Source organism: Thalassospira sp. SN3W (genome assembly GCF_038070535.1).
Lineage (GTDB): Bacteria > Pseudomonadota > Alphaproteobacteria > Rhodospirillales > Thalassospiraceae > Thalassospira > Thalassospira xiamenensis.
Map to the genome: position 1 here is coordinate 3,103,420 of NZ_CP121124.1, position 113,191 is coordinate 3,216,610.

A 113,191-nucleotide genomic window follows, 5' to 3' on the forward strand; every position below is an offset into this window, starting at 1 on the left:
GGCAGCGCAGAACATGACGGCATGCTGTATCAGCATGGAGGGGGCGACCAAGGCAATTGATGCGGTCAGGGTGCCCCAGGCGTGAAGAATCCGTGCGACAATGAAGGCCACGGCAACCAGCCAGATGATGTCAGACGTTGCCAGAACAGCCTCGAGTGCGAGCACGACAAGAATACAGAAAGGCGCATTTTCGATGAAATTGCCATGCGCGCGTATCCGGCGTTGCAGGGCTTCGTCACCACCATCGCCACGGGCCAGTTTAAGGTCGCGGCGCCGCAAGGAAACATTCAGGCTAAGAGCGATCAGCATTAGGGCAAAAATGCCAGTCAGGCAGACGGTAACGGTGATCGGCAGCATGTGCATGGTCCTTTTACGCGTTGGGATGAAACAGCTTTGCCTGATTGGCGGGGCGATGCAAGAGGCAGCATGCAAACAGGCCGGAAATATCCGGCCTGTGCTTGGATCGGTTTGTCTGAATCTGCTGTGTTATTCGGCGGCGCGAAGCATGGGGGGCTGATATTGCCCCGATTTGCTTGTGGCTTCCGGGCTATCGCCCTGCACGCGCTTCATCGCGGTGATGAAATCGCTGATCTTGCTGTTCAGGAAACCCGCCTGATGGGCGGTATGATCGGCATTTTCGTGCACCGTGATCGCGCTGTTGCCGACATCAGTAACACTGGATTGAATCGTGGTGACATTTTCCGAAACGCGTTTGGCACTTTCAGAAACGAAATCAACATTGCGGGCAATTTCGCGTGTTGTGGCGTTCTGTTCTTCGACGGCGCCGACAATGGCCGTGACATAATCATCGATGCTGTTAATCACGGTGCCGATATTGGTGATGGCATCGGTTGAATTGCGCGACACGCTTTGAATGCGTTCGATCTTGCGGGTGATTTCATCGGTGGCCTTTGCCGTCTGATTGGCAAGGTTTTTGACTTCTCCCGCAACCACGGCAAATCCTTTGCCTGCTTCACCGGCGCGCGCGGCTTCGATCGTGGCGTTCAGGGCCAGAAGATTGGTCTGATCTGCAATCTGGGTAATCAGTTGCACGACTTGGCCCACTTCTTCTGCGACTTCCTGCAGGTTGCGCATTTCGGTCTGGGAGGTATTGGAATGTTCAACAGCGTTATGCGCAATCCCAGAAAACTGTGTGATCTGGGATGAGATTTCGTCAATCGCTGCAACCATTTGTTCGGTTGCAGCACTAAGCGACTGAGCACTTGCTGATGATTCTTCTGCCTCGGTGGCAACAGCACCGGCGAGCGATCCTGCCTGTGTACTTTGGCTTTGCATGGTTTCGGCACGTGAGAGAACTTCATTGGCGCCTTTGACGATATCGGCAAACGTATTTACAAGAGTTTCGCAAAATTCTTTTACCAGTCGATCCGTCTCTGCCCGGCGTTTCTCATCAAGTGCGCGTTGTTGTTCCTGCATGGCTTCAAGTTCACGGGCCTTGATCATATCGGCCTGGAATACCCGCATCGCATCAGCCATCTCGCCGACTTCATCGCGGAAGGCGGAAACCGGCACCGGTGTATCAAGTTTACCTTTTGCCAGATCGCCCAGAGCTTCTGTCAGGCGATGCAACGGACGGGTAATCGACCGTCCCAAAAGCCACGCCAAAAGTATGCCTGATACGAGCGCAAAGCCCGACAAAGCGGTGATCAGAGTTTTGCCCATGCGTTCGTCTTCCAACGCCTTGTTCATTGACAGCTGGGTGTAGTTCGCGACTTCGGCAAGAAGGGCTTCAATGGCGGTATTAAGGTCTTTTTGCAATTTCTCTGTCGCGATGACAGCATCCGCGACGTCGGATGTGCTTGCCCCATTGTCAAGAGCTTTGAAAATGTTGGCGACGTTGGACTCGTAAGTGCGATGATCCGCTTCTATGCGCAAAAGGGCCGCTTCGACAGCGGCAAACTCTGTTCGGTCTGCATTATTTGAAAGCTCGGTGAGATAGGCTTTTACCATTCTGGTTGCTTCACGGAGCTCCACATCGGACTGTTTTGAAATTTCATCGAAATTAGCCCGAACACTGGTTTCGCTCTCGCTATGGGAGTCCACATTGCGGAAACGCAGCGACTTTTCCATCAGGATGGCTTGTTCAAGCTGATGCTGCGTGATTTTTTCAAGCATCAGTGTCAGAGGCAGGTCGCGCGCGGTAACCTGTTCCAATTCATTGCCGATCACGGTCATTTTGTATACGGCGATGCTGCCAAGCAAACCTGAAGTTAACAACAGCCAGCCCGCAAGACTATATAGGCGCTGCGCAATATTTGACTTCCACACCCATCCAAACATTTAGTTTCCCTCGCGAAAAAGCAGACGACAATTCCACTTGGGGTCGATGTTTGGTTGTTCAAGCTATCCAAAAGGGTGGCGTTTGCTATTTCCGGGTGTGGCGTGTTTTTTCGAACGAAGCGGTTCAACCGATTGAAATGGGCGGCATCCGAAGGTGCCGCCCATGCTGTTCTTCGTGCCCCGAAAGACTAGATGTTACGCAACCGCTCAAGGAAGTTTTTGACCTGTGTATCAAGGTTGCGGGCCTGTTCGGCCAGTTCGGTTGCCCCTGCCTGCACGTTGGACGCGGCGTCGCCGGTTTGCTGGGACGTATTGCGTACGATCCCGATTGAGGAGGATACTTCGTTGGTGCCTGCCGCGGCCTGCTGGACATTGCCCGAAATTTCGGCCGTGGCAGCGCCCTGTTGTTCGACCGCGGCGGCAATTGCGCCAGTGATTTCATTGATGTTGGAAATTGTTTCAGTGATCTTTTCAATCGCGCCGACGGTATTGTGGGTCTCGGACTGGATCGATCCGATCTGCTGGGCGATTTCCTCTGTCGCCTTGGCAGTCTGATTGGCAAGGTTTTTGACCTCGCTTGCGACGACCGCAAAGCCTTTACCCGCTTCACCCGCGCGGGCGGCCTCGATGGTGGCGTTCAGGGCCAGAAGGTTGGTCTGGGACGCGATATCATTGATCAGGCTGACAACCTGACCGATGCGGTCGGCGGCTTCGGCCAGGCCGGTGACCATGGCGTTGGCACGTGATGCTTCGTCGACCGCATTGTTGGCGATTTCAGAAGAACGTGCGACCTGCGAGCTAATTTCCTGAATGGAGGCGGAAAGTTCCTCGCTCGCCGAAGCGACGGTCTGGACATTCGCACTGGCCTCGTCGGCAGCCGCAGCAACCACGGTTGCCTGTTCCGAGCTTTCGTTCGCGGCACGGCGCATCTGACGCGAGACTTTTTCCATATCGCCAGCACTGTCAGTGACATGAACAACGATGGAGCCGACCGACTTTTCGAATTCGTCGGCCATCTGCAGGCGGGTGCGGTTGCGTTCTTCGCTGGCGCGATGTTCGGCTTCGCGTTTGTCGCGCTCGGCCTGCTGCATGCCCGCGGATGCTTCTTTGAAAGCTTCGAGCGCCTTGGCAATCGCACCAATTTCGTCGGACCGGTCATGATAGGGGACGGTGACGTTGAAATTGCCCTTTTCCAGGTCGGCAATCACCCCGGCAACACGGGTCATCGGGCGGGCAACCATGGCGTTGGTCGACAGCAGGATCACCGCTATCACAACGATCAAAAGTACCACACCACCGATCAGGGTTGCATTGCGCAGGTCATCGGCCGGGGCATAAACGGTGGCAAGCGGCACGTTGACTACTACGCCCCACTGGTTGGCATAACCTTCAATGGCGACCGGAACGATCAGGTGCATGACTTCGCCATCGTCAATCTGACCGGACTGGCCCGACTTCATCGCTTCAAGAATGGCCGCGTCGGTTGGATTGGCGACATCAAGTTTGGTGCCGCGGATATCGGGGTTTTCATGGGCAACCCATGTGCCCTGTGCGGAAACAAGATTGACGGTGCCGGTGCCAAACGGGGCCAGTTCGGCAAACCGTTCCGACAGCGCATTCAGTTCAAGATCGACACCCATAACACCAAGAAACTTTCCGCCGCTGTCCTGCACCGGATAGACAAACGATGTCAGAACCACATCGCGGCCCTGAATGTCATAGGTAATCGCATCGGTCAGGTAGGGCTTATTGGTGCGTTTTGGTTCGGTGTAATATTCATTGACCTCCGGGTTATCGAGCCCGGTCAGGTGATAGGGGGTAATGCCGCCACCGAAGTTATAATAATAGGTGACATATTTTCCGCTGCCGTCGCCAAACGGTTCGCCTTCGCCCTTGTAATCCGCATCCTTGCCGTCAAGGGCGTTGGTTTCAAATCCGGACCACGCCCCGGCAAGGGAGGGGTTGTCCATCAGGGTGCGATTGAGGATTTCGTTATAGGCCTTGCGGTCTGCTCCGCCCTGTTCACGAAGTGCGCGAAAGGCACCTGCAAGGTTTTTGGCAACCAGCATCCCGCCATTCAGCACCCGGCTGGCCTGTTCGGCATGGAACTGGCCAACGGCACGGGCTTCGCCCACGGTCAGCTCTTCGGTTGTTTTGCCGGTCTGGACAGTTTGAAGGAAGATGCCGACGATCAGGCAGAAGGCAATTGCGAGTGCACTGACGCAGGTCAGCTTGGCACCAAGAGACAGATTCGAAAATCGCATTAAAGGTCCCCCTCAGATAAGCTTATACCTCTGAAGTAAGTCTGACGGTCCTTCCCTGTGCCGCCTTATTCAAGGGTTTGGCGACTTTGATCGGGAAACACTACCACGTAGCCTATACTTTAGATAAGTGGGAATTATCTGTTCAGGTGGCAATAAAAGGTGGGATTGTTTTATGAAATTTTCGTGCTTGAGTGGCTGGACTTGAAAAGTTGTTCGGCGGGGACCGGTTTACTGAACAGGAAACCCTGCAATTCGTTACAGCCCTGCCTATGCAGGAAATCACGTTGGGCGGTTGTTTCGACCCCTTCGGCAGTGACTTTGAGGCCAAGGGTCCGTGCCATGGCAATCATGGCTTCGGCAAGGGCGGCATCATCGGTATTTTGCGGAATGCCTTTGATAAAGGCGCGATCAATTTTGATGCGTTCAATCGGCAGGCTTTTGATGGACCGCAAACATGAATAACCCGTGCCGAAATCATCAATCGCGACCGATACGCCAACCGCGCGCAATTCATGCAGGGTATCGATCATGATATCTTCGTCCTGGATCATGCTTTCGGTGACTTCAATCTCCAACCATTTCGGATCAAGTCCGGTATTGGCCAGAACAGTTTGCACCGTTTTGGCAAAGCCCGGTGTGCGCATCTGGCGGACCGAAACATTGACTGCGATGCGGATCGGATCAAAGCCTTCATCTTGCCAGCGGCGCGCCTGTGCGCAGGATTCTTCAAGAACCCATTGGCCGATTTCGACAATCAACCCGCTTTGTTCCGCAATCGGGATGATTTCCGCCGGACCAAGAATGCCATTTTGGGGATGGTTCCACCGAATCAGGGTTTCGGTCCCGGTCATTTCACCGGTTTTTGCATCGACTTGCGGCTGATAATAAAGGGTCAGCTCACCCTTTTCCAGACCGCGACGCAATTCCAGGCTGCGCGTCATATAGTGCGTGGCACTTTCGGTCATTTCCGATTTATAAAACGCATAGGTGCGCCGCCCCTGATCCTTGGCGGCATACATTGCCGTGTCGGCCAGCCGGATCAGATCCTGTGGTGAATGGGCATTTTCGGGATAAAGGGCAATGCCGATGCTGGCCGATAATGTCAGTTCATGGCCGACAATATAGAACGGCTTTTGCAGTTCATGAATGATGTGGCTGGCAAGGTTGCCTGCGGCGGCCTCGCTATGCATGTTTTCGCGGATAATCAGGAATTCGTCCCCGCCAAGGCGCGCGATGGTATCGGTTCGATCGGTCAGTGCCTTGATACGGGTCGCAACAATCAGCAAAACCTGATCACCGGCGGCATGGCCAAGTGTATCGTTGATATTCTTGAAGTCATCAAGATCAAGGAACAGGCAGGCGACCACCGATCCGGTACGTTCGCAGCGTTCAATCGCACGGTTCAGCCGGTCGGTCGCCAGAAGCCGGTTGGGCAGGCCCGTGAGGCCGTCATACTGGGCCAGATAATGCAGTTCCTGTTCGGCCTGTCGGATGGCGGTGCGATCCGAAATCATCGCAACGAAATGGGTCAGGACGCCATCGTCGTCCTCGACCGCGATGATCTGCATCATGATGGAAATCGGATTGCCCGACATGTCGCGGGTTTCGATTTCGCGGTGCCAGTGGCGGCGTGTGCGCAGCGTATGGAACAGTTCCTGATAAAAGGCGGGCGGGAAGGCCTCTGGCACGATCATATAGGGCGGGCTGCCGACAACGTTCATCGGGTCTGCGCCTGTAATCTGGCAATAGGCACGGTTGGCGCTGGTGATGTTCAGGTCCGGGTCCAGTATCAGAATGCCATCCTGGGTGGTTTCAAATACTGTCATCGCCTGACGGAGCTTGTCATTGGTCAGACGTTGATCGGTAATGTCCTGCATCACGCCTATGATGCGCTGGGTGCCCTTGCGGTCATTGATATAGGACTTGCCGCGTGCGCGGAACCAGCTTTGGGTGCCTTCGCTTTGCTGGCCGCGGAAAACGACGTCGTAGAATTCGCCATGCAGAACGGCATATTCGAATGCCTTGCGAACCATGTCGCGATCACCGGATGCAACACGATGCAGAAAATCTTCCCAGCTTTCGGTGATCGTTTCTGCACTTTGATTTTCGTCGGGTAAAAACTGCGCCAGACCGGTACTGTGCATTTTGCGGGTACTGACATCCACCTCCCAGCAGCTCATGCGGGCAGCATGCATGGCAAGCGACAACCGTTCCTGACTTTCACGAAGGGCGAGTTCTACCTCGCGGCGTTCCAGTGCCATCTGGATTGTCGCGTGCAGTTCACGTTCTGAAAACGGTTTTAACAAAAAGCCATAGGGCCGGGTTTGGCGCGCCCGTTCAAGGGTTGTATCCTCGGAATAAGCCGACAGATAGATGATCGGGATCATCAGATGTTCGGGGATACCCGCCGCAGTTTCAATGCCGTCAATGTCGCCGTCGATGCGGATATCCATCAGAATGATGTCAGGCGCATCGGTTTCAATCGCTTTCAAGGCATTGATACCGGCACTATGGACCGATGTCCGGTCATAGCCGAGCCGGGCAAGCTGTTGACGCAAATGCAGTGCGACGATCCGTTCATCTTCGACAATCATCACATGGATCGGCTTGCGCATGGCGATCATCAATCCTTTATCGTGAAGCGAATAGTGATGCGGGTCGGGTTGCGGGTGTGCATATCAAGGGTCCCGCCAAGCTGATCGGTCAGCAATTCAACCAGTTGCAGGCCAAGCCCGCTGCTGCTGTCGATATAGAAACTTTCCGGGAATCCGACCCCGTCATCGCTCAGGCTGAGTTCGATCTGGTTCGGGGCGATTTCGGTGGCGGAAAGGCTTATTGTGCCCTGTCTGTTACCGGGAAATGCGTGTTTGAGCGCATTGGTGATCAGTTCGTTGGTAATCAGGCCGCACGGCACGGCCGTTCCGATCGGAAGCGACACCGAACCCAGATCGCGTTCAAACCTGATGAGGTCGGGATTGGTGTTGAAGGTCACCAGCAGCGAATTGATCAACGCATCACAGAAATAGTTGAAATCGACGCGCGAAACATCTTCGCTTTGATAAAGGGTCTGGTGGATTTGCGCCATGGACCGGACACGGTTGCAACTGTCGCGCAGAATTTCACGCGCCAGATCGTCCTTCACATTGGCGGTTTGCATATCAAGCAGACTGTGCACAATTTGCAGATTGTTTTTGACCCGGTGATGGACCTCGGACAGCAGGATTTCCTTTTCCTGCAAGGATTTTTCCAGATTTTCCTGACGGCTTTTGCGGTCTGAAATATCGACAATGGCGGCCAGGACCTGTACACGGTCGCCTTCGGCAATCGGGTTCAGACCGATTTCAACGGGGAACTCGCTGCCATCCTTGCGCAGGGCATAAAGATCCCGTCCCGGTCCCATGGGCCGTGGTCCGGGTGCGGCGATGAAACTGTTGCGAAGGCCCGCATGATGATGGCGAAACCGATCTGGTACCAGCACATCGACCGGCTGGCCGAGTAATTCATCACGGGTATAACCGAACACCTTTTCGGTTTCGGCATTGACCATTTCAATAAGACCCTTGGCATCGACAAGAATCATCGCGTTCGGCGCATATTCAACAACGCGCCGGAATCGATGATCTTCCTCGAATGCGACATGCGGTGCGGTCATCGTACTGCCCGATCCATCGGTGTGCGACGCCGACAAGTCTTTCATGTCTGACGTTTCGTTCAATCATTTCTCTCCCGTGCAAGGCGGTCTCCCGCCTTAAGAAGGACAGGGAACCCTTGATCGTCGCCAGTTTTCTTCGCCCACTCCCGGCGGCTTTTTTTGTTCCTGACTGCACGGACAAGTAACAGTTACGACATATCAGCGCTCGGCAAGCTGGTTTCAACCACTCGTCGGTGTAGGTTTGGTTTTTTTCTTATATTTGCTGTATCCTGCTGATCCGATGCACGAATTTTGCGTGTTACCATGCCCGACCTCTCTGTCAGGGTGGGAGAAATGACGCGGCGCGCCGGTTAAATCGCGCGTTGCAGTTCGGCCATGTCCGATCCGGACTTGATCTTGCAGGCCGGCGGGGATAGCTTCGCGCACGCACGGAATCCGGGTGATTTCACGTGTGGCCGGATTTCCAGATAATTCAACGATACAACTGACAAACAAGGTTTCAAAAATGACAGCCGATCTTCGTGATGCCGCCTTTAACAGCAACGTCTGGGCCTTCCAGGAAGCCCGCAAGCTGGTTGAGCGGTACAAACAGAAGAAGCCTGAAAAGGGTTATGTGCTGTTTGAAACCGGTTATGGCCCGTCGGGCCTGCCCCATATCGGGACGTTTGGCGAGGTTGCGCGCACAACCTATGTCCGCCGTGCGTTCGAACAGATGTCCGATATTCCGACAAAACTGTTCTGCTTCTCGGACGACATGGACGGTCTTCGCAAGGTACCTGATAATATCCCGAACAAGGATATGGTCGCCCAGCATCTTGGCAAGGCATTGACCAGCGTGCCGGACCCGTTTGGCACCCATGAAAGCTTTGCGCATCACAACAATGCGCGTCTTTGCGATTTCCTCGACAGTTTCGGCTTTGATTACGAATTCAAATCTTCGACCGAATGCTATCGTTCGGGCATGTTTGACGCAGCCCTTCTGCGTCTTCTGGAGCGGTATGATGCAATCCAGAAAATCATGCTGCCGACCCTTGGTGAAGAACGTCGCGCGACATACAGCCCGTTCATGCCGGTCGAAGAAGGCACCAACAAGGTCCTGATGGCCAAGGTGACCGAGCTTAACGTTGAAGCCGGGACCATCGTTTACGAACATCCCGAAACCGGCAAGCTGGTGGAAACCCCGGTCACGGGTGGCCGTTGCAAATTGCAGTGGAAGCCGGACTGGGCGATGCGGTGGTTTGCGCTGGGCGTTGATTACGAAATGGCGGGCAAGGACCTTATTCCGTCGGTCGAACTTGGCAACAAGATCGTCAAGGCGCTTGGCGGCACCCCGCCGGAAGGCTTCAATTACGAGCTGTTTTTGGACGAGAACGCACAGAAAATCTCGAAATCCAAGGGCAACGGCATTTCGATGGAAGACTGGCTGAAATATGCGCCGGAAGATAGTCTTTCGCTGTTCATGTTCCAGAAGCCGAAAACCGCAAAGCGCCTGTATTTCGATGTCATCCCGAAAACGGTTGATGAATATCTGACCTTTGCCGACAAGCTGAAAACCGAAACCGACCCGGAAAAGCTTTTGCAGAACCCGGCATGGCACATCCATGAAGGCAAGGCACCGGAACGCGATATTCCGTTGTCGTTCGGTATCTTGCTGAATCTTGTTTCGGTCTGCAATACCAGCGACCCGGAACTGCTTTGGGCGTTCATTTCGCGCTATGCCAAGGGCGCAACGCCGGAAAATCAGCCTTATCTCGACAAACTGGTCGGCTATGCGATCAACTATTACAACGACTTTGTCAAACCGACGAAAAAATACCGTGCCGCGACGGATGCGGAAAAAGCAGCCCTGACCGAACTGCGCGATATGCTCAAAACCCTTGATGCCGGCACCGATGGTGGTGACATTCAGACGCAGGTGTTCGAGGTGGGTAAAAACCACAATTATGAAAACCTGCGCGACTGGTTCAAGGCACTTTATGAAATCCTGCTGGGACAGGAACAGGGCCCGCGTATGGGATCGTTCATTGCGCTTTACGGTATTGATGAAAGCATCCAGCTGATCGACCGTGCGATTGCCGGTGAAGAACTCGGCGCGTAAGCAGTCGCTTTTTTCAGGCTGCTGTGAAATATCAAGCGACCCGTCGTCCGGCGGGTCGCTTTTTGTTTGATCGGGTTTCATTTCCTTCAATAAGTTTAGCACCTTATCGCCGATGATTGCTCTTTTGCGGTTGACCAAAACGGAGTTGATGATGGGTTTCTGGCAAAAGACGATGATCGCAGTAGCGTGCAGCAAACCATTGCGCCGCGCGGGCGAGGCGGTCGGGCGGAAAACCGGGCTGGCTGCACAGTTCGTTAGCGGCACGGATGGCGCCGGGCACGTGAAACGCACGCAGGAATTGGCAAAGCAGGGTATTCGGGTTTCGAGCTTTTATCTGGGCGAATATGTGACCGATCCGGCACAGGTGGCGGAAACGGTTGATGCAGTTACAGCCGTGATCCCCAAGCTTGATCGTGTTGGTTTGGATGTTCATGTTTCCATTGATCCATCGCAGCTTGGCTATATGCAGGATCCGGCGATGTTGGATGACAATGCCCACAAAATTGCCGGTTTGATCCGCGACGTCGGTGTTGAGAAAGCAGGTCGGCGCTGCTGCCGGATGATGATCGACATGGAAGATTTCGACATGGTCGATGATACGCTGGCCCTTCATGATCGGCTGCTTGAGGCAGGGTATCCGGTAGCCCAGACATTGCAGGCGCGATTATTGCGAACCGAAGCCGACATGGCGCGCAAGATCGCACAGGGGGCCATGATACGTCTGGTTAAAGGGGCGATGGCCCCGCCTGATCATGTTGCCTTTACCCGGCGTCGCGGCATCGACGAAAATTATCTGAAACTGGCGTCAATGATGTTGTCCGACGAGGCGCGCCTTACCGGATTTATGCCGGTTTTCGGATCGCATCATCGTGAGTTGGTTGAATATATCGCAAAGGTCGCAGACGAACGTGGGTGGGAGCGTGAGGCGTTCGAGTTTGAAATGCTTTATGGCGTCAATCAGCCACTTCAGCGGGATCTTGTGTCGCTCGGTTATCGGCTTCGGCTTTATGCGCCGTTTGGGGCGGATTGGTGGGCTTATGCGTGGCGTCGTGTTGGTGAAAACCCCCGCAATCTTGGTCTTTTGCTGCGTTCGCGGCTGAATGCTACGGGCCTGTAAATGCGAGCGGGTTGTGTTCGTTGCGTTCTGCCATGCATCTGCCCAAATCATAAGATGTAATGTAAAACAAAATCAGTCATTTCCGGTGTTTTGGTTAGGGCCATGCACCGGGAATGATCATTTAAACGGCGAGCACCGAAAGGAAGGCCGGATGAAGATGGTCAAGATCATGATGGCGGGCGCAATGGCGATGCTGCTGGCGGCCTGTTCGACCGGGCCGCGTGTCTATACCGATGCCGATCCGGCGGCCGATTTTTCGCGTTATCGGACCTTTGCCTTTTATGAGTCTGCGGGAAAGTCGGATGAAAAATACGCCACCCTGCACGGCCAGCGGATTGAGGATGCAGTCAGTGCCGCCCTTGAAGCGCGCGGTTATCACGTTGACATCAACACCCCCGATATCCTGATCAACTATCACCTCAAGACCGAGGAAAAGACCCGGACATCGCCGCCGGTCTATTACGGCGGGTATTACGGTTATCGCAGCGGGATGTATGTCGGTTGGCCCGGGTATGTCGAGCCGGGATATGTTGACAATTATACCGAAGGCACGATTTCGGTCGATATGGTAGACCGCCGCACCGATCAGATGATCTGGGAAGGCACGGCGGTTGGCCGTATCGACAGCGAGTTTCGCAACAATCCCGATCAGGGGGTGCGCAAAGCGGTTGGCGCGATCTTTGGCAAATATCCCTATGTCGCTGGCAGCAGTGTACCGGTGATGCCTGCGGCGCAGTAAATTCGTTTGACTGAGTGATAAAATACAGCGGGCCGGGGATTTTCCGGCCCGTTTTATTATAGCCGGGATGTGACATCCATGCTGGCATGCAGGACGCGTATGATCAAAATCCCATCTTGTTCCTGAAGATAAACAATCAAATGCCGGTCATATGGATAGATACGCACAGGAGGATCAAATTCCATGCGTTCACTGCCAAGCAACGGATGATTGGCCAGCATTTGCATGTGCCGATCCATGCCATCAAGGTACTTTCGGCGTTGTGGAATGCCCCATTCGCGCTGGGTATAACGGCCGATTTTGATAATATCGTTTTGTGCCACGCGGCTGACGCGGTAGTCAGGCATCTGTTGCGTCAAGATCGGCTTGAAGGGCATCCATGCTGAAATTTTCAACGACGCCACTTTCAATGCCTTCGCGGATCATCTTTTGCATCAGCGCACGTTTTTCAGCACGTTCCTGATCGCGGCGGATCAGGTCGCGGACATAGTCGCTTGCATTACTGTATTTACCTGTTTCGGCTTGTGCTTCGACCCAGTCTTTCATGAGATCGGGCAGGGACACATTCATCGTCGCCATGTCATCCTCCATTGGCGCAATTATCCCATTTTTTGGCAAAGTTTGTCAAAAACAAAGCGGCCGGAGGGCTGTCATCTTTCCGGCCAGGTTGTTGGTCATGTCCGTTCGATTAGCTGTTTTCAGCAAACGCCCAGTAAAGTTCCTGTGCGCGTTTGGTTATCGGGCCGGGTTGCAGGTTGCGGTCGTCGAGTTTGACGCAAGGTGCAACCTTGTAATAATTGCCGGTGCCAAAGATTTCGTCGGCATTTTCAAGTTCGCTGTAGGTCACGGTTTTTTCGGTGACGTCTATGCCGTCTTCGCGGAGCAGCCTGATCACGCGTTGGCGGGTCAGGCCGTTTAAGAACGTGCCGTTGATCACGGGGGTAAAGACCTTGCCATCCTTGGCGTAGAACAGGTTGGCATAGGAAAATTCCGCGACATTGCCGAGCGGATCGAGCATTACGCCAGTATCAAAACCGTCTTTGGTGGCCTCTGCCACGGCGCGGCCGACATTGGGATACAGGCAGGATGCCTTGGCCTCGGTCGGGGCACTTTCGGGCGAGGGGCGACGGAAGCTTGATTTCCGGGCGGTAAAGCCGGTCTTGATGGCATCGGGCAGGTCGGATACCGAAATGCACAGCACGAATTGCGCGCTTTCTGGTGTCGGGGCAAGGAAGCCTTCGCCGCCATAGACAATCGGTTTGATATAAAGTGCCAGCGCCGGATCGAATTTCTGAACGCCTTCGCGGACGAGGGCGACGATTTCATCGGTGGTGATCTGCGGGGCAAGACCCATCAGTTCGGCCGAACGCAGCACACGGGCGCAATGGGGCACAAGATCGGGCATTTTGCCATTGATGCGGCGCGCGCCGTCAAAGACCGTGGAGGCCATCCACATGCCGTGGGTTTGCGGCCCGATGATATGCGGGTTGCCTTCGTGCCATTCGCCTTTGTACCAGGTCCATGTGGTGACGGCTTTGGTGTCTGCGGTAGTGGCGTGACCCATTCTTCTTGCTCCTGATCGAATTTCGGGTGGCGTTTGCATGTCGCGGGGCGATGCAAGGCATCCAGAATAGGGGCTTTGCGCGATCATGGTCAAAGAAAACTGACAGGGTAAATGCCGGTTCGGTGCCGTTTTTAAGGAAGTTGCGATAAATGACGGTTCTGTGAAATATCCCGCATCATGCACACGTGTGCGTTGGCGGGCCGGAAGGCCTGTGATATGTGTGTGACCGTGCTGCAAGACGGAAAACAGGCAAGGCCAGACGGCGTAAAGAGGGAAATTGCGCGCATGACCGAGGGGAAACACACGCCTGCAAATGGCGACGGGGCCGAACCAGGCCGCGATTTGCAGCATATCGTGACCTCGGCCGATGTTGCGCGCGAAGCCGGTGTTTCGCGGTCCACCGTTTCGCGGTGTTTATCAGGCGACCGGCGGATATCGGATGCGACCCGCCTGCGGGTACAGGAAACCGCCAACCGGCTTGGTTATCACGTCAATAAAATCGCCCGGTCGATGAATACGCGCAAAAGCGATCTGATCGGATTGGTGACATCGGGGCTTTCCGATCCGTTCCGCGTTGAATTCCTTGATAAACTGATCCTTGCCATTCAGCAGTCCGGTTATCGTCCGTTGGTGATTGATGTATCCGATCCCGCCCAGATGGGCACATCAATGATGCATCTGTTGCAATATCAGGTGGCCGGGGTGGTCGTGACATCGGGAAGCCCCCCGCCCGAGGTGGGTGTGCATTTCCTGAAACGCAATGTGCCGGTCGTTCTGGTCAATCGCGCCGGGCGGCTTGAGGGCGCGGATGTTATCAATTGCGATAATGTGCGCGGCGGTGAAATGGCCGCCGACCTGTTGCTTGAAACCGGTAAAACCCGGTTCGGGTTCCTCAATGTCAAGGGTGGTACATTCAGCGGCAATGTGCGGGGCGAAACATTCGTTTCGCGCCTTGCACCGCGCCTTGCGAGCGGGGATATCAGCTTTACCCCGCTGGTCTGCGACAGTGCCGATTATGATGGTGGCTTTAATGCCGCGCTTAAATTTCTGGCAACGCCGGAAACCGCACCAAACGCGATTTTCTGTGCCAAGGACCATATTGCGTTGGGTCTTCTGGACGCGGCCCGGTTTGAACTGGGCCTGCGTATCCCCGAAGATATTGCCGTGGTCGGGTTTGACGATATTGCCGCGGCCCGGCAGGGGGCGTATCAATTGACCACTGTGTGCCAAAGTGCGACGAAGCTGGCCGAAATGACGGTGGATCGGCTGCGCCAGCGCATCCGGGGCGATGCCCTGACGGATCAGCGGCTGATCCTGCCGGTGGAAATGACGCGTCGCCGGACGGCCTAAGACGGTCTTTTTCACGGATTTCAGGCCGATTTTTCTTCGATTTCTGATGCAAAACAGCTGACTCGCGATGTTTCTGCGGGTTGTGCGCACACGTGTGCGTCAAGTTTTAAGGCGGAGGCCTTGCTGAGGGCAGCGTATGGTTTTGCGATGGCGATTTGTGGGCATGAAATTTTTATGTGTAAAAACAGATGGTTATCCGTCGATGGTGAGAGTTTTTTGGCTCTAAATAGAATTTTTCTGTCATTTGATGGAATTTATGATTAAATTATTCCAGCACGTGATTTGCGCAATGGTAATGCACACGTGTGCATTCAACGAAATGCAAACCGGGAGGAAACCCAAATGACGATCAGAAATTCTCTTTTTGCGACTGTCGCGATTTCAGGCCTTTTGGCTGTTGCGACCGCCGGTTCGGCCAATGCGGCCGGTCGGCTTAATGTCATCTGCTCGGCCGATAATGAATGGTGCGAGATGATGGAAACCGCGTTCGAGCTGGAACATGACATTGATGTATCGATGGTTCGCAAAAGTTCGGGCGAGGCTTATGCGCAGGTTCGCGCCGAAGCTGCCAATCCGAAACTGGATGTATGGTGGGCCGGGACTGGCGACCCCCATCTTCAGGCTGCCGCCGAAGGCCTGACGGAAGAATATGAATCCCCGCAACTTGGCAACCTGAATGACTGGGCCGTGCGGCAGGCGAAAAATTCCGGTAACCGGACGGTTGGGGTTTATGCCGGTGCACTCGGCATTGGTTACAACAATGACCTTCTGGCGAAAAAGGGGCTTCCGGCGCCGAAATGCTGGGAAGATCTGAAAGACCCGGCCTATAAGGGCGAAATCCAGATGGCGAACCCGAATTCATCGGGCACGTCCTATACCGCACTTGCGACGCTTGTGCAGATTTTTGGCGAAGAAAAAGCCTTCGATCTGCTTAAAGAAATGCACAAGAACGTCAACCAGTACACCAAATCGGGTTCCGCCCCGATCAAGGCCGCAGCCGTTGGTGAAACTACAATCGGCATTACCTTCATGCATGACATGGTCGCCCAGATCAAACAGGGGGCGAACCTGACCGTGGTGTCGCCGTGCGAGGGGACCGGTTACGAAGTGGGTTCCATGAGCATTATCAAAGGTGCGCGTAACCTTGAAAATGCGAAAATCTGGTATGAATTCGCACTTAGCCCGCGCACTCAGTCGATTGCCGAAGACGCGCACAGCTATCAGGTGCCGTCCAACAAAGAGTCCAAAATTCCCGATGGCGCACCGCGTCTGAGCGAATTGAAACTGATCGACTATGACTTCGCGAAATACGGGGATGCGGAAACCCGCCGTCATCTTCTGTCGCGTTGGGATGACGAAGTCAAAACCGCGCCGCAATAAGCGCGATCTGCCTTAACGGTTCTGTCCGTCCAGTGTGATCATCGGACGGGCAGAACCAGACTTCCCAATTCGGCGTGCAGGAGAGTTTCGTGAACCGGATGCTTTGGTTCTGGCTGGTGATCGGCTGGATCGGTTTTGCAATTTTACCCTGGTATCAGCAGGAATACGGGTTCTGGACCCTGGAATGGCTGTATGACGGCTATCCGATGTATGGCGATTATTCGCCTGCGATCCTGCAAGCGACCCTTCATCAAAAATTCTGGCTGCTGCCGATTGCGGCATTTTTGCTGGCACCGCTCGCCCTATTGAGGGCCGGGCGTGATCATCCGCATTATGCCCGTATCCTGATTTCATGCGGGCTGGGCGGTTTGATCTATCTGGTGGGGCAGGGCTTTTTTGTCGGCATTTCCGGCTGGGGATTTGGCTGGCTTGAGGCGATGTTTGGTCCGCTTGACGTCCGGCAATACGGGCTTGGCTATGGCGCGATGTTTGTTGCGGCCAGCCTGCTTGTGATGCTTTGCACCGGTCTTGCCGCAGCGGGGGCGATGCGGGGCGATGTGTTTGTTACTTCCGCCATCGGGACGGTTATTGCGCTTGTCGGGTTGTTTGTCTTCTTTCCGGTCGCGCGCATTTTCATCGGATCGTTTGTCGATATTGATGGCAACCTTTCGGGCGTGGCCTTTATCCGCAATTTCCTTGATGACAGCATCTGGGGGCTGGGCTGCCTTGCCGGGGGTGTTTGCGGGGTTGCGTGGAATACGGCGTTTCTGGCGGTTCTGACCGCTGTTTCGACCACGCTGCTTGGGCTTTCATTTGCGCTTGTGGTGACGCGGACCGGGTTCCGGTTCAAAAAGCCGCTGCGGGTTTTGACGGTGTTGCCGATCATTACCCCGCCTTTCGTGATCGGTTTGGCATTGATCCTTCTTTTTGGCAGATCGGGGGCTGTAACGCAGTTCTTTGCTGATCTGCTCGGGGTGGAGGCAGGGCGCTGGCTTTATGGCCTCCCTGGAATCTGGCTGGCACAGACCCTGTCCTTCACCCCGATTTCTTTTCTTGTGCTGATCGGTGTGGTCGAGGGTGTCAGCCCGTCGATGGAAGAAGCATCACAAACCTTGCGGGCCGGACGTTGGAAAACGTTTGTCAATGTGTCGCTGCCCTTGATGCGCCCCGGTTTGGCCAATGCCTTCCTGCTCGCCTTCATCGAAAGCATGGCCGATTTCGGTAACCCGATGGTTCTGGGTGGCAATTACGAAGTGCTGTCGACCGAGATATTCTTTGCCATTGTCGGCGCACAAAACGATGCCGGGCGGGCTGCCGTCCTTGCGATGATATTGCTGTTCTTCACACTTTCTGCCTTCGCCGCACAGCGGTTCTGGCTGGGCAAAAAATCCTATGCCACGGTATCGGGCAAGGCCGATAACGGGGCGCATGTCGGGCTTAATCCCGGTATGCGTTTGGCGTGCTACTTCACCGCCATTCCGTGGGCGATCTTTACGGTCGTGCTGTATGGCATGATTTTCTATGGCAGCTTTGTCAAACGCTGGGGCTTTGATAACAGCCTGACGCTGGATAATTACGGCGATGCCTTTGGCATTGGCTGGGGCGAGCATGGCATCGTCTGGGCCGGGGCGGCATGGGACAGTTTCTGGACCACGTTGAACATCTCGGCGATTGCGGCACCCTTGACCGCAGCGGTTGGCCTGACGACGGCCTATCTGCTGGTGCGGCAGAACTTCCGGGGCAAAAGTGCCTTTGAATTTGGCACGATGTTAAGCTTTGCCATTCCCGGTACGGTGATCGGTGTCAGTTATATTCTGGCGTTTAACGTGCCGCCATTCGAATTGACCGGGACGGGTGTGATCCTTGTGATCTGCTTTATCTTCCGCAATATGCCGGTGGGGGTTCGCGGCGGGATTGCCGCCATGAGCCAGTTGGACAAAAGCCTTGATGAAGCATCCCTGACCCTTGGTGCCAACAGCTTTACCACGTTCCGGCGCGTGATCCTGCCGCTGTTGCGCCCGGCCATTGTTGCCGCACTGGTTTACAGCTTTGTGCGTGCCATTACCTCGGTCAGTGCGGTGATCTTTCTGGTCAGTGCGGATCACAATATGGCGACATCCTATATTATCGGGCTTGTGGAAAACGGGCGATACGGCGTTGCGATTGCCTATTGCAGTGTTCTGATCCTTGTCATGCTGACCGCGATCCTTGTTGTGAACGGCCTGATCGGGCAACGGCGTCTGCGCCGCGAGGACCGGGTTGAGGCAACACCGGACAAGACATCGACAGGAAATCTGAGAGAGAAGCATTCATGAAACTGAAAACGCGTGCGGGTTCGGTCGTATTCGACAATGTCACCAAGACTTATGGTCACGGGGCAGTTACCGCGATCGATAATGTATCTTTCACCATCAATCCGGGCGAGCTTGTGACCCTTTTGGGGCCAAGCGGCTGTGGCAAGACCACGACATTGCGTATGATTGCCGGGCTTGAACATGCAACCACGGGCAAAATCCTGATCGGGGGCAAGGATGTCACACAGCTTCCGGCGACGGACCGAGATGTCAGTATGGTGTTTCAATCCTATGCGCTGTTTCCGCATATGACGGTGGCGGAAAACGTTGCCTATGGGCTGAGTGTCACCGGCGTTGCCAAGGCCGAGGCCAGGGAAAAGGCCGAGGAAGGGCTTAACCTTGTGGGCTTGGGCGGATATGGCAGTCGCCTGCCGTCCGAGCTTTCGGGCGGGCAGCAGCAAAGGGTGGCGGTGGCGCGTGCGCTGGTGCTGGAGCCTGAAGTTCTGTTGCTGGACGAGCCGTTATCGAACCTTGATGCCAAGCTTCGCCGTCATGTGCGGACCGAAATCCGCGATTTGCAGCAAAAACTTGGCCTGACCGCAGTTTATGTGACCCATGATCAGGAAGAAGCATTGGCGGTGTCGGACCGGATCATCGTGATGAACCGGGCGGTGATCGCGCAGCAGGGCACGCCACGCGAATTGTATGAACAGCCGCAATCGGAATTTATCGCCGACTTTATCGGTGATGCCAATCTGGTTGACGGGGAAATCATCAGCATCGATGGCAACCATGCCCGTGTCGATATCGGTGGCGCGCAATGCAATCTGCGTCATCGCGGGCAGGCAAAGGGACCGGTCCGGGTGGCGGTGCGACCCGATGCGGTGCAACTGACCGGATTGGCGGCGATTGCGGGCGATGCACATGTCATTGAAACGTCGCTAAAAGGTCACATTACGCATGCAGCCTATCTTGGTAGTCAGATGCAGTATTCTGTGGCAACCCCGATTGGCGAGCTGTTTGTGATCGATCATCGGATCGATACACCGATCATCGCGGGTGAACAGGTTGCCATCGGCTTTTCCGAACGCGGCATGGCCGTGGTTTCGGGGCAATAACGGATCAATCGCAAAACTGTTTCAGGCAGGGACAAAGTGGAAAAGACATTTTCGGGAATTGATATCGAAGCACGGTTTGAACATGCGCGCGACGTGATCCGCGAAGCGGGCAAACGCGCCATGGAATATTACGAAGGCGACGCCGCCGACCTTGCGATTGAAACCAAAACCAACGCGCTTGATATGGTCAGCATTGCGGACAAAAACGTCGAGGCGATCATCCGCGACCGGATCGGCGATGCCTTTCCCGAGGACGGGTTCCTGGGCGAAGAAATGGGCATCGAGAAGGGCGATAATGACTGCCTTTGGGTGATTGATCCGATTGATGGCACGGCCTGTTTTGTCAATCAGATGCCGACCTGGTGCATTTCGGTTGCCCTTATGATCGGCAAGGAAGCGGTCATCGGCCTGATTTACCATCCGTGCAATGGCGAGCTTTTCAGCGCGGTGATCGGGGATGGCGCACGCGTGAATGGCGAGCCGGTCAAGGCCAGCGATGCCAAACTTGTCAGTGATGGTGTCATGGGGATCGGCATGTCGCATCGTCTGCCAAGCAGTTCGATCGTGCCGGTGATCGGCCAGTTGCTTGACGAGGAAGGCATGTTCATCCGCAACGGGTCGTGTGCGTTGATGATGGCCTATGCCAGTGCCGGGCGTTTGATCGGCTATTACGAGCCGCATATCAATCCGTGGGATTGCATGGCGGGGATTGTCCTGATGCGTGAAGCGGGGGGCTGGTGCAATGATTTTCTTGATCTGCCCAACGTGCTTGAAGATGGTGGGCCGATATTGGCCGCGGGGCCCAATGTCGCCAAACATCTGGCGGATATGATCGGGCTTTCGTATCGGGGCTGATCACACCTGATGGCACGATATTGAATGCATGCTGACCGGTGCCGGGTTTAGTCCCCGGTGCCGGTCAGTTGCTGTTTGCGTTCTGTGAGCATGCGGTAATCAAGGCGGGAAAGTTCGTGATTAATGGCCTTGATATCGAGCGGCTTGGTGCAGTGCGCATCCATGCCGGCCGCGCGAAATTCTGCCAGATTGTCGCTTGATGTATCTGCGGTCAGGGCCAGAACCGGGATGGTTGCCTTGATCGGGTCGGCAAATTCGCGGATCTGGCGGGTGGCTTCGATCCCGTCCATGACGGGCATATGCACATCCATCAAGACCGCGTCAAAATCATGTTCAAGCAGTTGGTCAAGGGCTTCCTGCCCGTTGGCGGCGGTGACGATTTCATGGCCCTGCTGTTCAAGCAGTTTCTGGGCGAGAATACGGTTGATCTGGATATCCTCGACCAGAAGAAGCTTCCGTCCCATGACGCGCGGTTTGTCCGGATCGGCGAGGCCAAGCTGACGGTCGTCTTCGGCTTCGCTGCCACGTTTTGGCGCGTCTGTCAGCGGCAGGTCGAGGTCAAACCAGAAGGTGCTGCCCTTGCCCTCGATGCTTTCGACATCAATCGTGCCGCCCATCGCCAGGATCATTTTCTGACAGATCGCAAGGCCAAGGCCGGTTCCGCCAAAACGGCGGGTTGTTGATGTATCGACCTGTGTGAAGGCTTCGAAGATCGAGCGTACCTTATTGACCGGGATGCCGATCCCCTCGTCACGGACAGAGATGCGGAACGCCATGCGACCGTTGGTGGTTTCCTGCCGGGTTACGACAACATGGATACTGCCGGATCTGGTGAATTTGATCGCGTTGGAAACCAGATTGGTCAGGACCTGCTTGATGCGGACCGGATCGCCGATCACCCAGCGCGGCATGTCGGCCGGGATATCAAGATGCAGGCGGTTATCCTGATTGCGTGCCGGGACCATCATCATGGAAACGACTTCTTCGCAAATCGCGTGGATGTCGGTCGGGACTTCTTCAAGGACCAGTTTGCCGGCCTCGATCTTTGAGAGATCAAGAACATCGCCGATCAGGGACAAGACATGACGCCCGGCCCCATTGATGGTCGAAAGATAGCTTCGGATGGTTTCGGACGGTTCGTTTTTGTCGATGGCATCGCGTGCCAACTGGGCGTAGCCGAGGATCGAGGTCATTGGGGACCTGAATTCGTGGCTCATATGGGCGATGAATTCGGATTTTGCGCGGTCGGCCTGCTGCGCCTGATTCATGGCGTTTTCAGCTTCCTGGCGGGCGTTATCAAGTTCGCTGGTGCGTTGATAGACCAGATCGACAATCCGTTTTTCGGTGCGGGTCAGGGACCGCAGATAGACCATCAGAAGGATGCTGATGGTGGCGCCAAATACAAAGATCGCCCATGGCTGCCAGTATAAAAGCCCGTTCAGGCGGGCTTCGGGCCCGTGCAGGACAATCGTCCAGTCGCGGAAGCCAAAGGTAAAGGTCGATACCTTGGGGTTATAGCCGGAGGTGATTTCCTTGACGATATGCGTGATCGCATATTCAGGGCGTCGATTGGAATAGATCAGTTGATGGCCTTCGGGGGCATCCATATCCGCAAGATGGATTTCAAAATCCGATGGCAGGCGGGCAATGCGGGCGGCACGCGTGATCATATTGGTCAGACGCAGCACGCCGACCGCAAGGCCAAGCGGTGCATTGCCGGGATTGCGCCGGTTCGGAACATTTAAAAAGGCCAGTGCCGTGATTTCGGCGGTGGCGGACTGCCGCATCCGGATCGGTTCGGTCAGGGTAATGTTTCCGGTACGGATGGCGGTTTGCAGGGCCTGGTTGCGGATTTCATCGCTTGCCAGATCGAACCCGACGACATTTTCATTGCCGGACTGCGGAAAAACGTAAAAAACCGGGAAATATTCATCGCGTTCCGGGGAGCGTCGCATGTCGCCATCGACCAGATTGCGAATTTCAAAATTTTCAACACCCCGGAGGGAGGCATTTTCCTCGATCAGACCGCGCGCGCGGCGTTCGATATAGGGGACCCATTCCAGTGCTGCGACACCCGGTCTGCGTTCGACCCACGGGCCGATCATGGCGTTGAAGGTATGAAACGACACATCGCCATGGACATCAAACAGGGTGCGCACGGCAATCAGGCTGTCGGTGGCGCGGCCTAGTTCTTCGCGAAGGGATGCTTCGAAGGCGCGGCGGTACTGTTCCGTCTGGACGTCGACGGCGTGATCGATCTGACCGAATGTGTACCATGCCGCCAGCCCCGATATCGAAAAACCGGTCAGGCCGACAATCAGGGCCAGATTGCGACGCAGACGGTGGATGTCGCTTGAAATCCGGCCATCGCGGGTGCGCATGGTGATGACATTGATTTTTTCGATGCCCGCACCGAGCAACAATGTCCCGACCGAAACCGCAATCACATAGCTGTAAAGATTTTCAAGGCCGATATTCATGTTTGAGGTGTGGATAAAGGTGCTTTCGCCCAAGGCGGCAAAAACAACGATATCAACGACGATAAAGGCATTGACCAATGCCGCGCCCAGCAACCCGAACCGCACCGCCCCCCACAGAACAAAGGGCAGGGAGACAAAGATGAACAGATATTCCGGTTTGGCGATCAGCGGGGTTGTCTGGACGACCGAGGACACGATGGTGGTGGCGACACAGACAAAGGCCAGTTCGCCGTAATATGCAAAGCCGTGTGATCGCCATTTCTGATGGATCAGGCGCAAAACCAGCGGCCCGATCACCATTACACCGACCAGATCACCAAGCCACCAGCCCCGCCAGATGGTGGCGAACTGATCAAAATTGCCAATTACCGTCAGGCTGAGGCTTGTCGTGCCGCAAAGTGCGGCAAGTGCCGGGCCGCCAAGCCCGCCGATCATGATCAGGCTGAAAATCCCGCGCGCGGTCAAAAGCGGGGAGCGGCCAGATATCCGGGCGATCAGTATCGCGGAAAGCGTCGCGGCCAGGGTGTTGCCGATTGCAATCAGAATGGCGGTTTCAACCGGTGCCGCCGTCGTCAGGTTCACCAGAAGCGCACCTGCAAACACGGCGGGAAAATAACGCCATCCCCATGCAATCAAAGACCCCAAGGCAATCCCGGAAGGCGCCCAGATCAGGGTGACGCTGCTGCCATAGAAGGGGAATTGCAACCCGGCATAGCCAAAAACGAAATAGGTTAGCGCAATCGCCACAAAGCGGATGATGTGCACAGGGGCCAAACGCAAATTCGTTCCTTCCCGGGGTTGGGCGCTTCTGATCAGATGGGAAGCCGGGCGCAAAAATGAAGACCCCGATCCCAATGTTTCGGGACGATTATCACGCAAAATTCTTAACGCACTATCCCCATTTGAGGAGAATGCAAAAAGGTGATGGTTGTTCTATTGGCTGACCCAAAGGACGCGCGCGATCCAGTCAATGTCGCGGGCTTCGACATAGCGGTCCTCATAGGCCGGGTTCAGCGATTTCAGTTCCACCCCCATCGCCCCGCGGCGCACCAGTTCCTTGGCCATGACCTCGCCCGATGTGGTTTTGACAACCACGCGGTCCTGCGGGCGGATGTTTGATGCCGGGGAGACGACAATCAGATCGCCATCGCGAAAGACCGGGGCCATGGAATCCCCCGAAATCCGAAGCCCGTAGGCGGTCGGATCATGCAGGGCGGGAAAGGTGATGTCTTCCCACGCGCCGCCAACCGGATAACCGGCATCATCAAAAAAGCCGCGATTCCCGGCCTGGGCAAAGCCGATGACCGGCACGCGCCCGGCCCCGTTGCCATCGACAAGCTGGGCGAATTCCTGAAAGGTGACATTGGCCACCGAGAGCACCTTTGAAATGCTTTCGGTCGAGGGCCAGCGGGGTTTGCCCTGATTTGTCGTGCGTTTGGACCGGTTGAAAGTGGTGGGGTCAAGCTGCGCCAGACGGGCCAGCCCGGAGGGGGTCAGCCCGTTATCTTCGGCGATCTTGTCGAGTGCGCCCCATATCTGTTCTTGCCGGATCATGCGGTATCCTAGCAGGATGACGGGGCGGCCGAAAAGGAACAAATTCCTTGTATATCCGAAAGTTGAACCGATATCGCCATATGATTGAAAAGGTTATCAACCCCGGCAATGCATGCCGGGGTTTTGGGGGCAGGCGGTGGCGTCATGCGCCGTTTTCATGCATCGGCTTCATGCACTGGCTTCGTGCACCGGGACATCCTTGGAAAATTTCAGCAGATCGATGCTGTGGATGCAGTCGGATTTGGCTTTGTAGCCCTCGCTGCTCATGGCGATTTTAAGGCCGTTGCGCGCGATATAGGTCCAGCGCCATTCGCCTTTTTTGTCCTTGTAAAGCTCGTAACGCGGGGCGGGTGCATTTGCCATGGGAGACTCCTGACTGTCAGTGGATCGGCATGCAATGGACTGCATCGACCGGTGATGGAAAATTGCCCGATGGGGCGTTCATGAAGACAGTTCAGGAAGGGTTTTGTGACGAAAGGGGCCGGGGGTGTGATTTAGCGCAGAAGCGCAATCCCGTCATCGTGGCCGGCCAGCAGGATCACATCCTTTTTCGATGGGGCCTTGCATTTCGTGGCCGGGCGCAGTGCGAGAAGGGAGGATGCAATTTTCTGCGCGCCGGGCGAGAGGAAAAACGCATCATCGGGGCCGAGTTCGCGGGAGCAGAAAAGGGCAGCGTCGCGCGGTTTTTTGGCTGCAATGAACAGTTTTTCAAACGCATCGACAAAGTCGGTCGATGTTCCCATTGCTTCCTGTTGCGTCATTTTGATGCTGGCCCAGCTCATGGGAGTCTCTCGTCTGGTTGTGGATATTTCACAGGCCATTATTCATCCGCTGGCCCGCAAGTCGAGGATTTTTGCGGTCGTTCGAATAATAGGAAATTAATCCTTTACAATGAGAACAAAAAGGGATTATAGCTTGTGGATCAACACCGGAAGTGCATCCGGAAATAGCTTTGATGCGGTCAGAATGGCGGAAAGCGGCATATAAGCCGGGTTTTGCACGTATCACGTTGGCCATCTTTACATATCCGGCAGGCAATTGGCTTTGGGCTTCTTTGAGGCGCGAAAGGGGATAATTGCACGCGTTTTCGGAGGTGTTGATGCGAGACAGGCAGTTCAGCAGGAGGGCGAAATGAGTGAACAGAGACTTTTTCCCAAGCCGATCGCGGACCGCGTGGCGACCCCGTTTTCCAGCGCCATGCAGGCGTGGTTCTGGTTTGTGCGATGCCAGGCGTCACGGATCGAAGGGGCGCGTGTGGTGGCGGATGCCAGTGACGTTGTGCGCCCGTGCGACCCGGATGATATTTATAACGCGGTCATGCGGTTACGGCGTGAAAATGTGCTGGGTGACCGGCATTTGCAGGTGATCGAATATTACGGGCTGGTGGAACGCACGCCCGATCCGCGTGATGGCCGTGAAAAGCCGAAATATGATCTTTGGTGCGATGCGATGGCGGCCTTGCAGGATGCGTTGATTGCGCGCGATATCGTCCTGCCGGGGGCCGAGGATGCCTTTCACCATCCCGAAAGGATGATTAAAATGACGGGAGAATTGCCGCCATGCAGACTTTGACCCGAGAGACAATCCGGCCCGATATCCAAGCGGGTGCTCAGGCGGATTCTGTGCCGAAACAGCCGGTAAATTCGCCAACTGAACCGGTGATGCGCGATGTGCTTGTCGTGTTTGCCGATGCGCCCGAAAAGCGGCTTTTGCGGTGGCTGAAACCCGGTTTTCGGCATTGTTTCGTGCTGATGTCGGGCGGACGTGCCGGGGAGTGGATCTGCCTTGATCCGCAAAGCCACCGTGTGGCGTGCGATGTCTGGCAATATTCGGTTCTGTTCGATCCCGAAGCCCATTACCGGGCGCGCGGATTTGACTGCATCTGGGTCAGTTATCCGGCGGAAGTCCCCCGGCGGGTGCGGTTGGGTGCGTTTACCTGTGTCGAGTTCGTCAAACGGTTGCTGGGCATTTCCGGGTTCTGGATCGTGACGCCGCATCAACTTTTTTGCGCGATAAAACGTGCGGAAACAAAGGAGATGCTGCAAGCGGAGAAATGGCCGCTATATGGCTGAGACTGTGCCGCCTGAGCCTTTGAAAAACCAGCATTTTTCGAGGTTCAGGCGGGGATGTCTTCGCGGTCAAGATGCCTGCGAAGTGCATCAATAACCACGTTGTTAAGGTTCATGTGATGGCGCAGGGCAAACAGCATTGCCCGACGATGAAGTTCGGGACCGGGCCGCACATTAAAACTGCCCTTTAACGGGGTGTCAGGGGCACGGTTTTCTGACTGGCAAAGTTCAAGATAGTCTTCCACGGCTTCTTGAAAGGCGTCCTTGAGGCTTTTGGCATCCGTTCCCTCATACGTGACAAGGTCGCGAATGAATTCGAGCTTCCCGTGGAATACTTCATCCTCGTCGCTGAATTCCACCGATCCAAGATAACCTTTGTATTCGAGCATGTTGGTCATATCAGTTTCTCTTCGGTCAACAATCGCAACACTTCGTTGATGACATAAAGCTTCACGATGTTGCCTGGATGTGGTTTGTGCAGGCTGATCGTGGGTGCCGTTGCATGAGTGAATTTGCGCCGTGAACCGCCGGTTTTTCCGCTATTGTTTTCGGTATAACCCAAGGCCGTCAGAAGGCGGACCAGTTCATCCCAGCTAAAATCTTTTGGTCTGCTTTTAAGCCCTTCAATCAGTTTGTCTTTCCTGCCCATGGCAATTTGCGACGCCCTGATTTGTTGCGGATGAAATGGAATATAACAAATGCCGGGATTTTATGCAACTAAAACTAGTTGCATCTTGATGTTGGCGAGATTCAGGACGTTTTTGGTGAAATTAAACATGCAAAAACAAATGTTTATGAAGAAAATAGCATTTTTCTGAAAAATGTTCTTGATTTGTTCTTTTTCTTGTGCCATAAGGGAGAAGTCAACACCACAATTGCGCCCGCATCGCTTCACCGCGTTGCGGGCGTTTTTGTTTCCAAGCCCGTTTAAGAGCGTTTGTTTTTTTAAGCCCCGTTTCGGGGTGTTTTGTTTTGCCCCGTTCGGGGCGGGTGCAGAAGGAGGTAAAGGGGCATCATGGGCAGTCTGTTTTCGACACCAAAACCATCCGCGCCACCACCAATTGCCACCAGTCCGTCCGCAAACCCGGCGTCCGTCGATGACGGGGAAAGTGCGGCAGAGGCGGCACGACGGGCGCGGTCCGAGGCGCTGGAGCGGCGACGCTATGGCCGGGCCGGTCTGATCGGTACGGGGGTTCGTGGCCTGTTGTCAGACCGGATCGACCGTGCGGCAGGTGGCAAAAATCTTTTGGGGGATTAGGCGATGACAGAACGGCAGAACCGCAAAGCGCGCCCGGTCCGTCCGGCGCGGAAGGTGGGGACGGCGGCGAAGCGTGCGACGTCTGATCGGGGGCTTCCCGATGGAGCGCAGCGTGCTGCCGGTCGGAATGCGACCGGGCAGGGTGAGACCAGGCCGGGGGATGCCAGGCCGTCGGGAGCAGACCAGAAGGCGGCGAGATTTGGCCGGATGGCGAAGGAGCCGGTCGGCCGTCTTGGAGCAGGTGCTGGTGCTGGTGCGGGGACAGGCAGCAATGCCGGGACCGGAACCAAAGCCGGCGGGATTGCGATTGCCGATTTGCGGGCCCGGTTCCGCGCGGCGGTCGGGCAGAAGCAGGGCTGGGTCCGGCATTGGCAGGAATGTTACGAATTTGCCCTGCCGCAGCGCAACGGGGCGAGCGAGCAACCGGGAGCATCCGGCGGGGTATCTGGCGGGGAAAAGAAATTTGATCGGGTGTTTGATGCCACGGCCCCCGATGCGGTCGAGCAGCTTGCGGCAAGCCTGATGGCGGAAATCACCCCGCCGAGTGGTGGCTGGTTCGCGTTTGAGCCGGGCGGCAATGTGGCGGATGCGGATCGGGACATTCTGACCGCGCGGCTTGCACGGGCTGCGAGCATTTTGCAGGGTCATTTTGACCGGTCCAATTTCGCGGTCGAGATGCATCAGGCGTTTCTCGATCTGGTGACGGCGGGGACGGCGTGCCTTCGGCTTGAAGCGGATGATTTTTTAAGCCCGTCGGCGTTTCGGTTTGGCGCGGTGCCGCTGCGTGAACTGGCGTTCGAGGAACGCAGTGACGGCAGAATGGATGCGGTGTTTCGCAAGCTGTCGCTGAGCCGGGACGAGATTGCAAGGCAATGGTCAGAGGCGCGGTTGCCCGATAGGGATCGGGATGAGGGGCAGAGCCCGAGACGATACGCGGTGGTCGAGGCGGTTCTGCCCGATCCGGGGGCGTTTGGCGGTTATCAGCTTTGCGTGTTTTTTGAGGATGGCGGGCAGGTTTCGGGTGGTCTGGCCGGCGAAGATGGGGTGATCCATCGGGACCGGTTTGAGGTGTCGCCCTATATCGCGTTTCGGTGGATGAAGGCACCGGGCGAGGTTTATGGCAGGTCGCCGGTGATGAAGGCGCTGCCCGATATCAAGACGGCGAACAAGGTGGTCGAGCTGGTGCTTAAAAACGCATCCATCGCGGTGACCGGCATCTGGCAGGCTGATGATGACGGGGTTTTGAACCCGGCGGCGATCCGGCTGGTGCCCGGAAGTATCATCCCGAAGGCGGTCGGGTCGGCGGGTTTGACGCCGCTTGATGCGCCGGGGCGGTTTGATGTTTCTGATCTGGTGCTGTCCGATCTGCGTGATCGCATCCGGCGGTGCCTGTTGGCCGACCGGCTGGGGCAAAGTGACCAGCCGGGCATGACCGCGACCGAGGTTCTGGAACGGGCATCGGAAAATGCCCGGTTGCTGGGGGCGACCTATGGGCGGTTGCAGGCGGAACTGCTTTATCCGCTTATTCGCCGGGCGGTCCATATTCTGGTGCGGCGTGGGGAGCTGCCCGATATGCCGCTTGATGGCGATGTCGTGCAGTTGCGCCATAGCGCGCCATTGGCCCAGTTGCCCAAACGCGTACAGGCCGGGCAGGCGATGGATTGGCTGTCACGCATTGCGACGCTGGGGCCGGAGGCGCTGGGCGAGGTCGATATGCCGCAGATGGTCCGCTGGCTTGCCGATCAGTTTGGCGTGCCGGACCATTTGCTCAGGCCGATGATGCCGGTTTTACCGCCGGTCGAGCCATCACTTGAGGCGGGCGTTTTGGAGGATGCGGTATGAGTGGCTGGGACTGGTTTGACGGCTTGGCGTCCGCCGCCGACGACGAAACCGAAGAGGTGGATCGGGTTCATTGGCAGCAATGCTTTGGCACGAGTGCGGGGCAGAAGGTTTTGGCCGATTTGGAACGCAGCATCCTTCGAACCGCGCTTGGCCCGCAAAGCCCGGATCGGGCGATCTGGATGCGGGAAGGGCAGCGGGCGCTGGTTTTGCAGATGGCGCGGCTTGCAAGGGGCAGCGTAGATGGGGGTGGTTCGGACAGGGGATGAGGTGATCCTTTGGTGTGTTTGGTGCCAGTTTGGCGCATGCAGCCCGATGGACTCCCGCGTTCGCGGGAGTGACGGGGTGGGTGTGGTGACGGGAGAGGTTGGGGCGGTATCATTCTCTTCAACCGTCATTCCCGCGAACGCGGGAATCCAGACTTGGTGCCGCGCGTACCGTTAATCAGGAAAACCGTAACTTTATGAACAGCAATCCGGCAGCGAAGCGGCTGCGCGGAGAGGGGAGAGTGTATCATGACCATTGAGCAGAACCTGACGCGGTCAGAAGCCGGGCACGGAGCAGAGGATAATCTGTTGCGTCCGGCCGATGTGGCGGGCGGCGTGCCTGAGGCGTTGGAAGGTTTGGAAAGTGGCGCGGAGGATGTGGTTTCCGATGCTGGTGTCCTGCCAGAAGGTGAGGTTGATGCCGGTGAAGCCATCGCGGTCATTGACCCGGCCAGCATTCCCGAAACGCCCGACGGATACGAGATTGCGGTTGATGAGGTGCTGGGCGCGGTTGATCCGGCGGTAAATGCGCGCTTGCATGAAGCGGGATTTACCGGCGCACAGGCGCAGCTTGTTTATGATCTGGCGGCCGAGGTGATCGGGCCGTTAATCGGCGAGGTTGAGGGCGCAGGCAAACGTGCCACGGATCGGGCGGCACTGGCGGCGGAATTTGGCGGGGCGGAAAACTGGAAACGGTTGGCACCGCGGATTGAGAAATGGGGGCGCGAGAACCTGCCCGAGGCGGCGTTTGAGGTTCTGTGCCAAACGGCAGACGGGGTGCGCAGCATTCATCGGTTGATGAGCGGCCGGGCGGAGCAGGGACTGGCGTCGGGGTCAGGCGCGGACGGGACAGGCGATTTGCGCCAAGATATCCGGGCCAAAATGAATGATCCGCGATACTGGCGCGACCGTGATCCGGGGATTGTCGCCGAGGTGCAGGCAGGTTTTGACCGCCTGCATGGCATTTCCTAGTTCACCTGATAGCGGCCATCGGTTTTGTGGACTTCGGGGGGAATGCGGGTGCGCTCGAACGCGGCATACACGTCATAAAGCCCCGGTGCCGGGACGCTGGCAAAGGCGTCTTCGGTGAGGGTCACGGCATCATCCATGTTCTGGCGTTTTTCAAAGACGTGGACGGGCACCTGTGCCTGCCCGGCGCGAAGGGCCGTATCGATCAGCATATAGACCGGTTCGATATCGCTGTTTTCAAGGGCAATACCGCCCGTGCCCTCGCAATTGCCGCGAAGGGCGGGGCGGGCGGTTTCGGCCTGTTCTGCCATTTCTTCGGGGCTGCCTGATGTGAGCGGGGTCAGGGCGATTTCGAGGTGATGGGGGCTGCTCGGCGAAAGGTCGTCGCGCGTGACATGGTAAACGCCAAGATTGGCGGTGCTGCCGATGGTCTGTGCGGTGCCGTCGGTTTCGCCGTTATTGCCGTCGCTGGCGCGCGTGATGGCATCGGCGTCGCAGAAATTATAGCGGGTAAACAGGCGGTAACGGTTGTTTGCCTTTAACCAGACTTCGACATCGCGATCCGCATAGAAGACGCGTACGAAAACCGGCGCGCCAATCGCAAGATCGGCGTTGGACAGTTCGGCTTCGAGATCGGGCAGAACCCGGTTGCGGATATTTTCCGCGCCAAACCCGGCAAGGGACGAAACCCGGCTGGTGAAGTCGTTGAAATAGCCGGGAACAGGGGTATAGGGCAGCAGGGTATAACCCGCTGCCCCAATCCCGATCAGGGCGATGGTGGCAAACAGTTTTGCGCGCAACGCAAACTCCAGATCATCAATTTTGCAACAGGTCCGGCCAAACCGGACAGATGTTCGATCCCCCGTGGCGATGGGGGTTCGAGCCGAAACACAAGACCACTCAACCATGACCGCAAGATGACCGGTTCGGGGTGCAAATAAGGCGGAATTGCCTGATTTGCTGCCGCTTCGGGATGCTGCATCGCGCGTTGCGGCCTTAAAATTGTTTATGGGCAGAAGGATATAAACCGATGAGTGTCACGATTGATAAAAGCTTTGTGGATCATTTCCAGGCCGATGTGCATCAGGCCTATCAGCGGATGGGATCAAAGCTTCGTAATACGGTGCGGGTCAAAAACAGCGTCAAGGGGGCCAGCACGGTTTTCCAGAAAGTCGGCAAGGGCACGGCCACCACCAAGGCACGGCACGGCAAGGTGCCGGTGATGAATGCCGAACATGAAGCGGTGCGCTGCGACCTTCGCGATTATTATGCCGGTGACTGGGTCGATGCGCTTGATGAGCTCAAGACCAATCACGATGAAAAGATGGTTCTGGCCAATGCCGGGGCCTATGCGCTGGGTCGCAAGACCGATGAGCTGATCATCAATGCGCTGGCAAGCGGCGAGGAGCTTATTGATCACAATGATACGGGGCTGACCCTTGGCAAGGTGATGGCAGCGTTTGAAGGCATGGGCAACCGCGACGTGCCCGATGACGGGCAGCGTTATGCGATTGTCGGCTGGAAACAGTGGTCGCAGCTTTTGCAGATCAACGAATTTTCCAATGCCGATTATGTCGGCGATGATGACCTTCCGTGGAAGGGTACGCAGGCGAAGCGGTGGCTTGGCACGCTGTGGATGCCGCATTCGGGGCTTCCGGTGGCGGACGGCATCCGGTCGTGCTTCTGGTATCACAGAACGGCGATTGGCCATGCGATCGGGGCCGATGTGCAGTCCGACATTACCTGGCACGGCGATCATGCGGCGCATTTCGTCAACAATTCCATGAGCCAGGGTGCGGTGCTTGTTGATGATGCCGGGGTGAGCTGCATCCGGGCCAAGGAATAGGCCGCGGCTTCTGAAGATTTTTCATACAGATAACGGAGATCAAAATGGCAGAAGGTTTTAAAGCCAGAAACCTCAGTGTTCTGGCCTATGCCAATGGCTTTACGCTTTGGCATTACATCACCCCGGATTTCGCCGCCGATGTTGATACGGCGGGCTATTTCCGGGATGCGCGCGACATGCTGCGGGTTGGTGACATCATCATCGCCAATACCAACCGCGATGCCACCATGTCCGGCGGGCTGTTCGTCGTGGCAAGTTCGGGGGCTTTGGGCGTTGATGTCCGAGATATGACGGCGATTGGCAGTTCGAATACGGACTGATCAAACAATTACATTGTACTCTTGGTTGCATTTTGGTTTTGGGTTGCGATCATACGGATGTTATCTTGCTCATATGAAAGCATGATCAAGGACTTAATTGTATGAGAGCCGATGAAGTTGCTCACTATCTGAGTGCAACCAAGTCTTTGTCCGGTACACCGATTTGGATTGCAGGCTCAAAAGACAATCAGTTTCGTTTGAAGTGGCCGGTGATATTCAGGGGTACAGGTGGCACACACTTAGAGATCACCTATAGCAGTGGAGCGCCATATCTTAAATATAGCATGATGTTGATGGTGCCGCCGCCGGTGTTTCGACTTGATGTCGGCAAAGAACTAACCCATATGAACCACAGACCGCATCCTCATATGATTCGAGGGCATCATTATCATCCTTGGGAACTGAACTCGCCCGAAGGGCGGGCTGCAATTCCCAAAAGTTTGCGTGAAGCTCTTCGGTATGACAGGGCAACAGATATCCGAACCGCTTTCGATTGGTTTTGTGATATGGTAGGGATCGCTTCTCCAAGTTCGGAACTTCCCGAACCACCGTTGCGGGAGACGTTGCTATGACAGACAGATATTTGCAAATCTCCTCCGAAATTGTTAAGGCGCGTCCCGTCGAACATGGAACGCTTGTTGATACCACTTGCTTGCTTGCAACAGGTGAAATTGTACAAGTTCTTGTAAGCGGCGGTTTAAACGATGTGGTTGTTTCTGACTGTGGTTTGGCAATGACAGAAATAGAAAACCTTGGAGCGGTTGAAAAGTTTCCGTCCAGGCGCTTTAAAGGCTATGCGTCCAAATTCGGAGTGAATGTTTCTCAAAAGGGGGAACTTTATCTGAAGACTTCTGCCGCTGAAATATCAGCAGCAGTTGTGCTGGTTGCCAACGCCGTTCAGGAAGCGGTTAATACAGAAACATTCCGTATGAAGCCACAGCATCATCGAGATTTGAAGATTGCAGTTGCCGATTTCGTTCGCGAGAAAGATTTGCTTAAATTCGAACGAGATCGCACCATCTCAGGAAAGTATACGGCTCATAAGTTTGAGCATGTATTTGAGAGCAGAAACAATCGATTGATTATTCTGGATACAGTTGTTCCTGACTTAACCTCTATAAGTTCACGTGTAGTTGCTCATATCGATGTGAGAGAAAATTCGGAGATCAAGGCTGAGTCTCTGTTGGTCTATGACGAGACTGATAGCTGGAGAACAGATCGATTAGGGCTTCTTGAACTCGCTGGAACGATTGTACCTTTTGACAGATTGGATGAGGCTATGGCTGTCCGCTTCGGATTGGAAACAACTCATTAGCGAATAGTCCAAATAGACGAATTCGAGCAGCCCGGCCACTGAGCCGGGCTTTTTTGTTTTGGTTCAGATGTGAACCATCTAGGCTTCTACCGACCCCGACAGCAAATGCTGTCGGGTTTTTTTTATGTCCAACACAGGAGAATGCCCATGCAGGGTTCCAAACCGGTCGAATGCGAAGTGCTTAACGTTATCCAGGCGGCGGGTATCTGGCCGGACTGCGATGACAAGACGCAGCTTTTGCAGGCGATCAATACGCTGATTTCGGGTGGCGGCAATGGTGGTGGCGGTGGTGCGACACCGCTTGGCACGGTGCTGCCGTTTGCCGGTGCGACGGTGCCGGAGGGCTTCATGCTGTGCGATGGCACCGAACTTCTCGCAAGCGACCATGCCGATCTGTTTGCCGTGATTGGTACGGTTTATGGCGAAGGCGAAGCACCGGGCAGCTTCAAGCTCCCGGATTTGCGTGGCCGTGCGGCGATTGGTGCCGGTCAGGGTGTTGATCTGAGTGATCGGGTGCTGGGGGCGATGGCTGGGGCAGAAACCCATCAGCTTACGGTTGATGAGATGCCCGAACACGATGGTCATATTGATGGTGGTATTGGTCAGGCTGGTAATAATGCCGGGGTTTCCTCCAGTTCCTCAGGATCAATCCGCGGTGGCGGCCAGCCGCACAACAACATGCAGCCTTTCGTGGTGCTGAACTACATCATCAAGGTCTGATTTTACGGCGTTAACTTTTTCCCTCGACCCGGCAGCATTCCGCTGCCGGGTTTTCTTTTATCCAAAACGGAGAATATCCATGCAGTGTAATACACCGGTTGCCAGCGAAGTTCTGAACGTTGTTCTGGCGGCCAATATCGCGCCGGATCGGCAGGATGACACCCAGCTTTTGCAGGCGATCAATACCCTGATTGCCAATGGCGGTTCGGGTGGCAATGGCGGCAATGGCGGCGGTTCTGGTGCCGAAATCGGCTCTGTCACGGCCTTTGCCATGCCGACCCCGCCGGAGGGCTGGCTGGTCTGTGATGGTTCGGCGGTTTCGCGGACCGACTATGCCGATCTTTATGCCGCGATTGGCACGGTTTGGGGGGATGGTGACCAGATTGCCACCTTTAACCTGCCGGACCTTCGTGGGGAATTCATTCGCGGTTTTGATGCCGGGCGTGGTGTGGATGCGGATCGTGTGTTTGCGTCTGGTCAGCTTGACGAATTCAAAACACATTCTCACGGTATTGAGACTTGGGGCGTTAACACGGCGATTGCTGGGCAGGTACATATGGGGAATGGATCGCCGTTCCAAAATGTGCCCACCAGTGAGACGGGTGGAGATGAAACCCGTCCGCGTAACATCGCCATGACCTATGCGATCAAGGCGTTTTATCCGGTGGCGGTTTCGGTCTGATATCTGACGGATGAACGATGGGCGGGGTCCGGGGTTCCGGGCCCCGCTTTTACCTGCGGCACGAAGGACTGGATTCCCGCCTGCGCGGGAATGACGGCAGGGAAAAAGCTCCTTTCACCGTCACTCCCGCGAAAGCGGGAGTCCATCGTGCCGCATCCTTAAAACCGGCCATGAGCCTGCAGTCCGATGGTTTTACTGCGCCCCTTTTTCCGCCAGATATTTGGTGACCTGAGCGGATGCTCGGGCGCGTTGTTCGTAGGTGACGGAGGGGGCGGCGACTTCGATCCAGGTTTTGGCTTCGACATGATCGCGCGCGGCGGCGATGGACAGATAGTACCAGGCAAGTTCGAGGTCTTCGGTGGTGTATTCGCCGTAATAATGCATCCGGCCCATGGCGGCAAAACCGTTGGTATCGTCAAGTTCGACGGCCTTCTGATACCAGACAATTGCACCTGCCGGGTCTTCGGGGCCGCCGATGCCGTATTCAAGGAAATGGCCGTAATAGTAAGGGGCATCGGGATCGCCGTTTTCAGCGGCAAGCTTCATCCACTTCCGGGCCAGCACCGGATCGGGTTCGATGCCCTCGGCACCGGACTGGTAGATGGCGGAAAGGTTGTATTGGGCGTAGGCGTCGCCGTCGGAGGCGGCCTTTTCATACCATTCGCGTGCGCGGGGAAGGCTGACATCGACCCCGATGCCGTGCAGATAGCAATCGGCCAGATTGACCATGGCAGACACATCGCCCAGATCGGCGGCGCGTCGATAGTGATAGGCGGCTTCGGTGGCGTCGGGTGCGACGCCTGACCCGTTGAGATACATGACACCGATCAGGTTGATCGCCCCGGCATGGTTATGATCCGCCGCCTTGCGGGCCAGTTCCATCGCGCGGGGGAAATCCTGCGGCATGCCATCGCCATAATAGGCGGCCAGCGCATCGGCAAAGAGCTGTTCGGTATCGGTTGCCGGGGCGGTCGCCGTCGGTTCGGGGGCGGGTTTGGGTACCGGTTCGGGTGCGGGAGCCGGTTCGATCTCGACGAGCCGGAAGGATGTAAAGCGTTCGGTTATCTTGCCGTTGGCATCCATGGTCCGGTTGGTGAAGGGGCAGGGTTCTGATGCCGGGTAGGTCGTAATCCCGCTGTCACCGGCCATCGCCTCTATCGCCGGGGGGTATCCCTGTTTGGCAGCACAATTGTACCAGCCTTCGGCTTCTTCGAAGGCATCAAAGAAGAGGAATTGTCCTTCGAGATATTCGGCCAAAGCAAACTGGGCGGCGGGATCGCCATTCATGGCGCGGGCGCGCAGGGCGTCTTCATCGCCATCGTAGCTGTTTGCGGTGTCGGAAATGTCTGGTGCGTTTTGCTTCTGGTCGGCGGTGTAACCGGCCCCGGTGTAATAGCATTCGCCGGTTTCGCTGATATCGAAATCGGCGTTGATGTTTTGCAGCTGATCAATGGCGGGCTGGTCACCCTGCAGGGCGGCGCATTCAAGCAGGCGGGTGATGGTGAAATGTTCATCATCGTCAATGTCGCCGTCCTCGGCATAGTCGTAGGACAGTATGGCGCCCAGTATGCGCTGGGCCTCGGCATCGCCTGCGTAGGACTTGCGCCAGTATTCCCGGATCAGGGGATCGTCATCGGTGTTCTGGGCGATTTCCGTGGGGGGCAGCGTTGGTGTGGCGAAGGACGCCAAAGCCGGGGCCAGAGCCGGGAACAGTGCAGACAGGCCGAAACTGCCAGCGAAAACAAGTGAGGTGACATACGGGAACCGGGACATTGGTGCTCCATTCAAATTGCCCGGCCCTGTCACGGTCGGTTGAGACGGATTTTGACAATATTTCAACGATATCGGCAACCGGGAATTGAAGGGAACGCGATATGGCACTGAGCGACATCGCACTTTGTGCGCGTGCATTGGTGATGATCGGGGCGGCACCGATTGCGTCGTTCGAGGACGACACCGCCGAGGCCGAGGTGGCGGGGATGCTTTATCCGGCCATACGGGACGGGATGCTGGCGGCGTATCCGTGGCGGTTTGCGGCACGCGGCTCGTGGCTGGCGCGGAAGGAAAGTGAGGACGTTTTGGGCATGGGCGAGGGGATGTTTGTCCTGCCGGGTGATTTTATCCGGTTGCTGTCGCTTGAAAGTGACGGGGGTGCGGTGCCGGAGTTTGAGTTGGTGCAGGGGGCGGTGAGGTGCGGGGCGGATCGGGCGTATCTGCGCTATGTCGGGCGGATGGCGGAGGGAGCGTTTCCGGCGTTTTTCGATCTGGCGTTGATCACACGCCTTGCGGCGGAATTTTGTGTGCCGCTGACCGAAAGTACATCGCGGGCGGAATATCTGTTTAAACGCGCCGAGGATCAGTTTCGCAGTGCGAGGCTTGCCGATGCGCAGCAATCAACCCCGCGGGCGATTGGGGATTTTACCCTGATCGGGGCGCGGGGATAGGGATTTTGGGGCGAGTGGTGAAGGGGACGGGATATGGCGCGCAGGGTTTTGGAAAAGACGACATTTTCGACCGGTGAACTGGCCCCGGAATTGTGGGGGCGCTCAGACCTTAATGCCTATGGCAATGGGGCGGCGCGGTTGCGCAATGTGTTTATTGAACCGAGCGGCGGGGTGCGCAGGCGGCCCGGTATCGCGTTGATTGATGCGGTGTCCGGCCCAGTGCGGTTGATCGCGTTCGAGTTCAATACCGAGCAGACCTATCTGCTGGTGTTTGGGGATTATCAGGGCACGGTGTATCGCGATGGGGTGGCGATTGTCGGGTTTGAAACGCCGTTTGGGGTGGCGCACCATGCGCTTCTGAACTGGACGCAAAGTGCCGATACGTTGCTTGTCACCCATCCAGACGTCGAACCGATGCGCCTGACCCGCAAAGGATCAGACGACGGGGCGGGAACGTGGGAGATGAGCAACTGGGCGTGGCGGGAAACGGCGGTGAAGCGGTTTCAGCCATACTATAAATTCGGCGATCCGGCGGTTTCGATCACGCCATCGGGCACAGGTGGCACCAGTGGCACGGTCAGCATCACGGCCAGTTCCGACCTTTTTGAAGCCGGGCATGTCGGGACGCGCTGGCGGATACAGGGGATTGAGGGGGAGATTGCCGGGGTTTCGAGTGCGACACTGGCAACGATTGCGTTGCAAGAGGCCCTGCCCGATGCCAGCACGACACAGGATTTTGAGGAACAGGTTTTTTCAGCCGTTCGTGGCTGGCCGCGCAGCGTGACCTTTCATCAGGACCGGATGGTGATTGGTGGATCGCGCGATTTGCCCAACCGGTTGTGGATGTCGAAATCGGGGGATCTGTTCAATTTCGATCTGGGCGAGGGGCTTGATGACGAGGCGATTGAATTTGCCCTGCTGGCCGATCAGGTCAATGCGATTACCGGCATTTTCGCAGGCCGCCATTTGCAGGTTTTCACCAGCGGGTCGGAATGGATGGTGACGGGGGACCCGTTGACCCCGGCCAATATTCAGGTCACGCGACAGACCCGGATCGGCAGCCGGGCGGATCGGACGGTGCCGTTGGTCAATGTCGATGGGGCAACGATCTTTGCCGCGCGAAGCGGCCGGGAATTGCGTGAATTCCTGTTTACCGATGTCGAGCAGGCTTATGGGGCGGCGGATTTGGCCCTTTTATCGCGCCATCTGGTGCAGGGCCCGGTTGATCAGGCGTTTGATGCCGATCATCGGCTTTTGCATGTGGTGATGGGCGATGGCAGCCTTGGCACATTAACACTTTATCGCAGCGAGGCGATCACCGCCTGGTCGGCGCAAAGCGTTGAGGGGGCGGCGTTTCGGGCCATCGCGGTGGCGGGCGGGCAGGTTTACCTTTGCCTTGAACGCGATGGGAAATTTTACCTTGGCCGGTTTTATGAGGGTTGCGGGCTTGATCTTTCGATCACCGCAGAGTTGGCGGAGGGCGAAAGCCCGCGCCGCCATTGGGGCGGGTTTGATGATCTGGAGGGGGTGACTCTGGCCATCTGGGCCGATGGCGTGCTTTACCGCGATATCACGGTTTCGGGCGGCACGATCAGCTTGGCCGACGTGGTGTCAAAGGTCGTGGCCGGATTGCCGTTTATCCATGAAATTGCCGCCCTGCCACCGGCCGGATCGGATGGCACGCGGGCACATGGCGGTAATGCGTTGCGGCTTGTGTCGGTGACGTTTCGGGTGCAGCAGACCGAACAATTGCGCGTTGATACCGGGCGGGGATTTCGCGATGTGACGCTGGGTAGAGGACGGAGCGAGGACGCGGCCTATAGCGGTGATGTGAGCTTGCGTGCCCTTGGCTGGCGGCGCGGCAGTGCCGGACGGGACAATGATGGATTATGGCGGATCGCCGGGGATTTTCCCCGGCCTTTTTTATTGCTGGGGGTCGCCAGCGAATTGGGGGTGAATGACTGATGGGCGCGTTTGCATCCTATGCACCAATGGCACTTTCTGCCCTGCAAACCGGGCAGCAGATTTCATCAAGCCGGGCGGATCAGAAAAGCCGCACGGCAGAGACCGAAGCCAACCGGCAGGCCGATATCGCGCAAATCAATGCCAGCGAGGCCGAACGGGCACGCGAACGGGCGGAGGAATTGCGCATTCGTCAGGCACGGTTACGTGCCCGGCAGGGGGCGGCGGGCCTGCAAAGCGGGGGCACCGGATCGGCCAGTGCGGTTCTGGCCGGGCTTGAAAAGCAGGCATTGTCAGAAACGCAGGCCGAGACGGACGCGGCGGCGCGCAGACGGGCGGAGGTCAACCGGCAGGCAAGTTGGCGTGAAACATCGCTTTTGCGGTCGTCACAGGATGACACGGTTGCCCGGCTGAATGCGTGGTTTGCCCGGCGGGACGGGTGGTGAGGGTTTAAGGGGTTGGTGGTGAATATTGAGTGTTCGGCACTGTTTGCTGGATTCCCGCGTGCGCGGGAATGACAGGGGTGGGGTAGGGCCTTTCCACCCGTTCGTCACTCCCGCGAAAGCGGGAGTCCATGGTGCTGCGAGCTCGGTGGTTGGGTTTGAGGCTGTGGCACCGCTGACTGGATTCCCGCGTGCGCGGGAATGACGAGGTTTTGGGGTAGGGCCTTGCCACCTGTTCGTCACTCCCGCATAGGCGGGAGTCCAGAGTGGCAGGTTCGGGTTAGTTTTTTTGGGGGGGATGAGATGGGCGTGGTATTTAAGGGGACTGGCGGGGCGAGTGTCGGGTTTGCTGGCGACGGGGAACGCACGGTTTTTCCGTTTCAGTTTGCGGTTTTTGGCAGTGATGATGTGGCGGTGCGCGTTGATGGAAAGCCGGTCACGACCGGGTTTCATGTGGCGTTAAATGACGGTGAAGACGCGCCCGGTGGCGCGGTGATTTTTGAGGTCGCGCCATCGGTGGGGGCGGCGATTTCGATCCGGCGGTATTTGCGGTTACGGCGGTTGAGTTCCTATGGCAGTTCGGCATCGCCGCGCGGTGATGCGGTGGATCGGGATCTGGATTACCTGACCGCGGCCCTTGGCGATGTGGATCAGGCGATGGTGGGCAGTTTGCGGCTTGATCCAGCCGATCAGGGCAAGGGTGATCTGGCATTGCCGCGGATGGTGCCCGGCCGGGCCCTGGTGTGGAACGATCAGGGCGACGGGCTGGTGAACGGGCCGGATGCGGGCGAGATTGCATTGGCCGGGCAGCATGGCGCGATGGCGCAGGATGCGGCGAACCGGGCCGAGGCCGCCGGAACGCGGGCGGAAACCGCGCTTGCAGGGTTTCAGAAGCAGATGGCGGGGGCGGCGTTTGACCTTGATCTGCGTGCGCAAAACGTAACGCTTTGGCAGGATGAACGGCGCATGCCGGTGATGGATGCGCCGGGCGACCGGATCATGGATATCCGCGAGACCGGGGCGCTGGTGCGGTTATCGAATGGCGGGCGGCTGAGCCTTCCGGGGGTGAGTGCCGCGCGCAACGGGGTGCGATACCGGGTGGTCAATGGCGATGGCACGATGGTCGATGTCCGTGCGGCGAGCGGGGACCAGATTGTGCCGTTTGACGGGGCGGCGGTGCGCAGTGTTTATGCCCTGCCGTTGCGGGGCGATTGCGTTGATCTGATCTGTGATGGCGGGCGGTGGTTGTTAGCCCCGATCCGGCAAACCGGGCCGGTGGTGAAGCTTTTGCGCACCAATGCGCAGGATATTCCGGCGGGTGGTTATTTCATCGTCGAATGGGATCAGGTGGCGGAGGATAGCCACGGGCTTTATGACGCCGCCCTGCATGGGATCGGGAGCCTTCCGCCCGGTTTTTATCATGTTGATGCCGGGGTGAATTTTGCCATCGGGGAGACGGCGGTGGCGGTCAGTGCCTATGTCGAGCGACAGGGGACGGCGGGATGGAGCACGCATTTGCAGGCGTCCGACATTGTCGGGGCGGGCAGCAATGCGACGCAGAGTGTGCGGGTGAGCGGCATCGCGCGGATCGGGATTGGCACGGATAATGCGCTTCGGCTGCGGGTTCGGCATTCGGACAGTGTGACGCGCCAGATCGCGGCGGGGGCGGTGATGAGCTGGTTTCATCTGTGCCGGGTTGGCGGGTAGGTTGGAGGGGGTAGCATCGCTGGCGGGGTGTGAGGCTGCTGCACCAAGGACTGGATTCCCGCGTTCGCGGGAATGACGGCTTATTGGGATAAGGTTTCAACACATTCGTCACTCCCGCGCAGGCGGGAGTCCATCGAGCTGCGGGTTCCGTGGCCGGTTTTGAGTATGCGGCACGGCTGACTGGATTCCCGCATGCGCGGGAATGACGGAAGGAAGTGAGGTCCGCTACATCGTCACTCCCGCGAAAGCGGGAGTCCATGGGGCTGCGGGCTCGGTCGTCGGCTTTGAGGATACGGCACTGTTGACTGGATTTCCGCCTGCGCGGGAATGACGGGTGGGGGCTGGGCCTTTCCATCTGGCGACAGGCTCGTTGATCCTGACGACATTTCATCATTTGAAGACGGAGAATGCAAAATGGGCATGCGATATGCGCCATTGGAAAGCTGTCTGCGCGTGGGGCGCGCCAGCCCCAAGATCGTGCGCGGGGCGGACGGGATTTTGGCCGAAATTGGCGTGGATATGCCGGGCCATGATCATGATGCGCTGGGCCGGGCGAAGGGGCTTTTGATCGAGGGGGCGGCAAGCAATCTGCTGCGCTATTCCGCCAGTTTTTCCAATCCGCTTTGGGAAAAGGATGCGGGGGTGGTTGTGGCGACGTCCGGGGTTGCGGCCCCGGATGGGAGTATGACGGCCACACAGCTTGACCTTCCGGGTGGGGCGGGTGGGCTTTTTCAGAGGGTAGATGACCTGGTCGTTGAGGGGATTTACAGCCTTGGCGTCTGGGCGCGGGCGGTTTCGGGCACGGCGGAGATTACGCTGGGCGGGGTGGATGGGGCGTCAAACCATGCGGTGAGCCTTGCTGAAAGCTGGCAACGGGTGGGCTTTGCCGAGGTTGCATCGGGCACCAGCCGCTATCCGAAAATCAGCACCGCGATTTCGGGCAATCCGGCATCGATCCTGATCTGGAATGCGCAGCTTGAGGCCGGGCCGGTTTTGACAAGTGACATGGTCAGCAATGGCATTCCCGCCGCACGGGCGATGGATGATGTGATGCTTGATGCGGGGGACTGGTTCCGGGGCGCAACCGGGCGGGGCACGTTTGTTTTTGATCTGGAATTGCCAGCGGCCTGGGATGGGATTTGGCGGATCGTGCAGATGCATTCGGGGAATTTGAACGATGATCATCTTGATCTTGGCTATGACAGTGCGGCGGATCAGTTGCGGATTTCATTGCGCAAGGGGGGCGTGCCGATCATCAGCCAGTCGCTTTATGGCGGGCTTGTGCCGGGAACGCGCACGCGGATCGTGCTGGCGTGGGCGGATGACGGGGTTGCGGTGGCGAAAGCGGGCGCGATTTTGAAATCGCCGGGTGGCTTTGCCATGCCGCGCAGTCTCAACACGATCCGGGTGGGGAGTTATGCCGGGCAAAGCGGGGCCTTGAACGGGCATTTGCGCGGGGTTTCCTACTGGCCGGAACGGTTGGGGGATGATCGGTTGATCGCGCTTTCGGCAAATCCCGAAAATTAACCCCATGGAAGCCCCCAAACGAAACAGAGGAAACGGAGGACAGGATGGAGGAACTTGATACGGTGCGGGCAGAACTTTTGCAAAGCCTGCCCGGTGATATCAGCCGGGCGCGCAATGCCTATCGCCGGATGGCGCAGGCGGCCGCCCTCAAGATGGATGCCAAAAGCTTTGCTGCGCATCAGACGGCGTGCAAGGCGGGGCTTTCGCATCTAGAGGGCCTGATCAAGCTGCTGCGCTGGGCGTCCGGCCCGGATGCGGCGGAGAGTGACAAAGCAAAGTCGCCCGCGATGGAGGAGGCGGAGATCAGGAAGCTGATTGCGGAAGCGCGGGGGGCGTTGGCGGGGAGTTGAGAGAGAACATTTGTTCGTGTCTTAGTGAATACCGAGGCTGTACTTTTAAATTATAGCGTTCTTATATTACTGTTACTCTCGTGTGAGTAGTGTTTTGGGGGCGTTATGTCTGAAATGAACTCGGATTTATTGGTCGTCACCGAAAATATTGTCCGAGAATTTGTATTGGAGAATTTGCCTTATGATCGCAATAAGACCGCTGTCTTAAGAGACCTTGAGGGAATGACGGGCAATGATTTGTTGCACACATATCTGAACTGGTTTGCCAGAATTGTCCCCTCTGTTCCCAGGCATGTTCATTTGTCCCAATCTCTTTTAATGAACCCGTTACTTTCCAAGTATGGAAGAGAGTATGGGGAGATACGCTCTGCAATAGAGAAGGGGATAAGTTTGCAGCCATTTCTGAGCCGAAGTGTTCGATATGGCTATGATAGAACCAAAGGTATTGCGAAGAATCTTCGGAAACGTCGTGACCTTGATTTGATGTTGAATGATTGGGGGATACATCACCTGCATCTGTCATCTTGCGTTGAAGACGATGGTTTCGTCGCAAGGTCAGACTACATTCTTTTTGCTATTTTTCGAGCGAATCACGCGTTTCTTATCGACATACGACCTCATAATGAAGAGCACGTATGGGCGCGAAAAGAACTGTTTCGTGCAATTCTGAAGAGTTGGCCAGATTATGATTTAATTTGGCGTTTGGAAGGCATAGAGGCAGGGGGAGAAAATGCAGATGATGATGCTGAATTTGCTGAGCGGCATGTAGCATTAAGGCAAGCAGGAGTAGTATCGCCTGTTGTAATTGATGGATCGGTATATGTTGGTAGCGGTGGGCTCTCTACCGCCGGAACTTCTTGGCACAGTGGCCGCTGGACGGCCACAATTAGGCGCGATCTAGCGAATTTCTTTTCTCGTTGGTTCAATGCCCCCGGTGGGGTTAGGAGTGAAGTTCTAGCCCAAGGCGCTTTGTTACCCGATGAAGTGAATTTTAGCTTCTTCATTCAAAATGATGGAAAGTACGGTGCCCTAGAAAAAGAGAGGGGCATGTTTTTAAAGTTAGGCCAGATCGTCTTTTAGCGACGTGAGGCTTCAGCTTTGGGCCGTGCGGAGAGTTCTGCGTGTAGCGGCACGGCTGACTGGATTCCCGCGTTCGCGGGAATGACGGGTTTTTTGGGGGTAAGGTCTTTCCATCCTTTCGTCACTGCCGCGCAGGCGGGAGTCCATGGGGCTGTGGGCGCGGTTGCTGGTTTTGCGATCCGGTTGTTTGCCATTTGGCATAAAAATGCTATATTGATGCCAAATGGGGGTATGTGATGGAATTCGCGATTGTGGAGCCTACCGGGGCGCGACCGGATGCGACGGCGATTACCGGGGATGAGGCGGCGGCATTGGCGCGGGCCACGGTCAATCTGTTTGATGTCTGGGATCTGAGCGATCAGGAAGCGCGCGTTTTGCTGGGCGATATGCCCGCGCGCACATGGGCGCGGTGGAAGAAGAAGGATATCGGGCGGATTGATCGTGATTTGCGTACGCGCATGGCGATGCTGATCGGGATTCACAAAGGATTGCGGTACCTGTTTCGTGAACCGGCACGCGGTTATGCGTGGATCCGCAAGCCCAATGCGGCGTTTGGCGGGCAATCTGCGCTTGAGATCATGTTGCGCGGCGAGATCATGGATATTGCCGATATCCGAAGTTACCTTGATGCGGAGCGTGGTGGCTGGTGAGCAGGAGCAGGCATGTTGCGTGGCCGCAATGCGTGCGGATCATCCGGTCGATCTATCCGCCGATTGACCTGTTTGAAGATATCGCCGATCCCGCCGATTGGGAGGCGCTGGCATCGGCCGAGGCCAAGATGAACCCGCGTATTCGTGACAGCATTGGCAATCTGGCGAAGGTGCCGGTCGAACGCCGGGTATCGGGGCCGGGGGCGAGTTATGTGATGGCGCCGTTTGTCCATTGTTCGCCCTATCGCCCCGGCCGGTTTTCCGATGGCACATACGGGCTTTATTATGCGGGGGATTGCCGGTCTGTGGCGATTGCCGAAACCGTGCATCACCATGCACGCATGATGCGGGCGACCGATGAGGAACCGGGCTGGACATCGCAGTTTCGCGAACTGGTCGGCAGGATTGATCATGTGTTTGATGACGTGAGCCATCGGGCGGATTTGCTGGACCCCGATGATTATACGGCGTCGCAGAAATTTGGTGCAGAGCGCAGGGCAGCGGGATCGGACGGGATTTACTGGCCGAGTGTGCGGTTTGACGGCGGGCATTGCATTGCAGCGTTCTGGCCTGATGTGGTGCCGATCCCCGTGCAGGGCGATCATTTTTCCTATCACTGGAACGGGGAGGCGGTCGATTATGTTCGTAACCTTGCCAGTGGGGAGACTTGGCGGGTTTTGTGACAACCGGGTGGTTGTGAGGGTGCGGCACGGAGGACTGGATTCCCGCGTTCGCGGGAATGACGGAAGATAAGGTGACATTTACCTCCCTCGTCACTCCCGCGCAGGCGGGAGTCCATGGGGCGGCGGGCGCGGTGGCTGCACCGTTTCATGATGCAGCCAGCCGGTATCAGGCGTTATTTGAGTGTGACATGGGCATGTGACGGGGCGTGATCGGCAAGGGCTTTGCCGGCGTCCGCCCATGACGTATCAGCCGGATCAAGCGCGGATTTGAGGTAGGCCAGCGTCATGCGTTGGGTGATGGCAAGGCGGTCGGGGTCTTCGTCGTCGGTTTCTTTTGCGTCATAGCCGGCAATGCCGCCAAGGCCGTGTTTGCCGCCAATCAGGGTCAGCAGGGCATCAGAACCGGGGCTGTGGTGGAACGGGTCGGTGTGCCAGGCGGGGCCACGGGTCGTCAGGTGCGGGTTGTCATCGGCATCGCCCGCAACGACGAGGGTTCTGGTCGTCAGGTGGCTGAAATCGGGGTTGAGTGATGTGTAGTTTGCGCGTGCAAAGTCGCTGAGGCTATCCCCGCCCTTGCCGGGGGCGGCCAGCAGCACACCGGCCTTGATGCGCGGTTCGATCAGATCGACATTCTGTGCGGCCGGGTCGTTGATGTCGGTCAGACGGGCACCAAGCAACATGCCGACGGTCTGCCCGCCCAGTGAATGGCCGATGGCAGCGATTTTGGAGCGGTCGAGCCGCCCGGCGATGGCGGGAAACTGGTTCTCTATCGTGTCAAGCTGATCAAGGATGAGCTTCATATCCAGCACGCGCGAGCGCCAGAAAAACGGTGCCCCCGGTGCATCGGCCGGAAGGCCCGCGACCTTGGAATTGCCATGGGTCGGCTGGATCACGACAAAACCGTGCGCGGCATAGAAATTCGCAAGCGGCGCGTAACCATCCTTGGACGGGATATAAAGCGACGGACCATGCCCGTGCGACAGCAGAAGGATCGGAAGGTCCCGATCATTCGAGGGCGGGGTGAGCGGCGCGGTGATGCGCAGGTCAAGCGGCAACCCGCGATCCGGGGCCGGAAGGGTGACCGGATTGATGCACAGGGTCGGAAAGGACGGACCAGTCGGGATATGGCGGGCATCGGTAAGCAGATTGTTCATGACTTGGTGCCTTGTTTTGCTTGGCGAAGGTCGGGGGCTTCGCCTATATAGAAAAACGGAACGTTGATCCGATATTAAACGGAACTTTGTTCCACTTGATGAATTGTATATACGGAACGTTGTTCCGTATATCAAGGGTGATTGCGTGCGGGGTCTTTGGACCGGCGGCAGCAGGGAAGGTTTGAGTGACAGACGACCCGACAAAACATGACCTTGAAGGCAAGGCACCGAAACGGCGGGTGCGCGCCGATGCCCAGCGTAACGAGGATGCGGTGCTTGAGGCGGCCAAGGCGGTTTTTGCGACCGCGGGCGTGGATGCGCCGGTGCGCGAAATTGCCACGAAGGCCGGGGTTGGTGTGGGGACGCTGTATCGGCGTTTTCCGACCCGGTCGGACCTTGTGGCGGCGGTTTTCAGGCGCGAGGTTGATGCCTGTGCGGCGACCGCAGAAACACTTGCGGCGGATTATCCGCCGGGCGAGGCGCTGGTGCGCTGGCTGAACCGCTATACCGATTTTATCGCGACCAAAAAGGGGCTGGCGGCGGCATTGCATTCCGGTGATCCGGCGTTTGATGCGCTGCCCGATTATTTTCGCGCGAAGTTCGAGCCGGTTCTGACATCGCTTCTGGAGGGAGCCGCCACGGCGGGCGAGGTACGTCGCGATATTGCTGCCTATGACCTGCTGCGCGCGATCGGCAACCTTTCGGTCGCAGGTGTTGGCGATGAAGCCGGGGCGGCGCATACGCGCAGCATGGTGGAGCTTCTGGTCGACGGGTTGCGGTTTGGCGCGGTGAAGGCGGAGCGGTAGGGCGGAGGCCTTCGGTTTTGCGCGAAGGTTTTTTCCACTCTGTCGTCACTCCCGCGCAGGCGGGAGTCCATCGGGCTGCTGGTCCGGTGGAAGGTTTTGAGGCTGCGGCGCGAAGGACTGGATTCCCGCCTTCGCGGGAATGACGGTTTATTGAGATACGATTTCCACCCGTTTGTCACTCCCGCGCAGGCGGGAGTCCATCGGGCTTGCGGGTCCGGTGGAAGGTTTTGAGGCTGTGGCACGAAGGACTGGATTCCCGCGTTCGCGAGAATGACGGAAGAGAGTTTATCGACGCTTATGCGTTCAGGCTGTCGAACAGGTCGTTCCAGTCGGGATTGTGTTTTTCGATCAGGTCGAGCTTCCAGGCGCGGCGCCATTTTTTAAGGCGCTTTTCGCGCAGGATGGCGTTTTCCATGCTGTCATGCAGTTCAAAATGCACGAGTTGCCCGACATCGTAACGTTGGGTGAAGCCCTTATCCGTGGCTGTGCGATGTTGCCAGATGCGGGCGCGCAGATCGGCGGTAACGCCGATGTAAAGCGTGCCGTTGCAGTTGCTGGCAAGGATATAGACGCAGGGCTGTTTCATCGTGGAAGGATAGCAGGATTTGGCCGGATGGCGGAGTTTTTGGTGATGCCGATGGGTGGTTCTGGTTGCCGGGTTTGAGGATGCGGCACGAAAGACTGGATTCCCGCGTTCGCGGGAATGACGGCTTTGGGGATGGGCTTTCTGCACATTCGTCACTCCCGCGAAAGCGGGAGTCCATGGTGCGGAGGGTTCGGTGGTTGGGGTAGAGGACGTGGCCCGCAAGGTCTGGATTCCCGCGTGCGCGGGAATGACGGCTTTGGGGATGGGCTTTCGACACATTCGTCACTCCCGCGAAAGCGGGAGTCCAGGGTGCAGCGGGTTGGATGGTGAGGGGATCGGGCATGGCGCAGGTGATTGATCGGGTGCGGGCGAGGTGTGCCGGGTTTGGCGAGTTTGTCTGGATCTGGAATGCGATGATGGGGCTTGGGATGCCGGGGCATCATCGCGATATGGCGGCGTGGCTTGAGGCGTGCTGGCAGGCGGGGAAGGGGCAGCTTTTGCTGATGGCGTTTCGTAATTCGGGCAAGTCAACACTGGTTGGGCTGTTTTGCGCGTGGCTTTTGTATCGCGATGCGGATTTGCGCATTCTGGTGCTGGCGGCCGATCTGGGACTGGCGAAAAAGATGGTGCGCAATGTCAAGCGTGTGATCGAACGCCATCCGTTGCTGGCGGGGCTGTTGCCCGAAAAGCGGGTCGATTGGGGCACGCAGCGTTTTACGGTTGAACGACCGGGCGTGTTGCGTGATCCGTCGATGCAGGCGGCCGGTATTGGCGGCAATATCACCGGATCGCGGGCCGATGTGGTGATTTGCGATGATGTCGAGGTGCCCAAAAACAGCGATAGCGCCCATAAACGCGCCGAATTGCGCGAGAAGCTGGGCGAAATTGCCTATGTCCTGTCGCCCGATGGCACGCAGATTTATGTCGGCACCCCGCACAGCTATTATTCGATCTATGCCGACGAAATCCGGGCCGAAACCGGGGAGGCCGCCCCGTTTCTGGCGGGGTTTGAGCGGTTCTGCCTGGCGATCCTTGATGATCAGGGACAATCGAACTGGCCAGAGCGGTTTTCGGTTGCGAGGATCGAGGAAATCCGCGCCCATACCGGGGAGCGGAAATTTGCCAGCCAGATGATGCTGGAGATGCTGGCCCCCGGTGACGGCATCCTCGACCCGGCCCGGTTGCACCGTTATGGCGATGATGCGGTGATTGCGCAGGCCAACGGGGCGCTTCGGCTGTCGATTGCGGGGCGGCGGATGGTGGCGGGCGCATGCCATTTTGATCCGAGTTTTGGCGCCAGCGGGGGCGCAAATGAGGGCGATGGCGCGGTGATTGCGTGCGTTTATGTCTGCGAGCGCGGGGAATACTGGCTGCATGATATGGCGTGGTTGACATTTGATCCGACGCGCCTGCTTGAGGCCGATGAAGCCAGCCAGATTTGTGCCAAGGCAGCAGCATTCATCCGGCAGAACCATTTGCCGTCGGTGCGGGTCGAGACCAATGGCGTTGGGCGGTTTTTGCCCAATATCCTGCGTCGCGCCTTGAAGCAGGCCGACTGGGCGGCAAGTGTGGTGGAGCATCACGAGGCGAAAAACAAGGACGCGCGGATCGAGGATGCATTTGGGGCGGTGTTGAGTGCGGGGTTGCTGCATGCGCATGCGCGTATCTGGCAAACGCCGTTCATCCGTGAAATGCGCGAATGGCGACCCGGCGAGGGACGGGGGCGCGGGAAGGGCAAAGCAGGCCAGCATGATGACGGGCTGGATGCGGTGGCGGGGTGCCTGATCCACGAGCCGGTGCGCCTGCCGCGGGTGGAAAAAGCCCTGTCCGGGGGCGACTGGCGGCCTGCCGGGGCGGCTTTTTCGGCGCGAAACGGGTTTCAGCCCTAAAAAGTTTCGTGAATTCACAAATGCTTATGCAATCCGTCGATCACAAAATCGAGAAATTCATGGAAAATTCAATATTCGTGATTACCTTAACTATATGGTTGAATAGTAATTGCGAAAATTAACTATACTAAGGAATGGTTCACAGCCTTTGAGCCGATACGGGTTTGTTGCCGCAAGGCGCGGCGTTGGTCAATTTAGCAGTGCCGGAACACAAGACGCCCCTGCCGTTCATCCCGGGCGCACCGCACTGCCTGTCCCTTAAAGGAGGGCCTGACCATGTGGAAAACTGTAAGCCTGATTGCCGTAATGGCCGGTGGCATCACCCTTGCCAGTCCGGTTACGGCGCAGACCGTATCGCCGGTTTGCGGCGACCGCACCAAGGTGATCAACAGCCTGAGCGCGAAATATTCCGAGGAACCGGTCGCGGTTGGCGTGACCGCCAATGGCGGCGTGATCGAGGTGTTAAAAGCGCCTGATGGCAAGACATGGACCATCCTGTTTACCTCGCCCAACGGGGCAAGCTGCCTTGTGGCATCGGGCGAGGCGTGGCAGGAGCTTGAGGTAAAGCTTAACGGGCCGCACGCCTGATTTTCGGCGCGCCCCGGACCGAGACACCAGCCCCGCAACCGACCCTATCCTCCCGGTGGGTGCTTGCGGACCCGGCTGGTGACCATTGACGGATGACTGAGACGAAGACAATCGGGACGATTGAGACGACGGCTGATCCTATCTTGTCTGGTTTTGATGAGTGACCTCCTTGACTGACCCGCAAGCCTTTCGGTTTGCGGGTCTTTTTTGTTCGGTGGCCGGCGGGAGGATGATGCCGGGGATGTGGCACGAAGGACTGGATTCCCGCCTGCGCGGGAATGACGGAGGTTGAGGGGCGATGCTCACCTATTTCGTCACTCCCGCGCAGGCGGGAGTCCATGGTGCAGCTGATTGTATTGTTTGAGAGGAATTGTTTAATGGAATCAAGTCATTGGTCAGATTGCTCAATTTACAACGAGCCAGCTCTTCCGTTGGGGGAGTGTGACTGTGGAGCGCTAAATCTGACAAAAAATACGATGCATCGCCTTATCGCCTCTCTTGTAGCCTGGGCGAGGGGCGTGGGAAAGCTCATCCAAGATGGCCAATCCAGTTGTTTCATCAAGTCTGAGTAGCTTCCACCCAGTTCTTTCATTGTGAACGCTCCCTCCACGCACTTGCCATACCCTCATGACAGCATGGCCGTCTGAGGTGAGCCCACATGCATGAACTTCAACAGTTCTAGAATAGCCGTCGTACCTAATTTCAATGCATTTTTGAGCTTGAAGGGCTTCGCAAGCGGTTGTGTGTCGCATTTGTTCCTCCATGAGCTCCTCACATATCATCTTATCATTAGGTGGTACTAATTTTCGTTTTGCAATCTTTAGTTACAAGGAGGATGTGATGAGTGGACCGGTTGATCTGATCTGGTGGATTACGGCGGTGGAAATTCCGGCGGTGGCGGGGCTTTTCTGGCTGAACTGGCGGATGCGGAGCGAGCTTTCGGCGCGGCTGGAAAGCCAGCGTGAGGGTCATGACGCGGAGATGATCGCGCTTCGCGATGGCTTGGCCAACTTCAAGCTCGATGTGGCGCGAAACTACGTTTCGATCCCGTACCTTAAAGATATTGAAAAACGCCTGACCGCGCATCTGCTGCGCATCGAGGCGAAGCTTGATCACAATGTACCGGCGGCGTGAGGCCGGTTTTGAACCCGAGAAAGGAAACAGCGATGAATGATGTTCTGATGATGGAAACCGTTAGCGACCCGCAGGAATTGCCGGTCGCCGAGGTGCTGGCAAGGACGCTTTATGGCGAGGCGCGCGGCGAGGGTTTGCCGGGGATCGAGGCGGTGGCCTGCGTGATCCTCAATCGGGTGGCATTTGCCAAAGCGCGCGGGCGGTATTGGTGGGGCAGCACGGTTTCGCAGGTGTGCCTGAAACCGGGGCAGTTTTCGTGCTGGAACGCCAATGATCCGAACCGGGCAAAGTTGCTTAAACTCAGCGCGCGCGACCCGGCATACCGGCTGTGCAAACGGGTGGCGACACGGGCATTGGCCGGGGAGATTGCCGACATGACGATGGGGGCAACGCATTATCACACCCATGCGGTTGATCCCTATTGGGCGCGCGGGCAGGTGCCGGTGGCGGAGATTGGCGGGCATCTGTTTTTCAAAAACATAGGGTGAACGTAAAGCCCCATCTCAATTGGCGATAAAGGCCCCGGACCACATATGGGCGATGTTCTGGAACGGGACGGGCTGGGTGAAATAGGACAGCGGATCATTGATATAAAGCACTGCTGTCGGCCCCATCGGGGTTTGCACCCATGCCATGCCGCGCAGAACCACAACATGCCCGGAATAGGGGGTGTTTTGCAGTTTGAGGATGATGGCGCGACCCGATGCCAGGGTGTTGTAAAGCACCATCGGATGGGCGGGCATGCCGTAACCTGCGGCATTGTTGCTGACCAGGCTTAGCAATTGCATGATTTCCGGGTCCTGCCCGGTGCGGATGCATTGCTGTGCCAGCATCGGATTGGTGTTCACCGCGGCAGCATTGCAACATAGGGGCTGCGGCATGCCGTTTGCGGCGGAGACAAGCTCACACTGATGCGGGGATGAATTCGGGTTTGTCTGGCTTTTCCAATGGGCGATCTGTTCGACTACGGCGACCCAGCACCAGACCTGTGTCTGTTGCGGGATATTGACGATGCCAAGGTCAATCGGCGGCGGGAGCTGCTGCGCGGTGGCCTGATCCATCCCCAGAAACAATAGCATTGCGGCAAGAAATCTTTTCATGGTGGCCCCCTGATATCCCCTGCATTAAAACGCGAACATTAGATTTGAAAAATAAATCTATTGGTTTTTTATTTTCGCGTCAATTCATTCAGGGTTGTGTTGGCGGGGCGAGGAAACCGGCATTTTTAAAAGGAAGGAGGTATCACGTGATACCAGCATTACTGGCACAGATCGGCCTGCCGCTTTTGATGAAGGCGGTCGGGGCGGGGCTTGAAACCATTGATCATCCAGTCGCGAAAACCGCGGCCGAGGGGCTTAAACAGGTGGGGGATGCGGTGACCAAGGGCGATGTCACGCCCGCCCAGATCACCGAGGCCAACCGCCATTCCGAACGCATGGCGGAAATCGAGCTTTCGCGGGACCGGAGCGTTTTGGCAACCGTCAACCGCACCATCCGGGCCGAGGTGCAAAGCGAGGATGCGTTTGTGCGCCGCTGGCGGCCGAGCTTTGGCTATGCGGTGGCACTCACCTGGATCATGACCATGGGGTCAATTGCGGCCGCCATCATCTTAACGCCGCTTCAGGCCCCGGCGATTATCGCGGCATTGGTCAATACCAGCCCGATCTGGGGCATTGCGCTGGGCGTTCTTGGGGTCAGTGTGGTGAAGCGGAGTGCGGATAAGAAGATCGGAGAGGGGGGCGCGTGACGGGGTGACGGGGTGGTGGCCTGTTTGCGGCGGTGATTGCGGGTTGTCTCGGGTGGTGTGGCTGATATGATCGAAAACACCACCCAGGGGGCTAACAGGGGGCTTGAGATTCTGCTGGCCTGCGCAGACGAGGCCGCCATGTCTGATCAAACGTCGTCATTGCATATACCATCACGGCCGATTGCGGCGACAATTGCGGTTGTCGTGCGCGATCAGCAGATTTTGCTGGTGCGCCGCGCCAATCCGCCCGATCAGGGCATGTGGGGATATCCCGGCGGCAAGATTGATGCCGGGGAAACCCTTGCACAGGCCGCATTACGCGAACTTCACGAGGAAACCGGCATTTCGGCGGAAGCCGTTGGTGTTTTGACGGCCCTTGATGCCTTTGATCGCGATGAGGACGGGCAGGTTAAACGCCATTTCATCCTGATTGCGATGCTGTGCCGCTGGAATGGTGGGGAGCCGGTTGCGGGGGATGATGCACTGGAAGCGCGATGGTTCCCGGTTGCCGGTCTTGAGGAAAGCGGCGTTGAATTGAGTGCGGATGTGGCGTGGGTGGCGCGGAAGGCGGCGGATGTTCTGGCGAAGGGGCATCCTGATTTGCAGTATCCTGACACGGTCCCCCGCTGACGCGACCCCCTGACCTGGCCCCCTGACCCGGGCCCATCTTCACGCGGGCGCGTCAGCAACCTGGCGGCGGGCCTTTTGCGGGCGACCGGCCGGGCCGGGCTGCGTCAACCCCCAGAAAGCCGCGATATGGCGTGTCGAGGAAATGTTGACTTCCAGCATATAATCCCCGCTTTCGCCGCAGCCGTTGGGGCCGCCGGTTTTGAGCGGGGTGCCGTGGCCCATCCCGGTGATGCGGAATTCTTCCAGTACGGCATGTCCATCGGCACTTTTCCAGACCCGCCGGGGATATCCATCGACGATATGAATGGAGCTGGGGGCAGGGGGCAGTTTGTGAAGTTTAAGCCATTGTTTGAGGATTGCCGAGGCATTCGACGGATGGACGGTGCCGTCATTGCCGCCATGCCAGATTGAAATCTTTGGCCAGGGGCCATTATGACCCGAGGCATTGCGCAGCCTTAAGGCAAGCTGCCGTGGTGTTCGACCGGCGAAGCGCCCCTGCATGCTGCGAAATGCCGCCTGCGTGGTATCCGCGCAGCCATATGGCAGGCCCGCGATGATCGCCCCGCCGGCAAACAGTTCCGGGTAGGTCGCCAGCATCACCGAGGTCATGGCACCCCCCGCGGACAAACCGGTGATGAATATGCGCCCGCGGTTGATGGCATGATCGCGGGCGACCTGCGTTACCATATGCATGATCGACAGGGGTTCGCCGGAGCCGCGGGTATTGTCGCGCGGGCGGAACCAGTTAAAGCCGAGCAACAGGTTGTTCAGGCAGTGCTGTTCCGGATACAGCAGGGCAAATCCGTGCCGGTCGGCAAGGTCCGACCAGCCGGAGCCGTTATCGTAATGCTCTGCGGTCTGTTTGCAGCCATGCAGCACAATGACCAGCGGTGCGCCCGCGGGCAGATCCTTGGGGATGTAGGTCAGAGCGCGCAACGATCCGGGATTGGTGCCGAATGTGCCGAGGTTCGACAGGCGATCGGGGGCGGGTTCGTCTTCTATGATATAGGCAAACGGGTTCATCAGGTTGGCAATCGCGGTTATCAGACTGTTCATTCCGGCTGTTCCCGATAATGGCGGTTTCCGATAGAGGCGGCATCTGGCCGCCAGCGGCAGAACGCGCCAGAATGTGGCAAAGCGCGTCTTTTCCTGCCCCGAAGATGATTGGGCATCCCTGCAACCTCCCGTTCCGGCGGTCTTGCCGCTGGTTTTAACGAGAGTCACGACCGGGCCGTCGCGGCGCGATTTGCCCGTCAGCGCAGGCCGAAATAGCCCAGGATGAACAAGACGATAACCACGAGGCCGACAATATATATGATCCGGTTCATTGCATTCCTGTCTTGTCGGAGAGGGGGCAATAGCTACCCGTAACGGCAAGATTACCCCTTTCCGGGGTTGGGTGAACCAATGTGGATTAGTCGCCAACCGCACCATCCGGGCGGAGGGGCAAAGCGAGGATGCGTTTGAGCGGCGCTTGCGATCAAGCTTTGGCTATGCGGTGGCCGTGATCTGATCATGACCATGGATGGATTGCATGCGCCATCATCCTCATGCCGTTGCGGGCTCCGGCGATTATTGTGGGGTTGGTCAATCCCTGCCCGATTTGGCGAGTATTGCTCGGTGTTTTGGGGGAGTGTGGTGAAGCGGCGTGCGGATAAGAGATTATGAGTCTATCTTAAAGTTCCAGGCACCGTTTCACTACCTGTGTTTTAGAGTTCTCAGGGGACTTAAGTATAGATTTCACAATGTTTGTTAAAGACAGGTTCGGGTCCCAGATTATCTCTCCCCTTCTGCGTACCTTTTCGATGTAACCTTCCTTGCGTGCAATCTCGATTACATCGTCAATATAATTCATTTGTCGTGGAGTTAATCCCCTCCTTAAAGCGGAGTCAAGTCTGCCTTTTCTTGATTGAATAAATACTCTTTCCAAAACTGAACATAATGCAATTAATCGATCATCTTTACAGGTCGATTTGAATTCTTCATAGGTATATATTTTTTGACTGAAACTGTCAAAAAGTGAGTTGTTGTCAATTAGTAGTGAAGATATTGATTGCTCGCTTAGGTGAGATTCAACGCTCTCAATTAAACATCCGCTTATGTTGGGAATCTTTGATAGGTCATCATCCCAAATCTTCAGATTTTCAATGTAGCAGTTTTCAAAAGTTAAATATTTCATGTCAATTATGTTGTCTTCATCTATTACGAGGTCTTTTAACTGAATATTCGATATTTTAGATCTTGGAATCATGCATTTTCGGTTTAGTGATTTAAGGGAATAAATAAAATCTAATAGAACTGGGTTGCTCGCATCCATTGATGCAGCGGCTTCGATAGCGTTAGTGATTACACCTACTGCATGATCATGGTTGGCGAAGTTGCTAATTACCGCCTCAATTCCCAAATCGTTCAATGGGTGATTCACACTCTTAAATATTGTGTGGTCAAAGTCGTGAACGCGTTCGATTGCCTTGTACACGTCAAGGCTTGCAACTGCATTCTGGAAGCTTTCATCAACGAACCATCGCGAGCCAGGGTGGGTGCCTGAGATTGCATCGTCATCAGCGCTTTTTATGTCCATTCCTACCAAGCCGGGTAAGCGCATCAGAGCGATCAAGGATCTGCCCTCCGGCTCGACTTCCATCACTTCTGTAAATGCATCTTTACATTCAACGAGTGATATTGGGCCCAGTTGGTGGGATTTTTTGCGGGACTTTGTCCCAATCCGTCCATATATCTCCCGGAGTTCTTGGGCGTCTAAAGCCAGATAAACCTGTGAAACTTCTCGCTCACAAACTTTATTTAGAAGTTCATTCCACCCTGCAATTCTATCATTCTCAAGTTTTGCATCAGAATTGTTTTTATCGTCAAAAAGTCCGCTAGAAACCAAATAACCAATTAATAGTGGTCTTTTAGGTAGCCAGGAAGGGAGTGTATCTTTATGTCCTTTCTTCTCAAGATACTTTCTGGTCTGTATCTCGTTAAAGTCAGGTATCACGAAGTTATCCCAATTTTTTTTGAGGCCTAAAGTGTTTGAGATATCTTCGTTATGGTCGAAAAAATTAGATCGACCTAAAATCATCACAGAACTATCTTTTGGAGTTTGGTCAACAAAGCGCCGAACAAGCTCAACAGCGGAGCGTCTTACATCTTTTGCTCTGCGTGTACTGCGAGTTGCTAAAGCAGGCGTAAGTTCGTCAAAGCCATCCAAGATTAAATAAGTATAACCCGCCCTCCAAGCGCGGACTAGGTGATCGGGGTTTGGCATGCCTATGCTTTTACCATGCCTCAATAAGCATTCATCGGGATCCTTTTGCTCTCCATGATCGCGCAAGTTTATGTAAATTGGAAATGCGTTATCTCGACCACTTTTGTGCGCTGATGCCAATTCGAAGAACAATTCTCGCGCAAACATACTCTTCCCAACGCCAAACTCCCCTGTAATTAGAGATTTATTGGAGCGTTTGGTAAAAGAATCTCTGAATTTTAAATAACCAATTGTCTCGCCATTGTTTTGATCAACAAGCATCGATGGCACATATTCATCGCTCGGTATGTCAAAGTCACCATCTTGGATATTTCTAGCACTGCCAAATGGACATTTCTCACGCAGAGATAAATACTTTCTGCTATCTATTAATTTTGCTAGAAACTGGTGATAAGTTTGATGGAATATTTTTCCATCATATAGAGAAATATGTGCTCCTTGCTCTCCTGTTGGCTCATGTAGTGTTATCCACCATCCCTTTGCTATTTTTCCAGGAAATTTCTGATTTAACACGGGCATGAAATCAGAAATCTTCTTTAGATCGTCTTTCGCCTTCTTCTCTGATTTAGATGTTGTTATTTCAATATAATGTACAACTTCCTCAGTTATAAATATTGAATCCCTTTCTCTCCCTCCAAGAGTGATTGATCCATCATACCCTTGTGAATCCCATATTTCCCGAGCAATATTTCTTACTTCAATTTCAAAATCTTTGGGGTCAACAGGGGAACGGCGCATTGCATCTTCTTTTTTCTAGTTTAGGTTGCTTTATGTTCACTTAAGATTTTTCTGTTGTAAACATTTTTTTATGAAATTCTCTCTTAAGCGAATACCGCTAGCAGCTTTTCCTGAATCCAAGGCCCCTTTTTCCCTTTCGTATGCCCTCTATTGTCATGTGAAACAAACCCGCCGACCCCGCGTTGCAGGGACAACGTGATTTTGCAAACAGGCAGCGAGGATTGGCATGGCAGGGGCAGAACCGGGTTCCGTGGGCGGGATTGTGGCGCGGATCCGGGATCGGGCAGCGGGGCGGCGCGCGGTTTCGGTTGAGGATATGGTGGCCGTGCTGGGGCGGCGGAGTTACGGGCCGTTTCTGTTCGTGCCGGGCCTGATCGGGGTCACACCCCTATCGGGGATTCCGATGGTGCCGGCGATCCTTGCGGTGATTGTGGCCGTCTTTGCCATTCAGATCGTTCTGGGGCGGTCGCATTTATGGTTGCCCGATATTCTGGGCCGCCGGTCGTTTGACGGGGCCAGGGTCGCCGATGCGATGGCGCGGATCGAACCGGTCGCCGAGAAGCTTGATCGCTGGTTTTACGGGCGGTTGCCGGGATTGACCGGGCGGCATGGGGTGCGGGTGGCGGCCCTTGTCTGTGTGCTGCTGGCGGCATTGGTGCCGTTTTTTGAAATGGTGCCGTTTGCCGGGATGGCGCCGATGAGTGCGATTGCCGCCTTCGGGCTTGCGATCCTTGTGCGCGACGGGGCGCTGATGCTGGCCGCGATATTGATTTCGCTGACATCAATGGCGGGACTGGTTTGGGTGCTGCTGGCGGCGGTGTGAGGTGATGAGGCGGATCAGGATGCGATCCGGGCCAGTTCGCTATAAAGATAAAACAGGACGCAGGCGGTGCCGATGGCCGCAATCAGGCGGGCGACAAGTCGGGGCAGGTGAGCGTTGGGCCAGATGTTGGGCAGATTCGGACCGCTGAAAGCGCGGAAATCCTTGTGAATGTCGATGATCTCTGTCGCCGGGCGACGCTGGTTCTCTGTAACGTGGCCCGGCGAGCCGCGACGGAAGGCGGCCGGTTTCGGGGCCTGATCATTTGAAACCCATTGGCGGGTGGTGTCGGGAAGGTCTACAGGGGCGCGTCGGGCCTTTCTGGTCGTCATGTTCTGCGTGCTCGTGTCCGGTTTGGTGGTCTGGTCTTCTGATTTTGCCGGATGATTTTAACTGGTATAATTTAACTATACATAAGTATCTTATATTTCCTCATCGGTATAGGTTTTTCGCGCGAGACGCAAGAGAGAAAAAGCCCAAAACCGGTTTTTTTGTGCTTTGGCATTTCGCCTGCTTGCCGAACGGGCCAGGCGACCTTATTTCCCCCGGATGACAAATTCATCACATACCATGATTTACCGCGTATTGGGCTCGGACGAGTGGGCGGAAGCGCTTGCGACCGGGCATTATGCCGGTGCGCCGCATGATATTGCGGACGGTTTTATCCATTTTTCGACGATTGATACGCTGGCAGAAACCCTTGCGCTGCATTACCCGAAACGCGGGGGCCTGCGGCTTTTGCATGTGCCGGTCGCGGCGGTCGATGACAAGCTGAAATGGGAACCGGCGCGCGGCGGCACGCTGTTTCCACATCTTTATGACCAGCTTTCGGTCGAGCATGTCGCACGCGTTGATGACCTTAAGCTTGATGATAACGAGGTTCACATCCTGCCAGAGGATCTGCGCCCCGACCATATGCGCAGAGGGTAATCATACCCGGCGATAGATGCGCCCGCCGCCGTGCTTTTGGCCGGTATCCTCGACCGTGGGGAATTTACCGGCCCGGACCGCATTGAGAAATTCCCGCCCGATCCTGACCTTGTCGCCGATATAAAGCGTGTCCCAGCCGGGGCCGTAGATTTCCGGGAAGTGAAATGTGCCGGGCGCACGGGCGGCGATGCGGTTTTGCAGGCGGGTGATTTCGTTGGCATCCATGAGGGGAGCCATGATGGCCTCCTTTTTTTGCGGGCGGCTGTCCTTCAGGTAGTTTTCAGGTGGGCATAAAGAAAGGGCGATGCCGGGATGGCACCGCCCTTTTGCCTTTGAGATCGGCAGGATCAGACCAGTTCGCCCAGCGTTGCCGGATCAAAGCCGAGCAGGGCATCGGTTTGATTGTCGCGGACCTTGGCGGTCCATGCCGCATCGGTGATTAGCGCACGGCCGACCGCGATCAGATCGAACTCGTTGCGTTCCATGCGTTCGATCAGGGCATCGAGGCTGGTGGTCTTGGAGCCTTCGCCCGCGAAAGCGGTCAGGATGTCGCCTGAAAGCCCGACGGAGCCAACACTGATGGTGGCTGCCCCGGTCAGTTTTTTGGCCCACCCGGCACAGTTCAGGCCCTTTTCGCCGTCCAGTTCGGGGAATTCCGGTTCCCAGAAACGGCGTTGCGAGCAATGGAGGATATCAACCCCGGCATCGACCAGCGGGCCCAGCCATGCGGTCATTTCATCGGGAGTGGGGGCAAGACGGACGGTCAGGTCCTGCTGTTTCCATTGGCTGACGCGCATGATGATCGGGAAATCCGGGCCGACGGCGGCGCGCACGGCACGCACGACTTCGACCGCGAAGGTTGATCTTTCGGCGATGGTTTTGCCGCCAAAGCGATCGGTGCGCAGATTGGTGCCCGACCAGAAGAACTGATCGATCAGGTAGCCGTGCGCGCCGTGAATTTCAAAGGTATCGAAACCGGCATTTTTGGCATCAAGGGCGGCCTGGGCGTAGGCGGCGATGGTGTCGGCAATGTCGGCATCGGTCATGGTGTTGCCGCGCGGCTCGTTGGGGGCAAGCAGGCCAGACGGGCTTTCGACCGGGTTTTCAGGCTCCCATCCGGTGAAGGAACGGGTTGAACCGGTATGCCAAAGCTGCGGCCCCATTTTGCCGCCCGCTTCATGAACCGCATCCACCACGGCCTTCCAGCCCTTTAGCGCAGCGGCCCCGTGGAAGAACGGAATGCCCGGTTCATTGCGCGATGACGGGCGGTTGATCACCGTGCCCTCCGACAGGATCAGGCCGACACCGCCTTCGGCGCGCTTGCGGTAATATTGCGCATTGGCGGCACCCGGAATGCCGTCTGGTGCCTTGGAACGGGTCATCGGGGCCATGACGATGCGGTTGGGAAGCTCAAGGGTTTTCAGCTTGAAGGGCTGAAACAGAATGTCGGTCTTGGACATCGGGTATTCTCCGATTGGAATTGGGTGTATGGTGGATACTAGATATATGGAAGATACCTGCTGTCAATCGGGCACCCGGAATATACCAGGTATACTTGAGGAAACCTGCATGGCGTCGGGCCGGATGAAATGAGATGGGAATGAGATGGAAATGCCATGGAAATGAAAGAATGTTCGGTCGAGATGTTCCGCTCGAACTGTCCAAGCCGGGAGCTTTTTGACCAGATTGCCGATAAATGGTCGATGATGATCCTGGCTGTTCTGGCGGAAGGACCATTGCGGTTTAACGCGATCAGGCGCGGGCTTGAGGGCATTACGCAGAAGGCATTGACGCAGACGCTGCGCAAGCTTGAACGCAACGGCATTGTCGCGCGCCACGTGATTGCGACATCGCCGATCGCGGTGGAATATGAAATCACCGATCTTGGCCGGTCGCTGGTCGGGCCGTTCAAGGCGCTTTATCTGTGGACGCGCGATAACTACGACGCGGTCGAAAAGGCGCGGGCGGCGTTTGATGCGCGGATGGAGGAGCGGGTTTAGGAACCCATGCCCCAACCGCCGCCTTGGGCGACGAAGCTGTCGCGCGATTGCTGTTTGACGGGGACGTCGAGAGTTTCCGCGACAGTGGTGATATTTTGCGAAATCATATCGCGGCAGGCCTTGAGGCTTGGGCCTTCCATCATATCCAGATTGTCTTCGACGGTCTGAAGAAGGCCGCCCAGTTCGTCGAAATAGCGGTCACGGGATTTTGCGGTGCGCATGGTGCGGGCAAGGCCGATGGCGGAAATGCAGGCGGCGATATCCGGTGCGGTCAAATCGGCCATTCTTTCGGCCTGACCGATATTGAATGAAAAATCGTGGGTGACGGACCGGTCCAGAACAACCGGGATGATATCATAGGCCGGGGCAAGGATTGGTTTGTGGCCCAAGGCCGGATAGAGGATCGCGTGATTTTTGGCGTGATTGTCGGTATTGCCGACCACCAGATTGAATATCGACAGGGTCATAAAATGCTGCCGCGCGATTAGCGGGACTTCGGTTTCATCAAGAACGCGCGCCACGCCCGTGGCCGAGAATTTGTTTTCCCCCGTGCCGTTGCGTTCATATTTCAGACTGGGCGCAAGCGATAGCGCCTGACAGAAATCTTCCTGATGAATGCGATAGATGTTTCCATCTTCGATTTTGCGGTCAAACCGTTCGATCAGCAGGGCTTCGCAGCCTGCAATTTCGATTGCCCCCACATGTGCCACCGGCAGCGGCAGGACCCTGGCCGCCAGTGCCATCAGGGCGGCTTCCTGGGCAACAAGGGCCTCGTTACCCTGCGACGGGACTTTGAGGATATGGGTCGTTGGCGCGCCCGAGCCCGGTTTTGGCAGGGCGAATTGACCGTCTTCAAGCCGGGTAACGGCAATTTTCCCCTGTACCCCGGCAAGGGGCGAGGGATCGTTTTTGCCATCGGGCAGGCGACGCCGGTCGCGCAGGCTGATCAATATGTCGCCAAGATCGTCATTTGAAATCGCGTCATAATCATCGGCCATGTTGCCGGGCATTTTTGACGGTTTTTCACCCGATGGCACACAGGATATGGCACCGGGGCAGTCGCGGCCGACGTGATAGAGCAATCCGGCGATGTCGTCCCGGTCGATGCGGTGCTTTGCCATGACCTGCTCAAGCGCGTTGTTTTCCTGCAACAGGTTGGCAAAGAAGCCGCGCGTGATGTGATCTTCGAAGGACTCCTGCTCAAGAGGCATGGAGATTGATAGCTGGATGTTAGAAAGGTGCGCGTCATTGCTGTAGGAAAAGCCGAGAGACTTGTCGTCAGCGCGGATAAGGTGGCCGATAGGATCATCAAAGCCCTCAAGATATACATTAAGTATTCGTGCCATAACGATCCTCTTCATATCCCAGTTTCAGGCCAAGTTCCCGGCAGACATCCAGTGCCAGACCGATATTGACGCCGGGTGTGCCTTTTTCCAGCTCGCCAATCAGTTGCCGCGAGACGCCCATCATGGATGCAAGATAGGTTTGCGTTATTTTCAACTGCTTGCGGCGGGTTCGGATCGCCGTGGCAAGATCGTGGGTGTCTTTGATGAGTGTTGTCATGTCAGTATCAGAAATGTCAGGAATATTTGACATTATGCCGAAAATGACAAGAAAGTCAATGAATGTCAGAAATAACTGACAAATCCGTTGTCTTTGGCATTTTTTCCATAAATGTAAGATATATCTGACATATGGTATTGGATGCGGATCGTGTCGGGGTGTCTGTCGCGCGGGCCTTCAGGGCATTGATCCTTGCCCCGTTCCCTTACACAGCGTAAGAACAGGGCAGGTATTTACAAGCACGGAGCAGGTCGCGTGGGGTGGTACAAGTCACTGGTTTTGCCGGTTGTGCGCTGGATCGATGCGGAGACCGCGCATGGTCTTGCGATTTGCGCGCTGAAAAACAATCTGGTGCCGCGCGATGATGATGCGCTGGATGCCACGCCGATCCTTGAGACCGAGGTTTTCGGGCGCAAATTTGCCAATCCGGTCGGGCTTGCCGCAGGCTTCGACAAAAATGCCGAGGTCCCCAATCAGGCGCTTCGCCACGGGTTCGGCTTTGTTGAAATCGGATCGGTGACCCCCGAACCGCAACCGGGTAATCCCAAGCCCCGGCTTTTCCGGCTTTATTCCGACCGGGCGGTGATCAACCGCATGGGCTTTAATAACGAGGGTGCCGCCGTTGTTGCCGAACGCCTGCGCAAGCGCGCGCGCAAGGGCATTCTGGGTGCCAACCTTGGCAAAAACAAATATTCCGAAGATGCGGCGGCGGATTATGTGAAGGGCGTTGCGGCCCTTGGTCCCTATGCCGATTATCTGGTGGTCAATGTATCCTCGCCCAATACGCCGGGTCTGCGCGCACTTCAGGGGCGCGGGCCGCTTGAAAAGCTTCTGACGTCGGTTCTTTCGGCGCGCGACATTCATGCCAAGGGCGTGCCGGTGCTGCTTAAGGTGGCACCCGACCTGACCGAGGAAGACAAGGCCGATATTGCCGCGGTCGCGTTAAATCTCCGGCTTGATGGGATGATCGTATCGAACACGACGATTGATCGGCCGGTCGGGCTTAATTCCTATGATCAGGATGAAAAGGGCGGTCTTTCCGGCCCGCCTTTGATGGAGCCGTCCACCAAGGTTCTGGCCGATTTTTACCGCCTGACCGAAGGCAAAATTCCGTTGATCGGGGTCGGCGGGATTGCATCGGGCAAGGATGCCTATGAGAAGATCCTTAATGGGGCGTCGCTGGTGCAGCTTTATTCCGCCCTTGTCTATCACGGGCTGGAGCTTGTGACCGAGATCAAGGAAGACCTTGCACGGCGGTTGCGCAAGGATGGTTTTGCCTCGGTCGCGGATGCGGTTGGTGCGGCTTATCCGGAAATTTCCGGGCGCAGCGCCCCGGTGGATGAGGCACGCGCGGCTAAGGCGGCGGTGAAGGCGAAGGCGGAACCCGCCAAGGCAGATGAGGCCAAACCGGCGACCGCCAAGAAGCCAGCGACCAAGAAACCGGCGGCGAAAAGCAAGGCTGCGCCGAAGGGCGGTTCGGCGACAGATTGATTTGTGGCACCATGGACTCCCGCGTTCGCGGGAGTGACGGTTTTGGGGCTGAGCGTTCGTTTCCCGCTCCCCGTCATTCCCGCAAGCACGGGAATCCATCTTGCCGCATGTGCGATGACGATTTTAACATGAAGTGGAATGCGTGAATGACGGTTGGCACCAGCTATCAGATGATCAACGGCCTGTCGGAAGTGATCGAACAGTACGATGCGGTGATCCTTGATCTTTGGGGCGTGGTGCATGACGGGGTGACACCCTATCCAAGCTCCATCCCGGCGATGCGCGCCCTTCAAAATGCCGGTGTGCCGGTCGCCCTTCTGTCGAACGCGCCGCGCCGGTCAAGCGTCGTGGTGGCACGGATGGAAGATATGGGTATCGCGCGCGACCTTTATGGCCCGGCGGTCGCATCGGGTGAAATCGCCTATAGCCAGCTTCTCGCACGGACCGATCCGTGGTACGCCAAGCTTGGCCGCAAGGTCATGAGTGTCGGCCCGGTACGCGATATGTCGATGTTTGAGGGGCAGGATATCGAGATTGTGAAGGATGTCGCGGATGCCGACTGGCTTCTGGTGACGGGGCCGAATGACGATTATGACGCGGTTTCGGTTTATGAGGATCTGCTGCATGCCGCCAAGGCGCGCGACCTTCCGATGCTGTGCCCGAACCCGGACCGCGAAGTGATCCGCGGCGGGGATCGCATCATCTGTGCCGGTGCGATTGCCGCACGGTACGAAGTGCTTGGCGGTAATGTCCGCTGGGAAGGCAAGCCGCTGGCGAGTGCCTATGATTTCTGCCTGCAACTGTTTGACAAGGGGCCGGATGCGAAGCTTCTGGTCGTCGGCGACAGCCTTTCGACCGACGTTGCCGGATCGAACAATGCCGGGCTTGATGTGGCGCTGGTGACCGGCGGCATCCATGCCGAGGAACTTGGTGCGCCGCGCGGGACATTGCCGGAAAAGGGCAGGCTTGACGCGCTGCTGAACGCGACCGGGCGCAGCATTACCTATGCGGTTGGGGATTTCTGTTGGTAGACGCCTTTTACAGGCCTGAACTTGTCGAAGCTTTGCGGCTGCTGTCCGAGGCGTCGGATGTTGTGGAGCAACATGGTCATAACCGGCCCGTGCTTGTCGGTGGTGCGGCTGTTGAGCTGGCGACACTTGGCGAGCTTGTTTCCGGTGATCTTGATATCGTGACACCCTGGCAGCAGGTGTTCGAGGATGCCCTTGAGGCAGTCGGCTTTGAACGCAGTGTCGGGCCGGGATCATTTTCCCGCGGGTTTCAGCACCCAAAGCTGAAAGTCGGTGTCGAGGTTGTTGATAGCAACCTCATGGATGGGCGCGGGAGTTATGATCGTGTCTATCTGCTTCGGCTTGATGCGGATCATAGTGTTTCGGTGATCTGTATCGAAGATTTGATTGCTGATCGTATGGGGCAATACAATAGCCCGCCGCACTATGGTGCAGATATGCTTGATCAGGCTGTACGCCTGTACCAGCTTGCGTTTGAGCTTGATAAACCTTATCTTGATAAACGTATCGTCGAGGAAACTTCAGGCGATTTCGATTTGAATTTTCTGGAAAAACACGTGAATGCGCGAAATCACGATTGAAGAATTGGCAGCACGCATTAGCCAGAAACGGGCCGAATTGGGCCTGTCTGGCAAGGGTGACGTGCAACCAAATTCCGGTCGTCGGCGCACTCAAAGCAAGCGTAATCTGTTGCGCAATATTGCCGAGCTTGCTGCAAGGGACGGGCGTGAGCTGCCTTTTAAAGCCAATTACTGATCGGTTGTAACCGTCGTTTTGCACCCGCCTTTCCCGTTGGAAGGCGGGTTTTGTTTTTGTGGTTTCGGGTTTGCGGTGGCAGAGTGATTGCGGTGCCAACAAACCGGAAAAACCATGCTTCTGACAGATGACATTCGCGACTATGCCAATCGGTCGGTTTTGTGCTGGCTGGCGAGCGTGTCCGAAGACGGGCCGTCGGTCAGCCCGAAGGAAATCTTTGCCTGTTATGGCGAGGATCGCATCATCATCGCCAATATCGCATCACCGCAATCGGTCAAGAATATCCGCCATGATCCGCGTGTCTGCGTCAGTTTCGTTGATGTGTTTTCGCAGAAGGGCTGGCAGCTTTACGGGCGGGCGGTGCTTTTGAAAAACGGGGATGATGGTTTTGCCGAGCGGCAGGTGATCCTGCAAGGTATGGCAGGGGATGCGTTCAAGGTCGGCATGGTGATTGATGTGGCAATCGTTCAGGCGCGGGAAATTATCGCGCCGAGCTATCGGTTCAAGGCCGATGTTAACGAGGCCGACATGCGGGCAGGGGCGATGGCGACTTATGGGGTGAGGCCGGTGGATTAGGCCCTTTGTCCTTTGGCGTTTGAGGATGCGGCTCCGCTGACTGGATTCCCGCGTTCGCGGGAATGACGGTTTGGAGGAGCATCAGCTTTCTGCCACGCGCTTTTCGCGGAAGATGATGAAGATGCCGCTTCCGGTGATGATGGCCGCCCCGACAAAGGTCAGAAGATCGGGTGTTTCGCCCCAGAAAAACCAGCCAAGCCCGGTGGCCCAGACGAGGGCGGTGTAATCAAACGGGGCGACGGTTGGCGCATCAGCCACCCGGAAGGCCTGGGTGATCAGGGTCATGCCGCTGGTGCCGACAAAGGCGATGGCGATGAAAAGCCCGATATCCTCCGCCCGGATCGGGGTCCAGAAATACCAGACGGCACAGGCACTAAGCAATGTGCTGGTGAAGCTGAGGTAAAACAGAAGCGTCCACATGCTTTCGCGGGGGTCGAGCAGGCGCGCACTTAGCATCAGAAGCGCATAGGTAAAGGCGGTCGCCACCGGCAAGAGCGAGACGGGTTCAAAGGTTGCGGCACCGGGGCGCACAATCACCAGAACACCCAGAAAACCGACCATCACAGCCACCCAGCGCCGCCAGCCGACCCGCGCAATCAGCACCGATGAAATCGCGGTGATGAAGAGCGGGGCGACAAAGGCAAGGGCGGTGGCTTCGGCCAGTCCCATCAGATGGATGCTGGTGAAGAACATGATGGTCGCGGCGATCCAGATGACGGTGCGCATGAAATGCACGCCGATCCGATTGGACCGCAGGCCGCCCAACCCGACCATTTTAATCGCCAGCAGGGCGGCAAAGGGCAGGGCAATCGAATTGCGCAGAAAGATGATCTGGATCGGTGAATAATGATCCATCAATCCCTTGGCCAGGGCATCATTGACACACAGCAGGGCGACACCGGCACACATCAGAATGATGCCGGTCAGGTTGTGCTGGGGCTGTTGTGCATTCATGGTTCGTGGCGCTTTCCCTGTGTGATGGTGGGTTATCGCAATCACCATCTGTTTTCCGAGCTTTAGGGCAAAGTACCGATTGAGGCCAGCAAAGAAAGCGGTCGGTGGGGCTGCGGGTTCGATGGGTGGTTTTGAGGATGTGGCACGAAGGACTGGATTCCCGCCTGCGCGGGAATGACGGTTTAGGGGGGGGGAGGGCTATGCGCAACTTTATCGTCACTCCCGCGAAAGCGGGAGTCCATGGGGCCGTGGGTTCGGTCGCGAGGCCCCGATTATTGTCACGTGCCACAAAAGGCGGCATTCGGCTTTCTGCGAAATCAATTACTTAACATTTTCGATTGCCAGATAAGTTGTAAGCGTCGTGTCACGACTACCTTGACAGGGCCTGCGATATCCTTTCGGAGAGTGGATCAGTCCTGGAGGTCTATGTTCCAAGGAAGCAGGGCGTCGATCTTGTTGATCGGATGATCTGCAATGCGCTCAAGGACGGCGCTGAGGTATTTGCGCGGATCAAGGCCCTGCATCTTTGCTGTCTTGATGAGACTGTAAATGGCCGATGGCCAAAGGCCGGATGGCGCGTTCTGCGGCATTGTTGCTGATCTCGCATCTGCCATCATAAGCATACGTCCCACCGGGTCAGGGCATAACGCAACGCTCCGGCCAGATCGCTTTTGTCCGGTATCTTGCGCAAGGAATGCGCGAAGCAGTTTTTTGTTTCGCCAAGTTGCCTCAGGCTGTGAGACTGACGCACCGCCAAACGGTCATCAGGCGGCTTGTTGATAATTTGACGTTCAATGTCGAACAGATGCCCGATATGATCGAGTGCCTCCTTTGTCGGCTTCGATATGGAGATGACCGGTAAAGTCTTGCAGAACCGTCTGCGGATGAAGGCCCTTGCGATCAGGTGTATAGCTATAAAGGGCGGCTGGTGGCGTATCACCGCCATGCGGCCGTTCTTCGTGAAGATAAATCCATAACCGGTCCTGCCTTGTTTTCCCCCGGCCAAGCTCAAGGACAGGCACCGGTGTATCGTCGCATGGATATGCGACCCGGCCAGAACATGCCGTTCAATCGCATCAATCAGCGGCTCCATCAGGCTTGAACATTTGCCAACCCAGTTGGCCAGCAATGATCGGGACAGCTCCATGCCGCCGCAGGCATAAATGCCGCTTTGCCAGTACAACGGTAAATGATCGGCATATTTCGAGACCAGCACATGGGCGAGAAGATTGGCCGTGGGCATGCCGCGCTCAATCGGCAGGGACGGCATCGTTTCGCGCACTTCAAAAAGACGGCCATTGGACAGGCGAACAGTCCATCAAAAAGTTTGCCACGACGGATTTTCTGCCGGTCGGGAATCGTATTCTTCACGCGATTTTCGAAACTGATCCGAATTTTCAACAACCCATGTCCAAAGCGGGATCATGCGAATAAGCAGCCCCATTCCCAGCTCTGTCAGCTCGTATTCCACGCGTGGCGGCATCTCCACGAGATCATAACGTGTGACCAGCCCATCCCTCTCAAGCTGACGGAGGGTACGTGTCAACATTCTCTGGGTAACGCCATGCATTCGTCGTCCGATATCCGCATGGCGTAGTCTGCCATAGACACCCAAGGTGTGGATGATGCCCAGCGACCATCTGTTCCCTGCGTGGGTCAGAACTTCGCGCCTTACTCCGTCTTCATCCTCGCGAAGACCGTCGCAGACAGCTTGAGAATAGCTCAGCATTTCGTCTCTGGTCATCTTCCTGCCCTCCGGTATCACGCGTGTGCCTTCTTACGACAGCTTTCGAACTATGTCATCTATCCGGTCATATCAACGATGAGATTAGGAAGGGTTTCCACGATGAACTATTCGCAAACAGTCGACGCACAGTCGATCTTGGTCATTGGTGCCGGAGAACTCGGCATGCCGGTTCTGCGCAATCTTGCACGTAAAGCCAAGGCGCATGAAGGGACAACGGTCAGCGTTCTCTTGCGGGCGGCCACCGTTGAATCCATCGATCCAGTGAAAAAGCGCGACGTCGCTGAAATTCGCGCATTAGGGATCGAGATCGTACCCGGAGATATCCTTGCCGCTTCGATAAGCGAGCTGGCAGCGATCTTTGCACCTTATGATACAGTGATCGGCTGCGCAGGCTTTTCCGCCGGTCGAAACACTCCAATGAAACTCGCAAAGGCTGCGCTTGAAGCCAACCTGAAGCGATATTTTCCTTGGCAGTTCGGTGTCGATTTTGACGTCATCGGTCGCGGCAGCCCCCAGGACCTGTTCGACGCCCAGATTGATGTGCGTGAACTCCTGCGCGGCCAAGACAAAACGGACTGGGTCGTAATTTCCACGGGAATGTTCACGAGCTTTTTATTCGAACCAATATTTGAGGTCGTTGATCTCAAAAAGAATGCGGTCCACGCGCTGGGCAGCCTGGATACGGAAGTTACGCTGACGACCCCTGATGATATCGGTGCCTTGACCGCAGAGGTGGTCTTTGCTCAACCGGCGATCCGAAACGAGATCGTCTACCTTGCGGGTGACACGGTGACGTATGGGGAGGTTGCAGACAAGCTTCAGACTGTGCTTGGGCGTCCGTTTACGAAATCGGAATGGACAGTTCCTCAGCTCAAATCGGAGCTTGCACAGGACCCCGACAACCACATCAAGAAATATCGGGCTGTCTTTGCCGAAGGGAAGGGTGTGGCATGGCCCAAACGCGACAGCTTCAATGAGCGGAATGGCATCAATGTCACGACCGCTGAGGAGTGGATCAGAGAAAACCTTCGCTCCTGAGGGCGATGATACGGTCTACAGTCTCAGATGCTGTCGGGTTGTGGAGTTTCCTGGGGCGTGATGATTTCATCATTTCCGGCGAGAATTTCATCTTCTCTGGCGAAAATTTCAACTTTTCTGGCACTCGACAATTATTTCAGACAAACAAAAAAACGCCGCCCCGAGAAGGAGCGGCGTTTTGCGTTTGGGACGCGAGATGCGGATTGATCAGATCGCGGTGGCGCGGTTGGCTTCGATATAGATTTCGCGCAGCCGCTTAGCGATCGGGCCCGGCGTGCCGTCGCCGATTTTTTTGCCATCGACTTCGGCGACCGGGCAGACGAAGGCCGAGGCCGAGGTCGAGAAGGCTTCCTTGGCAGCATAGACTTCATCGACCGTGAACAGGCGTTCTTCGACCTTGAGTTGCAATTCTTCGGCACATTTCAGGACGGCCTTACGCGTGATGCCGTGCAGGATGTCGTTGGAAAGCTGGCGGGTGACGATGACGTTATCCTGGGTCACGATATAGGCATTGTTTGACGAGCCTTCGGTGACGTAACCATCCAGCACCATCCACGCATCATCGGCCCCCTTGGCGGCGGCTTCGGTTTTGAGAAGCGACGCATAAAGAAGCTGCACGGTTTTGATGTCGGACCGGCGCCAGCGGACATCCGGGTAGGTCAGGATTTTCTGGCCGCGTTCGGCCAATGCCGATTTGATCAGGGATTTCGACTGCGTGAACAGAACAACCGTGGCCGGGGTGTCATCCTTGATCGCGAAATCACGGTCACCGGCCGATCCGCGCGAGATTTGCAGGTAAACCAGGCCTTCAGTGATGTTGTTGCGTTTGACCAGTTCGCGATGGATTTCAAGCAGTTCGTCGATATCGGCCTTGTATGTAAAGCCCAGTTCCGAGAGCGAGCGGGCCAGACGGGTCATGTGACCGTTGAAATCGATCAGCTTGCCATCAAGTACCGAGGTGACTTCATACACGCCGTCGGCAAACAGGAAGGAACGGTCAAAGATCGAAATCTTGGCTTCATTTTCCGGCAGATAATCGCCGTTCACATAAACAGTACGCATGTCATCTTCCTGTCTGTTCGGGAACCGTCGGAATGGTGCGGGCATTCGCGAGCGTTACATCATATACCATTTCGATAACACAGAGCAGGCGGGTTTGTCGCGCCGCGCTTTGGTTGTTGCGTATAAAAGGTGGAAAATTGCCTTTGTGGCCTTTGGAATGCCGCAATGTTGCACATATATGCGTTTGTTGACGTTCAGGACCGCAGAACATTCGATGATAAGTTTTTGAAATTAGTGTTTGACCTGAACTTAACTTGAGGTCCTATGGTCCTGCTCCTGAGATAGAGGTTCTTCGATATACCGCCCCATACCGCCCCGAACGGACAAGACACGGAGCCCCCGATGAATACGCATCTGCCGACGAATGCCGCCAAATTCGATGATGCCACGATCCATTCCAGCGTGCAGAACGCGATTGACGCAAGCTGGGCCAAGCCCTTTAACCTGCCGGAACCGCAGGTCGATCTGGATGCCTATTTCGCGCGGATCGGCTATGACGGCCCGCGCGAGGCGAGCCTTGAGGTTTTGCGTGATCTGCATGCGCTCCATCCCGCGCATATCCCGTTCGAGGCGATCAATGTGCTGTGCCGCAAGGGGGTAAGCCTTAACCCCGATGATGTTGACCGCAAGATCATTTTTGACGGGCGTGGTGGATATTGCTTTGAGCAGAACGGCCTTTTCCGCCGGGTTTTGCAGAGCCTTGGCTTCGAGGTCGAAAGCCTTGCCGGGCGGGTATTGTGGGGCTATTCCGAGGAGGACGGCCCGCGGCCGCGCTGCCATATGGCGATGCGCGTCACACTGGATGGCGAGGCGTGGCTGGTGGATGTCGGGCTGGGCGGGTGTGTGCCGACGGCACCGCTTTTGCTGGGCGTTTCGGTGCCGCAGGTCACCCCGCATGATACCTTCCGCGTGCGGGAGCGCAATGGCCGTTACCTGACGGAGCTTGAACGCGACGGGGTGTGGAAGCCGGTGCATGAGGTCGATATCGTCCCGGTCGAGGATATCGATTACGAGGTGATGAATTTCTATGCCAGCACCCATCCCGAAAGCGGCTTTGCCAAGGTCCTGATGGTGGCGCGCAGTGCGCCGCATGCGCGGTTCACGTTGCTGAACAACCGCCTGACCATCCGGCTGCGCACAGGCGAGGAAGAGGTGCATCACCTGTCGGTCGGCGATGTCGAGCAGACATTGACCGATATTTTCGGGATTACGGTTGATCCGTCGTGGCGGAGCTACCTTGAGGACGTGATCGCCAGTGCCGAGGCCGTGCGCAGGCAGGGGTAAGGCCGCGAAATTCAGATAATAAAGGGCCGTGGCAAAGTGCTGCGGCCCTTTTGCATGCGGGGTCAGTAATTGACCGTCAATTCATGCCGGTTCATCAGGCTTTCAAACGTGCCGTTCTGCTTGACGGTGGCAAGGGCCGTGTTGAAGCGTTCGAGCAGTTCATCGCCGTTCGGGTAATCCTTTGAGGTCATCAGGAAAAGCCCCGATCCTTCAAGCAGCGGTTTTTCAATCGTATAGAATTTTTCGACTTCTTTTGGCGGGAAAAGGTTTCGGATGGTGTACCAGCCGACGGAGCGCGCGGTGGAGAACAGGTCAATCCGGCCGATGTGAAGCATTTTGAAATTCTGTTCTTCGGTCAGGGCATATTCGACGGAAAGCCCGGCTTCCTCAAACCATGGCTGATAATAATATCCCTGTATCCCGCCAAGGCGGTAGGGTTTGAGATCAGAGAGTTCTTCATAGTGAATGGCCGGTTTGCGACCGTTTGCGTTATAGGCGAAAAACGGGGAATCTTCGATATAGAGCGCGTCAGAGAAATTGAATTTTCGCGCGCGTTCTTCGGTGCGGCGATAGGGCAGCGTGCCCCATGCTTCGAGATTTTCAACATCCTGTTCGCCGCGTTTCCACGGTTTGAAATGAAATTCGAAACGGACATTCATTTCATGGCCGATGGCATCAAACAGATCAGGCAGGAAGCTTCCATCCGCGTCGGCGTGCGCATAGGGCGGGTAATCGTTGGTGACGATGACCAGCGTTTCACCTGCGCGTGCCGATGGCAGTTCATGCGCGTTGGCGTGCGTCTGAACGTTTGTCCGGACGAGCAGCAAAAGGGCGGCTGCGAGCCCGATTTTGCGAAAAAATGTCATCCGCGTCCTTTCCCGATGCCCCGGGGCGATTGGTTGCGGTGTTCTGTGGTGGTCGCAATTCAACCGTGTGTTTCATTGTATATGGGTAGGGCAGAAGAACTTTGCAGGGGCAAATGCAAAAGACAAAGGCCGCAGAGGGAGAGCTGCGGCCTTTGAGCAGATGCGCCGGGATTGTAGGTGCAATCGGCGCGGGAGACGACGGTGCGAACGCCTAGGCCGATTGGGCCGTGTGGGGCTCGTTTTCCGGAGGCAGGCGCAATTCGGTTTCGGTGTCAAAGACGTGGATTTTTTCCATGTCGAACGCGATATGGATGAAGCTGTCGACGGCGAAATCCGGGCGATCGAGGGTAAAGATTTTGACCGGATTGCCCGCGAGTGAGACATGAACAAGGGTTGATAGCCCCATCGGTTCGATCAGTTCAACCCGGGCGGGAATGCCGCCGTTACCATCAGCAACAATGGCGATATGTTCGGGCCGCGCGCCAAGGGTCACGGTCTGATTGGCCGTTGCCCCGCGTGCGGGCAGGACGGGCACAAACGCCCCGTCGGTCAGGCGGATGCCAGCCGTGCCGTTCTGGGCGATTTCATAGGCACCTTTGAGGAAGTTCATCGCCGGTGATCCGATGAAGCTTGCGACAAAGATGTTGGCGGGGCGGTCATAGATTTCGACCGGGCTTCCGACCTGCTGGATGATGCCGTCATGCATGGCAACGATCCGGTCGGCCATGGTCATGGCTTCGATCTGGTCATGGGTGACATAGACCGAGGTCGCACCAAGGCGGCGGTGCAGTTTGCGGATTTCGGTGCGCATCTGTTCGCGAAGCCGGGCATCAAGGTTGGATAGCGGTTCATCAAACAGGAAGGCCTGTGGTTTGCGGACAATGGCGCGTCCCATGGCAACACGCTGGCGCTGCCCACCCGAAAGGGCCTTTGGCCGCCGTTCTAGAAGGGCGGTCAGGCCAAGGATTTCGGCGACATTGGTAATCGCATCAGCGATTTTTTCCCGCGCGGTTTTGCGTAGTGTGAGCGCGTAGCTCATATTTTCGGCGACCGACATGTGTGGATAAAGCGCATAGGATTGAAACACCATGGCGATGTCGCGGTCCTTGGGCTGCAATTCATTGACCACCGTGCCGCCGATGGAAATCGCGCCTGATGTGATGTCCTCCAGCCCGGCAATCATGCGAAGCAGGGTCGATTTGCCACAGCCCGACGGGCCGACCAGAACGATGAATTCGCCGTCCTGGATATCAAGGTCGATCCCGTGCAGGACATCGACCGCGCCATAGCTTTTGACGGCATTTGAAATTTCAATGGAAGCCATTTGGGTCCTCTTATCCTTTCACAGCGCCAGCGGTAAGCCCCTGCACCAGATAACGCTGGATCAGCAGGAAGAACGCGCAGGCCGGGATCAGGGCCAGCACACCGGCGGCCATCATCTGACCGAAATCGACACTGAATTTTGAAACGAATGACAGCAGACCGACCGGGAAGGTCGAGGCACTTTCGCTGCTGACCAGCATCAGGGCGAATAAAAGCTCGCTCCAGGCGGCGGTGAAAACAAAGCCGAGCGTTGCCGCCACACCGGGCAGGGTAAGCGGCAGAATGATGCGGCGGAAGGCCTGAAAGCGGGTATTGCCATCGATCATCGCGGCTTCTTCGAGATCCTTGGGAATGCCGTCAAAGAAGGACTGCATCAGGAAGGTCGCGAACGGCACATTGAACGCCGTATAGACGATGATCAGCCCGGTCAGGCTGTCGGTCAGGCCAAGCGGGGCCAGAATTTTAAAGATCGGGGCAATCAGCATGACCAGCGGGAACATCTGGGTGATCAGCATCAGGGCGACGATGATCACCTTGCCGCGAAAGGCAAAGCGCGAAAAGGAATAACCGGTCACGGCGGCGACCATGGTGGTCACAATCGCGGTGGTGCCCGCAACGATCACGGAATTCAGGAAATAATGCGGAAAGTTGCTTTGGGTCAGGACGAAGAAATAGTTTTCCCACGTTGTGCGTGACGGCCACATCCGAACGCCTTCGGTATACAGGATGTCGTTGGGGGTGACCGATACCTTGAGCAGCCAGTAAAGCGGGAACAGGGCAAAGACGACAAAGGCCCCGATCATCAGATAATGGCTGCCCCAATAGACCAGTTTGCGGGCGGGTGAATTTCCGGAAACGTTCATGTTCTTTGATCCCTTGCCCTAGCTGTCGGCATGCGTCATGGCGCGGCGCAGTGCAATCACACCCAGCGCATAGGCCAGCAGCAGAACCAGAAGGACGGCTGCAATTGCCGAGGCATAGCCGAAATCAAGGCGGCGGAAGGCCTGGGTGAAGATGTAGGATGCGACGATCTGGGTTGAGTCCGCCGGGCCGCCATTGGTCATGACGACGATCAGATCGGCGAAATTGGCAATCCAGATGGTGCGCAGCATCAGCGTGATCGCAATGGTCGGGGCCAAAAACGGCAGGGTAATGCTGATGAATTGCTGGCGGGTGGTCGCGCCATCGATTGAGGCGGCTTCGTACAGTTCCTTGGGGATGGATTGCAGGGCGGCCAGCAGGGTGATGGCAAAGAATGGAATGCCAAACCAGATATTGGCAACAATCGGCCCCCACATCGCAAGGTCCGGATCGGACAGGATGTTAAACGGGGTTTCCATCAGGCCAAGGGCGGTAAACCAGTGCGGCAGCGGTCCGACGACGGGATTGAACATCCATGCCCAGTTAAGACCCGACAAAAAGGTCGGCACGGCCCACGGGAGGAATACCAGCGCCTGAACCAGCCGACGTCCAAGGAAATCCCGGTTAAGCAACAGGGCAAGGATCAGGCCAAGCGTGAACTGGAATAACAGGGAGCCGAAAGTCCACCACGCGGTATTGACCAATGCGCCAAGAAACGCATTGTCGGTGATCAGGGTCTGGAAATGGGCCGTGCCGACAAAGCCGCCGCTGAACGGATTGAGGATACGGATATCGCGAAAGGCGTAGCTTAGCCCCAGAACGAGGGGCATCAGCATCACCGCGATGATCAGGATCAGGGCGGGGGAAACATAAAGATAGGGTTCAAGGATGCCGGACAGTCTTCTGGAGATCACCCCCCGCCTTTCGACGGGGAGTTTTCCGGCCTGCATTGCAGTGGTCACTGATTTGCCGCCATCCATTTTTTCTGTGCCGGGGTCAGGTATTCTGCCCATTCGGTTGCCAGTTCTTCGGGCGAAATACGGCCGAGCATGGCTTCCTGACTGGTGCGGATCACAAGGCTGTCCTTGAAGAAGGCGAATTCTTCAAGATGGGTCGGCATGACGGTCGGGTGAACGTCGGGATCGGACAGTTCGTTGAACCAGCCTTCGAATTGCGGGCTGGCAAAGAACGGATCGCTTTCGGCACCATTGTGGATCGGCAATGCCCCGATGCGCTTGTTCCAGGCAAGGTTGCTGTCCTTGGATTCAAGATGGGCGATCAGGTTCCATGCCTCGTCCTTGTGTTCGCTGTTGGCAAACATGGACCAGCCGGCATAGCCGATGGTCGGGAAGGCCTTGCCCGACGGGCCCTTTGGCATGGTGGTGACGCCGAAATCCTCTTCCTTCATGCGGCTTGAAATCGCGATCAGGGCGTCGGGGTCCTGATCGAGCATCGCACAGGTGCCGGAATAGAACCCGGCGACGATTTCGTTAAAGCCCCAGTTCAGGCTGTCTTTGGGCGCCAGTCCGTCCTTGTAGATATCGATCAGATATTCAAGACCGTCGGTCCAGCCCTCAGTCGCAAAGGTGCTTTGGCCGTCCTCGGTGAAGAATTCGTTTGATCCGGCGGCGGTCGCGCCAAACATTACCCAGCCATTCAGCCCGCCGGGCCCGCCGCGCATGCAGTAGCCATATTTACCGGGAAGGGCGGATACCTTTTCGGCGGCTGCGCGGAAGTCATCGAGCGTTACCGGCACGTCGGTCACACCGGCTTCTTCGAACAGCTTTTTGTTATAGAACATCGCGCGCAGATAGAAGCCATAAGGCAGCATATAGGCGGTGTTGTTGGCCGAACGGGCAAATTCGATGGCCCGGTCATTGAGCGTTTTAGCCCCGTCCCATTCCTTGATGTAAGGTTCGAGGCTTTCAAGCGCGCCGTTATTGGCATAGAGGGTTAGCCACGTATCGGGCATTTCAACGATGTCGGGGGTTTGTCCGGCCGATACCATGGTGGCGAATTTTTCAAACGCCTGCCCCCATGGAAGGGATGTGATTTCGACGGTCACACCGGGATTTGCCGCCTCGTATTCCGCGACCAGTCTTTTGAGCGTTTCGGTGCGTTCCGGGCTTGTGATGACTTCGACAAGTTTCAGCGTGGTATCGGCATGGGCCTGACTTGTCAGAACGAGAGAGGTCACACCTGCCAGTAATGTTGTTTTCCAGTTCATTGTGAAGTTCCCTGTTTTAAAGAGTATTCTTACTTCAGGCTTGCCCCGATCGCCTGTGTCAGGTCTGCCCGGAGGTCTTCCGGGCTTTCGAGGCCGATATGCAGGCGGACCAGATTTTCCGGCACGCCAAAGCGCAGTGCGGAATTGGGTCCGCCGACTTGTGCGCGCGTCACCAGCGCAGGCACAATCAGGCTTTCGTGCCCGCCCCATGACACGCCGATCTTGAAGATGCGCAGCGCATCGACAAATTTCGGGATATCGACATTCGGGGTGAACTCGAACGAAAACAGACCGGATGATCCGGTCAGGCCGGGGGGCGTTTGCCCGCCCAGACGCGGATGGTGAACCGCGATGACTTCGGGGTGGTCGGCAAGGAAACCGGCAATGGCCAGCCCCGATCTTTCATGTTCATGCATGCGGGCGGACAATGTGCGAAGCCCGCGCAGCAAAAGCCAGCCGTCAAAGGCCGAAAGCTTGGCCCCCAGATAAGGCAGGATGGTGGACCGGACATTGCCGATGAATTCGGCCGATCCGGCAATCACGCCTGCGACGACGTCGCTATGCCCGCCAAGATATTTTGACGCGGAATGAACCACGACATCGCAGCCCAATGTTGCGGGCTGGCAGAAAATCGGCGATGCCCAGCTATTATCAATGATCGATACCGCCCCGGCGGTGCGGGCGATATCGCAAAGGGTTTTGATATCGTGGGTGTGGAAGGTCCAGCTTGTCGGGCTTTCAAGATAGAGGACCTTGGCACCGGGAATGGCGGCGCGCACCGCATCGATATCGCGGCCATCGACATAATCGACCGTGACATTCATATCGCGCAGGAACATCTCGAAAAACCGGAAGGCATCGGGATAAAGATGTTCGACCGCAACGATCCGGTCCCCGGGGCGGACCACCGACAGGACGGCGGACGAGATTGCTGCCATGCCGCTGGCGGTGCCCAATGCGTCCTCGGTTTTTTCAAGGGCGGCGATTTTTTCTTCGAACGCGCGGACTGTCGGGTTGAGGCCGCGCGAATAGACCGGGCGGGTTTTGCGCCCGGCATAGGTTTCAACCATTTCGGCGAAGTTTTCGAACACGAAAAGCGAGTTCTGGAAAATCGGCGGCACGACCGCATTGGCGAAATGGGTTTCGTCATAGGCCAGCCGGGTGGCGGCGGACAGGGCGTCGTCCAGTGTTCTGCTATTTGCCGGTTTATCGGAATTATTGTTGTTCATTGGACATTCTCACGATGTCGTTTTCGACGATTCCAAGGATGGCAAGCGTGTGCTGACGGGCGGCTTCTGGGTCGCGAGCGACAATCGCGTCAAACAGCATGCGGTGAAATTCAAAGGATTCCTTGGCGAAGTCCGGGCGGTTGAAGGGCTGGGCAAAGAAGCTTTCAAACGCTTCGCGCATCTGGCCAAGTAACTGTTCAAACAGGGGATTGCCCGACGCCTTGTAGATCGAGAGGTGATAGACAAGGTCGGCCTGGCCGGCGGTGCCAAATTCCAGATGTTCGGCTTCCATCGCATCAAGGGCGGCGCGCATTGCTTCGATATCCGCATCGCTTGCGCGTTTGGCGGCCAGCATGCTGGCTTCGACTTCAAGGCCGCGGCGGACTTCAAGGGTTTGCAACAATCCATCACGCTGGGTGGCGATGGAAAGCGGCATGAACAGGGTCTGTTCACTGACCGGGCGTTTAAGATAGGTGCCCGATCCGCGTTTGATTTCGACGATGCCAAGGGCCTGCATATGGCCGATTGCCTCGCGGATGCTGGATCGGCCGACCTGAAGGCCCGCCATCAGTTCGCGTTCGGGCGGCAATTGATCGCCGGGTTTCAAATCCGATTGCACGATGAATTGCGTCAGGGATTCAAGGATCGCATCGCGACGCCCCGATGTCTGTATGGGTCGGATAGTGGCACCTGCCGATTGCGACACTTCACACCTTTATCTGATTTTTACATCGCCCCGGCGACCGGATATGTGGTCAGCCATCAGACGTCAGACCAATTTTGGAATTGAATCGGTTCAAGTCAAGCGGAAATGAAAAGAACGATGATGTTTTGCAATCGCGAATGGCGGCAGCATGGCGGTTTCCGGGACTTTGGCCGGGATCGGAATGGTGCGGTGGGTGCGCTGCAAATCCGGATGATCCGGGGTGTTTGACCGAAAAATTCCGTTAAACGGCGTGCGTGCGGCAGGGAGTCGGTGCAAAGGGCAGCGAGATCTGGCGGTGATGATCGGAGCAATGGTGCCGACGGTGCCGATGGAAAGGTGGGGAGGTGGGCTGAAGGGGAACGAGCAGCGTGGTATAAAAAACGCGCCGCATGGGGGATGCGGCGCGTGAAGTTGGGCAGATGTTGAGGGAGGCAGGCGTTAAGGTTCAGTTGGCGTTGGCGGCCTTGAGGATCAGGTCGGCAACTTCCTTGGGGTGGGAAACCATGACGACGTGGGAGGCGCCATCAATCACAACGGTTTCCTGTGAATTGGCGCGTTTCGCCATGAATTCCATTGCGGCGGGCGGGATGTTTTTATCGGCCGTGCCATAGATGTGGTAGGACGGCACATCCTTCCATGCGATATCGCCAGACGGTTCATTCAGCGCAAAGTCGGTGACCGGGCGTTGGGCAATCGCCATCAGGCGTGCCTTGTCAGCCGGAACGTCGGCGGCAAATTGCGCGTGGAACTTTGCCGGATCGATATAAAGGTCATTCACACCGTTACCGAGCGGGACCGGGGCTGCCAGGGCCTCGCCCAGGGTGCCGCCGGGGAATTTTCCGGCCAGTTCGGCAATGGTTTCACCCTTTTCCGGGGCGAAAGAGGCGACATAGACCAGCGCCTTGACATTGGCCGCACCGGTTGCGGCGTTGCTGATGACCGGCCCGCCATAGGAATGACCGACCAGAACGACCTCACCCGGAATGCTGTCGATAAGCGAGCGGGTATAGGCGGCATCGCCGGATACACTGCGCAGCGGGTTGGCGACGCTTATGACGCGATATCCTTCGTCCTGCAGGATCGGCGCGACGCCGTCCCAGCTGTCAGAGGCGGCAAATGCACCATGGACCAGAAGGATGGTTGGTTTGGTGTTGGCGGCATTCGCGGCCGCAGTGTCAGCGGCAAAGGCCGGAGATTGAGCGGCCATCAGGCCAAAAGCAAAAGCGGTCGCCTTGAGCAGGTTTTTCACATTCAGCATTTTCATCTTCCTTTTCCCGGTTTCGCCGATGACCGGCCAAACGTTGTTTCGATGAAATGCTTGTAGCCGTGAATTTATGATCGTGCAATATTAAATCGCGTGCGATTTAATCACGTGCAATCACATAAGCGTGAGGTCGGTGTTATGGCCCGTGAGCGGGCGGGGCGGGTTCGAGGCCGCAGATCCCAAAGTTTGGGGATTGAAATTGCAGGGGGGATCAAAAGGTCGGCAAAAGCAAACAGGCCCGGAGAGTTTGTCCGGGCCTGTTGCAGTTTGCGCGTGTTTTATATCGTTGCCTGTCTTTACGTCAGGCCGCTTTCACGGCGTTCAAGAACGTCTCGACTTTCTGGCGCAGGGTTTCGGCCTGTTCGGACAGGTCCCCCGATGCGGCAAGCACCTGTTCGGCCGCCGCACCGGTTGAGGCTGCGGCTTCGTTGACGCCGTGAATGTTTGAGGTTACCTCGGTGGTTCCGTCAGATGCTTCCTGAACATTGCGGTTGATTTCCTGGGTGGCGGCACCCTGTTGTTCAACGGCGCTTGCGATGGTGGCCGAAATTTCGCTGATTTCGGCAATTGTCGTGCTGATGGAACCGATGGCAATCACCGCTTCCTCGGTTTCGGACTGGATCATTGTGATCTGGCTGGTGATTTCGTCCGTCGCCTTTGACGTTGCATTGGCGAGGTTTTTGACCTCTGCGGCGACCACGGCAAACCCTTTTCCGGCCTCGCCCGCGCGGGCGGCCTCGATCGTGGCGTTAAGGGCCAGAAGATTGGTCTGGGCTGCGATATCGCTGATCAGGCCGACAACATCGCCGATTTTCTGGGCTGCTTCGGCAAGGCCGCGGACCTGGGCGTTGGTGCTTTGGGCTTCGGCAACGGCTTTGCTGGCGACCTGTGCGGACTGGCTTACCTGATGGCTGATTTCAGAAATCGAGGCACTCAGTTCCTCGGAGGCGCTGGCCACCGTCTGTACATTGTTTGATGCCTGTTCGGCCGCGGCGGCGACAACCGTGGACTGGCGGCTGGTTTCCTCGGCAGTTGCGGTCATGGATGTTGCAGTTGCCTGCATTTCTGTCGCGGCAGATGCCACGGTTTTCAGGACTGTTGACACGTCGCTGTCGAAATCGTTGGTCAGTTTTTCGATCAGTCTGGTCCGCGCTGCCTGCTGTTTCTGGGCCTCGGCCTCTTGGGCGGCAAGTTCGTCGGCCTTGATCATGTTTTCCTGGAACACCAGAACGGCTTTGGCCATGTCGCCAATTTCGTCCTCATGATTCTGGCCGGGGATCAGGATGGTTTTATCGCCATCGGCAAGTTTGCGCATTGTCGTCGTGATCGCCACAATCGGGCGGGATATTCCGGCCCCGATGAACCAAGCGGCAACCATACCGACAATAACAGCGACAACGGCAATTATTTCGGTAACCACAATCTCGAACTCGATGCCGTTGATCGTCTGGTCCGCAAGTGCATCCTGTTCCTGCTTGCTGGCAATCCGGATCTCTTCGATTGCCGTTGCAATTCGGGCACCAATCACGTCAAGCTCACTTTCGATGATTTCCTGGCGCTCGGATGCATCACTGCTTGCGCTGAATTTATTCAAAGATGCAAGGAAAGCCTGAAAGTCCTGTTCTGCCTGACGGGCAGCCGCGATTTTGCTTTGACTGTCAAGGATGGCGATAAGCTTCTTGTTCATGTCAAGTGCGGTCGACAGCTTGCCGACGGCTTGCTCTCTTAGCGCGCTTGACGAATTGGTTTGATAGGTCGCAATGCCGATACGCGCATCCTGAATATTGGCAAGCACGTAGGATGACTGGTTCGATATTTCCGCCAGCTCGTGATATTTCGCGAAGTTATCTTCTGCGCGATAAAGGGAGAAGACGGAAATAATCGCCAAGACCCCCAAAAGCACGAGAATGATCCCGAACCCGCCAAATACTTTGTGGGATATCTTGATTTTACCAAAAAACGACATTTTAACTCACCAAAATTTCTAAACGCACATCCTCTCGAACGTGCTCTATTTTGAATAGCATTACTACTCATATGGATAGTTATACGATACTTTGGTAGGTTTGGTTTGCCGCCGTGTGATGTTATTCACCTTTGGGTGGAGAGTGAAAAAAACGCGCCGCAAAGAAGGATGCGGCGCGTATGGGATGGCCCAAAGGACAACAGGTTTTTGAGAGATCAGAATTTCATTCTGAACCCGGCACTGGCGGCATGTTCGCGGCGGCTTTTGGAGATCGAGGGCTGGTAATCGGCATAAAAGCTCCAGCCATCGTCATCGGCAAGGGCAAAGCCGAGATTGCCGACCAGTGTATCGCGGTCGGTTTCGCTGCCTGCGACCGTGAAGGAGGATGTGCCGGTAAAGGCCAATGTGGTGCTGTGGGCTGTCGGGCCAAGGTGATGGTCCCAGCCAAGCCGGAATTGCGGGATCAGGGTTTTGCCATTGCCGGTTTCATACAGGCCCGCCATCCGCAGGCCAAGGCTTGCGGTGCCGGTCAGGGTGCTGTCAGATGCGCGTGACAGATTGGCCGACCCGGCCCCGGTTTCGGTAAAGCCGTCATGATGGTTCCACAGCACCCCCAGCCCGCCATAGGGCGCAACCCGCCAGTTATGGGCAACGTCAAATCCCCTTGCCAGTTCAAGATTGGCATTGAGTGCGTTGTCGGTGTAATCCGCAGTGGCGGTACGATCAATGCCGCCAAAATCAAGATTACGGCGGCTGTCATTTGCCGTTCGGGTCCATCCGGCCTGCCCGGAAAGCCGCAAGTCATCGCCAAGGCCACGTGTGCCATAAAGCCCGGCCATGAAATTGCGACTATCGAGGGTGGCATCCCGGCCAGCCTGACGGTTTTTGGCGTCGGCATAACCGAAATAGACCCCCAGAATGGTGGTATCGGAAAGCGGTGAGTCAAAGCCGCCAACCATGCCGGTCCATTGGTAATCGGTGGTGTCGGCATTGCCATCACCATCGATCCGGCCAGTTGCGCCGATGGCCTGAAGCCAGATGGCGGAGGCGGCCTGTGGTGCATTTTCAGTGCCCAGCGACAGCATGTTTGCGTCACTTGCCATCGGGCCGGAACGGGCAAAGCCGGTAAGTTCGGCGGGGGACAGGGTGCTGGCGGCGACAAGGGACCCGCTGGTGGTTCCGGTAACGCCGCGGTTGCGGTTCAGATCGGCAAGGCGCGCGCCGATCTGGCCGGTGGCCTGATGGGTGATGCGGGCATTCATGGCAGGGGCGGCGGCAAAGATATCGCCCGAGAGCTGTTGATAGGCGTGCTGTGCCCCGGCATTCGTCAGGCCAAGAATGGCGTTGCTGATGGTGGTGCCGTCCGTGCCTGAAAGGTTGCCGATCTGGCCAGCGACGGCTTTTTGATTGGGGGTTGTGGCGATGTCGGTAAAGCCGCTGGCGTTGCGGGTCAGTGTCAGGGAGACATCATTGCCGGTGCCGCCCGTGGTCGAATTGCTGGCATCATAAAAGGCAAGCTGATTGTCAATTGTTGCGAAATCGCCGGTAATTGCATCAACACCATCATTTTCAATAATCACATAATTATAGGTCGTTTGGCCGGAGAAATTGTTCCCCGATACGCCTTTGACCCGCAGCGTCGAGCCGGTGATATCGACCGTGCCATTGACAATGACCTTGTCGGAATTTCCGGCACTATCCACCTCGATCTCGAGGATGGAACCGGCATTGAGGACATAGGCACCATTGACGGTTTGTGTGCCGATGGAATTGCCCGGCGCATGAATGCCGCCCGATGAAATGGTGATTGCCCCGACGGTTCCCGTGCCGCCAAGGGTGGCACCGCTCGCGACCGTGACGGCAGAGGCAATTGATCCATTGACCGCAAGGCGGCCCGCAGAAACGGTCGTGGTGCCGGAATAGGTGTTGGCGCCGCTGAGTGTGACGGTGCCGGTGCCGGTTTTGGCAAGCGCGCCGGTCCCGGCCAGAACGGCACTGATGGTGCCTGATTGGGTATCGAAGGTGCCCGATGATGACAATGTGCCGTTTGATACGGTTGCGCCATTGAGTGTGATGGTGCCGGTGCGGGTCTGTGTCGTCGTGCCGAGATCAAGCGTTCCACCGGTCAGGTTAAGTGCGCCTGCGGCATTTCCGAGTGTTCCCGATCCGGACAGGGATAATGTGCCCGCCGAAAGATTTGTTGCGCCGGTATAGGTGTTGGCCCCGCTGAGCGTGACAGTGCCGGTGCCGGTTTTGGCAAGCGCCCCGGTTCCGGCCAGAACGGCACTGATGGTGCCTGATTGGGTATCGAAGGTGCCCGATGATGACAATGTGCCGTTTGACACGGTCGCACCATTGAGTGTGATGGTGCCGGTTCGGGTCTGTGTTGTCGTGCCGAGATCAAGCGTTCCGCCGGTCAGGTTCAGCGCGCCTGCGGCATTTCCGAGTGTTCCCGATCCCGACAGGGATAACGTGCCCGCCGAAAGGTTTGTTGCGCCGGAATAGCTGTTGGCGGCACTGAGTGTCAGGGTGCCTGCGCCGTTTTTGGTCAGTGCCCAGCTTCCGGTGCCGCCCGATCCGGCCTGATCGGTGATGGTATTGGCAAGGGTTTGTGTATCGCCGGTATCAGGATTGAAGGTCAGGGTGCCGCTGCCTTGCAGGAAAACACCATCGCCAAAGGCAGAGCCGTCCTCGGCGGTGCCCGCCGCACCGGTTCCGCCGTTTCCGCCGGTGACAGTGTTGTTATTGACGGTCAGGGTTCCGGCGATGGTCAGGGTTGCGCCATCCATCACAAAGATGGCACCCCCGGCACCAAGGCCACCACCCCCGGCCGCCTGAGAGATGGTACCGCTTGAGACACCGTTGCCCGCGCCAAATCCGCCCTGACCGACATTGGCGACGCTGCCAAGGCCGCCACCACCGCCGCCGCCGCCAAAACCGCCATCGCCCCGGAATGCGCCACCCCGCCGCCAAAACCGCCATTGCCGGCTTTGCCGCCGCCGCCGCCAAAGCCGCCATCGGGGTCGTCGGTGAACGTGCCATCAATGCCGTTGACACCGCCGCCGCCGACCGATTGGTCGCCGGAACCCCCGCCGCCGCCATTGTTGCCGCCCGTACCACCCCCGCCGCCAGAATCGGTGCCATCCCCACCGGCGCCTTCGCCCTAGGCGATCCCGTCACCGCCATTGCCACTATTTGATCCACCGGTTGCCCCGCTGCCAAGGCCGCCGCCGCCGCCGTTAGTGCCACTGACAACCGTGCCGCCATCACCCCCCATGCCGCCGCCGCCGCCGGTGACCCCACTTGCGGTTTGTGCACCGCCATCACCGCCGGTTGCGGCGTTGTTTTGCGCGACAAGGTTGCTGATGGTGACATTGGCGCCATCCTTGACGAACAGCGCCCCGCCAAGCCCGGCCCCGCCGCCTGCGGCCTGGCCTGCATCGCCGCCAGATGCAACCGCATTCTCGATGGTCAGGTCGTTGATTGCCACGGTGCCGGAATAAACAAACAGGCCGCGAAACGCGTTATTGCCACTCAGCGTATTGCCATTGCCGTTCAGCGTGATGTTGCTGTTCAGCGCGTTCAGATCGCCGCTGGTCAGCGTGATGGTGCCCAGACCATTTTGGACATCGATGGTGTTGCTACCACCCGCAGCGTTGGCATCAAAAATCGCCTGACGCAGGGAACCGGCACCGCTATCGGCGGTGTTGGTCACGTTGAACGTTGCGGCCTGTGCCGATCCGATTGGTGCGGCGCATGACAGGATCAGGGGGACAAGACCGTATCGGGTGTGCGCAAAGATACCACGCCAGCAGGAGAATTGACGTGCCCGCCGGGATGGTTGATGCGGATCCATATGACAGCACGCCTTCGGTCATGAGAAATGATGATTTCCCAATCCTTTGGGCGACTTTTGCCAAGGGGACAACCCGCTATCTGGGGCCTTAGGCTTTATTCTGCGCAATCTGGATAAGGGGTTGCGCAAAGTGGATATTTGGCAGGTTTTTAAAAGATAAAAAGACCATCCGCCGGGCCGGATCATTCGGGATCAGTTCGCCGGTCTGGCATCGGCCCGTTGGGAGAGATCATCAAGATAGGCCAGAAGATCGGCAATGGTTTCAGGGGTGAAGGTGAATTCCGGCATGGTCAGTTGATCGTGCGACACGGTGATGCCTTCGGCGAGGGCTTCTTCGAGGTTTTCAATCGGCCAGCGCTGGCCGAAGCTTGCAAGCGGCGGGGCGGTGGTGATTTCGGGGTCGGGATAGGGATCACCGGCAAATTCCATATGGCAGCGCAGGCAGGTCTGTTCGGCAATCGCCTTGCCGCGCGCGATATCGCCCTGTTCCTCGCCGCGATGGGCCAGTTGGTTGCTGACGATCAGGAAGGTGGCGGCGGCGGCCCCGGTGATCAGGATGACGAGGCTGCTTTTGCGGATTCTGGTTTTCATGGCGGTTTCCCCCTTTCTTGCTTGCGCTGAGTATAGCGCCATTTGGTAAAGGAACGTTTTCGAATGTGGCGGGGAAGATTGCGAAAGATATTGATAATCAGTCTTAATATCTGCTAGTGACGTTTCCGGTTTCCGATACGCCATTGTTTGTGCCGGTCCAGAAGGAAGATACGGCTTTGTCCGCGAACCCCAATGCCCTTGTCCTGTTCATGTCGCACCGTCCGGCGCTGGTGAATTATGCCAGCAGCATCACGGGCAATCGCGTGCAGGCCGAGGATCTGGTGCAGGAAGCGTGGTTGCGGTTTGATGCGGCATCGGACGGGCGGTTGATCGAGGATGCGACGGGGTATCTTTACCGGATCGTGCGCAACCTGGCGCTGGATAGCAAACGCAGGCTGGTGCGTGAAAGCCGCCTGACATCGGCGGGGGATTATGACGAAGCCGCCCGGACATCGCCCGATGCCACCCCGGACCCGGAAACCGTCGCCCTTTACAAGGATGAATATGCGATCGTGATGGCGGCGATGGATGAATTGCCCGAACGCACCCGCATTGCATGCGAAATGCATCGGTTTGGTGGCGCAAAGCTTAAGGAAATTGCCGCCTTCCTTGGCATATCCGTGCCGCTTGCACACAAGCTGGTGGCGGACGGGATCGAGCATTGCAAGCAGCGGCTGGATCAGGCATGAGCCGGTTTCACAATATTTATAGAAAAAAGTTCCGCAAATGCGTTTAGTAGTTGCAGGGATTTTGGCTTTGGTTTTTTGCGGGGCAGGCCGGTCCGCACCCGCAATTTGCGAGACCGACCGGGGATAGAGACGAGAATGGCAGCGAACACAGATGCGATCCCGCCGCAGGCCTCACGGGAGGCGACCGACTGGCTGATCCTGTTGCAGGAAGAGCCGGACGATCAGGATATTCTGCGTGCATTCGCGGCATGGTGCGATGCCGACCCGGCCCATATGCAGGCATGGAACGCAACCCGCCTGGCAGCCGATGTGATGGCGGCAGGTGTGCCCGAACATGCCGACCGATGGCAGCCGTTTGTGCATGAGATGCGGGCGGGCGGTGACGGATCATCTGTTTCATCATCATCGCGTAAAGACAATATTGTCCGCCCGACGTTCGGACGGCGAAAGATGTGGCTTGGTGGCGGGCTTGCAATTGCCGCATCGCTTTTTGCCGCCGTGGTCGGGCCGGGGATCGTTAGCCGTGCCGTGACCGGCTGGCAGGCCGATTATGTGACCGACACCGCCGAAATGCGGACCATCACCCTTGCCGATGCCAGCACGGTGACGATGGCACCGGAAAGTGCGATCCGGGTGCGGTTTGAGGCGGGGGAGCGCCATATCGCGCTTTTGGGCGGTGAAGCGTTTTTTGACGTGACGCCCGATCCAAAACGGCCATTCCGGGTATCGTCGGAGGATGTCGATGTCACGGTGCTGGGCACCGGGTTTGACGTGCGGCGTAATGATGCCGGTACGCTGGTTGCGGTCGAACATGGATTGGTGCGGGTCGGATTTGATGCGATTAACCCGCCGGTTCATGAAATGCTTGAAGCCGGACAAAGTGCCAGTGTGACATGGCAGGGGGCGGTGGCACGCGGCAGCCTTCCGGCCGGGCAGATCGCGAGCTGGCGACAGAACCAGTTGATTGCACAGGATCAGCCGTTGGGCACCGTGATTGACGGGCTGCGGCGTTATTATGCGGGCCGGATCATCATTACCGATGATGCATTGGCGTCCCGACCGGTGACGGGGGTTTATAACCTTGCCGATCCGCTGGCAGCCCTTCGCGGGATTGCGCGTGCGCAAAATGCCGTGGTGCGGCAGGTGACACCTTGGGTTTTGCTGGTTTCGGCATCCTGATCCGGGCATCTGAAAAAATTCCCGAAGTTTTTTTGAAAAAAATCCCTTGAGGCGCGTTTTGTGTTTTAAGCGCAAATGAGAAGCGTTTTTATTCTCATTTGCGATCATGGATATGACGCAGAACGGAGATGACGGAATGACCACAGGGGGTAAGGCGGGCATGCGGAGCCGCAGCAGACAGACGGTTTTCGCAGGCGCGCTTTTGGTGACAAGCGCATTGGTGCCGGTATTGATTGCTGCACCGGCGATGGCACAGCAACAGGTGGCGCAAAGCGGGGCGGGGGTCCTTGGCGCGTCACATGCGTTTGATATCCCCACACAGTCGATGACCAGTGCGCTGACGCAGTTCGGGCAGCAGTCGGGGCTTCAGATCACGGTGGATGGGGCGCTTGTGCGCGGGATTGATGCGCCTGCGGTCAGCGGCAGCATGACATCGCAGCAGGCGCTGGACCGGCTGTTTGCCGGAAGTGGCCTGAGTTATAATATTTCCGATGACGGCACGGTGGTGGTCGAGCAGGTCGTAACCGGTGGGGCGGCCGAAGGCGAGGTTCTTGATCCGATCCGGGTGGAGGGCAATGCAGAGGCGGCCTATGGCCCGATGGGTCCGACACGCGACAGCGTTGTTGCCAGCCGGTCGCGCACCGCATCGAAAACCGATACGCCGATTCTGGATGATTCCGCCGCCGTTTCTGTCGTGACGCAGAAGGAACTGGAAACGCGCAATGTGCAGGATGTGCAGCAGGCGGTGGCCTATAGTGCAGGCGTGCAGGCGGGCGAATACGGATCGGATGTGCGGTATGACTATATCCGTATCCGGGGATTTTATTCGTCGCTTTCGACCTATCGCGATGGATTGTCGTCGCGGACCTATAACTTCACAACCGCCCGCCAGGAACCCTATGGCCTTCAGCAGGTTGATGTCCTGAAAGGATCGACATCGAGCCTGTTTGGCATGAACGGGCCGGGGGGCCTGGTGAATTTGATTACCAAGCGCCCGCAGGATGAAGCGGGGGGAGAGGTTTTCACGACCTTTGGCGAAGATCATGTTCGAGGTGGCGGCGATGTGACCGGGCCGGTTGCGGAAGGCAGCAACTGGACCTATCGACTGACCGGGCTTTGGCAGGATGCGGAACGCGAACAGGATTATTCGCAGGATGACCGCATTTATGTGGCACCTGCCTTTACCTATAAGCCGAAGGCAGGTACGGAATTGACGATCCTGACCAGTTACAGCAACCGCGAAAGCAATCTGGGTTATGGCTTCCCGACCGGGATCGAAACCAGCCGCAATGCGTTTTTCGGTGAACCGGATTTCAACACTTTCGATACCGAAGAAACCAATATCGGTTACGAGTTCTCGCACCAGATTACCGACAAACTGCAATTCCGGCAGAACGCGCGATATACCCATGTCGATCTTGATTACGAGACGGTTTATCTGAACGACACCACGCCGCTTGGCAATCGTTGGGCTTTTGCGATTTACGGCGAGCTTGATCGTTTCGCTGTCGACAACCAGGTGCAATACGATACCGAAATCAATGAAACGTTCGATAGCAAGACGCTGGTGGGTTTTGACTTCAACCGGGATCAGAACCGGGAAAAACGTTTTGACGGGACGGCATCGCCGATTGATCCCTATAACCCGGCTTATTGCGGGCTTTCATGCATCAACTTTACCAGCAGTTCGGACACGGAAATCACGCAGGCGGCCTATGGGCTTTATGCGCAGGAACAGCTTACGATTGCCGATGACTGGATCGCCGCCGTCGGTGGGCGTTTCGATTATGTCCAAAGCGATACGGACACGATCAGCAGCGGAACGCTTGACGAACGTGACGACCATAAATTCACATCGCGCGTTGGCCTAACCTATAAGGCGACGGACGAGGTTTCAGTTTACGGGAACTATTCGGAATCCTTCCAGCCGGTTTATGGCAGTGCGGCATCCCGCCCGGACGGGACCGCGCCACAGGAAGGCACACAATACGAGGTTGGTATCAAATATCAGCCGACCGCGATTGATGCGATGTTCACCGCGGCCCTGTTTGATCTGACGCAGGAAAACGTTTCGCAGTGGAATTCCACGACGTCGACCTATCAGCAGATTGGCGAGATCAATTCGCGGGGGCTTGAGCTTGAAGGCAAGATGTCGCTTGACGCGCGGACCAACCTGACGCTGGCCTATACCTATCTTGATGCCGAAATCAAAGACGATGTGGTGACGGCCAATGTCGGTAACCGGCCGTCAAACGTTCCTGAACATACCGCGTCGGCGTGGCTTGATTATACCATTCCCGAACATGGGGTGTTTGGTGATCTGACGATTGGTGGGGGCCTGCGTTTTGTCGGGTCACGCTATAACAATGATGCCAATGCCGATCTGCTGGGATCGCATACGGTGGTGGATGCCATGGTGAATTATATGGTGACGGACAATGTCAGCCTTGCGGTCAATGCGACCAACCTGCTTGATCGGGAATATGTATCGTCCAACACGTTTGGCAGCCGTTTCTATGGCGAGGGTCGCACGGTTCTGGCGACGTTGAAATATAGCTGGTAGGCCAAGGTGCTTTGAAGCATCCGCCGGTTTGTAAAAGACGGTCGTCCCATCGGGGCGGCCGTTTTTGGTTTGCGCATTTTCGCGCTGGAATGGGGGAGGAGGTGAACTGGTTCACCGATAGCGGATTTGTGATTTGCCTGCCGATGCGGATTGCCGAAAACTTTTCGCATTCCTGCCACCAAACTCATGATTTCCGCCCCGGTTAATACCGAAGGGAGCCTGTGATGAACCGTTTGACGGCCAAAGATTTCTCGCCGCAATTGCTTGAGCTTTATGATTTTTATGCGCACGGGATCATTTCGCGGCGCGAATTTCTTGACCGGGCTGCGAAATATACCGTCGGTGGGGTCACCGCAATGTCGGTTCTGGCGTCGCTTAGTCCGGACTATGCACTTGCGACACAGGTTGAGTTTACCGATCCCGATATTGTCGCCGAATATATCATGTATCCGTCGCCCAACGGCCATGGCGAGGTGCGGGGCTATATGGTGAAGCCGGCAAATCTGACGGGCAAGGTGCCCGGCGTGGTGGTGGTGCACGAAAATCGCGGGCTTAATCCCTATATCGAGGATGTGGCGCGCCGGGTGGCCAAGGCCGGTTTTATTGCCCTTGCCCCGGATGGGCTGACATCGGTTGGCGGATATCCGGGCAATGATGACAAGGGCCGGGAATTGCAGCGACAGGTCGACCCGACCAAATTGATGAACGATTTCTTTGCCGCCATCGAATTCCTGACCGCGCACGAGGCGACCACCGGCAAGATCGGCATTACCGGTTTTTGTTATGGCGGGGGTGTTTCGAATGCGGCGGCGGTGGCTTATCCGGAACTGAGGGCGGCGGTGCCGTTTTATGGTCGTCAGGCGGACGTCGCCGATGTACCGCGCATTCAGGCGCCGTTGCTGTTGCATTTTGGCGAACTGGACACGCGGATCAATGAAGGATGGCCCGCATATGAGGCGGCATTGAAGGAACATAACAAGGTTTATGAGGCCTATATCTATCCCGGTGCCAATCACGGGTTCCATAATGATTCAACGCCTCGCTATGACGAGGAACAGGCGAAGCTTGCGTGGGATCGCACGATTGCGTGGTTTAATAAGTATCTGAGCTAAGCGCGTCGCAGCCCGCACATTCGATCACAGCCCGGTGGTTAGTATTCCGCCGGGCTGTTTTGTTTTCGGGGATGGCTTGACGGGAATGGCTTTTACGATACATCATAAGTTACATGATTCGATATGGCTTGTGATGAAGGAGCATTTCCGATGCAAAACGCGACCGAAAGGGCGGAAAACCCGGTTGAATTCTGGGAAGATCATTATCGGACAAAAAAGACCGATTATTCGGGTAATCCGGGGGAGTTGCTGGTGCGGTATGCGGCCGACCTGACGCCGGGGCGGGCATTGGATATCGGCTGTTCGCATGGGGATGATGCGCTTTGGCTGGCCGGGCGGGGCTGGGATGTGACAGGGGCTGATATTTCGAAAACCGCGATTGCGCGGGCGCAGGAGCGTCTGGTGGGGAGTGATTTTTCTGGCCGGGTGCTGTTTGTCGCCTGCGATCTGGAACGCGAAATACCGGACGGGGAATATGACCTTGTCACCGCATCCTATTTCCAGTCGCCGGTTGCCCTTGCACGGGCCGATATTCTTCGGCGTGCAATGGCAAAGCTGGTGCCGGGCGGATATTTCCTGTGTATCGCGCACGCATCGGCCCCGCCATGGCGGAAGGGAAATGGCGAACATCAGTTCCCGACCCTTCAGGAAGAGCTGGACGGGCTTGATCTTAGACCCGATGAGTGGATTTTGCACAAGGCCGGGTACGCGGTGCGCAACGTTACCGGGCCGGAGGGGGAGAAAGCGGAAGTGAAGGATATCGTGCTGTTTTTGCAGCGTGGTTGATTTCTGACGACATGGAAAGGGCGGGGCCAATTGACCCCGCCCTTGTCTTTCATTCGCGGAACTTTTCGCGGGCGGGTGTGCCGCCGCGCCCGCGTTTGAGGCTGGGCAGGGCCAGCATGGCGAGAACGAAAAGCCCGGTTGCCAGTTTCAGGTCGGGCGGTGGCATACCTGCCGCCAGGCACAGTGACACCAGCTGATAATAGATGATCGCACCGACAAAGGGGGCGAGGAGCTGTCGGAAGACGCTGTGTTTGCCAACGATGGCCTCGCCGATCATAAGCGCGGCCAGACCGTTGATCAGGATGCCAAGGCCCATATTCACATCGGCAAAGCCCTGTGACTGGACCATCAATGCGCCGCTGGTGGCCGAAAAGGCGCTGGCAAGGCCGACACCGCCGATGGTGGATATCCAGACGGAAATGCCTTGGGCCTCTGCCATGGCCGGGTTGGAACCGACGGCGCGCATGGCCGTGCCCTTTTCGGTTTTAAAGAACCAGTTGAGCGCCACGAACACGGCAGCGCCGATGATCCCGGCAATGATGATCTTGGCCGCCGGGAAGCCCGGTGTGACAAAAGGTGCCCAGTCAAAGACCGAACCGGTGCCAAAGATCGACAGGTTCGATTTGCCCATGATGCGCAGATTGATGCTGTAAAGCATTGTCATCATCAGTATCCCGGCCAGAAGCGTGTGAATGCGGAACCGCAGATGGATCAGTGCGGTACAGCAACCAGCAGCAAAACCACACAGAAGGGCAGCGACGATCGCCAGGGCCGGATTGACCCCGGCGGCAATCAATACCCCGGCAACACAGCCGCCCAGCGGATAGGCGCCTTCGCTGGTGAGGTCGGGGAAATGCAGGGTGCGGAACGGGATCATGATGCCCATAACGACGAAAGCCAGAATAAGGCTTTGGGCCAATGTCACGGGTACGAGTGCCACATAGCTTGTGAAGGTCGAAGAAAGGAATTCCATCATCAATCAGGCCCCCAGCAACATGGCGTCAGACTTGACCGAGAAATGATCGATCAGCTTTGCCACCGTGACATCGGCCTTTTCTTCGCCGCCGATTTCCAGTTTGACCTTTCCGGCATCCAGCATGATGACGCGATGGCCGTAATCGACTGCGTGCTGCATGTTGTGCGTGACCATCAGGGTGGTGAGTTTAAGGGCGTCAACCGCACGCACGGTTGCCCCCATGACAAGATCGGCGGTGCGCGGATCAAGGGCGGCCGTATGTTCATCAAGCAACAGCAGATCGGGCGATCCGCCGACCGCCATGATGAGAGATAGCGATTGACGTTGCCCGCCCGAGAGCAGTTCAACACGGGTATCAAGCCGGTTTTCAAGGCCAAGACCCAGGACCGACAGGCGTTCCTTGTAATCCGAAAGGCGTTTGGCATTAAGGCCACGGGCGAAGGTGCGGCTTTTGCTGCGCAGTTCGGCCAGAAGCATGTTTTCGGCCACCGTCATGCTGGCAGCAGTGCCGAGCATCGGGTCCTGAAACACGCGCGCAATGCGCATGGCGCGTTTATGCACGGGCATATTGGTGACATCATCGCCATTGATCAGGATCTGGCCGCGATCAAGGGGCATTGCGCCGGAAATGGCGTTTAGCATCGTGCTTTTGCCCGCCCCGTTGGAGCCGATGACAACACCGAATTCGCCGGTCTGGAGAGTAAGCGACAGGTCGTCCAGCGCGATCTTTTCGTCGGGCTGGCCTTTATAAAAGGTTTTTCGTGCAGACCGGATTTCAAGCATCCGTATCCTCCGTAAAGCAAAATTGGCGCCCCCCGGTGATGCCGGAATGCGGGGCGCCAACAAAAAGACGAGGCCGGAATTTATTCGACGATGCAGCCGCAGTCGTTGAATTCGGCCGGGATTTCGATGCCAAAGGCGGCGGAGGCCTTTTTCGAAATCATCGGGGCGTGGTTTTCATAGGATGGTGCGGATGGCGGAATGGTCGCCGGGTCCTTGCCATTGAGGATTTCAGCCGCAATTTTACCGGCATTCAGGCCGACCTGTTCGTAATCGACCGAGAAGCTGGCAGGCACGGTGCCATTGGCAACCGCCGAGCTATCGGAATTGACAATCGGGATGCTGATCTGACGCGCAGCGGCGGATACCGCAGCAATCGCCGGCTGGATCAGGTTTGAGGCCGGGGTATAGATGACATCGGCCTTGCCCGCGACGGCGGTGATGCGTTGCTGAATGTCATTGACGTTATCGATGCCGACCGGAACGACGGTAAAGCCCGCGGCGGGGGCGAGTTCCTGAACCTTTTCAAGCAGGGCAACATCATTGGCTTCGCCCGGGTTATAGGGCACGGCAAGGCGTTTGGCATCGGGCAGGAATTTGTGGGTGAATTCAAGAACGGCTGCGATGTCCTGAAGATCGGACGCGCCGGTCATGCCTTCGTCGCCCTTATCCCAAGACGGGACCAGTTTGGCGGCCACCGGATCGGTCACGGCGGAAAACACGATTGGAATGCCCGAACCCGCCAGTGCCTTTTTGGCGATCTGGGAGACCGGGGTGGTGATGGTATAGATCAGTTTGGGGTTTTCGGCCTGCAATTTCGCGATCATCTGGGGCACCAGAGACGCATCAAAATTGGTGTGGCTTTCGGAATAGACAACATCCGTGCCCTCGGCAAAGCCGTTGGCGGCCATGGCTTCCTTGAAGCCCACGATGGACGCGTTAAGCTGCGGATGTTCACCGAAATTGGCGATGCCGACCCTGATCGGTTCGGCGGATGCACTGTTCATGGCGGCAATCATTGTACCCGCGATCAGAAGGCCTGAAAGCGCACCGGATTTGAAAAGTTTCATTGAATGAGGCTCCCTGATTTATTGGGTCGGCATGTGGCAGGCCGACCGTGCCACCGGATCATGCGAAGTTCCGCATTATCCGTCAACAGGATGTCACACGGGGCACAAAGCATTGCCGGGAATGAGGGAGCATACGGGCAGGGTATCTGAGCCCGGTCAGGAACGGATTGCAAAGGCCCGGCTGGAAATCGAAACCGGATTTCCGGACGGGTCTTTCATATTGGCGAATTGATAGCCATCCGCCTGATGGATCGGGCCGACATCAACGCCACGGGCCACCAGTTGCTTGCGGAAGGCTTCAACATTCTTGACGTCAAAGACCAGTTTGATGAGCGACTGGCCTTCTTTCTGGCCCTTGCCCGCGGGATGGAGCATCAGGATCAGCCCATCAAGGGCGGGCCTGAGTTCGACGATGCGGTCACCTTCGAGGCGGATGGCCTGATAGACGAAAAGATCGCAGTAGAAATGGACCATTTCGTCGATCTTTTTTGTGTAGATCACGATCCGGTTGCAGGTCGTCGGCATCAGGTTTTCCGTTGTTATCAGCTGCCACTTGCGGCGCTGAATACCGTTACGCCATTCACGACAATCCGGCCATCGCGCAACAGTTCGACATCGTAATTCGTCATGCCTTGTTGGCCGGGTTCACCGGCGGCAAGCCCATCGACGGCAAAGGGCACCAGCGCGCCCAGCAGGGTCGGGCTTTGCGGGGTGCCGATCAGGTCCTGAAGGCGTTCGCGTCCGATCAGGTCAAGGTCAAGCTGGCCTGCAAAGCCGTAGCGCGCGGCCTGCTGGGCGATGAATTCACCCTTGCCCAGTGCTTCGAGGCCGCGGCCTTCGACATAGATTTCATCAATCTTGACCGGGGCACCGTTATCGGCGGCCTTTTGCCAAAGCTCGTTGGCGATCTGGCGGCGGGCGGCGCGCGGCGCAAGACCGGTCAGCATATCATTGAAGCCCTTTTCAATGACTGGTTTGGCTTCGAGCCATGGCAGGCCGGTGCTGCTGCTTTTGATGCGCACGGTGCGCGGTTGCAGCAGGCTTGGCAGCCAAAGGCCATCATGGGCGTAGTCAAGATGGGTTTCGCCATTTTCGCCGGGATAGAGCAGGAAGCTTGTCGATTTGACCGCGCCGCGTTTTTCCCGGTTCGGGCCGGTCCATTCGGCGGCCTGCCAGGAAATCCGGGCTTCGTCAGGCAGCCATCGAATGACAAGTCCGTTCATCAGCCAGTGTTTGCGCGTGATCGGTTCATCGCCAATCAGGAAATCGGCGCCGCCGGTGAAATTGACCGCCGTGCCGTTTATATAGTTCCAGCGCAGGCTGCCGAGTGCCTTGCGCATGGTCAGTTCGCGCTGGTCACTGCTGGCATCGGCCAGCATCTTTCCGCGTTCGGGCAGGGCAATGTCGATATCGACCTGATTGGCGATATCGGTATCGCTTAGCGTTACCCGGACATCTTCAAGGGCCAGTTCACGCGCGGTGCTGTAGCCACTGAGATCAAGGCGCACACCGTCATAGGTGAAGGTGACCGTACCGTTGCTGTTTTCCGCGGATGTTTCGGTTGCGGAAATGCCGTTTTGCATCAGGATTCCATCCATGATTTCGCGCGCCTTTTGCGTTTCAAGCGCAAAGGCATTTGCACCGGCGGCGCAAATGGAAATCAGAGAAACACCAATGCCGATGACAATACGGCGTACAGGCATGATCAAGACCCCTATGGGTAATGGTTTGAACGGTTCCATTATTTAGCGCAAATTTGGTGAAGATGGGGCAGGGATTGTGGTGAGGACAGGCGAAGCACAGCAGAAGGACACAAGTATGACATGGATCACATCTTGTCCTGGCTGTCATCTGGAAAGCATGGGGGCGTTGCCGGTCAGTCGGTGGCGCAGCCGATTTTGTCACGCTTGCTTTCGACGGTGACCCCGCACAGGAAGACCTCGACGGCGCGTTTGACCCTTTTTGTGATCTCTTCTTCGCTGAGTTTCGGAGGAGAGATCATTTTCATCACCTGATTCTGCCAGTCGCCGACAATCATCGCATCGAAAATTTCGGCATAATGATCGGGATCGTCGATGACAAGATTACCAAGGTCATTCTGGCGTTTCAGGTAGTTTGCAAGGTGTTTGCGCGTGCTTTCGGGGCCGACTTCAAGGAACTTCTCAACCATTGGTATGAAATGCTGTCCTTCGGAGAACAGAATCTGCGTGAAGCGAACGGCTTCCTCGGTTAGTATCTTGGTCGATAGTTTAAAGGCGAAGTCGGTCAAAGCGTCACGAGGGGGGAGATTGGATTCCAGCGAAATATGCAATTCCGCGGAAAACGCCATGCACCGTTCTGTCATAACGGCAGTCAGCAACCCATCCTTTCCGCCAAATGCCTCGTAGAGAGTTGTACGGGAGCCACCGGATCGAGAAATTACGTCATTTAGCGTAACGCCAGAAAAGCCTTTCTCCAGCAGAAGCTGCCATGCAGCATCCATCATCGCGCGTCGCCGTGCGAAGCCGCGACTGGATTGTTTTCCTTGGGTTTCTGACGTTTCGCTCATGGTTTTTCGATCTTTTCTGTCGACGTTGTTTTTGGCTCTTGATCGTGCAGTGCACAATGTGTACTGTACCGTACAGTATTTAATAATTCAATGGCAAAGCTGCCTGATATTCCCCGGCACGGCAGCGCTGCTTACAGGACTGTGAGAAGGAAAATCATTTTGTCGATGCGATCTTGTTTGAAACTTGCAGGCGTTGCTGTGCTTGCATTGATGGTTGCGGCCTGTGACGAGCAGAAAGAAGCGCAACAGTCGGATGCCAGCGCACAGCAGCAACCGCAGGCAACGCCGGTTGGTACCGTGACACTTGAAGCGCAGACCGTTGGTCTGATCGAGGAAATGCCGGGTCGTACCGTTGCCTTCCGCAAGGCTGCCGTGCGCCCGCAGGTCGATGGTATCATCAAGGAACGCAACTTTACCGAAGGCGCGTTTGTTGAAGCCGGTCAGCAGCTTTATATGATTGATCAGGCCGTTTACATGGCGGAACTTGACGCGGCACAGGCGGAGCTTGCCAAGCAGCGCGCGACACTTGATCAGACGACCAAAACCCGCAAGCGATACGAAAGTCTTGTGAAAACCCAGGCGGTTTCCGAGCAGACCTTTGACGATGCGATTTCGGCAGAAGCCCAGGCAAAAGCCGCGGTTGCCGCCGCGCGTGCGCAGGTCGATCAGGCGCGGATCAATGTGGAATACACCACCGTAACCGCCCCGATTTCCGGCCAGATCAGTTCGTCTGATGTGACCGAAGGTGCGCTTGTGACCGCCAACCAGACCGAAGCACTGACCACGATCACCCAGCTTGACCCGATCTATGTTGATGTGACGCAGGCCGGTGGCCGGTTAATGAAGATCAAGCAGGCGATCCAGAACGGCCGCATTCAGGGTGTTGAAAACGGCAAGATCGAAGTTGCCCTGATCATTGATGCGACCGGTGTTGAATATCCCCATACCGGGACGTTGCAGTTTTCCGACGTATCGGTGAATGAAACCACCGGAACGATCCGTCTGCGCGCGGTTTTCCCGAACCCGGATGGTGTGTTGCTGCCGGGCATGTTCGTGCGTGGACAGGTGCGTCAGGGCAAGCTTGATGGGGCCTTCCTTGTGCCGCAGAAAGCCGTGATGCGCCGCCCGGATGGCACGGCATATGTTTACACCATCGGTGACGGCAAGGTCGTTTCCAAGGATATCCAGATCGAACAGTCGCAAGGCGAGAACTGGGTCGTGACAGACGGTGTTTCGGATGGCGAACAGCTGATCGTCGATGGCATTCAGCGTATCGCACCGGGGGCGCCGGTAACGGCGCAGCCTGTCGAGAATGCGAATGCTGGCCAGGGTACCGCCCAAGGTTCAGCCCAGTAAGCTGACGATTAAGGACGATTTCTAATGGCAAAGTTTTTTATTGATCGCCCCGTCTTCGCCTGGGTTGTGGCCCTGGTGATCATGCTGGCGGGGGGGCTGTCCATTTTGCAGCTGCCGATCGAGCAATATCCGTCGATTGCGCCGCCATCGGTGCAGATCGAGGCGACCTATCCGGGTGCTTCGGCGGAAACCGTTGAAAACACGGTGACGCAGGTCATCGAACAGGAAATGAACGGGCTGGATTACCTGCGCTATATGTCGTCGAACAGTAGTGCGACGGGGAGTGCATCCATCACCCTGACCTTTGAACCGGAAGCCGATCCCGATATCGCGCAGGTGCAGGTGCAGAACAAGTTGCAGGCCGCCATGTCGCGCCTGCCAAGCGAAGTTCAGCAGCAGGGCATCACGGTTTCGAAATCAAGCGGTTCGTTCCTGATGGTGGCGGGCTTTGTGTCGGCCGATGGTTCGATGAATGCCGAAGACCTTTCGGACTTTGTGGTATCGACCATCGAAGACCCGATTGCACGTGTGAACGGTGTCGGTTCGGTTCAGGTGTTTGGTGCGCAGCATGCGATGCGCATCTGGCTCGATCCGAACAAGCTGATTTCCTATAACCTGACGGTTTCCGATGTCAGTTCGGCAATCGAAGCGCAGAACACGGAAGTCACGGCCGGTCAGATCGGCGGTGCGCCATCCGTGCCGGGACAGCAGATCAACGCGACGATTACGGCGCAAAGCAAGCTTACGACCGTTGACGAATTCGCCAATATTCTGCTGCGTGTGAATACGGATGGTTCGCAGGTCCGTCTGGGCGATGTGGCGCGCATCGAGATCGGTGGCGAAAGTTACGAGGTCGTTGCGCGGTATAATGCACAGGCCGCTACCGGTATCGGTATCAACCTTGCAACCGGGGCCAATGCGCTTGACACCGCCGAGGCGGTGAAAGCCCGCCTTGAGGAGCTTAAACCTTTCTTCCCGCAGGGGATGGAAGTTGTTTATCCGTATGACACGACCCCGTTCGTCAAGGTTTCGATCGAGGAAGTGGTCCGGACCCTGTTTGAAGCCATCGCGCTTGTCTTCGTCGTGATGTTCGTGTTCCTGCAAAACTGGCGCGCGACCCTGATCCCGACGATTGCGGTGCCGGTGGTTCTGCTTGGTACGTTTGGCGTTCTGGCGGCGTTCGGATATTCGATCAACACGCTGACCATGTTTGGCATGGTGCTGGCGATTGGTCTTCTGGTCGATGACGCCATCGTTGTGGTCGAAAACGTCGAACGCGTGATGCATGAAGACGGCTTGCCGCCGCGTGAAGCAACGCGCAAATCCATGAGCCAGATTACCGGTGCGCTTGTCGGTATTGCGCTGGTTCTGTCGGCGGTGTTTGTGCCGATGGCGTTCTTTGCCGGGTCGACCGGGGCGATTTATCGCCAGTTTTCGATCACCATTGTTTCGGCGATGGTGCTGTCGGTGATCGTGGCGATTGTCCTGACACCGGCCCTTTGCGCGACCATGCTTAAGCCGTCCAAGGGCGATCCGCATGCCAAAAAGGGTTTCTTTGGCTGGTTCAACCGCGGGTTTGATAAAACCAACAATTTCTATCAGGGCAGTGTCGGCCATGTTGTGAACCGCAAATGGCGTTACCTGTTCGTTTATGGCATTCTTGTCGGGGCTTTGGCCTTCCTGTTCGTGCGTCTGCCGGGCTCGTTCCTGCCGGAAGAGGATCAGGGGATCATGTTCTCGATGGTTCAGCTGCCGGCCGGTGCCTCGCAGGAGCGGACGGTCGAGGTTCTCAAGAAGCTCGAAAAGCACTTCATGGAAGACGAGAAGGAAGTGGTGAACGGTATCTTTACCGTGGCTGGTTTCTCGTTTGCCGGGAGTGGTCAGAATGCGGGTATCGCCTTTGTGAACCTGAAAGACTGGTCGGAACGGACATCGCCCGGTCAGTCGGTTGAGGCGGTGATCGGGCGGGCCTATGGTGCCTTTGCCCAGATCCGCGAAGCGATGGTCTTTGCCTTTGCTCCGCCTGCGATTATCGAACTGGGCACGGCGAACGGCTTTGACATGCAGTTGGTGGACCGTGGCGGTGCGGGGCACGATGCCCTGATCGCGGCACGAAACCAGTTGCTTGGCATGGCGGCACAGGATCCGCGTCTGGTCGGGGTGCGTCCGAACGGCCTGAATGATACACCACAGTTCGACATCAATATCGATCAGGAAAAGGCCAGTGCGCTGGGTGTCAGTATTGCGGACATCAACCGCACGCTGGCAACTGCCTGGGGCTCAAGCTATGTCAACGACTTCATCGAGAAGGGCCGTGTCAAGCGCGTCTATATGCAGGCAGATGCGAAATACCGCATGATGCCCGAAGATATGGATCATTGGTATGTGCGCAACAGCCATGGTGAGATGGTGCCGATTTCGGCCTTCTCGACCACGCAGTGGACTTATGGCTCGCCACGACTGGAGCGCTTTAACGGTCTTTCGTCTGTCAATATTCAGGGGCAGGCGGCACCGGGCGTTGCATCGGGTGATGCGATGACGGCAATGCAGGAAATCGTTGCCAAGCTTCCGGGCGGCATCGGCCTTGAATGGCAGGGGCTTTCCTATGAGGAACGCGAAGCAGGCGAACAGGGCCCGGCCCTTTATGCCTTGTCGATGATCGTGGTCTTCCTGTGCCTTGCCGCACTTTATGAAAGCTGGGCCATTCCGGTTTCGGTGATGATGGTCGTGCCATTGGGCGTTTTGGGGGCCGTGATTGCAGCGCTGCTGCGCGGGCTTCCCGATGACGTTTACTTCCAGGTGGCGATCCTGACCACGATTGGTCTGTCGGCCAAGAACGCCATTCTGATCGTCGAGTTCGCGCGCGAACTTTATGATCAGGGGATGGGCCTGCTTGAAGCAACGGTCGAGGCCGCGCGCCAGCGTCTGCGTCCGATCATCATGACCTCGATGGCGTTCACGCTGGGCGTTCTGCCGCTTGCGATCAGTACCGGTGCCGGTGCGGGGGCGCGTATCGCGGTGGGGACCGGGGTGATGGGCGGCATGATTGCGGCCACGATCCTTGCGATCTTCTTCGTGCCGCTGTTCTTCGTGCTGATTGTTGGCACCTTCGCCAAAAGCCGTTCGAAACGCGGTGATGTGAAGGCCGCCCACGAACATCCGGCGGAATAAACCAAAAAGCAAAGCCGGTCTGAATTAACAGACCGGCTTTGTAGGCGCGCTCGCGACGGTTGCAGACTTGTCTGCGCAGTCCCCCGACCCCGCCGTTGCGCGTGCGTAAGAAGGGCTGGTGCATTGCACCGGCCCTTTTGTTTTGTCCCGACATGGTCATAAGGTCAAGCGGGTAATTTTCCCTACTCATTCGAATGGGTTTCAACTCTCAGGTGCTATTCCTTTGTGTTGGATAGGCAAATTGGCGATTTCTGTTTCACTGATCTTGGTTTTTTTCAAGCAATTTAATTGCTTTTGCGTGTGTTCAAGTTGCATTGACATCTAAAAGTTTAGTTCGATAAATCTTTATTAGGGACAGTCGTTTGATTTGCTTAACAGGGGCATACTTTTATGAATAAAGCAGTGTTACGTGGCACGACCGCGCTCGTTTTGATGTCTTTACTTGCCCTTGGGGGATGTAACAAAACGACCGGACAGACCGTTGGCTCCATCGTTGGGGTGGTTGGCGGAACGATACTTGGCGCACAATTCGGGAACGGCACTGGGCAGCTTGTTGCGACAGCGATTGGGGCAACAGCGGGTTATATGATTGGCGATTGGATCGGGGGAATGCTGGACCCGGCGGACGCCGAAGCCGTGCAGCAAAGAACCAATCAGACACTTAATGCCGGAAATGATGGCGAGGTGGTTACCTGGAACAACCCCGATACGGGGGCAAGTGCGGAAATTGTTCCGACCAACACCCGCCAGGTTGCAGCCAAGGTGGACGTGCAGCGCCCGAAAGTCGTGGCAAGCCCGGTTGGTATGACGATTGTCGGTGAAGAGCGTGTGGTCACCAAGGGGGCCAATGTGCGTTCCGCGCCTTCGACGGATTCTGATGTCCTGACAGGATTGCGGGCAGGAGACCGGATCAATGCGGTTGGTAGTGTTGCCAACGGTAACTGGTATCTGGTGGGGCGTGATGGCAAGGCCATTGGGTATGTGTATCACACGCTTCTGGCAGAGCCGAACGTGATCCCCGATATGCAGATGGCCGCAGCAGATACGGCACAAGATCCCGAAGCAGCGAAGGTCGCCGAGGAAAAGGTTGTAGAACGCGATAGCGATGTCATTGATCTTGACGCAGAGTTTGAGACCGAAACCCTTATCGTGCAGACGACCTGTCGCGATGTTTCCATGACAGTAAGTGACGGCAGCGAGAGCGAGCAGAAAAACTATTCTGCCTGCAAGTCGCCGGATGGTGTCTGGGAGCTGGGTTGATGGGATATCGGCGTTTTATTTTGGCACCGCTGATAATGTCAGCGGTGGCTTTGTCATTGCCGTTTGACGTTGAAGCGGCAGAAACGAAGCAGATCGCGCGGTCCTCGAAGCTTGGCATTGAGCTGTTTGGTGTGGGGGGTGATAATTGGTGCAAAGCGGATGCGCATTTGAAGCTTGCACGCAACGCCGACAGTCCTTTGGTCGATAAGGAAGAAACCCTTTTTCCGACAATCGCAAAGGTATTTGATGCGGAATGCCCGCAGATGGAAGTGGCCAGGGTCGAGGTAACCGACAGCGCCGGGACTCTGACACGCGATTTCCGTATTGCGAAGGCCAGTGGGTGGGCTATTGCACCTGAGGCTGCGGTGGGTGATCCCGCGCAAAAAACTGCGGAGGATGTGACGCCGAAAGACGATGTAGCGAAAGAAATAACCGAAGTACCGGAAGCGCCGCCAGCGCCGACTGTTGCAAAGCAGGAAAAGCCGGTTGTTGTTGAGAAGAAGCAACCAGATGTGAAGCCGGTTTCCTTGACGGCCGAGAATGTCTTTTGGCTTGCAGCGAAATATTACCCGGAAGCTTTAAATGATGATCGTGTGATTGATCAGTTCGCGTCACTGGAAAGTTGCGACGACTATCGGGGCGTCTGGAAGAACGAGTTTGACCTGAGAGATTGGCGAAAAAAGGTTAAACCGGAGGTGATTGCGAAATCAGATTCTGCATCAAATTTGTTCGAGTTTTCGTTCACCTTTGATGTTCGCCGTCAGTATGATTTTGAGACTTCGATGCTCGACATCGGCGGTTTTATTCCGTCGGAGAGGCAATATGAAGTCCGTTGTTTCTACGGAAGCGGTGATTTTGATGATAATGCAATTGGCGGTCGGGTTCATGTCAGTTTTGAAGGTCTGCCGGACAGTTTTAACCAAAAAATCTATTTGCCCGGAGATTTGGGGCGCAGTGCGGTAGATCGTTTGCAGGCGGTTGGCAATAGGGTGCGCATCACCTATTTGGCACAGCTTTCGGGTGTGGGTCTTAAAACAGGTTGGCCAAAACATTACGAACTCAAGGCTGAATTTATCGACGTTAAAATCTTTACTGGGGAACAGCTTGACTATCTGCTGGTCCATCATGATGAGGCCAAGTTTATTGCGGCGCGTGAACAGCATATGGCCGCAGTAAGGAAGGCCGCAGAAGAGCAGCGTCGGGCCGAGGAACAGCGTCTTGCTGCCCAGCGCAGCCATGAAGAAGAGCTGCGCCGTGTTCAGCAGGAACGCGAGGATGCACAAGCGCAAAAGCTTTATGACAGTCTTGCCGGTGACGGTGTCGTTCCGGCCAAGCTTGCGGCCCTGCATCACGATGGCAATCCGTCTTTTGACAATCCCTATGATATTGCCGCCACTGCATTTTCACGCGGGCGGAAATTCCCGGTTCGGGCTTTTGTGGAGGTCGGGGAGCGCGACAGTGTCGGTTATCGCGCCAAATGGCCATCGCGTGTCTATCTGACGGGGGAGGGGCTAGAAGAAGGTGATTGGTATTTTGTTTCCGGCATGGGGGACGGCCAGAAGATCGATGGCGCGCTTTATAGCGTTATATCAGTTGATAAGGCGACGAAATGTGATGGCCGGATTTGCATGAATAAAGAAGATGTTGCGGCTTATGTCCGGTCACAATATCCACAATGGTCAGGCGCAAGGGAATAGGTGTGGGTATGGAACAGAATAATAATCATATGTCCGAGCCTTCCCGAAAAGGTCGCAAAAAAGTCGGGCTGATTGCCGCGTTGGTTGCGATTGTGGTTCTTGTGGGGGGATATTTCGCCTTTCAAAGTCATATCGCGAATGAGGCAGAGATCGAGATCGCCCGGTTCCTTCGTGAAAACGAACTTGATCGCGACATCCGTTATCGTGAAATCGATGCGTCCCTCATTGGGCAGAGCGTGACTTTGTATAACCTGCGACTGAGTTTGCAGGGAACAGAGGGCACTGTTGGGGCATTAACTGTTTCGAACTATGATTTGGACGAACGTAGCGGCCAGTTGAGAAGTGTCGATCTTCTGCTGGAAGACGTTGATTTTCCGATTGCAGCAAGTCCGTTCGGACTATTTGGCGGACCGTCGCCGTTTCTGATCGGCATGGACGCTATGCGAGGCGATATTGGTATTGAGTATGAGTATGATATCGCCAAAGGTGACGTGTTGGCGGCCGTTGAGGTTTCGATGCCTGATTTACTTGATGGTGAGTTCGAAGTCAGTATCAGCCGTTTCACGGCGCCACCAGTGGAGCGTTTTTCTGCGCGTGGCTTTAATACAATGGGGCGGATGCTTGATGACATGGGGAAGGCCGATTTGAATTCGGTTTCTCTGCGTTTGACGGATCGGGGGCTTAAAGACCGGATTGCAGAATATGCCAGTGTGGAAAGTGGGGCTGCTCTTGATGGGGCAGCCTATCGCAAAGAGCTTTTCCATAAGCTGGATCATCAAATTTCGGAAAATCCACCCCAAAGTCGGTTCGAGAATGACATGGCTGAGGTGGCCAAATCAGTACTCGATGCTTCCGGGGGGACTTTAAAAGTTGCCTATGAACCGCAGTACCCGACACCGTTTGAAGATATTGGTTCGGCTGTATTCGAGGTTATGTTTGGTGGCTTTGGGGGGCTTGGAAAACAGGCGACCCGTAACCGTGATGCCTTGTCAGACATGATCGATCGCGATGTGTTGAAAATCGAGTTCGATAGCTGATTAAAAAAGGAAGCAGCCGTCAAAGGCTGCTTCCTTGAAGCAATCTGGGCTAAAAATCTATTTCCGCACCAACACCGCCAAAAGCCTATCCAGGAACTTTTCACAGCGCGCGAGTTGGTCGAGTTCGATGAATTCGTCGGGTTTGTGGGCCTGTTCGATGCTGCCGGGGCCGCAGACGACGGTGGGGATATCGCCCATCGCCGAGAATACACCGGCTTCGGTGCCGAAGCTGACCTTGCCGGTGGTGTTGGCCCCGGTCAGTTCCATGACCAGTTTTGTAACTTCCTCGTCATCGCCGGTGGCAAGGCCCGGCATGTCGGAGACGACTTCGATTTCGACCCCGACATCGTCATAGGTTTCGCGCATTTGTGGGATCAGGGTGTTGTCGAGATAATCGAAAATCAGGCCTTTGAGTTCGTTGCGATCATGATTGGGAAGATTGCGGAATTCGAAATCGACATAGCAATTCTGCGGGATGATGTTGAGCTGCGTGCCTCCATGGATAACCCCGCTGTGGAAGGTCGTGTGATTGGGCACGAATTCATCATCATGCGGGCCTTCATTGCGGAATTTTTGGCCAAGGCGGCGCAGGAACACCACGAATTCGGATGCGAATTCAACTGCATTGACACCTTCGCCCGGCAGCGACGAATGGCCCGACCGGCCGGTGAAATGCGCGCGGGCGGAATATTTGCCCTTGTGCTGGGTAATCACCTGCATGTTGGTGGGTTCGCCCACGATGCACATGGCGGGCTTGTGGGGCAGGGCGTTGATTGCCTCGACCAGGCTTGGCACGCCAAGGCAGCCGACTTCCTCGTCATAGGTGAAGGCCAGATGGATCGGCACGCGCAGATCAGCATTTTTGAAGGTTTCGGCCTTGGCCAGCAGACAGGCCAGGAAACCCTTCATATCGCAGGCCCCGCGGCCATAAAGTTTGTCGCCGCGGATATCGGTGGTGAACGGGTCGGATGCCCAGTTTTGGCCTTCGACCGGAACCACGTCGCTGTGGCCTGACAGGATCACGCCGCCATCGACCGCCGGGCCGATGGTGGCATACAGGTTGGCCTTGCTTCTGGTTTCGTCAAACACGACCGCGCACAGATAGCCCAGACCTTCAAGATAGCTTTGCGCCTGTTCGATCAGGGCAAGGTTCGGGGTCAGGCTGACACTTGGATGGCTGATCAGTTTGGCAAGCCAGTCAAGGGTTGCGGCAGACGGCATGGCGGTGGTGTTGGCGGCACTCATTCGACGAATTGTTCCTTAAGAATGCGTTCTTCCAGATTGTGTTCGGGATCGAACAGCAATTTGATTTTCATGTTGCTGTCTTCGCGGATGATCACGCGTGAGACATCGCGAACCTCGGTATAATCGGCCACGGCGGAAACCGGACGTTTTTGCGGATCCTGCACATCAAAAACGACTTCGGCCCCATGCGGCAGAAGCGCGCCGCGCCAGCGACGCGGGCGAAACGGGCTGATCGGGGTCAGGGCCATAAGGCCGCTTCCCATCGGCAGGATCGGACCGTGGGCCGACAGGTTATAGGCCGTACTTCCGGCCGGTGTGCAGACCAGTGCGCCATCGCACACCAGTTCGGCCAGCCGTTCGACCCCGTCGATCTTGATGCGCAGTTTTGCTGCCTGCCGGGTTTCGCGCAGAAGCGAGACTTCGTTGATCGCAAGCGCGCACATGCTTTCGCCCTGCATGGTGTGGGCTTCCATCTGAAGCGGGTGCAGTTGCACGGTCTGGGCCTCTGCAATGCGTTCGGGCAGGTCCATTTCACGGAATTCATTCATCAGAAATCCGACCGTGCCCCGGTTCATGCCATAGATCGGCACCTTGCGCCCCATATAGCGATGCAGGGTTTCCAGCATGAAGCCATCCCCGCCAAGTGCGACAATCACATCCGCCGTTTCCGGTGAGACATGGCCATAGCGATGCTTTAACCGGTACATCGCGTCCTGGGCAATTTTGGTGTCGGCGGCGACAAAGGCGATGGAATGAATATGCATCTGCTTTCCGATCGAATGCGATCCTGTCATCGCATGCCACCATAATCGTGTCAGGGTGGCGTTGGGCGTGGTTCCGGGCGTGGTTCTGAACGTTTCCGGTTTTATTTCTGGCCGGATATGGGGGCCGTATCACCGGCCCGCAATCCCGTAATAGAGACTGGTTTACATGTAATTGCAAGGGGCTGCATCATCGCACGCGCGGGGATCGCGCGGGGATACTGTGCGCAAGGTCACGTTGGGTTCGATGTGCTCTCATATTGACCTTGGGGCAAAAACAGGGGAACCTTGGGCAGCCTTATCGAACATGGCACAAGATATAAAAATCATGAGCAAACCGCCCTTTAGCATTACTGCCGCACTGGCCCGGATTTCCCATCCGGATGATCCGGTCGATGAGGGCACGATTGAAAATGCCATTGCCGACCATGCGCAAAATGCGCTGGCGACGACCCGACAACCCCGCAATCCGCAGGCAACCCGCAAGCTGATCCTTGATGCGGCGTTCTATGAAATCCGCATGGCCGGGTTTGCCGGGGCATCAATCAATCAGATACTGGAACGGACCGGCACGACCAAGGGAGCGCTTTATCATCATTTCCCCGGCAAGGCCAAACTTGCCCATGCCGTGATCGAGGAATGCCTGCCGCAATATATTGATGATGTGTGGCTGCGGCCGCTTGACGGGGCGGATGATATCCTGCCGGTGATGATGGGGCAGGTGGATTGCCTTGGTACCAAGGATGCGCCGAAACTGCTTGAAGGCGGTTGTCCGCTGGCACGGCTGGCGTCGGGGGCGGCGGAACTTGATGAAAATCTACGCAAGCGGATTGATGGGGTTTACCGATACTGGCGGCGCGGTCTGGCGCTGCATCTGGGCCATGGGCAGTTCAATAAAACCATCCGCACCGATATCGAACCGTCATCGGTTGCGGAATTCATCATTGCCGCCCTGCATGGCTTCCTGACCCGCCCGCCTGCCTTGCGCAACAGCGAAACCCATGGTGCGTTTGCGCGCGAATATGCGCGGTATCTTAATGGGTTGCGGCCCTAGCGTTTAAAGGTTGCGGTGGATGCTCAATCACTAATGCTTGTCATTACAACAAAAAATAACTGTTATTATATCTTAATTGACATCAGATGGATGGTGATTATATAGATTTCACAGATTTCTAATTCACCATATCGGAGACAGGCCCCATGCGTTCTCTTATTCTTTCTGCTGCTGCGGCAGTGGCGATTGTCTTTGGCGGTGCGGCAGCACAGGCCGAGCGCCTGACCGAAAAGCCGCTGGTTGATGCCGCGTGGCTTTCGGATAATCTTGAAAACCCGTCTTTGGTGGTGGTCGATATCCGTTCGCTGACCAAGGAAGGCAGCCCCTATGATG

Annotated in this window: 110 protein-coding genes and 2 pseudogenes (2 of these 112 running past the window's edge); 59 read left to right on the plus strand and 53 right to left on the minus strand. The window is 56.6% G+C overall.

Going from position 1 to position 113,191, the window contains the following annotated elements; all coding sequences use genetic code 11:
• From P8T57_RS14010 to P8T57_RS14030, 5 genes are all read right to left on the minus strand, one after another.
• A protein-coding gene (locus P8T57_RS14010) for an MAPEG family protein (RefSeq protein WP_341363441.1) crosses the window boundary here: on the minus strand, positions 1-357 show its 5' portion. It extends 27 nt beyond the left edge of the window; the window shows 357 of its 384 coding nt (coding positions 1-357); it begins with the start codon at positions 355-357; its stop codon lies beyond the left edge, outside the window.
• A gap of 129 nt (positions 358-486) precedes the next feature.
• On the minus strand, positions 487-2,301 hold the full coding sequence (locus tag P8T57_RS14015; RefSeq protein ID WP_341363442.1) for a methyl-accepting chemotaxis protein: 1,815 nt from the start codon (positions 2,299-2,301) through the stop codon (positions 487-489).
• 188 nt (positions 2,302-2,489) lie between these two features.
• Positions 2,490-4,565 (minus strand): methyl-accepting chemotaxis protein, encoded by a 2,076-nt coding sequence (locus tag P8T57_RS14020; protein WP_341363443.1) that lies wholly within the window; start codon positions 4,563-4,565, stop codon positions 2,490-2,492.
• A gap of 170 nt (positions 4,566-4,735) precedes the next feature.
• Positions 4,736-7,189: an EAL domain-containing protein gene (locus P8T57_RS14025; protein WP_341363444.1), complete on the minus strand. Its 2,454-nt coding sequence runs from the start codon at positions 7,187-7,189 to the stop codon at positions 4,736-4,738.
• On the minus strand, positions 7,189-8,280 hold the full coding sequence (locus P8T57_RS14030; protein WP_240478861.1) for a histidine kinase dimerization/phosphoacceptor domain -containing protein: 1,092 nt from the start codon (positions 8,278-8,280) through the stop codon (positions 7,189-7,191). Before P8T57_RS14030 ends, P8T57_RS14025 begins: the two co-directional genes overlap by 1 nt.
• 442 nt (positions 8,281-8,722) lie before the next feature.
• Between P8T57_RS14030 and P8T57_RS14035 the strand changes: the two genes are divergently transcribed.
• The 3 genes from P8T57_RS14035 to P8T57_RS14045 all read left to right on the plus strand — a co-directional run bounded on the left by P8T57_RS14035 (position 8,723) and on the right by P8T57_RS14045 (position 12,171).
• Entirely contained in the window at positions 8,723-10,315 is a 1,593-nt protein-coding gene (locus tag P8T57_RS14035) for a lysine--tRNA ligase (RefSeq protein ID WP_037991990.1), read from the plus strand.
• Positions 10,316-10,487: 172 nt separating this feature from the next.
• Positions 10,488-11,432 (plus strand): proline dehydrogenase family protein, encoded by a 945-nt coding sequence (locus P8T57_RS14040; protein ID WP_341363445.1) that lies wholly within the window; start codon positions 10,488-10,490, stop codon positions 11,430-11,432.
• A 151-nt stretch (positions 11,433-11,583) separates the two neighbouring features.
• Positions 11,584-12,171, plus strand: coding sequence for a DUF4136 domain-containing protein (locus P8T57_RS14045; RefSeq protein ID WP_341363446.1), 588 nt, complete (start codon positions 11,584-11,586; stop codon positions 12,169-12,171).
• A gap of 56 nt (positions 12,172-12,227) precedes the next feature.
• On the opposite strand, the gene P8T57_RS14050 is transcribed toward P8T57_RS14045, so the two are convergent.
• The 3 genes from P8T57_RS14050 to P8T57_RS14060 form a co-directional block, all read right to left on the minus strand.
• Entirely contained in the window at positions 12,228-12,518 is a 291-nt protein-coding gene (locus P8T57_RS14050) for a type II toxin-antitoxin system RelE/ParE family toxin (protein WP_341363447.1), read from the minus strand.
• Complete coding sequence (locus P8T57_RS14055) at positions 12,511-12,750, minus strand: type II toxin-antitoxin system ParD family antitoxin (protein ID WP_037991994.1); 240 nt, start codon at positions 12,748-12,750, stop codon at positions 12,511-12,513. The genes P8T57_RS14050 and P8T57_RS14055 overlap by 8 nt, the downstream gene beginning before the upstream one ends.
• A 109-nt stretch (positions 12,751-12,859) precedes the next feature.
• On the minus strand, positions 12,860-13,735 hold the full coding sequence (locus tag P8T57_RS14060) for a branched-chain amino acid aminotransferase (RefSeq protein WP_341363448.1): 876 nt from the start codon (positions 13,733-13,735) through the stop codon (positions 12,860-12,862).
• Positions 13,736-14,020: 285 nt separating this feature from the next.
• Here P8T57_RS14060 and P8T57_RS14065 point away from each other — a divergent pair, with 285 nt between their 5' ends.
• From P8T57_RS14065 to P8T57_RS14085, 5 genes are all read left to right on the plus strand, one after another.
• Complete coding sequence (locus tag P8T57_RS14065; RefSeq protein WP_341363449.1) at positions 14,021-15,085, plus strand: LacI family DNA-binding transcriptional regulator; 1,065 nt, start codon at positions 14,021-14,023, stop codon at positions 15,083-15,085.
• 342 nt (positions 15,086-15,427) lie between these two features.
• Positions 15,428-16,465: an ABC transporter substrate-binding protein gene (locus P8T57_RS14070; RefSeq protein ID WP_341363450.1), complete on the plus strand. Its 1,038-nt coding sequence runs from the start codon at positions 15,428-15,430 to the stop codon at positions 16,463-16,465.
• A 98-nt stretch (positions 16,466-16,563) separates the two neighbouring features.
• Positions 16,564-18,780, plus strand: coding sequence for an iron ABC transporter permease (locus tag P8T57_RS14075; RefSeq protein ID WP_341365377.1), 2,217 nt, complete (start codon positions 16,564-16,566; stop codon positions 18,778-18,780).
• Positions 18,777-19,877, plus strand: a complete 1,101-nt coding sequence (locus tag P8T57_RS14080) for an ABC transporter ATP-binding protein (protein ID WP_071240953.1) — start codon at positions 18,777-18,779, stop codon at positions 19,875-19,877. Before P8T57_RS14075 ends, P8T57_RS14080 begins: the two co-directional genes overlap by 4 nt.
• Before the next feature lie 36 nt (positions 19,878-19,913).
• Positions 19,914-20,732, plus strand: a complete 819-nt coding sequence (locus P8T57_RS14085; protein WP_007090436.1) for an inositol monophosphatase — start codon at positions 19,914-19,916, stop codon at positions 20,730-20,732.
• 47 nt (positions 20,733-20,779) lie between these two features.
• Here P8T57_RS14085 and P8T57_RS14090 read toward each other — a convergent pair whose 3' ends face one another.
• The 4 genes from P8T57_RS14090 to P8T57_RS14105 all read right to left on the minus strand — a co-directional run bounded on the left by P8T57_RS14090 (position 20,780) and on the right by P8T57_RS14105 (position 25,548).
• Complete coding sequence (locus P8T57_RS14090) at positions 20,780-23,992, minus strand: ATP-binding protein (protein WP_341363451.1); 3,213 nt, start codon at positions 23,990-23,992, stop codon at positions 20,780-20,782.
• Positions 23,993-24,145: 153 nt separating this feature from the next.
• Positions 24,146-24,766 carry a helix-turn-helix transcriptional regulator gene (locus P8T57_RS14095; RefSeq protein ID WP_007090434.1) on the minus strand — a complete coding sequence of 207 codons (621 nt, stop codon included), beginning with the start codon at positions 24,764-24,766 and terminating at the stop codon, positions 24,146-24,148.
• 168 nt (positions 24,767-24,934) lie between these two features.
• Positions 24,935-25,129 carry a DUF1508 domain-containing protein gene (locus tag P8T57_RS14100; RefSeq protein ID WP_341363452.1) on the minus strand — a complete coding sequence of 65 codons (195 nt, stop codon included), beginning with the start codon at positions 25,127-25,129 and terminating at the stop codon, positions 24,935-24,937.
• A 131-nt stretch (positions 25,130-25,260) separates the two neighbouring features.
• A complete protein-coding gene (locus P8T57_RS14105) occupies positions 25,261-25,548 on the minus strand; it encodes a hypothetical protein (RefSeq protein ID WP_071240952.1) in 288 nt (95 codons plus the stop codon).
• Positions 25,549-25,897: 349 nt separating this feature from the next.
• On the opposite strand from P8T57_RS14105, the gene P8T57_RS14110 reads away from it, so the two are divergent.
• The gene (locus P8T57_RS14110; protein WP_007090431.1) at positions 25,898-26,338 is read left to right on the plus strand and encodes a hypothetical protein; all 441 of its coding nucleotides are present in this window, start codon (positions 25,898-25,900) and stop codon (positions 26,336-26,338) included.
• Positions 26,326-26,838 (plus strand): hypothetical protein, encoded by a 513-nt coding sequence (locus P8T57_RS14115; protein ID WP_341363453.1) that lies wholly within the window; start codon positions 26,326-26,328, stop codon positions 26,836-26,838. The genes P8T57_RS14110 and P8T57_RS14115 overlap by 13 nt, the downstream gene beginning before the upstream one ends.
• 44 nt (positions 26,839-26,882) lie before the next feature.
• On the opposite strand, the gene P8T57_RS14120 is transcribed toward P8T57_RS14115, so the two are convergent.
• Together P8T57_RS14120 and P8T57_RS14125 are read right to left on the minus strand one after the other, a co-directional pair.
• Complete coding sequence (locus P8T57_RS14120) at positions 26,883-27,233, minus strand: type II toxin-antitoxin system HicB family antitoxin (RefSeq protein ID WP_341363454.1); 351 nt, start codon at positions 27,231-27,233, stop codon at positions 26,883-26,885.
• Positions 27,230-27,484, minus strand: a complete 255-nt coding sequence (locus P8T57_RS14125; RefSeq protein ID WP_341363455.1) for a type II toxin-antitoxin system HicA family toxin — start codon at positions 27,482-27,484, stop codon at positions 27,230-27,232. Before P8T57_RS14125 ends, P8T57_RS14120 begins: the two co-directional genes overlap by 4 nt.
• A gap of 366 nt (positions 27,485-27,850) precedes the next feature.
• Between P8T57_RS14125 and P8T57_RS14130 the strand changes: the two genes are divergently transcribed.
• The 4 genes from P8T57_RS14130 to P8T57_RS14145 all read left to right on the plus strand — a co-directional run bounded on the left by P8T57_RS14130 (position 27,851) and on the right by P8T57_RS14145 (position 31,170).
• On the plus strand, positions 27,851-28,093 hold the full coding sequence (locus P8T57_RS14130) for a hypothetical protein (RefSeq protein ID WP_063094243.1): 243 nt from the start codon (positions 27,851-27,853) through the stop codon (positions 28,091-28,093).
• A gap of 3 nt (positions 28,094-28,096) precedes the next feature.
• Entirely contained in the window at positions 28,097-29,935 is a 1,839-nt protein-coding gene (locus tag P8T57_RS14135) for a portal protein (protein ID WP_341363456.1), read from the plus strand.
• Positions 29,932-30,201 carry a hypothetical protein gene (locus P8T57_RS14140; RefSeq protein WP_341363457.1) on the plus strand — a complete coding sequence of 90 codons (270 nt, stop codon included), beginning with the start codon at positions 29,932-29,934 and terminating at the stop codon, positions 30,199-30,201. Before P8T57_RS14135 ends, P8T57_RS14140 begins: the two co-directional genes overlap by 4 nt.
• 246 nt (positions 30,202-30,447) lie before the next feature.
• Positions 30,448-31,170 carry a hypothetical protein gene (locus tag P8T57_RS14145; protein WP_341363458.1) on the plus strand — a complete coding sequence of 241 codons (723 nt, stop codon included), beginning with the start codon at positions 30,448-30,450 and terminating at the stop codon, positions 31,168-31,170.
• Here the strand turns inward: P8T57_RS14145 and P8T57_RS14150 are convergent.
• Positions 31,167-31,967, minus strand: a complete 801-nt coding sequence (locus tag P8T57_RS14150) for a hypothetical protein (RefSeq protein ID WP_341363459.1) — start codon at positions 31,965-31,967, stop codon at positions 31,167-31,169. The genes P8T57_RS14145 and P8T57_RS14150 overlap by 4 nt on opposite strands.
• A gap of 230 nt (positions 31,968-32,197) precedes the next feature.
• Between P8T57_RS14150 and P8T57_RS14155 the strand changes: the two genes are divergently transcribed.
• The 6 genes from P8T57_RS14155 to P8T57_RS14180 all read left to right on the plus strand — a co-directional run bounded on the left by P8T57_RS14155 (position 32,198) and on the right by P8T57_RS14180 (position 36,050).
• The gene (locus tag P8T57_RS14155; protein WP_037991857.1) at positions 32,198-33,013 is read left to right on the plus strand and encodes a phage capsid protein; all 816 of its coding nucleotides are present in this window, start codon (positions 32,198-32,200) and stop codon (positions 33,011-33,013) included.
• A gap of 44 nt (positions 33,014-33,057) precedes the next feature.
• Positions 33,058-33,333, plus strand: a complete 276-nt coding sequence (locus P8T57_RS14160; protein ID WP_097050891.1) for a hypothetical protein — start codon at positions 33,058-33,060, stop codon at positions 33,331-33,333.
• A 101-nt stretch (positions 33,334-33,434) separates the two neighbouring features.
• The gene (locus tag P8T57_RS14165) at positions 33,435-33,905 is read left to right on the plus strand and encodes a hypothetical protein (protein ID WP_139190006.1); all 471 of its coding nucleotides are present in this window, start codon (positions 33,435-33,437) and stop codon (positions 33,903-33,905) included.
• Positions 33,902-34,648, plus strand: coding sequence for a hypothetical protein (locus P8T57_RS14170; RefSeq protein WP_341363460.1), 747 nt, complete (start codon positions 33,902-33,904; stop codon positions 34,646-34,648). The genes P8T57_RS14165 and P8T57_RS14170 overlap by 4 nt, the downstream gene beginning before the upstream one ends.
• 147 nt (positions 34,649-34,795) lie before the next feature.
• On the plus strand, positions 34,796-35,368 hold the full coding sequence (locus P8T57_RS14175; protein ID WP_341363461.1) for a tail fiber protein: 573 nt from the start codon (positions 34,796-34,798) through the stop codon (positions 35,366-35,368).
• 79 nt (positions 35,369-35,447) lie between these two features.
• Positions 35,448-36,050 (plus strand): phage tail protein, encoded by a 603-nt coding sequence (locus P8T57_RS14180; protein WP_341363462.1) that lies wholly within the window; start codon positions 35,448-35,450, stop codon positions 36,048-36,050.
• Positions 36,051-36,242: 192 nt separating this feature from the next.
• On the opposite strand, the gene P8T57_RS14185 is transcribed toward P8T57_RS14180, so the two are convergent.
• Entirely contained in the window at positions 36,243-37,823 is a 1,581-nt protein-coding gene (locus tag P8T57_RS14185; protein WP_341363463.1) for a tetratricopeptide repeat protein, read from the minus strand.
• A 101-nt stretch (positions 37,824-37,924) separates the two neighbouring features.
• Here P8T57_RS14185 and P8T57_RS14190 point away from each other — a divergent pair, with 101 nt between their 5' ends.
• From P8T57_RS14190 to P8T57_RS14230, 9 genes are all read left to right on the plus strand, one after another.
• Complete coding sequence (locus P8T57_RS14190) at positions 37,925-38,494, plus strand: hypothetical protein (RefSeq protein WP_341363464.1); 570 nt, start codon at positions 37,925-37,927, stop codon at positions 38,492-38,494.
• 33 nt (positions 38,495-38,527) lie between these two features.
• Complete coding sequence (locus P8T57_RS14195) at positions 38,528-40,459, plus strand: hypothetical protein (RefSeq protein WP_341363465.1); 1,932 nt, start codon at positions 38,528-38,530, stop codon at positions 40,457-40,459.
• A complete protein-coding gene (locus P8T57_RS14200; RefSeq protein ID WP_341363466.1) occupies positions 40,459-40,902 on the plus strand; it encodes a hypothetical protein in 444 nt (147 codons plus the stop codon). Before P8T57_RS14195 ends, P8T57_RS14200 begins: the two co-directional genes overlap by 1 nt.
• A gap of 300 nt (positions 40,903-41,202) precedes the next feature.
• Positions 41,203-42,606, plus strand: coding sequence for a hypothetical protein (locus P8T57_RS14205; protein ID WP_341363467.1), 1,404 nt, complete (start codon positions 41,203-41,205; stop codon positions 42,604-42,606).
• Between the two features lie 414 nt (positions 42,607-43,020).
• Positions 43,021-44,133 (plus strand): hypothetical protein, encoded by a 1,113-nt coding sequence (locus tag P8T57_RS14210; RefSeq protein WP_341363468.1) that lies wholly within the window; start codon positions 43,021-43,023, stop codon positions 44,131-44,133.
• Positions 44,134-44,177: 44 nt separating this feature from the next.
• Positions 44,178-44,483: a hypothetical protein gene (locus P8T57_RS14215; protein ID WP_341363469.1), complete on the plus strand. Its 306-nt coding sequence runs from the start codon at positions 44,178-44,180 to the stop codon at positions 44,481-44,483.
• A 105-nt stretch (positions 44,484-44,588) separates the two neighbouring features.
• Entirely contained in the window at positions 44,589-45,563 is a 975-nt protein-coding gene (locus tag P8T57_RS14220; protein ID WP_341363470.1) for a hypothetical protein, read from the plus strand.
• Between the two features lie 236 nt (positions 45,564-45,799).
• Positions 45,800-46,213 carry an MbcA/ParS/Xre antitoxin family protein gene (locus tag P8T57_RS14225; RefSeq protein WP_341363471.1) on the plus strand — a complete coding sequence of 138 codons (414 nt, stop codon included), beginning with the start codon at positions 45,800-45,802 and terminating at the stop codon, positions 46,211-46,213.
• The gene (locus P8T57_RS14230) at positions 46,210-46,896 is read left to right on the plus strand and encodes an RES family NAD+ phosphorylase (RefSeq protein ID WP_341363472.1); all 687 of its coding nucleotides are present in this window, start codon (positions 46,210-46,212) and stop codon (positions 46,894-46,896) included. The genes P8T57_RS14225 and P8T57_RS14230 overlap by 4 nt, the downstream gene beginning before the upstream one ends.
• 173 nt (positions 46,897-47,069) lie before the next feature.
• Here the strand turns inward: P8T57_RS14230 and P8T57_RS14235 are convergent, their stop codons facing one another.
• Entirely contained in the window at positions 47,070-48,050 is a 981-nt protein-coding gene (locus tag P8T57_RS14235) for a chlorophyllase (protein WP_341363473.1), read from the minus strand.
• A 185-nt stretch (positions 48,051-48,235) separates the two neighbouring features.
• Between P8T57_RS14235 and P8T57_RS14240 the strand changes: the two genes are divergently transcribed.
• On the plus strand, positions 48,236-48,856 hold the full coding sequence (locus tag P8T57_RS14240) for a TetR/AcrR family transcriptional regulator (RefSeq protein WP_341363474.1): 621 nt from the start codon (positions 48,236-48,238) through the stop codon (positions 48,854-48,856).
• A gap of 295 nt (positions 48,857-49,151) precedes the next feature.
• On the opposite strand, the gene P8T57_RS14245 is transcribed toward P8T57_RS14240, so the two are convergent.
• Positions 49,152-49,442, minus strand: a complete 291-nt coding sequence (locus P8T57_RS14245; RefSeq protein ID WP_071240243.1) for a GIY-YIG nuclease family protein — start codon at positions 49,440-49,442, stop codon at positions 49,152-49,154.
• Between the two features lie 341 nt (positions 49,443-49,783).
• Between P8T57_RS14245 and terL the strand changes: the two genes are divergently transcribed.
• From terL to P8T57_RS14265, 4 genes are all read left to right on the plus strand, one after another.
• The gene (gene terL / locus P8T57_RS14250) at positions 49,784-51,331 is read left to right on the plus strand and encodes a phage terminase large subunit (protein WP_341363475.1); all 1,548 of its coding nucleotides are present in this window, start codon (positions 49,784-49,786) and stop codon (positions 51,329-51,331) included.
• Positions 51,332-51,607: 276 nt separating this feature from the next.
• On the plus strand, positions 51,608-51,919 hold the full coding sequence (locus tag P8T57_RS14255; protein ID WP_063093571.1) for a hypothetical protein: 312 nt from the start codon (positions 51,608-51,610) through the stop codon (positions 51,917-51,919).
• Between the two features lie 840 nt (positions 51,920-52,759).
• Entirely contained in the window at positions 52,760-53,053 is a 294-nt protein-coding gene (locus P8T57_RS14260) for a hypothetical protein (protein ID WP_341363476.1), read from the plus strand.
• A gap of 32 nt (positions 53,054-53,085) precedes the next feature.
• A complete protein-coding gene (locus P8T57_RS14265) occupies positions 53,086-53,541 on the plus strand; it encodes a cell wall hydrolase (protein ID WP_341363477.1) in 456 nt (151 codons plus the stop codon).
• A gap of 15 nt (positions 53,542-53,556) precedes the next feature.
• Here the strand turns inward: P8T57_RS14265 and P8T57_RS14270 are convergent, their stop codons facing one another.
• Positions 53,557-54,153, minus strand: a complete 597-nt coding sequence (locus P8T57_RS14270) for a papain-like cysteine protease family protein (protein WP_341363478.1) — start codon at positions 54,151-54,153, stop codon at positions 53,557-53,559.
• 146 nt (positions 54,154-54,299) lie between these two features.
• On the opposite strand from P8T57_RS14270, the gene P8T57_RS14275 reads away from it, so the two are divergent.
• Together P8T57_RS14275 and P8T57_RS14280 are read left to right on the plus strand one after the other, a co-directional pair.
• Positions 54,300-54,800, plus strand: coding sequence for a 3TM-type holin (locus P8T57_RS14275; protein ID WP_341363479.1), 501 nt, complete (start codon positions 54,300-54,302; stop codon positions 54,798-54,800).
• Between the two features lie 138 nt (positions 54,801-54,938).
• Entirely contained in the window at positions 54,939-55,430 is a 492-nt protein-coding gene (locus P8T57_RS14280; RefSeq protein WP_341363480.1) for an NUDIX hydrolase, read from the plus strand.
• Between the two features lie 39 nt (positions 55,431-55,469).
• Here the strand turns inward: P8T57_RS14280 and P8T57_RS14285 are convergent, their stop codons facing one another.
• A complete protein-coding gene (locus P8T57_RS14285; RefSeq protein WP_341363481.1) occupies positions 55,470-56,486 on the minus strand; it encodes a PHB depolymerase family esterase in 1,017 nt (338 codons plus the stop codon).
• Between the two features lie 619 nt (positions 56,487-57,105).
• Positions 57,106-59,436 carry an NACHT domain-containing protein gene (locus P8T57_RS14290; RefSeq protein WP_341363482.1) on the minus strand — a complete coding sequence of 777 codons (2,331 nt, stop codon included), beginning with the start codon at positions 59,434-59,436 and terminating at the stop codon, positions 57,106-57,108.
• A 226-nt stretch (positions 59,437-59,662) separates the two neighbouring features.
• Here P8T57_RS14290 and P8T57_RS14295 point away from each other — a divergent pair, with 226 nt between their 5' ends.
• Complete coding sequence (locus tag P8T57_RS14295) at positions 59,663-60,259, plus strand: exopolysaccharide biosynthesis protein (protein ID WP_341363483.1); 597 nt, start codon at positions 59,663-59,665, stop codon at positions 60,257-60,259.
• Between the two features lie 14 nt (positions 60,260-60,273).
• On the opposite strand, the gene P8T57_RS14300 is transcribed toward P8T57_RS14295, so the two are convergent.
• Positions 60,274-60,588, minus strand: coding sequence for a hypothetical protein (locus tag P8T57_RS14300; protein WP_341363484.1), 315 nt, complete (start codon positions 60,586-60,588; stop codon positions 60,274-60,276).
• Positions 60,589-60,826: 238 nt separating this feature from the next.
• Between P8T57_RS14300 and P8T57_RS14305 the strand changes: the two genes are divergently transcribed.
• A complete protein-coding gene (locus P8T57_RS14305; protein WP_037991899.1) occupies positions 60,827-61,186 on the plus strand; it encodes a DUF952 domain-containing protein in 360 nt (119 codons plus the stop codon).
• On the opposite strand, the gene P8T57_RS14310 is transcribed toward P8T57_RS14305, so the two are convergent.
• Together P8T57_RS14310 and P8T57_RS14315 are read right to left on the minus strand one after the other, a co-directional pair.
• On the minus strand, positions 61,187-61,423 hold the full coding sequence (locus P8T57_RS14310) for a DUF1413 domain-containing protein (protein WP_341363485.1): 237 nt from the start codon (positions 61,421-61,423) through the stop codon (positions 61,187-61,189).
• A 110-nt stretch (positions 61,424-61,533) separates the two neighbouring features.
• The gene (locus P8T57_RS14315) at positions 61,534-62,646 is read right to left on the minus strand and encodes an NADH:flavin oxidoreductase (RefSeq protein WP_341363486.1); all 1,113 of its coding nucleotides are present in this window, start codon (positions 62,644-62,646) and stop codon (positions 61,534-61,536) included.
• A 156-nt stretch (positions 62,647-62,802) separates the two neighbouring features.
• Between P8T57_RS14315 and P8T57_RS14320 the strand changes: the two genes are divergently transcribed.
• Positions 62,803-63,186, plus strand: a complete 384-nt coding sequence (locus P8T57_RS14320; RefSeq protein WP_341363487.1) for a helix-turn-helix domain-containing protein — start codon at positions 62,803-62,805, stop codon at positions 63,184-63,186.
• Here P8T57_RS14320 and P8T57_RS14325 read toward each other — a convergent pair.
• Together P8T57_RS14325 and P8T57_RS14330 are read right to left on the minus strand one after the other, a co-directional pair.
• Positions 63,183-64,532 (minus strand): HipA domain-containing protein, encoded by a 1,350-nt coding sequence (locus tag P8T57_RS14325; RefSeq protein ID WP_341363488.1) that lies wholly within the window; start codon positions 64,530-64,532, stop codon positions 63,183-63,185. The two genes, P8T57_RS14320 and P8T57_RS14325, sit on opposite strands and share 4 nt — an antisense overlap.
• Positions 64,516-64,749 (minus strand): helix-turn-helix domain-containing protein, encoded by a 234-nt coding sequence (locus tag P8T57_RS14330; protein ID WP_341363489.1) that lies wholly within the window; start codon positions 64,747-64,749, stop codon positions 64,516-64,518. Before P8T57_RS14330 ends, P8T57_RS14325 begins: the two co-directional genes overlap by 17 nt.
• Positions 64,750-65,004: 255 nt before the next feature.
• On the opposite strand from P8T57_RS14330, the gene P8T57_RS14335 reads away from it, so the two are divergent.
• The 5 genes from P8T57_RS14335 (at position 65,005) to P8T57_RS14355 (ending at position 68,600) form a co-directional block, all read left to right on the plus strand.
• On the plus strand, positions 65,005-66,240 hold the full coding sequence (locus tag P8T57_RS14335; protein ID WP_341363490.1) for a quinone-dependent dihydroorotate dehydrogenase: 1,236 nt from the start codon (positions 65,005-65,007) through the stop codon (positions 66,238-66,240).
• Between the two features lie 146 nt (positions 66,241-66,386).
• Positions 66,387-67,271: a TIGR01459 family HAD-type hydrolase gene (locus P8T57_RS14340; RefSeq protein WP_037991905.1), complete on the plus strand. Its 885-nt coding sequence runs from the start codon at positions 66,387-66,389 to the stop codon at positions 67,269-67,271.
• Positions 67,265-67,849: a hypothetical protein gene (locus tag P8T57_RS14345; protein WP_341363491.1), complete on the plus strand. Its 585-nt coding sequence runs from the start codon at positions 67,265-67,267 to the stop codon at positions 67,847-67,849. The genes P8T57_RS14340 and P8T57_RS14345 overlap by 7 nt, the downstream gene beginning before the upstream one ends.
• A complete protein-coding gene (locus P8T57_RS14350; RefSeq protein ID WP_341363492.1) occupies positions 67,830-68,024 on the plus strand; it encodes a hypothetical protein in 195 nt (64 codons plus the stop codon). The genes P8T57_RS14345 and P8T57_RS14350 overlap by 20 nt, the downstream gene beginning before the upstream one ends.
• Before the next feature lie 114 nt (positions 68,025-68,138).
• The gene (locus P8T57_RS14355) at positions 68,139-68,600 is read left to right on the plus strand and encodes a pyridoxamine 5'-phosphate oxidase family protein (protein ID WP_341363493.1); all 462 of its coding nucleotides are present in this window, start codon (positions 68,139-68,141) and stop codon (positions 68,598-68,600) included.
• 81 nt (positions 68,601-68,681) lie between these two features.
• On the opposite strand, the gene P8T57_RS14360 is transcribed toward P8T57_RS14355, so the two are convergent.
• The 6 genes and pseudogenes from P8T57_RS14360 to P8T57_RS14385 all read right to left on the minus strand — a co-directional run bounded on the left by P8T57_RS14360 (position 68,682) and on the right by P8T57_RS14385 (position 71,298).
• Positions 68,682-69,554 (minus strand): DMT family transporter, encoded by an 873-nt coding sequence (locus P8T57_RS14360; protein ID WP_037991910.1) that lies wholly within the window; start codon positions 69,552-69,554, stop codon positions 68,682-68,684.
• A gap of 410 nt (positions 69,555-69,964) precedes the next feature.
• Positions 69,965-70,078 (minus strand): transposase domain-containing protein, encoded by a 114-nt coding sequence (locus tag P8T57_RS14365; RefSeq protein ID WP_158526686.1) that lies wholly within the window; start codon positions 70,076-70,078, stop codon positions 69,965-69,967.
• Positions 70,065-70,458, minus strand: a pseudogene (locus P8T57_RS14370) (transposase). Before P8T57_RS14370 ends, P8T57_RS14365 begins: the two are co-directional and overlap by 14 nt.
• Positions 70,346-70,576: a transposase gene (locus P8T57_RS14375; RefSeq protein ID WP_341365378.1), complete on the minus strand. Its 231-nt coding sequence runs from the start codon at positions 70,574-70,576 to the stop codon at positions 70,346-70,348. The pseudogene P8T57_RS14370 and the gene P8T57_RS14375 overlap by 113 nt, the downstream one beginning before the upstream one ends.
• Positions 70,561-70,824 (minus strand): annotated as a pseudogene (locus P8T57_RS14380) (transposase); the annotation flags it as partial. The gene P8T57_RS14375 and the pseudogene P8T57_RS14380, both read right to left, overlap by 16 nt.
• A gap of 48 nt (positions 70,825-70,872) precedes the next feature.
• Positions 70,873-71,298, minus strand: coding sequence for a helix-turn-helix domain-containing protein (locus tag P8T57_RS14385; RefSeq protein ID WP_037992021.1), 426 nt, complete (start codon positions 71,296-71,298; stop codon positions 70,873-70,875).
• 102 nt (positions 71,299-71,400) lie between these two features.
• Between P8T57_RS14385 and P8T57_RS14390 the strand changes: the two genes are divergently transcribed.
• Positions 71,401-72,339, plus strand: a complete 939-nt coding sequence (locus P8T57_RS14390; protein WP_037991911.1) for an aromatic alcohol reductase — start codon at positions 71,401-71,403, stop codon at positions 72,337-72,339.
• A gap of 207 nt (positions 72,340-72,546) precedes the next feature.
• On the opposite strand, the gene P8T57_RS14395 is transcribed toward P8T57_RS14390, so the two are convergent.
• Entirely contained in the window at positions 72,547-73,401 is an 855-nt protein-coding gene (locus tag P8T57_RS14395; RefSeq protein WP_341363494.1) for a D-amino-acid transaminase, read from the minus strand.
• Positions 73,402-73,743: 342 nt separating this feature from the next.
• Between P8T57_RS14395 and P8T57_RS14400 the strand changes: the two genes are divergently transcribed.
• Complete coding sequence (locus P8T57_RS14400) at positions 73,744-74,685, plus strand: arylamine N-acetyltransferase (protein WP_341363495.1); 942 nt, start codon at positions 73,744-73,746, stop codon at positions 74,683-74,685.
• Between the two features lie 62 nt (positions 74,686-74,747).
• Here P8T57_RS14400 and P8T57_RS14405 read toward each other — a convergent pair whose 3' ends face one another.
• From P8T57_RS14405 to P8T57_RS14450, 10 genes are all read right to left on the minus strand, one after another.
• Entirely contained in the window at positions 74,748-75,551 is an 804-nt protein-coding gene (locus P8T57_RS14405; RefSeq protein ID WP_341363496.1) for a transporter substrate-binding domain-containing protein, read from the minus strand.
• Positions 75,552-75,762: 211 nt separating this feature from the next.
• Positions 75,763-76,875: a sn-glycerol-3-phosphate ABC transporter ATP-binding protein UgpC gene (ugpC, locus tag P8T57_RS14410; RefSeq protein WP_341363497.1), complete on the minus strand. Its 1,113-nt coding sequence runs from the start codon at positions 76,873-76,875 to the stop codon at positions 75,763-75,765.
• A 10-nt stretch (positions 76,876-76,885) separates the two neighbouring features.
• Positions 76,886-77,737, minus strand: coding sequence for a carbohydrate ABC transporter permease (locus tag P8T57_RS14415; protein WP_062960875.1), 852 nt, complete (start codon positions 77,735-77,737; stop codon positions 76,886-76,888).
• A gap of 18 nt (positions 77,738-77,755) precedes the next feature.
• A complete protein-coding gene (locus tag P8T57_RS14420) occupies positions 77,756-78,649 on the minus strand; it encodes a sugar ABC transporter permease (protein ID WP_341363498.1) in 894 nt (297 codons plus the stop codon).
• 44 nt (positions 78,650-78,693) lie between these two features.
• Entirely contained in the window at positions 78,694-79,962 is a 1,269-nt protein-coding gene (locus P8T57_RS14425; protein ID WP_341363499.1) for a sugar ABC transporter substrate-binding protein, read from the minus strand.
• Between the two features lie 29 nt (positions 79,963-79,991).
• On the minus strand, positions 79,992-81,191 hold the full coding sequence (locus tag P8T57_RS14430; protein WP_341363500.1) for a PLP-dependent transferase: 1,200 nt from the start codon (positions 81,189-81,191) through the stop codon (positions 79,992-79,994).
• Positions 81,178-81,897, minus strand: a complete 720-nt coding sequence (locus P8T57_RS14435) for a FadR/GntR family transcriptional regulator (protein WP_341363501.1) — start codon at positions 81,895-81,897, stop codon at positions 81,178-81,180. Before P8T57_RS14435 ends, P8T57_RS14430 begins: the two co-directional genes overlap by 14 nt.
• A gap of 445 nt (positions 81,898-82,342) precedes the next feature.
• Complete coding sequence (locus P8T57_RS14440) at positions 82,343-83,161, minus strand: alpha/beta hydrolase (protein ID WP_341363502.1); 819 nt, start codon at positions 83,159-83,161, stop codon at positions 82,343-82,345.
• Between the two features lie 301 nt (positions 83,162-83,462).
• Complete coding sequence (locus P8T57_RS14445; protein ID WP_341363503.1) at positions 83,463-85,127, minus strand: HAMP domain-containing methyl-accepting chemotaxis protein; 1,665 nt, start codon at positions 85,125-85,127, stop codon at positions 83,463-83,465.
• A gap of 215 nt (positions 85,128-85,342) precedes the next feature.
• Positions 85,343-87,916 (minus strand): autotransporter domain-containing protein, encoded by a 2,574-nt coding sequence (locus P8T57_RS14450; RefSeq protein WP_341363504.1) that lies wholly within the window; start codon positions 87,914-87,916, stop codon positions 85,343-85,345.
• A 62-nt stretch (positions 87,917-87,978) separates the two neighbouring features.
• Here P8T57_RS14450 and P8T57_RS14455 point away from each other — a divergent pair, with 62 nt between their 5' ends.
• A complete protein-coding gene (locus P8T57_RS14455) occupies positions 87,979-88,326 on the plus strand; it encodes a hypothetical protein (protein ID WP_341363505.1) in 348 nt (115 codons plus the stop codon).
• On the opposite strand, the gene P8T57_RS14460 is transcribed toward P8T57_RS14455, so the two are convergent.
• The gene (locus tag P8T57_RS14460; protein WP_341363506.1) at positions 88,291-88,983 is read right to left on the minus strand and encodes a hypothetical protein; all 693 of its coding nucleotides are present in this window, start codon (positions 88,981-88,983) and stop codon (positions 88,291-88,293) included. The genes P8T57_RS14455 and P8T57_RS14460 overlap by 36 nt on opposite strands.
• Before the next feature lie 192 nt (positions 88,984-89,175).
• A complete protein-coding gene (locus P8T57_RS14465; RefSeq protein WP_341363507.1) occupies positions 89,176-89,574 on the minus strand; it encodes a cytochrome c in 399 nt (132 codons plus the stop codon).
• A 176-nt stretch (positions 89,575-89,750) separates the two neighbouring features.
• On the opposite strand from P8T57_RS14465, the gene P8T57_RS14470 reads away from it, so the two are divergent.
• The 5 genes from P8T57_RS14470 (at position 89,751) to P8T57_RS14490 (ending at position 95,903) form a co-directional block, all read left to right on the plus strand.
• Complete coding sequence (locus tag P8T57_RS14470) at positions 89,751-90,263, plus strand: sigma-70 family RNA polymerase sigma factor (RefSeq protein WP_082822542.1); 513 nt, start codon at positions 89,751-89,753, stop codon at positions 90,261-90,263.
• A 135-nt stretch (positions 90,264-90,398) separates the two neighbouring features.
• The gene (locus P8T57_RS14475; protein WP_341363508.1) at positions 90,399-91,442 is read left to right on the plus strand and encodes a FecR family protein; all 1,044 of its coding nucleotides are present in this window, start codon (positions 90,399-90,401) and stop codon (positions 91,440-91,442) included.
• Positions 91,443-91,578: 136 nt separating this feature from the next.
• Positions 91,579-94,005 (plus strand): TonB-dependent siderophore receptor, encoded by a 2,427-nt coding sequence (locus P8T57_RS14480; protein WP_341363509.1) that lies wholly within the window; start codon positions 91,579-91,581, stop codon positions 94,003-94,005.
• A gap of 224 nt (positions 94,006-94,229) precedes the next feature.
• The gene (gene yghX, locus P8T57_RS14485) at positions 94,230-95,117 is read left to right on the plus strand and encodes a YghX family hydrolase (RefSeq protein ID WP_341363510.1); all 888 of its coding nucleotides are present in this window, start codon (positions 94,230-94,232) and stop codon (positions 95,115-95,117) included.
• A gap of 150 nt (positions 95,118-95,267) precedes the next feature.
• Positions 95,268-95,903 carry a class I SAM-dependent methyltransferase gene (locus P8T57_RS14490; RefSeq protein ID WP_341363511.1) on the plus strand — a complete coding sequence of 212 codons (636 nt, stop codon included), beginning with the start codon at positions 95,268-95,270 and terminating at the stop codon, positions 95,901-95,903.
• Between the two features lie 49 nt (positions 95,904-95,952).
• On the opposite strand, the gene P8T57_RS14495 is transcribed toward P8T57_RS14490, so the two are convergent.
• The 6 genes from P8T57_RS14495 to P8T57_RS14520 form a co-directional block, all read right to left on the minus strand.
• Positions 95,953-96,879: an ABC transporter permease gene (locus P8T57_RS14495; protein ID WP_341363512.1), complete on the minus strand. Its 927-nt coding sequence runs from the start codon at positions 96,877-96,879 to the stop codon at positions 95,953-95,955.
• 3 nt (positions 96,880-96,882) lie between these two features.
• The gene (locus tag P8T57_RS14500) at positions 96,883-97,662 is read right to left on the minus strand and encodes an ABC transporter ATP-binding protein (protein WP_341363513.1); all 780 of its coding nucleotides are present in this window, start codon (positions 97,660-97,662) and stop codon (positions 96,883-96,885) included.
• Positions 97,663-97,742: 80 nt separating this feature from the next.
• Positions 97,743-98,729 carry an ABC transporter substrate-binding protein gene (locus tag P8T57_RS14505; RefSeq protein WP_341363514.1) on the minus strand — a complete coding sequence of 329 codons (987 nt, stop codon included), beginning with the start codon at positions 98,727-98,729 and terminating at the stop codon, positions 97,743-97,745.
• Between the two features lie 156 nt (positions 98,730-98,885).
• Positions 98,886-99,254, minus strand: coding sequence for a VOC family protein (locus tag P8T57_RS14510; RefSeq protein WP_341363515.1), 369 nt, complete (start codon positions 99,252-99,254; stop codon positions 98,886-98,888).
• A gap of 17 nt (positions 99,255-99,271) precedes the next feature.
• Complete coding sequence (locus P8T57_RS14515) at positions 99,272-100,432, minus strand: hypothetical protein (RefSeq protein ID WP_341363516.1); 1,161 nt, start codon at positions 100,430-100,432, stop codon at positions 99,272-99,274.
• Between the two features lie 173 nt (positions 100,433-100,605).
• Positions 100,606-101,277, minus strand: a complete 672-nt coding sequence (locus P8T57_RS14520; RefSeq protein WP_063093537.1) for a TetR/AcrR family transcriptional regulator — start codon at positions 101,275-101,277, stop codon at positions 100,606-100,608.
• Positions 101,278-101,442: 165 nt separating this feature from the next.
• On the opposite strand from P8T57_RS14520, the gene P8T57_RS14525 reads away from it, so the two are divergent.
• The 5 genes from P8T57_RS14525 (at position 101,443) to P8T57_RS14545 (ending at position 109,798) form a co-directional block, all read left to right on the plus strand.
• Complete coding sequence (locus P8T57_RS14525; protein ID WP_114094986.1) at positions 101,443-102,633, plus strand: efflux RND transporter periplasmic adaptor subunit; 1,191 nt, start codon at positions 101,443-101,445, stop codon at positions 102,631-102,633.
• Positions 102,634-102,657: 24 nt separating this feature from the next.
• Positions 102,658-105,804 (plus strand): efflux RND transporter permease subunit, encoded by a 3,147-nt coding sequence (locus P8T57_RS14530; protein WP_341363517.1) that lies wholly within the window; start codon positions 102,658-102,660, stop codon positions 105,802-105,804.
• A 390-nt stretch (positions 105,805-106,194) separates the two neighbouring features.
• On the plus strand, positions 106,195-107,064 hold the full coding sequence (locus P8T57_RS14535; RefSeq protein ID WP_341363518.1) for an SH3 domain-containing protein: 870 nt from the start codon (positions 106,195-106,197) through the stop codon (positions 107,062-107,064).
• Positions 107,064-108,761: a hypothetical protein gene (locus tag P8T57_RS14540; RefSeq protein ID WP_341363519.1), complete on the plus strand. Its 1,698-nt coding sequence runs from the start codon at positions 107,064-107,066 to the stop codon at positions 108,759-108,761. Before P8T57_RS14535 ends, P8T57_RS14540 begins: the two co-directional genes overlap by 1 nt.
• Before the next feature lie 8 nt (positions 108,762-108,769).
• The gene (locus P8T57_RS14545) at positions 108,770-109,798 is read left to right on the plus strand and encodes a hypothetical protein (RefSeq protein WP_341363520.1); all 1,029 of its coding nucleotides are present in this window, start codon (positions 108,770-108,772) and stop codon (positions 109,796-109,798) included.
• A gap of 57 nt (positions 109,799-109,855) precedes the next feature.
• Here P8T57_RS14545 and argE read toward each other — a convergent pair whose 3' ends face one another.
• Both argE and P8T57_RS14555 read right to left on the minus strand, forming a co-directional pair.
• Entirely contained in the window at positions 109,856-111,043 is a 1,188-nt protein-coding gene (gene argE, locus P8T57_RS14550; protein WP_341363521.1) for an acetylornithine deacetylase, read from the minus strand.
• Positions 111,040-111,807 (minus strand): NAD kinase, encoded by a 768-nt coding sequence (locus P8T57_RS14555; protein ID WP_037992041.1) that lies wholly within the window; start codon positions 111,805-111,807, stop codon positions 111,040-111,042. Before P8T57_RS14555 ends, argE begins: the two co-directional genes overlap by 4 nt.
• A 325-nt stretch (positions 111,808-112,132) precedes the next feature.
• On the opposite strand from P8T57_RS14555, the gene P8T57_RS14560 reads away from it, so the two are divergent.
• Positions 112,133-112,858 carry a TetR/AcrR family transcriptional regulator gene (locus P8T57_RS14560; RefSeq protein ID WP_110252816.1) on the plus strand — a complete coding sequence of 242 codons (726 nt, stop codon included), beginning with the start codon at positions 112,133-112,135 and terminating at the stop codon, positions 112,856-112,858.
• Positions 112,859-113,004: 146 nt separating this feature from the next.
• Positions 113,005-113,191: the 5' end (the start) of a sulfurtransferase gene (locus P8T57_RS14565; protein ID WP_341363522.1), read on the plus strand. It continues 737 nt past the right edge of the window; 187 of the gene's 924 nt are visible here — the first part of the coding sequence; its start codon is at positions 113,005-113,007; the stop codon falls past the right edge of the window.

Excerpts from the sequence above, each read along its gene's own strand:
- P8T57_RS14425 (WP_341363499.1), bottom strand. The coding sequence starts at position 79,962 with ATGAACTGGAAAACAACATTACTGGCAGGTGTGACCTCTCTCGTTCTG.
- P8T57_RS14555 (WP_037992041.1), bottom strand. The coding sequence starts at position 111,807 with ATGCATATTCATTCCATCGCCTTTGTCGCCGCCGACACCAAAATTGCC.
- P8T57_RS14075 (WP_341365377.1), top strand. The coding sequence starts at position 16,564 with ATGCTTTGGTTCTGGCTGGTGATCGGCTGGATCGGTTTTGCAATTTTA.
- P8T57_RS14160 (WP_097050891.1), top strand. The coding sequence starts at position 33,058 with ATGGCAGAAGGTTTTAAAGCCAGAAACCTCAGTGTTCTGGCCTATGCC.
- P8T57_RS14235 (WP_341363473.1), bottom strand. The coding sequence starts at position 48,050 with ATGAACAATCTGCTTACCGATGCCCGCCATATCCCGACTGGTCCGTCC.
- P8T57_RS14445 (WP_341363503.1), bottom strand. The coding sequence starts at position 85,127 with ATGTCGTTTTTTGGTAAAATCAAGATATCCCACAAAGTATTTGGCGGG.
- terL (WP_341363475.1), top strand. The coding sequence starts at position 49,784 with ATGGCGCAGGTGATTGATCGGGTGCGGGCGAGGTGTGCCGGGTTTGGC.
- P8T57_RS14350 (WP_341363492.1), top strand. The coding sequence starts at position 67,830 with ATGCGCGAAATCACGATTGAAGAATTGGCAGCACGCATTAGCCAGAAA.
- P8T57_RS14360 (WP_037991910.1), bottom strand. The coding sequence starts at position 69,554 with ATGAATGCACAACAGCCCCAGCACAACCTGACCGGCATCATTCTGATG.
- P8T57_RS14540 (WP_341363519.1), top strand. The coding sequence starts at position 107,064 with ATGGGATATCGGCGTTTTATTTTGGCACCGCTGATAATGTCAGCGGTG.
- P8T57_RS14385 (WP_037992021.1), bottom strand. The coding sequence starts at position 71,298 with ATGACCAGAGACGAAATGCTGAGCTATTCTCAAGCTGTCTGCGACGGT.
- P8T57_RS14210 (WP_341363468.1), top strand. The coding sequence starts at position 43,021 with ATGGGCATGCGATATGCGCCATTGGAAAGCTGTCTGCGCGTGGGGCGC.
- P8T57_RS14295 (WP_341363483.1), top strand. The coding sequence starts at position 59,663 with ATGGCAGGGGCAGAACCGGGTTCCGTGGGCGGGATTGTGGCGCGGATC.
- P8T57_RS14165 (WP_139190006.1), top strand. The coding sequence starts at position 33,435 with ATGAGAGCCGATGAAGTTGCTCACTATCTGAGTGCAACCAAGTCTTTG.
- P8T57_RS14415 (WP_062960875.1), bottom strand. The coding sequence starts at position 77,737 with ATGAACGTTTCCGGAAATTCACCCGCCCGCAAACTGGTCTATTGGGGC.
- P8T57_RS14325 (WP_341363488.1), bottom strand. The coding sequence starts at position 64,532 with ATGGCACGAATACTTAATGTATATCTTGAGGGCTTTGATGATCCTATC.
- P8T57_RS14080 (WP_071240953.1), top strand. The coding sequence starts at position 18,777 with ATGAAACTGAAAACGCGTGCGGGTTCGGTCGTATTCGACAATGTCACC.
- P8T57_RS14515 (WP_341363516.1), bottom strand. The coding sequence starts at position 100,432 with ATGCCTGTACGCCGTATTGTCATCGGCATTGGTGTTTCTCTGATTTCC.
- P8T57_RS14105 (WP_071240952.1), bottom strand. The coding sequence starts at position 25,548 with ATGAGCTGGGCCAGCATCAAAATGACGCAACAGGAAGCAATGGGAACA.
- P8T57_RS14530 (WP_341363517.1), top strand. The coding sequence starts at position 102,658 with ATGGCAAAGTTTTTTATTGATCGCCCCGTCTTCGCCTGGGTTGTGGCC.
- P8T57_RS14365 (WP_158526686.1), bottom strand. The coding sequence starts at position 70,078 with ATGCAGGGCCTTGATCCGCGCAAATACCTCAGCGCCGTCCTTGAGCGC.
- P8T57_RS14050 (WP_341363447.1), bottom strand. The coding sequence starts at position 12,518 with ATGCCTGACTACCGCGTCAGCCGCGTGGCACAAAACGATATTATCAAA.
- P8T57_RS14195 (WP_341363465.1), top strand. The coding sequence starts at position 38,528 with ATGGCGCGCAGGGTTTTGGAAAAGACGACATTTTCGACCGGTGAACTG.
- yghX (WP_341363510.1), top strand. The coding sequence starts at position 94,230 with ATGAACCGTTTGACGGCCAAAGATTTCTCGCCGCAATTGCTTGAGCTT.
- P8T57_RS14040 (WP_341363445.1), top strand. The coding sequence starts at position 10,488 with ATGATCGCAGTAGCGTGCAGCAAACCATTGCGCCGCGCGGGCGAGGCG.
- P8T57_RS14500 (WP_341363513.1), bottom strand. The coding sequence starts at position 97,662 with ATGCTTGAAATCCGGTCTGCACGAAAAACCTTTTATAAAGGCCAGCCC.
- P8T57_RS14450 (WP_341363504.1), bottom strand. The coding sequence starts at position 87,916 with ATGGATGGCGCAACCCTGACCATCGCCGGAACCCTGACCGTCAATAAC.
- P8T57_RS14535 (WP_341363518.1), top strand. The coding sequence starts at position 106,195 with ATGAATAAAGCAGTGTTACGTGGCACGACCGCGCTCGTTTTGATGTCT.
- P8T57_RS14285 (WP_341363481.1), bottom strand. The coding sequence starts at position 56,486 with ATGAACAGTCTGATAACCGCGATTGCCAACCTGATGAACCCGTTTGCC.
- P8T57_RS14265 (WP_341363477.1), top strand. The coding sequence starts at position 53,086 with ATGAATGATGTTCTGATGATGGAAACCGTTAGCGACCCGCAGGAATTG.
- P8T57_RS14280 (WP_341363480.1), top strand. The coding sequence starts at position 54,939 with ATGTCTGATCAAACGTCGTCATTGCATATACCATCACGGCCGATTGCG.
- P8T57_RS14330 (WP_341363489.1), bottom strand. The coding sequence starts at position 64,749 with ATGACAACACTCATCAAAGACACCCACGATCTTGCCACGGCGATCCGA.
- P8T57_RS14135 (WP_341363456.1), top strand. The coding sequence starts at position 28,097 with ATGACAGAACGGCAGAACCGCAAAGCGCGCCCGGTCCGTCCGGCGCGG.
- P8T57_RS14205 (WP_341363467.1), top strand. The coding sequence starts at position 41,203 with ATGGGCGTGGTATTTAAGGGGACTGGCGGGGCGAGTGTCGGGTTTGCT.
- P8T57_RS14175 (WP_341363461.1), top strand. The coding sequence starts at position 34,796 with ATGCAGGGTTCCAAACCGGTCGAATGCGAAGTGCTTAACGTTATCCAG.
- P8T57_RS14095 (WP_007090434.1), bottom strand. The coding sequence starts at position 24,766 with ATGATCCGGCAAGAACAGATATGGGGCGCACTCGACAAGATCGCCGAA.
- ugpC (WP_341363497.1), bottom strand. The coding sequence starts at position 76,875 with ATGGCTTCCATTGAAATTTCAAATGCCGTCAAAAGCTATGGCGCGGTC.
- P8T57_RS14310 (WP_341363485.1), bottom strand. The coding sequence starts at position 61,423 with ATGGCTCCCCTCATGGATGCCAACGAAATCACCCGCCTGCAAAACCGC.
- P8T57_RS14060 (WP_341363448.1), bottom strand. The coding sequence starts at position 13,735 with ATGGGTCACGCCACTACCGCAGACACCAAAGCCGTCACCACATGGACC.
- P8T57_RS14025 (WP_341363444.1), bottom strand. The coding sequence starts at position 7,189 with ATGATCGCCATGCGCAAGCCGATCCATGTGATGATTGTCGAAGATGAA.
- P8T57_RS14320 (WP_341363487.1), top strand. The coding sequence starts at position 62,803 with ATGGAAATGAAAGAATGTTCGGTCGAGATGTTCCGCTCGAACTGTCCA.
- P8T57_RS14045 (WP_341363446.1), top strand. The coding sequence starts at position 11,584 with ATGAAGATGGTCAAGATCATGATGGCGGGCGCAATGGCGATGCTGCTG.
- argE (WP_341363521.1), bottom strand. The coding sequence starts at position 111,043 with ATGAGTGCCGCCAACACCACCGCCATGCCGTCTGCCGCAACCCTTGAC.
- P8T57_RS14155 (WP_037991857.1), top strand. The coding sequence starts at position 32,198 with ATGAGTGTCACGATTGATAAAAGCTTTGTGGATCATTTCCAGGCCGAT.
- P8T57_RS14015 (WP_341363442.1), bottom strand. The coding sequence starts at position 2,301 with ATGTTTGGATGGGTGTGGAAGTCAAATATTGCGCAGCGCCTATATAGT.
- P8T57_RS14215 (WP_341363469.1), top strand. The coding sequence starts at position 44,178 with ATGGAGGAACTTGATACGGTGCGGGCAGAACTTTTGCAAAGCCTGCCC.
- P8T57_RS14190 (WP_341363464.1), top strand. The coding sequence starts at position 37,925 with ATGGCACTGAGCGACATCGCACTTTGTGCGCGTGCATTGGTGATGATC.
- P8T57_RS14220 (WP_341363470.1), top strand. The coding sequence starts at position 44,589 with ATGTCTGAAATGAACTCGGATTTATTGGTCGTCACCGAAAATATTGTC.
- P8T57_RS14390 (WP_037991911.1), top strand. The coding sequence starts at position 71,401 with ATGAACTATTCGCAAACAGTCGACGCACAGTCGATCTTGGTCATTGGT.
- P8T57_RS14200 (WP_341363466.1), top strand. The coding sequence starts at position 40,459 with ATGGGCGCGTTTGCATCCTATGCACCAATGGCACTTTCTGCCCTGCAA.
- P8T57_RS14055 (WP_037991994.1), bottom strand. The coding sequence starts at position 12,750 with ATGGCGACGATGAATGTGTCCCTGCCCGATCTCATGAAAGACTGGGTC.
- P8T57_RS14020 (WP_341363443.1), bottom strand. The coding sequence starts at position 4,565 with ATGCGATTTTCGAATCTGTCTCTTGGTGCCAAGCTGACCTGCGTCAGT.
- P8T57_RS14395 (WP_341363494.1), bottom strand. The coding sequence starts at position 73,401 with ATGCGTACTGTTTATGTGAACGGCGATTATCTGCCGGAAAATGAAGCC.
- P8T57_RS14115 (WP_341363453.1), top strand. The coding sequence starts at position 26,326 with ATGCAGACTTTGACCCGAGAGACAATCCGGCCCGATATCCAAGCGGGT.
- P8T57_RS14355 (WP_341363493.1), top strand. The coding sequence starts at position 68,139 with ATGCTTCTGACAGATGACATTCGCGACTATGCCAATCGGTCGGTTTTG.
- P8T57_RS14110 (WP_007090431.1), top strand. The coding sequence starts at position 25,898 with ATGAGTGAACAGAGACTTTTTCCCAAGCCGATCGCGGACCGCGTGGCG.
- P8T57_RS14545 (WP_341363520.1), top strand. The coding sequence starts at position 108,770 with ATGGAACAGAATAATAATCATATGTCCGAGCCTTCCCGAAAAGGTCGC.
- P8T57_RS14305 (WP_037991899.1), top strand. The coding sequence starts at position 60,827 with ATGATTTACCGCGTATTGGGCTCGGACGAGTGGGCGGAAGCGCTTGCG.
- P8T57_RS14270 (WP_341363478.1), bottom strand. The coding sequence starts at position 54,153 with ATGAAAAGATTTCTTGCCGCAATGCTATTGTTTCTGGGGATGGATCAG.
- P8T57_RS14520 (WP_063093537.1), bottom strand. The coding sequence starts at position 101,277 with ATGAGCGAAACGTCAGAAACCCAAGGAAAACAATCCAGTCGCGGCTTC.
- P8T57_RS14475 (WP_341363508.1), top strand. The coding sequence starts at position 90,399 with ATGGCAGCGAACACAGATGCGATCCCGCCGCAGGCCTCACGGGAGGCG.
- P8T57_RS14430 (WP_341363500.1), bottom strand. The coding sequence starts at position 81,191 with ATGAACAACAATAATTCCGATAAACCGGCAAATAGCAGAACACTGGAC.
- P8T57_RS14225 (WP_341363471.1), top strand. The coding sequence starts at position 45,800 with ATGGAATTCGCGATTGTGGAGCCTACCGGGGCGCGACCGGATGCGACG.
- P8T57_RS14340 (WP_037991905.1), top strand. The coding sequence starts at position 66,387 with ATGACGGTTGGCACCAGCTATCAGATGATCAACGGCCTGTCGGAAGTG.
- P8T57_RS14480 (WP_341363509.1), top strand. The coding sequence starts at position 91,579 with ATGACCACAGGGGGTAAGGCGGGCATGCGGAGCCGCAGCAGACAGACG.
- P8T57_RS14245 (WP_071240243.1), bottom strand. The coding sequence starts at position 49,442 with ATGAAACAGCCCTGCGTCTATATCCTTGCCAGCAACTGCAACGGCACG.
- P8T57_RS14145 (WP_341363458.1), top strand. The coding sequence starts at position 30,448 with ATGACCATTGAGCAGAACCTGACGCGGTCAGAAGCCGGGCACGGAGCA.
- P8T57_RS14065 (WP_341363449.1), top strand. The coding sequence starts at position 14,021 with ATGACCGAGGGGAAACACACGCCTGCAAATGGCGACGGGGCCGAACCA.
- P8T57_RS14170 (WP_341363460.1), top strand. The coding sequence starts at position 33,902 with ATGACAGACAGATATTTGCAAATCTCCTCCGAAATTGTTAAGGCGCGT.
- P8T57_RS14495 (WP_341363512.1), bottom strand. The coding sequence starts at position 96,879 with ATGATGGAATTCCTTTCTTCGACCTTCACAAGCTATGTGGCACTCGTA.
- P8T57_RS14255 (WP_063093571.1), top strand. The coding sequence starts at position 51,608 with ATGTGGAAAACTGTAAGCCTGATTGCCGTAATGGCCGGTGGCATCACC.
- P8T57_RS14525 (WP_114094986.1), top strand. The coding sequence starts at position 101,443 with ATGCGATCTTGTTTGAAACTTGCAGGCGTTGCTGTGCTTGCATTGATG.
- P8T57_RS14070 (WP_341363450.1), top strand. The coding sequence starts at position 15,428 with ATGACGATCAGAAATTCTCTTTTTGCGACTGTCGCGATTTCAGGCCTT.
- P8T57_RS14465 (WP_341363507.1), bottom strand. The coding sequence starts at position 89,574 with ATGAAAACCAGAATCCGCAAAAGCAGCCTCGTCATCCTGATCACCGGG.
- P8T57_RS14315 (WP_341363486.1), bottom strand. The coding sequence starts at position 62,646 with ATGTCCAAGACCGACATTCTGTTTCAGCCCTTCAAGCTGAAAACCCTT.
- P8T57_RS14180 (WP_341363462.1), top strand. The coding sequence starts at position 35,448 with ATGCAGTGTAATACACCGGTTGCCAGCGAAGTTCTGAACGTTGTTCTG.
- P8T57_RS14400 (WP_341363495.1), top strand. The coding sequence starts at position 73,744 with ATGAATACGCATCTGCCGACGAATGCCGCCAAATTCGATGATGCCACG.
- P8T57_RS14300 (WP_341363484.1), bottom strand. The coding sequence starts at position 60,588 with ATGACGACCAGAAAGGCCCGACGCGCCCCTGTAGACCTTCCCGACACC.
- P8T57_RS14510 (WP_341363515.1), bottom strand. The coding sequence starts at position 99,254 with ATGCCGACGACCTGCAACCGGATCGTGATCTACACAAAAAAGATCGAC.
- P8T57_RS14140 (WP_341363457.1), top strand. The coding sequence starts at position 29,932 with ATGAGTGGCTGGGACTGGTTTGACGGCTTGGCGTCCGCCGCCGACGAC.
- P8T57_RS14100 (WP_341363452.1), bottom strand. The coding sequence starts at position 25,129 with ATGGCAAATGCACCCGCCCCGCGTTACGAGCTTTACAAGGACAAAAAA.
- P8T57_RS14290 (WP_341363482.1), bottom strand. The coding sequence starts at position 59,436 with ATGCGCCGTTCCCCTGTTGACCCCAAAGATTTTGAAATTGAAGTAAGA.
- P8T57_RS14035 (WP_037991990.1), top strand. The coding sequence starts at position 8,723 with ATGACAGCCGATCTTCGTGATGCCGCCTTTAACAGCAACGTCTGGGCC.
- P8T57_RS14120 (WP_341363454.1), bottom strand. The coding sequence starts at position 27,233 with ATGACCAACATGCTCGAATACAAAGGTTATCTTGGATCGGTGGAATTC.
- P8T57_RS14260 (WP_341363476.1), top strand. The coding sequence starts at position 52,760 with ATGAGTGGACCGGTTGATCTGATCTGGTGGATTACGGCGGTGGAAATT.
- P8T57_RS14560 (WP_110252816.1), top strand. The coding sequence starts at position 112,133 with ATGAGCAAACCGCCCTTTAGCATTACTGCCGCACTGGCCCGGATTTCC.
- P8T57_RS14490 (WP_341363511.1), top strand. The coding sequence starts at position 95,268 with ATGCAAAACGCGACCGAAAGGGCGGAAAACCCGGTTGAATTCTGGGAA.
- P8T57_RS14505 (WP_341363514.1), bottom strand. The coding sequence starts at position 98,729 with ATGAAACTTTTCAAATCCGGTGCGCTTTCAGGCCTTCTGATCGCGGGT.
- P8T57_RS14130 (WP_063094243.1), top strand. The coding sequence starts at position 27,851 with ATGGGCAGTCTGTTTTCGACACCAAAACCATCCGCGCCACCACCAATT.
- P8T57_RS14405 (WP_341363496.1), bottom strand. The coding sequence starts at position 75,551 with ATGACATTTTTTCGCAAAATCGGGCTCGCAGCCGCCCTTTTGCTGCTC.
- P8T57_RS14185 (WP_341363463.1), bottom strand. The coding sequence starts at position 37,823 with ATGTCCCGGTTCCCGTATGTCACCTCACTTGTTTTCGCTGGCAGTTTC.
- P8T57_RS14460 (WP_341363506.1), bottom strand. The coding sequence starts at position 88,983 with ATGGATCCGCATCAACCATCCCGGCGGGCACGTCAATTCTCCTGCTGG.
- P8T57_RS14125 (WP_341363455.1), bottom strand. The coding sequence starts at position 27,484 with ATGGGCAGGAAAGACAAACTGATTGAAGGGCTTAAAAGCAGACCAAAA.
- P8T57_RS14440 (WP_341363502.1), bottom strand. The coding sequence starts at position 83,161 with ATGAAAATGCTGAATGTGAAAAACCTGCTCAAGGCGACCGCTTTTGCT.